The organism is Vibrio sp. 2033, assembly GCF_033339735.1.
In genome coordinates, this window is sequence record NZ_JAWOVC010000001.1 from 634,387 (window position 1) to 749,729 (window position 115,343).

At 43.9% G+C, this 115,343-nt stretch carries 95 protein-coding genes, 1 other RNA gene and 1 riboswitch (2 of these 97 only partly in view); of the genes, 45 read left to right on the forward strand and 51 right to left on the reverse strand.

The window, feature by feature from the left end:
• Positions 1 to 1,647: the 5' portion of an aspartate--tRNA ligase gene (aspS, locus tag R7P74_RS02855; protein WP_005378401.1), read on the reverse strand. The gene continues 132 nt to the left of window position 1, outside the view; only the first 1,647 of its 1,779 coding nucleotides appear in the window; the start codon lies at positions 1,645 to 1,647; its stop codon lies off the left edge, out of view.
• A gap of 273 nt (positions 1,648 to 1,920) precedes the next feature.
• On the opposite strand from aspS, the gene R7P74_RS02860 reads away from it, so the two are divergent.
• The 7 genes from R7P74_RS02860 (at position 1,921) to R7P74_RS02890 (ending at position 8,563) form a co-directional block, all read left to right on the forward strand.
• Entirely contained in the window at positions 1,921 to 2,787 is an 867-nt protein-coding gene (locus tag R7P74_RS02860) for a DUF72 domain-containing protein (protein ID WP_170897174.1), read from the forward strand.
• 93 nt (positions 2,788 to 2,880) lie between these two features.
• Positions 2,881 to 3,618, forward strand: coding sequence for a carboxy-S-adenosyl-L-methionine synthase CmoA (gene cmoA / locus R7P74_RS02865; protein ID WP_017635063.1), 738 nt, complete (start codon positions 2,881 to 2,883; stop codon positions 3,616 to 3,618).
• An 81-nt stretch (positions 3,619 to 3,699) separates the two neighbouring features.
• Positions 3,700 to 4,671, forward strand: a complete 972-nt coding sequence (gene cmoB / locus R7P74_RS02870) for a tRNA 5-methoxyuridine(34)/uridine 5-oxyacetic acid(34) synthase CmoB (RefSeq protein WP_054700774.1) — start codon at positions 3,700 to 3,702, stop codon at positions 4,669 to 4,671.
• A 276-nt stretch (positions 4,672 to 4,947) separates the two neighbouring features.
• The gene (locus tag R7P74_RS02875) at positions 4,948 to 5,694 is read left to right on the forward strand and encodes an ATP-dependent zinc protease family protein (protein ID WP_005378391.1); all 747 of its coding nucleotides are present in this window, start codon (positions 4,948 to 4,950) and stop codon (positions 5,692 to 5,694) included.
• An 11-nt stretch (positions 5,695 to 5,705) separates the two neighbouring features.
• The gene (locus R7P74_RS02880) at positions 5,706 to 7,211 is read left to right on the forward strand and encodes an inactive transglutaminase family protein (RefSeq protein ID WP_005378389.1); all 1,506 of its coding nucleotides are present in this window, start codon (positions 5,706 to 5,708) and stop codon (positions 7,209 to 7,211) included.
• Positions 7,212 to 7,214: 3 nt separating this feature from the next.
• On the forward strand, positions 7,215 to 8,183 hold the full coding sequence (locus R7P74_RS02885; RefSeq protein ID WP_005378387.1) for an alpha-L-glutamate ligase-like protein: 969 nt from the start codon (positions 7,215 to 7,217) through the stop codon (positions 8,181 to 8,183).
• A 227-nt stretch (positions 8,184 to 8,410) separates the two neighbouring features.
• Positions 8,411 to 8,563, forward strand: coding sequence for a hypothetical protein (locus tag R7P74_RS02890; protein WP_005378381.1), 153 nt, complete (start codon positions 8,411 to 8,413; stop codon positions 8,561 to 8,563).
• Positions 8,564 to 8,705: 142 nt separating this feature from the next.
• On the opposite strand, the gene mukB is transcribed toward R7P74_RS02890, so the two are convergent.
• Genes mukB through cmoM form a run of 4 tightly spaced genes read right to left on the reverse strand, consistent with a single transcriptional unit; the run spans position 8,706 to position 16,009 of the window.
• Positions 8,706 to 13,169: a chromosome partition protein MukB gene (gene mukB / locus R7P74_RS02895; RefSeq protein WP_033905342.1), complete on the reverse strand. Its 4,464-nt coding sequence runs from the start codon at positions 13,167 to 13,169 to the stop codon at positions 8,706 to 8,708.
• Between the two features lie 2 nt (positions 13,170 to 13,171).
• Positions 13,172 to 13,897, reverse strand: a complete 726-nt coding sequence (mukE, locus tag R7P74_RS02900) for a chromosome partition protein MukE (protein ID WP_005378379.1) — start codon at positions 13,895 to 13,897, stop codon at positions 13,172 to 13,174.
• The gene (mukF, locus tag R7P74_RS02905; RefSeq protein ID WP_017634722.1) at positions 13,878 to 15,215 is read right to left on the reverse strand and encodes a chromosome partition protein MukF; all 1,338 of its coding nucleotides are present in this window, start codon (positions 15,213 to 15,215) and stop codon (positions 13,878 to 13,880) included. The genes mukE and mukF overlap by 20 nt, the downstream gene beginning before the upstream one ends.
• Positions 15,216 to 15,217: 2 nt before the next feature.
• Entirely contained in the window at positions 15,218 to 16,009 is a 792-nt protein-coding gene (gene cmoM, locus R7P74_RS02910; protein ID WP_225473814.1) for a tRNA uridine 5-oxyacetic acid(34) methyltransferase CmoM, read from the reverse strand.
• 114 nt (positions 16,010 to 16,123) lie between these two features.
• Between cmoM and elyC the strand changes: the two genes are divergently transcribed.
• Entirely contained in the window at positions 16,124 to 16,909 is a 786-nt protein-coding gene (elyC, locus tag R7P74_RS02915) for an envelope biogenesis factor ElyC (RefSeq protein WP_005387893.1), read from the forward strand.
• Positions 16,910 to 16,981: 72 nt separating this feature from the next.
• On the opposite strand, the gene torR is transcribed toward elyC, so the two are convergent.
• On the reverse strand, positions 16,982 to 17,692 hold the full coding sequence (gene torR, locus R7P74_RS02920) for a two-component system response regulator TorR (RefSeq protein WP_005378370.1): 711 nt from the start codon (positions 17,690 to 17,692) through the stop codon (positions 16,982 to 16,984).
• Between the two features lie 266 nt (positions 17,693 to 17,958).
• Here torR and torD point away from each other — a divergent pair, with 266 nt between their 5' ends.
• From torD to R7P74_RS02945, 5 genes are all read left to right on the forward strand, one after another.
• Complete coding sequence (torD, locus tag R7P74_RS02925) at positions 17,959 to 18,606, forward strand: molecular chaperone TorD (protein WP_017820035.1); 648 nt, start codon at positions 17,959 to 17,961, stop codon at positions 18,604 to 18,606.
• Between the two features lie 467 nt (positions 18,607 to 19,073).
• Positions 19,074 to 20,078 (forward strand): HTH-type transcriptional repressor PurR, encoded by a 1,005-nt coding sequence (gene purR, locus R7P74_RS02930; protein WP_005378368.1) that lies wholly within the window; start codon positions 19,074 to 19,076, stop codon positions 20,076 to 20,078.
• A gap of 287 nt (positions 20,079 to 20,365) precedes the next feature.
• A riboswitch (cyclic di-GMP riboswitch) is annotated at positions 20,366 to 20,455 on the forward strand.
• Positions 20,456 to 20,571: 116 nt separating this feature from the next.
• Positions 20,572 to 21,162: a TfoX/Sxy family DNA transformation protein gene (locus tag R7P74_RS02935; RefSeq protein WP_005378367.1), complete on the forward strand. Its 591-nt coding sequence runs from the start codon at positions 20,572 to 20,574 to the stop codon at positions 21,160 to 21,162.
• 114 nt (positions 21,163 to 21,276) lie between these two features.
• Positions 21,277 to 21,963, forward strand: coding sequence for a TVP38/TMEM64 family protein (locus tag R7P74_RS02940; protein WP_225473793.1), 687 nt, complete (start codon positions 21,277 to 21,279; stop codon positions 21,961 to 21,963).
• Between the two features lie 20 nt (positions 21,964 to 21,983).
• Positions 21,984 to 22,304, forward strand: coding sequence for a DUF2007 domain-containing protein (locus R7P74_RS02945; RefSeq protein ID WP_017820033.1), 321 nt, complete (start codon positions 21,984 to 21,986; stop codon positions 22,302 to 22,304).
• Positions 22,305 to 22,335: 31 nt separating this feature from the next.
• Here the strand turns inward: R7P74_RS02945 and R7P74_RS02950 are convergent, their stop codons facing one another.
• The 4 genes from R7P74_RS02950 to topA all read right to left on the reverse strand — a co-directional run bounded on the left by R7P74_RS02950 (position 22,336) and on the right by topA (position 29,152).
• Positions 22,336 to 23,139, reverse strand: a complete 804-nt coding sequence (locus tag R7P74_RS02950) for an alpha/beta fold hydrolase (protein ID WP_017820032.1) — start codon at positions 23,137 to 23,139, stop codon at positions 22,336 to 22,338.
• 109 nt (positions 23,140 to 23,248) lie between these two features.
• Positions 23,249 to 24,706, reverse strand: a complete 1,458-nt coding sequence (gene glgA, locus R7P74_RS02955; protein WP_033905051.1) for a glycogen synthase GlgA — start codon at positions 24,704 to 24,706, stop codon at positions 23,249 to 23,251.
• Positions 24,696 to 25,913: a glucose-1-phosphate adenylyltransferase gene (gene glgC, locus R7P74_RS02960; protein ID WP_017634726.1), complete on the reverse strand. Its 1,218-nt coding sequence runs from the start codon at positions 25,911 to 25,913 to the stop codon at positions 24,696 to 24,698. Before glgC ends, glgA begins: the two co-directional genes overlap by 11 nt.
• A gap of 608 nt (positions 25,914 to 26,521) precedes the next feature.
• Complete coding sequence (topA, locus tag R7P74_RS02965) at positions 26,522 to 29,152, reverse strand: type I DNA topoisomerase (RefSeq protein WP_225473790.1); 2,631 nt, start codon at positions 29,150 to 29,152, stop codon at positions 26,522 to 26,524.
• Positions 29,153 to 29,586: 434 nt separating this feature from the next.
• On the opposite strand from topA, the gene R7P74_RS02970 reads away from it, so the two are divergent.
• Positions 29,587 to 29,835 carry a YciN family protein gene (locus R7P74_RS02970; protein ID WP_005387884.1) on the forward strand — a complete coding sequence of 83 codons (249 nt, stop codon included), beginning with the start codon at positions 29,587 to 29,589 and terminating at the stop codon, positions 29,833 to 29,835.
• 63 nt (positions 29,836 to 29,898) lie between these two features.
• Here the strand turns inward: R7P74_RS02970 and aroA are convergent, their stop codons facing one another.
• On the reverse strand, positions 29,899 to 31,179 hold the full coding sequence (aroA, locus tag R7P74_RS02975; RefSeq protein ID WP_318122672.1) for a 3-phosphoshikimate 1-carboxyvinyltransferase: 1,281 nt from the start codon (positions 31,177 to 31,179) through the stop codon (positions 29,899 to 29,901).
• Positions 31,180 to 31,469: 290 nt separating this feature from the next.
• Positions 31,470 to 31,946 carry a glycine zipper 2TM domain-containing protein gene (locus R7P74_RS02980; protein ID WP_005378348.1) on the reverse strand — a complete coding sequence of 159 codons (477 nt, stop codon included), beginning with the start codon at positions 31,944 to 31,946 and terminating at the stop codon, positions 31,470 to 31,472.
• Positions 31,947 to 31,985: 39 nt separating this feature from the next.
• Between R7P74_RS02980 and aat the strand changes: the two genes are divergently transcribed.
• The 3 genes from aat (at position 31,986) to infA (ending at position 33,691) form a co-directional block, all read left to right on the forward strand.
• Positions 31,986 to 32,693, forward strand: a complete 708-nt coding sequence (aat, locus tag R7P74_RS02985; protein ID WP_005387881.1) for a leucyl/phenylalanyl-tRNA--protein transferase — start codon at positions 31,986 to 31,988, stop codon at positions 32,691 to 32,693.
• The gene (locus tag R7P74_RS02990; protein ID WP_225473788.1) at positions 32,690 to 33,391 is read left to right on the forward strand and encodes an arginyltransferase; all 702 of its coding nucleotides are present in this window, start codon (positions 32,690 to 32,692) and stop codon (positions 33,389 to 33,391) included. The genes aat and R7P74_RS02990 overlap by 4 nt, the downstream gene beginning before the upstream one ends.
• A gap of 81 nt (positions 33,392 to 33,472) precedes the next feature.
• Positions 33,473 to 33,691, forward strand: coding sequence for a translation initiation factor IF-1 (gene infA / locus R7P74_RS02995; RefSeq protein WP_001040192.1), 219 nt, complete (start codon positions 33,473 to 33,475; stop codon positions 33,689 to 33,691).
• A gap of 132 nt (positions 33,692 to 33,823) precedes the next feature.
• Here the strand turns inward: infA and clpA are convergent, their stop codons facing one another.
• On the reverse strand, positions 33,824 to 36,091 hold the full coding sequence (clpA, locus tag R7P74_RS03000; RefSeq protein WP_005387879.1) for an ATP-dependent Clp protease ATP-binding subunit ClpA: 2,268 nt from the start codon (positions 36,089 to 36,091) through the stop codon (positions 33,824 to 33,826).
• Between the two features lie 50 nt (positions 36,092 to 36,141).
• Entirely contained in the window at positions 36,142 to 36,462 is a 321-nt protein-coding gene (gene clpS / locus R7P74_RS03005) for an ATP-dependent Clp protease adapter ClpS (RefSeq protein ID WP_005378419.1), read from the reverse strand.
• 704 nt (positions 36,463 to 37,166) lie between these two features.
• Here clpS and cspD point away from each other — a divergent pair.
• Positions 37,167 to 37,385 (forward strand): cold shock domain-containing protein CspD, encoded by a 219-nt coding sequence (gene cspD / locus R7P74_RS03010; RefSeq protein ID WP_005378407.1) that lies wholly within the window; start codon positions 37,167 to 37,169, stop codon positions 37,383 to 37,385.
• A gap of 185 nt (positions 37,386 to 37,570) precedes the next feature.
• Here the strand turns inward: cspD and R7P74_RS03015 are convergent, their stop codons facing one another.
• A complete protein-coding gene (locus tag R7P74_RS03015) occupies positions 37,571 to 39,796 on the reverse strand; it encodes an NADP-dependent isocitrate dehydrogenase (RefSeq protein WP_225473787.1) in 2,226 nt (741 codons plus the stop codon).
• A 311-nt stretch (positions 39,797 to 40,107) separates the two neighbouring features.
• Between R7P74_RS03015 and R7P74_RS03020 the strand changes: the two genes are divergently transcribed.
• A complete protein-coding gene (locus tag R7P74_RS03020) occupies positions 40,108 to 40,809 on the forward strand; it encodes a pseudouridine synthase (protein WP_225473784.1) in 702 nt (233 codons plus the stop codon).
• Between the two features lie 85 nt (positions 40,810 to 40,894).
• On the opposite strand, the gene R7P74_RS03025 is transcribed toward R7P74_RS03020, so the two are convergent.
• Together R7P74_RS03025 and R7P74_RS03030 are read right to left on the reverse strand one after the other, a co-directional pair.
• On the reverse strand, positions 40,895 to 41,572 hold the full coding sequence (locus R7P74_RS03025; RefSeq protein WP_017634732.1) for a DUF2057 family protein: 678 nt from the start codon (positions 41,570 to 41,572) through the stop codon (positions 40,895 to 40,897).
• Positions 41,573 to 41,648: 76 nt separating this feature from the next.
• A complete protein-coding gene (locus tag R7P74_RS03030) occupies positions 41,649 to 42,728 on the reverse strand; it encodes a porin (protein WP_005378424.1) in 1,080 nt (359 codons plus the stop codon).
• 514 nt (positions 42,729 to 43,242) lie between these two features.
• Between R7P74_RS03030 and dinG the strand changes: the two genes are divergently transcribed.
• The 5 genes from dinG (at position 43,243) to xthA (ending at position 47,726) form a co-directional block, all read left to right on the forward strand.
• Complete coding sequence (dinG, locus tag R7P74_RS03035; RefSeq protein WP_053303240.1) at positions 43,243 to 45,318, forward strand: ATP-dependent DNA helicase DinG; 2,076 nt, start codon at positions 43,243 to 43,245, stop codon at positions 45,316 to 45,318.
• Between the two features lie 14 nt (positions 45,319 to 45,332).
• Positions 45,333 to 46,118, forward strand: coding sequence for a sulfite exporter TauE/SafE family protein (locus R7P74_RS03040; RefSeq protein ID WP_138940022.1), 786 nt, complete (start codon positions 45,333 to 45,335; stop codon positions 46,116 to 46,118).
• Positions 46,115 to 46,660 carry a primosomal replication protein gene (locus tag R7P74_RS03045; RefSeq protein WP_225473782.1) on the forward strand — a complete coding sequence of 182 codons (546 nt, stop codon included), beginning with the start codon at positions 46,115 to 46,117 and terminating at the stop codon, positions 46,658 to 46,660. Before R7P74_RS03040 ends, R7P74_RS03045 begins: the two co-directional genes overlap by 4 nt.
• On the forward strand, positions 46,660 to 46,824 hold the full coding sequence (gene rsmS / locus R7P74_RS03050; RefSeq protein WP_137281831.1) for a pleiotropic regulatory protein RsmS: 165 nt from the start codon (positions 46,660 to 46,662) through the stop codon (positions 46,822 to 46,824). The genes R7P74_RS03045 and rsmS overlap by 1 nt, the downstream gene beginning before the upstream one ends.
• A 95-nt stretch (positions 46,825 to 46,919) precedes the next feature.
• Positions 46,920 to 47,726 (forward strand): exodeoxyribonuclease III, encoded by an 807-nt coding sequence (gene xthA / locus R7P74_RS03055; RefSeq protein ID WP_005378433.1) that lies wholly within the window; start codon positions 46,920 to 46,922, stop codon positions 47,724 to 47,726.
• A gap of 96 nt (positions 47,727 to 47,822) precedes the next feature.
• Here the strand turns inward: xthA and R7P74_RS03060 are convergent, their stop codons facing one another.
• The 6 genes from R7P74_RS03060 to R7P74_RS03085 form a co-directional block, all read right to left on the reverse strand.
• Positions 47,823 to 50,543 carry an ImpA family metalloprotease gene (locus R7P74_RS03060; protein WP_225473780.1) on the reverse strand — a complete coding sequence of 907 codons (2,721 nt, stop codon included), beginning with the start codon at positions 50,541 to 50,543 and terminating at the stop codon, positions 47,823 to 47,825.
• Between the two features lie 154 nt (positions 50,544 to 50,697).
• Positions 50,698 to 51,375 (reverse strand): ABC transporter permease, encoded by a 678-nt coding sequence (locus R7P74_RS03065; RefSeq protein WP_005378435.1) that lies wholly within the window; start codon positions 51,373 to 51,375, stop codon positions 50,698 to 50,700.
• 3 nt (positions 51,376 to 51,378) lie between these two features.
• Positions 51,379 to 52,119 carry an ABC transporter permease gene (locus R7P74_RS03070; protein ID WP_005378436.1) on the reverse strand — a complete coding sequence of 247 codons (741 nt, stop codon included), beginning with the start codon at positions 52,117 to 52,119 and terminating at the stop codon, positions 51,379 to 51,381.
• A gap of 81 nt (positions 52,120 to 52,200) precedes the next feature.
• Positions 52,201 to 52,971, reverse strand: coding sequence for an ABC transporter substrate-binding protein (locus R7P74_RS03075; protein WP_005378437.1), 771 nt, complete (start codon positions 52,969 to 52,971; stop codon positions 52,201 to 52,203).
• An 83-nt stretch (positions 52,972 to 53,054) separates the two neighbouring features.
• Positions 53,055 to 53,825 carry an ABC transporter ATP-binding protein gene (locus R7P74_RS03080; protein WP_005378438.1) on the reverse strand — a complete coding sequence of 257 codons (771 nt, stop codon included), beginning with the start codon at positions 53,823 to 53,825 and terminating at the stop codon, positions 53,055 to 53,057.
• Between the two features lie 241 nt (positions 53,826 to 54,066).
• Complete coding sequence (locus R7P74_RS03085) at positions 54,067 to 55,530, reverse strand: 54K polar flagellar sheath protein A (RefSeq protein ID WP_225473778.1); 1,464 nt, start codon at positions 55,528 to 55,530, stop codon at positions 54,067 to 54,069.
• Positions 55,531 to 55,983: 453 nt separating this feature from the next.
• On the opposite strand from R7P74_RS03085, the gene R7P74_RS03090 reads away from it, so the two are divergent.
• The 9 genes from R7P74_RS03090 to R7P74_RS03130 all read left to right on the forward strand — a co-directional run bounded on the left by R7P74_RS03090 (position 55,984) and on the right by R7P74_RS03130 (position 68,969).
• Positions 55,984 to 57,531, forward strand: coding sequence for a DUF3360 family protein (locus tag R7P74_RS03090; RefSeq protein WP_005378441.1), 1,548 nt, complete (start codon positions 55,984 to 55,986; stop codon positions 57,529 to 57,531).
• A 303-nt stretch (positions 57,532 to 57,834) separates the two neighbouring features.
• Positions 57,835 to 60,111 carry a formate C-acetyltransferase gene (pflB, locus tag R7P74_RS03095; RefSeq protein ID WP_005378442.1) on the forward strand — a complete coding sequence of 759 codons (2,277 nt, stop codon included), beginning with the start codon at positions 57,835 to 57,837 and terminating at the stop codon, positions 60,109 to 60,111.
• A 153-nt stretch (positions 60,112 to 60,264) separates the two neighbouring features.
• A complete protein-coding gene (locus tag R7P74_RS03100) occupies positions 60,265 to 61,242 on the forward strand; it encodes a lipid A deacylase LpxR family protein (protein ID WP_005387855.1) in 978 nt (325 codons plus the stop codon).
• A gap of 211 nt (positions 61,243 to 61,453) precedes the next feature.
• A complete protein-coding gene (pflA, locus tag R7P74_RS03105; protein ID WP_005378444.1) occupies positions 61,454 to 62,194 on the forward strand; it encodes a pyruvate formate lyase 1-activating protein in 741 nt (246 codons plus the stop codon).
• A gap of 154 nt (positions 62,195 to 62,348) precedes the next feature.
• On the forward strand, positions 62,349 to 63,014 hold the full coding sequence (locus R7P74_RS03110) for an energy-coupling factor ABC transporter permease (protein WP_064376273.1): 666 nt from the start codon (positions 62,349 to 62,351) through the stop codon (positions 63,012 to 63,014).
• Positions 63,015 to 63,150: 136 nt separating this feature from the next.
• Positions 63,151 to 63,651 carry a YfbU family protein gene (locus tag R7P74_RS03115; RefSeq protein ID WP_005378446.1) on the forward strand — a complete coding sequence of 167 codons (501 nt, stop codon included), beginning with the start codon at positions 63,151 to 63,153 and terminating at the stop codon, positions 63,649 to 63,651.
• A gap of 493 nt (positions 63,652 to 64,144) precedes the next feature.
• On the forward strand, positions 64,145 to 66,079 hold the full coding sequence (locus tag R7P74_RS03120; RefSeq protein ID WP_005378447.1) for a PrkA family serine protein kinase: 1,935 nt from the start codon (positions 64,145 to 64,147) through the stop codon (positions 66,077 to 66,079).
• A gap of 47 nt (positions 66,080 to 66,126) precedes the next feature.
• Positions 66,127 to 67,398, forward strand: coding sequence for a YeaH/YhbH family protein (locus tag R7P74_RS03125; RefSeq protein WP_005378448.1), 1,272 nt, complete (start codon positions 66,127 to 66,129; stop codon positions 67,396 to 67,398).
• Between the two features lie 11 nt (positions 67,399 to 67,409).
• The gene (locus R7P74_RS03130; RefSeq protein WP_005378449.1) at positions 67,410 to 68,969 is read left to right on the forward strand and encodes a SpoVR family protein; all 1,560 of its coding nucleotides are present in this window, start codon (positions 67,410 to 67,412) and stop codon (positions 68,967 to 68,969) included.
• A gap of 79 nt (positions 68,970 to 69,048) precedes the next feature.
• Here the strand turns inward: R7P74_RS03130 and kdsB are convergent, their stop codons facing one another.
• Genes kdsB through msbA form a run of 4 tightly spaced genes read right to left on the reverse strand, consistent with a single transcriptional unit; the run spans position 69,049 to position 72,725 of the window.
• On the reverse strand, positions 69,049 to 69,804 hold the full coding sequence (kdsB, locus tag R7P74_RS03135) for a 3-deoxy-manno-octulosonate cytidylyltransferase (protein ID WP_005378450.1): 756 nt from the start codon (positions 69,802 to 69,804) through the stop codon (positions 69,049 to 69,051).
• Positions 69,804 to 69,983 (reverse strand): Trm112 family protein, encoded by a 180-nt coding sequence (locus tag R7P74_RS03140; RefSeq protein WP_005378451.1) that lies wholly within the window; start codon positions 69,981 to 69,983, stop codon positions 69,804 to 69,806. Before R7P74_RS03140 ends, kdsB begins: the two co-directional genes overlap by 1 nt.
• Entirely contained in the window at positions 69,964 to 70,971 is a 1,008-nt protein-coding gene (lpxK, locus tag R7P74_RS03145; protein WP_225474186.1) for a tetraacyldisaccharide 4'-kinase, read from the reverse strand. Before lpxK ends, R7P74_RS03140 begins: the two co-directional genes overlap by 20 nt.
• Positions 70,972 to 70,976: 5 nt before the next feature.
• Positions 70,977 to 72,725, reverse strand: coding sequence for a lipid A ABC transporter ATP-binding protein/permease MsbA (msbA, locus tag R7P74_RS03150; protein WP_225474187.1), 1,749 nt, complete (start codon positions 72,723 to 72,725; stop codon positions 70,977 to 70,979).
• A 345-nt stretch (positions 72,726 to 73,070) separates the two neighbouring features.
• Here msbA and R7P74_RS03155 point away from each other — a divergent pair, with 345 nt between their 5' ends.
• On the forward strand, positions 73,071 to 74,060 hold the full coding sequence (locus tag R7P74_RS03155; protein ID WP_104978932.1) for a glycosyltransferase family 8 protein: 990 nt from the start codon (positions 73,071 to 73,073) through the stop codon (positions 74,058 to 74,060).
• Positions 74,061 to 74,063: 3 nt separating this feature from the next.
• On the opposite strand, the gene R7P74_RS03160 is transcribed toward R7P74_RS03155, so the two are convergent.
• Positions 74,064 to 76,349: a DNA internalization-related competence protein ComEC/Rec2 gene (locus tag R7P74_RS03160; protein ID WP_225474188.1), complete on the reverse strand. Its 2,286-nt coding sequence runs from the start codon at positions 76,347 to 76,349 to the stop codon at positions 74,064 to 74,066.
• 8 nt (positions 76,350 to 76,357) lie between these two features.
• On the opposite strand from R7P74_RS03160, the gene R7P74_RS03165 reads away from it, so the two are divergent.
• Positions 76,358 to 76,867 carry a DUF2062 domain-containing protein gene (locus R7P74_RS03165; protein WP_005387834.1) on the forward strand — a complete coding sequence of 170 codons (510 nt, stop codon included), beginning with the start codon at positions 76,358 to 76,360 and terminating at the stop codon, positions 76,865 to 76,867.
• Positions 76,868 to 77,014: 147 nt separating this feature from the next.
• On the opposite strand, the gene lolE is transcribed toward R7P74_RS03165, so the two are convergent.
• From lolE to lolC, 3 genes are read right to left on the reverse strand one after another with little or no spacing between them, the layout of a single operon-like run.
• The gene (lolE, locus tag R7P74_RS03170) at positions 77,015 to 78,259 is read right to left on the reverse strand and encodes a lipoprotein-releasing ABC transporter permease subunit LolE (RefSeq protein WP_025766930.1); all 1,245 of its coding nucleotides are present in this window, start codon (positions 78,257 to 78,259) and stop codon (positions 77,015 to 77,017) included.
• 2 nt (positions 78,260 to 78,261) lie between these two features.
• Positions 78,262 to 78,969 carry a lipoprotein-releasing ABC transporter ATP-binding protein LolD gene (lolD, locus tag R7P74_RS03175; protein WP_206954020.1) on the reverse strand — a complete coding sequence of 236 codons (708 nt, stop codon included), beginning with the start codon at positions 78,967 to 78,969 and terminating at the stop codon, positions 78,262 to 78,264.
• Positions 78,962 to 80,170 carry a lipoprotein-releasing ABC transporter permease subunit LolC gene (gene lolC, locus R7P74_RS03180; protein ID WP_031778997.1) on the reverse strand — a complete coding sequence of 403 codons (1,209 nt, stop codon included), beginning with the start codon at positions 80,168 to 80,170 and terminating at the stop codon, positions 78,962 to 78,964. Before lolC ends, lolD begins: the two co-directional genes overlap by 8 nt.
• A 249-nt stretch (positions 80,171 to 80,419) precedes the next feature.
• Between lolC and R7P74_RS03185 the strand changes: the two genes are divergently transcribed.
• The 4 genes from R7P74_RS03185 (at position 80,420) to R7P74_RS03200 (ending at position 85,946) form a co-directional block, all read left to right on the forward strand.
• Positions 80,420 to 80,989 carry a hypothetical protein gene (locus tag R7P74_RS03185; protein WP_054576371.1) on the forward strand — a complete coding sequence of 190 codons (570 nt, stop codon included), beginning with the start codon at positions 80,420 to 80,422 and terminating at the stop codon, positions 80,987 to 80,989.
• 5 nt (positions 80,990 to 80,994) lie between these two features.
• Positions 80,995 to 84,456: a transcription-repair coupling factor gene (gene mfd / locus R7P74_RS03190; RefSeq protein ID WP_132936528.1), complete on the forward strand. Its 3,462-nt coding sequence runs from the start codon at positions 80,995 to 80,997 to the stop codon at positions 84,454 to 84,456.
• A 7-nt stretch (positions 84,457 to 84,463) separates the two neighbouring features.
• Positions 84,464 to 85,237 (forward strand): peptidoglycan binding protein CsiV, encoded by a 774-nt coding sequence (locus R7P74_RS03195; protein ID WP_005387825.1) that lies wholly within the window; start codon positions 84,464 to 84,466, stop codon positions 85,235 to 85,237.
• A 160-nt stretch (positions 85,238 to 85,397) separates the two neighbouring features.
• Positions 85,398 to 85,946 (forward strand): GNAT family N-acetyltransferase, encoded by a 549-nt coding sequence (locus R7P74_RS03200; RefSeq protein ID WP_005387823.1) that lies wholly within the window; start codon positions 85,398 to 85,400, stop codon positions 85,944 to 85,946.
• Positions 85,947 to 86,022: 76 nt separating this feature from the next.
• On the opposite strand, the gene R7P74_RS03205 is transcribed toward R7P74_RS03200, so the two are convergent.
• The 7 genes from R7P74_RS03205 to hinT all read right to left on the reverse strand — a co-directional run bounded on the left by R7P74_RS03205 (position 86,023) and on the right by hinT (position 92,236).
• Entirely contained in the window at positions 86,023 to 87,312 is a 1,290-nt protein-coding gene (locus R7P74_RS03205; RefSeq protein WP_005378463.1) for an NAD(P)/FAD-dependent oxidoreductase, read from the reverse strand.
• A gap of 533 nt (positions 87,313 to 87,845) precedes the next feature.
• Positions 87,846 to 88,388 carry an alpha/beta hydrolase YcfP gene (gene ycfP, locus R7P74_RS03210; protein ID WP_170897184.1) on the reverse strand — a complete coding sequence of 181 codons (543 nt, stop codon included), beginning with the start codon at positions 88,386 to 88,388 and terminating at the stop codon, positions 87,846 to 87,848.
• A gap of 75 nt (positions 88,389 to 88,463) precedes the next feature.
• A complete protein-coding gene (gene thiK / locus R7P74_RS03215; protein ID WP_318122675.1) occupies positions 88,464 to 89,345 on the reverse strand; it encodes a thiamine kinase in 882 nt (293 codons plus the stop codon).
• 24 nt (positions 89,346 to 89,369) lie between these two features.
• On the reverse strand, positions 89,370 to 89,960 hold the full coding sequence (lpoB, locus tag R7P74_RS03220) for a penicillin-binding protein activator LpoB (protein ID WP_005378467.1): 591 nt from the start codon (positions 89,958 to 89,960) through the stop codon (positions 89,370 to 89,372).
• Between the two features lie 66 nt (positions 89,961 to 90,026).
• A complete protein-coding gene (locus R7P74_RS03225) occupies positions 90,027 to 90,419 on the reverse strand; it encodes a YcfL family protein (RefSeq protein ID WP_005378469.1) in 393 nt (130 codons plus the stop codon).
• The gene (locus tag R7P74_RS03230) at positions 90,419 to 91,816 is read right to left on the reverse strand and encodes a COG3014 family protein (RefSeq protein ID WP_054576369.1); all 1,398 of its coding nucleotides are present in this window, start codon (positions 91,814 to 91,816) and stop codon (positions 90,419 to 90,421) included. The genes R7P74_RS03225 and R7P74_RS03230 overlap by 1 nt, the downstream gene beginning before the upstream one ends.
• Positions 91,817 to 91,885: 69 nt before the next feature.
• Positions 91,886 to 92,236 (reverse strand): purine nucleoside phosphoramidase, encoded by a 351-nt coding sequence (gene hinT, locus R7P74_RS03235; RefSeq protein WP_005378473.1) that lies wholly within the window; start codon positions 92,234 to 92,236, stop codon positions 91,886 to 91,888.
• 269 nt (positions 92,237 to 92,505) lie between these two features.
• Here hinT and R7P74_RS03240 point away from each other — a divergent pair, with 269 nt between their 5' ends.
• Positions 92,506 to 94,497, forward strand: coding sequence for a methyl-accepting chemotaxis protein (locus tag R7P74_RS03240; RefSeq protein ID WP_318122678.1), 1,992 nt, complete (start codon positions 92,506 to 92,508; stop codon positions 94,495 to 94,497).
• 163 nt (positions 94,498 to 94,660) lie between these two features.
• Complete coding sequence (locus R7P74_RS03245; protein WP_005378476.1) at positions 94,661 to 95,821, forward strand: DUF1887 family protein; 1,161 nt, start codon at positions 94,661 to 94,663, stop codon at positions 95,819 to 95,821.
• Between the two features lie 157 nt (positions 95,822 to 95,978).
• Here R7P74_RS03245 and udp read toward each other — a convergent pair whose 3' ends face one another.
• From udp to R7P74_RS03280, 7 genes are all read right to left on the reverse strand, one after another.
• A complete protein-coding gene (udp, locus tag R7P74_RS03250; RefSeq protein ID WP_005378479.1) occupies positions 95,979 to 96,737 on the reverse strand; it encodes a uridine phosphorylase in 759 nt (252 codons plus the stop codon).
• A 314-nt stretch (positions 96,738 to 97,051) separates the two neighbouring features.
• A complete protein-coding gene (locus tag R7P74_RS03255) occupies positions 97,052 to 99,358 on the reverse strand; it encodes a zinc/cadmium/mercury/lead-transporting ATPase (RefSeq protein ID WP_213966482.1) in 2,307 nt (768 codons plus the stop codon).
• 172 nt (positions 99,359 to 99,530) lie between these two features.
• Complete coding sequence (locus tag R7P74_RS03260) at positions 99,531 to 99,950, reverse strand: CBS domain-containing protein (RefSeq protein WP_005378483.1); 420 nt, start codon at positions 99,948 to 99,950, stop codon at positions 99,531 to 99,533.
• A 247-nt stretch (positions 99,951 to 100,197) separates the two neighbouring features.
• The gene (locus R7P74_RS03265; protein WP_005378485.1) at positions 100,198 to 100,932 is read right to left on the reverse strand and encodes an RNA methyltransferase; all 735 of its coding nucleotides are present in this window, start codon (positions 100,930 to 100,932) and stop codon (positions 100,198 to 100,200) included.
• Between the two features lie 212 nt (positions 100,933 to 101,144).
• An RNA gene (ffs, locus tag R7P74_RS03270) (signal recognition particle sRNA small type) lies at positions 101,145 to 101,241 on the reverse strand.
• A 137-nt stretch (positions 101,242 to 101,378) separates the two neighbouring features.
• The gene (locus R7P74_RS03275) at positions 101,379 to 103,382 is read right to left on the reverse strand and encodes a GGDEF domain-containing protein (protein ID WP_318122679.1); all 2,004 of its coding nucleotides are present in this window, start codon (positions 103,380 to 103,382) and stop codon (positions 101,379 to 101,381) included.
• Between the two features lie 152 nt (positions 103,383 to 103,534).
• On the reverse strand, positions 103,535 to 104,278 hold the full coding sequence (locus R7P74_RS03280) for a hypothetical protein (protein ID WP_005389942.1): 744 nt from the start codon (positions 104,276 to 104,278) through the stop codon (positions 103,535 to 103,537).
• A gap of 257 nt (positions 104,279 to 104,535) precedes the next feature.
• Here R7P74_RS03280 and R7P74_RS03285 point away from each other — a divergent pair, with 257 nt between their 5' ends.
• Positions 104,536 to 104,838, forward strand: coding sequence for a DNA base-flipping protein (locus R7P74_RS03285; RefSeq protein WP_005378570.1), 303 nt, complete (start codon positions 104,536 to 104,538; stop codon positions 104,836 to 104,838).
• Positions 104,839 to 104,868: 30 nt separating this feature from the next.
• On the opposite strand, the gene R7P74_RS03290 is transcribed toward R7P74_RS03285, so the two are convergent.
• The gene (locus R7P74_RS03290; RefSeq protein WP_005378572.1) at positions 104,869 to 105,303 is read right to left on the reverse strand and encodes a YbaY family lipoprotein; all 435 of its coding nucleotides are present in this window, start codon (positions 105,301 to 105,303) and stop codon (positions 104,869 to 104,871) included.
• A gap of 240 nt (positions 105,304 to 105,543) precedes the next feature.
• Between R7P74_RS03290 and tesB the strand changes: the two genes are divergently transcribed.
• Positions 105,544 to 106,404 (forward strand): acyl-CoA thioesterase II, encoded by an 861-nt coding sequence (gene tesB / locus R7P74_RS03295; RefSeq protein ID WP_005378575.1) that lies wholly within the window; start codon positions 105,544 to 105,546, stop codon positions 106,402 to 106,404.
• Positions 106,405 to 106,472: 68 nt separating this feature from the next.
• Here tesB and R7P74_RS03300 read toward each other — a convergent pair whose 3' ends face one another.
• Both R7P74_RS03300 and R7P74_RS03305 read right to left on the reverse strand, forming a co-directional pair.
• Positions 106,473 to 109,514, reverse strand: coding sequence for a cadherin repeat domain-containing protein (locus tag R7P74_RS03300; RefSeq protein ID WP_253656977.1), 3,042 nt, complete (start codon positions 109,512 to 109,514; stop codon positions 106,473 to 106,475).
• 456 nt (positions 109,515 to 109,970) lie between these two features.
• Positions 109,971 to 110,435 (reverse strand): Lrp/AsnC family transcriptional regulator, encoded by a 465-nt coding sequence (locus R7P74_RS03305; RefSeq protein ID WP_137281817.1) that lies wholly within the window; start codon positions 110,433 to 110,435, stop codon positions 109,971 to 109,973.
• A gap of 140 nt (positions 110,436 to 110,575) precedes the next feature.
• Here R7P74_RS03305 and R7P74_RS03310 point away from each other — a divergent pair, with 140 nt between their 5' ends.
• Entirely contained in the window at positions 110,576 to 111,670 is a 1,095-nt protein-coding gene (locus tag R7P74_RS03310; protein ID WP_222716715.1) for a PLP-dependent cysteine synthase family protein, read from the forward strand.
• 61 nt (positions 111,671 to 111,731) lie between these two features.
• Here the strand turns inward: R7P74_RS03310 and R7P74_RS03315 are convergent, their stop codons facing one another.
• Complete coding sequence (locus tag R7P74_RS03315; RefSeq protein WP_005378586.1) at positions 111,732 to 112,049, reverse strand: DUF1244 domain-containing protein; 318 nt, start codon at positions 112,047 to 112,049, stop codon at positions 111,732 to 111,734.
• A 214-nt stretch (positions 112,050 to 112,263) separates the two neighbouring features.
• On the opposite strand from R7P74_RS03315, the gene R7P74_RS03320 reads away from it, so the two are divergent.
• The gene (locus R7P74_RS03320; RefSeq protein ID WP_158157364.1) at positions 112,264 to 112,839 is read left to right on the forward strand and encodes a porin family protein; all 576 of its coding nucleotides are present in this window, start codon (positions 112,264 to 112,266) and stop codon (positions 112,837 to 112,839) included.
• Positions 112,840 to 112,929: 90 nt separating this feature from the next.
• Here R7P74_RS03320 and R7P74_RS03325 read toward each other — a convergent pair whose 3' ends face one another.
• Positions 112,930 to 113,127 (reverse strand): type II secretion system protein, encoded by a 198-nt coding sequence (locus R7P74_RS03325; RefSeq protein ID WP_031781369.1) that lies wholly within the window; start codon positions 113,125 to 113,127, stop codon positions 112,930 to 112,932.
• Positions 113,128 to 113,348: 221 nt separating this feature from the next.
• A protein-coding gene (vmeF, locus tag R7P74_RS03330) for a multidrug efflux RND transporter permease subunit VmeF (protein WP_213874664.1) crosses the window boundary here: on the reverse strand, positions 113,349 to 115,343 show its 3' portion. It continues 1,119 nt past the right edge of the window; the window shows 1,995 of its 3,114 coding nt (coding positions 1,120–3,114); its start codon lies beyond the right edge, outside the window; its stop codon occupies positions 113,349 to 113,351.

Sequence of the window (115,343 nt, forward strand, 5' to 3'; positions counted from 1 at the left end):
ACGGATGTTCTCTGTGCCACATAGCAGCATTACTAGACGGTCTAGACCAAATGCAAGACCAGCATGTGGAGGCGTACCGAATTTCAGCGCATCAAGCAGGAAGCCGAACTTAAGCTGTTGCTCTTCAGGTGTGATACCTAGAATATCAAATACGGCTTCTTGCATATCTGCATTGTGGATACGAACAGAGCCGCCGCCCACTTCGTAGCCATTTAGAACCATATCGTAAGCGTTAGAATTTGCCGCAGCAGGGTTTGCTTTTAGCTCTTCTGCAGTCACACCTAGAGGCGATGTGAATGGGTGGTGCATCGCGTGTAGGTTGCCTTCGTCATCTTCTTCGAACATTGGGAAGTCAACAACCCATAGTGGAGCCCATGCAGACTCATCCGTTAGCTCTAGGTCTTTACCTAGTTTCAAACGTAGCGCACCCATTGCTTCTGCAACGATACCCGCTTTATCAGCGCCAAATAGGATAATGTCACCAGATTCCGCTTGAGTACGATCTAGAATGCCGTTGATCACGTCTTCATTTAGGAACTTAGCGACTGGAGATTGGATACCTTCCATGCCCGCTGCACGGTCATTAACCTTCATCCAAGCTAGACCTTTCGCACCGTAGATGCCAACGAATTCACCGTAGCCATCAATTTGCTTACGAGTCAGAGAAGCGCCACCTGGAACGCGAATAACGGCAACGCGGCCTTTTTCATCGTTTGCTGGACCTGAGAATACTTTGAACTCAACGTCTTTCACTAGGTCAGCAACGTCTACTAGTTCCAGTGGGTTACGTAGGTCTGGCTTGTCAGAACCGAAACGACGAATCGCTTCGCTGAACGGCATTACTGGGAATTCACCTAGGTCAACGTTTAGTAGCTCTTGCCACATTTCACGAACCATTTTCTCAGTCGTTGCACGAACTTGGTCAGCCGTCATGAATGACGTTTCGATATCGATCTGAGTGAATTCTGGTTGACGGTCAGCACGCAAGTCTTCATCACGGAAACACTTAACGATTTGGTAGTAACGGTCAAAACCAGACATCATTAGAAGTTGTTTGAATAGCTGTGGAGACTGAGGAAGCGCGTAGAAGCTGCCTTTGTGAACACGGCTAGGTACTAGGTAGTCACGAGCGCCTTCTGGAGTCGCTTTTGTTAGAACTGGTGTTTCGATGTCTAGGAAACCGTTGTCATCTAGGAAACGACGAACAAAGCTAGACGCTTTAGCTCGTAGCTTGATGCGGTCGCTCATTTCTGGACGACGTAGATCTAGGTAACGGTACTTCAGGCGCTGCTCTTCAGAGTTCTTTTGGTTGAAGTCTAGAGGCAGAACATCAGAACGGTTGATGATTTCAAGACCTTTCGCAAGGATCTCAACTTCACCTGTTGCCATGTCTTTGTTTGCTTGGCTCTCTGGGCGAACGCGCACTTCACCCGTTAGTTTGATACAGAATTCATTACGAAGTGTGTTCGCCACTTCATACGCATCCGCCATATCTGGATCAACAACTACCTGAACGATACCTTCGCGATCTCGCATATCAATAAAAATAAGACCGCCTAAATCACGACGACGGTTAACCCAGCCGCAAAGTTCTACAGTTTGTCCTGCAAGGGACTTGTTCAGGTGACCACAGTAATGGGTACGCATAATGAAATTCCCAATCTCTCAAATGTTGTTAACTACGCTCTGTCAGCCTCATTGCTAAGCAGAGTAAAGATTCAGTTATACGCTGAATGTCCACGAAAATCGACTACTCAACATACAATTACGTGTGTTTTATCATTCACTGGTGCTTTTTAGTACAACAAATGTTCAAAAGCGCACCAAAGCGAAAAAATTGGGGAGGATTATAGCGTGAAATTACCTATTTCAGCAAAACTCTCGTAAAGTATTCACACGAGTAGCAAGCAGTAAAGAATAATGGATAACTTACCTCTTCGACTTGGATTGACGATGTGGTCGCACAATCAATGGCAACAAAGTTTTTACGGCAGCGGGACAAAGCCCGCTGAACGTTTAGAAAGGTATGCGCAAGTGTTTCATACCGTGGAAGGCAACACGACATTTTATGCCACACCGACGCTCAATACAGTGCAAAACTGGAGAGCCGCAACCCACGATGATTTTCGCTTTACTTTCAAACTTCCTAAAGCCATCACTCATGAGCAAATGCTAAGAGGTTGCAGCGAACAACTGAGAGACTTCATGAAAGTCATGGAGCCTTTGCATGACCGTGTGGGCCAATGGACAATTCAATTACCAGCCGCATTTGGTCCTGAGCACCTTGATCGGCTGAAAAAGTTCTGTGCGAACTTTCCACCTAACTTCCCTCTCGGTGTTGAGGTTCGCCATATGGCATTTTTCTCCAAAGGCGAAGAAGAGCGAGCACTTAACCAATGGTTAGTAGAGAATAATATTGACCGCATTATTATGGATAGCCGCCCAGTCTTTGCCGCTAAGCCCGACAATGAGGCGATTATTGATGCACAAATGAAAAAACCACGAGTCCCTGTTCACGCCATTGCTACCGCTTCACACCCTTTGATTCGCTTTATTGGTCATCCAGAAGAACAGCAAAATTACGAGTTTTTTAAACCATGGCTCAACAAGTTGCCACAATGGATTGCCGAAGGTAAACAGCCATATGTCATGATCCATACCGCAGACAATATAATTGCGCCAGAGTTGGCCGCAAACCTATATAAAGACATACAAAAGCTTATCACACTCCCTGAGTTATCACCTTTCCCAGCTGACGATGGCAACTCGCAGTTACAGATGTTCTAACGCAACACATGACAGAGGCGCGAAATTCCCATAAAATACGCGCCTTTTTTGGTGCCTGACATTTTCAGGCGGCTTGTATGCAGAGACTTAGTTATGAACCCTAAGAGCAATCCAGATACTATTTTTTCGGCTCCAATCGATAAAATTGGGGATTTCACGTTCGATGAACGCGTAGCGGAAGTATTTCCTGACATGATTCAACGATCGGTACCGGGTTACAGCAATATCATTTCTGCAATCGGTATGCTGGCAGAGCGTTTTGTAAAACCTCACTCAAACATCTATGACCTTGGCTGTTCTTTGGGTGCTGCAACATTGTCTATGCGTCGCCATATCAAACAAGAAGGTTGCCAAATCATCGCAGTGGACAACTCTCCTGCGATGGTTGAGCGTTGTAAACTTCACGTCAACGCTTACCGCAGTGACACTCCTGTGGATGTAGTAGAAGCAGACATTCGCAATATCGAAATTGAAAACGCGTCAGTGGTGGTGTTGAACTTCACTTTGCAATTCCTCTCTCCAGAAGATCGTTACTCCTTGCTCGAGAAAATTTACGCAGGCCTGCGTCCAGGCGGCATTTTGATTCTATCGGAGAAGTTCGTCTTCGAAGATGAAGTTTCGAACGAACTGTTAATTGACCTTCACCACGACTTTAAACGTGCGAATGGTTATAGCGAACTAGAAATCAGCCAAAAGCGCAGCGCGATAGAAAACGTAATGCGCCCAGATTCAAAGAAAGAACATAAAGAGCGTTTCGCTAAAATTGGCTTTTCTAGCTACGATGTTTGGTTCCAATGCTTTAACTTCGGCTCCATGTTCGCGATTAAATAGACCATGCATACAAAGCCTGAACCATACCGATTTCGGCTTTTGTTAATAATTTATACCCATCAACTCAGCGATTAACTAACTATGTTTAACTTTGCAAATTTCTACCAATTGATTGCCCAAGACACCCGTCTTCAACCTTGGCTTAATGTGCTTCCACAACAGCTAACGGATTGGCAAAATGCAGAGCACGGTGACTTTGGTCGCTGGTTGAAAGCCCTGAACAAAATCCCAGCGGGTAGACCGGACAGCATCGACATTGTTGATTCTGTCACGATTTCAAACAATGAGCCGATGCCTCAAGGGGAACTTAAAAAGCTAGAAAGCTTACTTCGTACATTCCATCCTTGGCGCAAAGGCCCATACCACGTACACGGCATCCATATTGATACTGAGTGGCGCAGTGATTGGAAATGGGACCGCGTGCTTCCACATATTTCTCCATTAAAGAATCGCAGCGTACTCGATGTAGGTTGTGGTAACGGCTACCACATGTGGCGCATGCTAGGCGAAGGTGCACGCTTAACTGTCGGTATCGATCCATCTCACCTGTTTCTAATTCAGTTCGAAGCAATTCGTAAACTAATGGGCGATGACCAACGTGCACACCTACTGCCATTGGGCATTGAACAACTACCTAAGTTGGAAGCGTTCGATACAGTATTCAGCATGGGCGTGCTTTACCATCGCCGCTCGCCTCTCGATCATTTAGTGCAACTAAAAGATCAATTGGTATCTGGAGGTGAACTCGTATTGGAAACACTCGTGATTGAAGGTGATGAGAATGCAGTACTGGTCCCGACTTCTCGTTACGCGCAAATGCGTAATGTCTATTTCTTCCCTTCAGCAAAAGCCCTAAAAGTGTGGCTAGAATTGGTCGGTTTTGAAGATGTTCGTATCGTTGATGAAAACATCACATCCGTAGATGAACAACGTACCACAGATTGGATGACGCATAACTCTCTACCTGACTACTTAGATCCGAACGACCCAAGCAAAACTGTAGAAGGCTATCCTGCCCCTCGCCGCGCGGTTCTTGTCGCTCGCAAATCATAATTCGCTGAGATTCCTGACATTGTCTTAACTCATTTTACGAGTTAAGACATTACCCTCTTTCCTCGTAATGAGCGAGTTTGTTTTTTGAATCCATTTTTCACGTCAAAATATGAGCACGCTCTAAATAAGGATGCGCTTTTATGTCCTTGATTTTTGGCTTTTCATCACTATTCCTCAAACAATAAGTAATAGAGAAACATTCTTACTTGTGAGGCTTTATCGATATAAGCTAAACTCCTAAAAAATAAACAACTTAATCCAATCCCAAGGTTTTCAATGTTATTACGATTGACCCCGATTGTTGCCATCGCCTTACTATCTGGATGCTCACTAACCAAAGGCGAACAGTACCACCAAGAAACGTTAGCGGCGATTCAAAATTCAGAAGCGAATGTCAATAATCGCATTACCAACCTAGAGCTTCAGCTCAGCAACCAATCGGACTATATCGACAGCCTTGAAGAACAAGTCGATAAACTACAGGTTGAACTTCTTACATTTCGCGATGAAGCAATGGCAGAAGTAAAAAAACCGAAAGAGCCGATTATTGTCCAATCTCCCGCTCCTGTGGAACCAACCCCAACTCACGATATTGTCCTTGGCTCTATCGAAAAGGTCACTGTAGAGTCGATTAAGCAAACTTTTGATGCACGTATCGACACTGGTGCCGCGACGTCGTCTTTAAATGCCGTTGATATTGAAGAGTTCGAAAGAAATGGCAAAAAATGGGTCCGATTCCACTTAGCAGACACCAGTAAATCCGAAGAAGAGAAAAGTACTTGGATCGAAGCTCCTGTCATTCGCTACGTCAAAATCCGCCAGGTTACCAGTGAAGAGTTAGAACGCCGCGCTGTGGTAGAACTTTGGGTGCGCGTTGGAAAAATTCATGAAAAAGCGCAATTTACGTTGGCAGATCGCTCACATATGAACCATCCTATTTTACTGGGTAGAGAATTTATGCGCGACATAGCACTTGTCGATGTAAGTCGTACCTATATCCAAACGGACGAAGATAAAAAATAATAAGGTAGATTATGACGTCAAAAATACCGTTTTACCTTTCTATCATCTTATTGGTGATTGCGGGCATTGCTCTGAGTGTTTTCAGACATGAAAACTACGGCGTGCCTTGGACGCCAGGCGAAACTCGCCAGGTATGGGATGTAGAAGCTCGTATTGAGTTCAATGCTAACGGCAACGAAGTAAAAGCGTCACTTGCAGCACCTCATACACAAAGTGGTTACACACTTATAGGTGAATCTGCTTCCTCATCAGGTTATGGCGTTTCCTACATCAATGACGATTCAGGCCGTCGTGCAGAATGGTCAATTCGCCAAGCTCAAGGGCCACAAACCATATACTACAAAGCCCAGTTCTTAGTGGACCCTCAGGCTAAAGTCACTCCTTTACCGCCAACGGAAGACATTACGCCACCAACGCTTTCAGCGCCACAAGCAGCAGCGGCAAATGCCCTTATCGAACGTGCGATGAGTCGCTCAGCCGATAATGTGACGTTTACTCGTGAGCTTATCAAAGCGCTTAATGACCCAGATAGCCAAAACTCGTCGCTACTACTGAACGATTTCAGCCGTACTGATGCACTGCATAATATTTTGCTTACCGCAGGTATACAAAGCAAAACCGTCGGTGTTATCGAACTAGAAGATGGTCGTCGACGCCAAACAATTCAACCAATGGTTCAGGTTTGGTCAGGTAAAGATTGGGTACTGTTTTCACCAAAATCCGAACAAAAAGCAGTGAAACCCAACTTGTTAGTGTGGGATGAATCAAACGTATCCTTACTTGACCTTGTTGGTGGTAAAAATAGCCAAGTGCATTTCTCGATGATTAAGCAAGAAATGACACCACAACAAGCTACGAACAACAAAATAGAAGCAGATGGATTACTGAATATTTCAATTCATAGCCTACCTTTGGAAGAGCAAGCGATGTTCAAAACCATCATGCTCATCCCTATTGGTGCTCTGATCGTTGTGTTCTTGCGTGTGATTATCGGCCTGAAAACATCCGGTACCTTTATGCCTGTGTTGATTGCCGTTGCTTTTGTTCAAACTCAACTATTAACGGGTATTGTCGGTTTCTTGCTAATTGTAGGTACAGGCCTGATTATTCGAAGCTATTTGTCTAGGTTGAACTTATTGCTGGTAGCAAGGATATCTGCGGTCATTATTACCGTTATTATGATCATCTCGGTGTTCACCGTTGTTGCGTTTAAGATGGGCTTAACAGAAGGCCTAACAATTACCTTCTTCCCTATGATCATCTTGTCTTGGACGATTGAACGTATGTCAATCCTATGGGAAGAAGAAGGTGCGAAGGAAGTTGCTCTGCAAGGTGGTGGTTCATTGCTGACAGCGGTATTAGTTTACCTTGCAATGACGAACTCATACATTCAACACTTAACCTTTAACTTCATTGGTCTACAGTTGATTGTTCTGGCCGGTATTCTATTACTAGGTACTTACACAGGTTACCGCCTCACTGAGCTACGACGCTTCAAACCACTAGCGGAGGACTAAACGATGTTCGAAAGTTTTACTTCGCCGTCTAAGCTTCGCCATAAAGGCATTATGGGGATGAACAAGCGTAACCACAGCTATATTGGCCGTTACAATGATCGTTCTAAATACCCACTTGTCGATGACAAGCTAAAGACCAAGATTATTGCACAGGCAGCAGGAGCAACAGTTCCTGCCCTGATCGGTGTCATTCATAACCAAGCTGAAGTTAAGACTATCCACAAAATGGTTGAGAACTGGCCTGGTTTTGTAATCAAACCTGCACAAGGTAGTGGCGGTAAAGGCATTCTGGTTGTTACGTCTCACAAAAACGGGGTATATACCAAACCCTCCGGCTCTACAATTGGTAGGGATGAGGTCGAGCGTCACATTAGTAATGCGCTTGCTGGCCTTTTCTCTCTTGGTGGTAAAAATGACGTTGCTGTGGTTGAAAACTTAATCAAGTTTGATGACTGTTTTGATGGCTTCAGTTATGAAGGCGTACCAGATGTTCGGATCATCGTATTTAAAGGTTATCCAGTTATGGCGATGATGCGCTGCTCTACAGCGGCTTCCGACGGCAAAGCAAACCTTCACCAAGGTGCGGTAGGAGTAGGCATTGACATCGCGACAGGTAAAGCCGTCAGAGCGGTGCAGTTCGATCATCCAGTGACTCATCACCCTGATACAGGTAAAGACCTTTCGACCCTTCAAGTACCGCATTGGGAGCGCTTGCTGGAGCTTGCGTCAAGTGCCTGGGAAATGACAGGTTTGGGATACATGGGTACGGATATGGTGCTGGATAAAGATGAAGGACCTATGGTTTTAGAGCTTAACGCTCGCCCTGGTCTGGCAATCCAAATCGCTAATGGTGCAGGCTTGCTTCCTCGTTTGAAACACATAGAGAGCCTTGGCACACCTGCTGAGTATCCAAAACCGATTGAACGCGTCGCTTACGCGGCAGAGCAGTTCGGTGTGAAGCCGTTGTTCTAACCCTCCGACATAATGTTCGTTATTACTCGCCAGTAATTGTCATGATTACTGGCGTTTTTGTTCCCGCATCCAAAAACCTTGCACTTGCTCTCCTTATTAAACACATCCTTCTCATATATAAGTTGAATCAATGATCGAGCTAACAAAATCAACATAGATCGTTTCTGTTCTACTTTGCCTTTTGAGTATGATGAGAGCTCCCCTTACTCAACTTGAGAGGTTGGGAAATGCTAATAAAAGAAACAAATAATGATGAACCAGAGCTTGAAGAACAAGAGAGCTTAGACCAACACCTACAGCGCTTGTCTGAGCTTTCTGTCCAAGCACTTGAAGAGCTTGCTGAAATGATCGAAGTCAGGGACGATATTCCAGAGGAATAAACGTCGCTTCCTCATTAAGTTCCGCTAATAAGCCGAGACTGCCGTCCTACAGTCTCGGCTTATCTTATGTAGTTCGAAGCCTACCTCGCAAACAGATACAAAAACGCCCGCGTTCATGCGGGCGTTTTATTAGATTCGGAGTTTACGATTCAAACTCTTCAATCATCTCTTGCGCTTCAGTCTTAGGCTTATCCGTTTGACCAAAACCACGCAAGCCAACCACGTGTACGTGTTCGTGGTCTTTAAACACCTTACGCACCAGTTTGTAGGTCGTACCTTTCTCTGGGCTGATGTTTTCTGGTGCCGCGATAAGAAGCTGCATATCCAGACGGTCACACAATTCGAACAATGTCGCGATCGATTTCGCATCCAGACGCGCTGCTTCATCCAAGAAGAGCAAACGACAAGGCACAATGTCTTTGCTGCGTAGACGACGAGACTCTTCTTCCCAGCTTTGAACAACCATCAGAAGGATTGACTGACCGGTACCGATCGCTTCACCTGTTGATAGCGCGCCAGACTCTGCTTGTAGCCAACCGTCTGTACCACGGTTCACTTCTACACTTAGCTCTAGGTAGTTACGGTAATCCAGTAGCTCTTCACCCAGAACCTGAGGAGAACGTTGACCCATATCGATATGTGGGTTCACGCGTTGGAACAGTTTCGCCATTGCTTCAGAGAAGGTAAAGCGAGTCGATTCAAACAGATCTTTATGCTGCTCTTGCTGTGTCGCTAGTCCGTTCAGTAGCACTTCGTGACTTTCACGAATCTTCACGTTTAGACGTACGCCCTTCACCTGACCAAACGAGATGTTCGACAAACCTTGGTTCAGCATACGAATACGGTTTTGCTCACGCTGAATCGTCTTCTTAATGATACTCGCTACTGACTCAGAGCTGATCGCTAAGCGGTTTTCACGTTGCGTTAGCTCTTCCGTTAGACGCGCCAGCTCGACTTCCATCTCTTCGATCGCTTCTACTGGATCATCAGTACGGATGATATCCTGACGAATACGTTCACGAAGATGTTGGTAAACCGCAATGTAGAACAGAACTTTACGCTCTGGGCGAGCGTTGTCTTCTGATAGACGCAGCGCATCACGCAGGTCGTCATTGTTCGCAACCGCTAGACGCAGCGCACCCAGTGATTTATCCGACATCGAACGCAGTTCATCCGCTGACATGTAAGCCAGTTCACGCTTGTGTAGACGACGCTCAACATCGTTCTCACGCGCCAAACGAAGTACTGAACACCAGCCGGCTTTCGCTGCAACAACAAAGGTACGCAGCTCAACGTATTCTTTCTGAACTTTCTTCAGACGTTTCGCCAAGCCTTTCATCTCGAGTTCAGTAGAGGTGATCGTGCGCTCGTATTCGCTCTTACGGCTGCGAGACGTGTGTAGACGCTCGTGCAATTCGTCACGACGACGCATTGCGCGCTCTTCTGCACCTTCGTCAGCGTTCACGCCAAACTCTTGAAGCTCTTGTTTGAACTCTTGAACCGTTTCCAGTTTCGCTTGGTGTGAACTCTTCAATGAAGCTAATACTTGGTTGTATTGGTTCATTTGACCTTGCGATTGCTTCAACTCTTCACGAGAGCGTGTACGCATTTGTTCAGCTTGAACCAGTTTAGCTTTTAGCTGCTCGCTCAGTTCGCTGCTCTTGTTCAGTAGGTCTACTGAATCTGAGTAAGCGAAGTAGTGACGACGTTCAACGAGATCCGAGAGTGCAAAGATTTGCTTCTTAAGATCTTGTAGCCGCTCGTCTGCCGCTTTGTATTCTGCTTCTAGTGCATCGAATTGCTCTGGGTCAGCATCAAGCGCAGACGCAATATTCTCTAATTGCGCGACGGCTTTTGCATGGTTGCTTAAGAAGTTCTTCGCCTCTGCAAGCTGAGCGATTTTCTCTTCTAGCTCATCAAAACGCGCTTGCAATGACTCATCTTCAACAAGCACCATGTGTGACGCTAGCTTGTCCAGAGAAGACAACGCTTGCTTGCTGGTTTGAAGCTGAGAACGTTGTTGTTGCTCTTTCGCATCCAGATCCGCCAGCACGCGAGCAATTTGGTTACGCTTATCACGAATAGTTGCCAGTGCTTGTTCTGGATCGGCGTCAAAAGCAACCTGAATGTGGTTAGACACAAATAGGTTAAACGCTTGGTACAAGCGCTGCATTTTCTGAGAATCAAACGCCGCTTTTGCGTGTTTCTCTACCACTTCTTCTCGTTCGTTACGCAGCAACTCTAGACGCTGCTCACGTGCCGCACGGCCAAACAATGGGATCTCAGGCAAGCGAGAGTAACGCATTTGGCGATCGTTCATACGAACGCAAACCGCGCCCTCTAACTCTTCTGCATCGAACGAGCTGTCATCAAAGGCATCGATGTCACCTTCAATGATGTACAAGTCTTCTGGACAGTCGTCTAGCTCTACCAGTTTCTCTTCGATGCCTGACAAGTCAGAAACAACGATAGCGTGACGAGCCGGACCGTACATCGCACTGAAGTAAGGCGCGTCATCAATCGTGATGTCATCGTAGATCTCAGACAGCAATACACCGCCCAGCGTATCTGCCAAACCTTTCAGGCGAGGGTCATTTGAACCACCAGGAGAAGCAAGACGCTCAATCTCAGAGTCTAGCTGGCTACGGCGCTCAGCAAGCTTATCTTTAGCTAAAGACAGCTCCCTTTCTTGTTCAAGGACAACTTGCATGTGGTTCATTACCGCATGGCGATCCTCAAGCTCTTCACCGCTCTGCTCTCTCAGTTTCTCTAGCGCATCGTTCGCCGCAATCCAAGCTGGTGCTATTGCTTCAAGCTTACTGATTTCTGCCACCGCGTTTTGCTCTAGACGGCGCTGTTCACCACGCTGATCACGAACTTCTTCTTGAGCTATCTCTAGTGATTCGATTTGCGTCGCATGACGTTCACGTTCTTGTTCAAACGTAACCTCATCGGTTAGTTCAACGTGATATTGCTTTTTGTATTCAGCAACCAGTTCACGTGCTTGACGCTGCTGGTTAAGGCTGCGTTCGAGATCACGGTGTTGTGCTCGCCATTGCTGTTCGTTTTGCGCGATTTGTTGTGACTCACGCGCTTTCGCAATTGCGGTTTTCGCATGTTCAGACGCGTCTTTGCGCTCAACTTGACCAACGATGCTTTGTACTAGTTTAAGCGCGGTTTCAAACTGCTCTGCCGCTGCAGAAGACATGTCCAGCTTGTGCTTAACCGATAGCAACGCATTGGTGTTTTCTGATTCTTTGCTCTTAAGCTCAGAGACAAGCGCTTGAGCCGATTCCGCCGTTAGGCTGTCATCGCCAAGTAGCTTCTTCGCTTTCTCCAGCGCTTGAACTGCTTGTTGATATTGAAGGGCGCGAGTTTGCTGAACGTCAAGAGCTTGCTGGTAATCAGCAAGTTGCGTCTTAAGGCTATCCACCTCTTCTTCTGCAACGGTAGCTTGCTCTTCAGCCATCATCACGCGTTCTTGCGCTTCTTCCACTACCATCATTTGTTCTTCAAGACGCTCGCTCAGCTCTTCAAGATCTTCTTGGTAGCGTTCGATCTTCTCTTGCTGACGCAGCGCGTTTTGCACAAGTTGCAAGTGATCAGAAGCCGCTTGGTAGTCTTGCTCTAAAGAAGATTCTGACTCGATCAGCAGTTCCAGCTCTTCTTGAACGCGGTTAAGCAGATTGTTTTGCTCAATCAAGGTCTCGCGAGAACCAAATAACTCTGAACGCAAAGACAATGTCTGTTCTAGTTTTTTACGGCGCTCGTTGGCATGGCGCATATAGTCCGCCGCCACGTAGTTGGTCGACTCTGTAATCAAGTGTTTGAACAAGTCACGGTCTGCTTGCGTGGTTTTGATCGCTTCTAGCGTCATGCGGTTTTCACGCAACGCCGATTCCATATCTTGGAACGCTTTCTTCACGCCGCCGTTTTGTGGCAAAAGGTAGTCACGTAGCGAGCGTGTAATCGCACTTGAGATACCACCGTAAAGCGATGCTTCAATCAGGCGGTAGAATTTAGAACGGTCACCAGAGTTACGCAGTTTCTTCGGAATCACACCGAATTCAAACATTTGCGCGTGGTAATCCACGATAGAAGAGAACGCTTTGAACTGAACACCTTCAAATTCCGCGATCGATTCTTTTACTTCGTTGATTTGACGTACACGAGCTTGAGTCGCAGATACGCTTTCAACCAAGATATCCGTTGGTTTCACATGGCTTGGAAGACCTTGGATAACAAACGGTTTGATGTCTACCTTCTTATCACGACCCGCAACTTGCTGCAGTTTTACTGCAAACAACAGGCGTTGGTTACGTGAGTTCACCACGTCTAGCGCCGCATAACATGCGCCCGGCTGTAGCTTACCGTACAAACCTTTGTCGCGAGACGATTGGCTGCTGCCTGCTTCTGTCGTGTTACGGAAGTGCAGCAGCGTTTGGTCAGGAATCAATGCGGTGATGAACGCCGCCATTGTGGTTGATTTACCTGCACCGTTACCACCTGATAGCGTGGTGACCAGACCATCGATGTCAAACGTACGGGCAAAGAAGCCGTTCCAGTTGACCATGGTCAGCGATTGGTATTTACCGCGTTCAATCATGCTCATGCTTCACCCTCTTCTGTTGTTTCTTCTTGGGCTTGATCGTCTTGATCTTCTTCAGACAATAAGCTGCCTTGGCTTGGCTCTTTGGTGTGCACTACTGCTTCACCATCACGGATCAGACGCAGCTGCGCTTCACGCATGTCATCGCCAATACGTACATCGGCACCAAAGCGGAATACCGCTTCACTGATGCTGAATTTACCGGTTTCACCGATGTTGATGATCATGCCTAGGCGACGCAGACGACGAAGTGACGTACGTACTTTTTCAAACAGCTTTTCTTTATCGAGGTCAGAACCAGTCGCACGGTTCGTCACTAGCTTCATCAGCTTGTTTTCATCTGCTAGAGCAAGCAGTTCGTCGTACAGCTCTTGGTTAGTGAAGATGCCTTCGTGCGCAAGACGCTCTGGGCTTAGATAAAGGAAACACAGTACCTTACCCACCAGCATATCCAGTTCAGAAAGAACACTACGGCCAATCAGAGACGTTGAACGAGGACGAAGATAGAAGAAACCTTCTGGCGCTTTCACCAATTCGGTGTTGTAGCGTTGGTAGAAAGAAGAAAGCTCAAGTTCGAAATCCGACAGCAACGCGTGGTTGTCTAGATCTTCACTTGAGATATGACGCCCTGCTCGAAGCATGCTGTCTAGCGCTGGGAACAGAGGGTTAGAAATTGCTTTTGCCAGATTCTCTGACATGTATTCATTAGTATCGGTCGATGACATTCGCTTGTACCTTTGCCCCAAATTCGTTGATTGCTTTCCAGTCTGGTTGAATCGCTTGGTAATCCGATTCTGAATACCCTAGACGTACAGCTTGATCGACGATAATGCGAGCTAAATCAAAATGATGAGTGTAAGGGTGCTGTGCAAGGTAATCTCGCAGTACCACACTCAAATCGATTGGTGTGCCTTGATCTTTATGCGCTTTTAGCATGTCACCAATTCGTTCAGACAGCTCATCATTGACTTGTTGAAACTCTTCGTATTCTACTTCCATCGGAACTTGACCCGTGACCTCGTCATCACGCAGTACTAGGGCCTCATCACGAAGGTCAGAAAGCCTCTCCGCATCTGCATAAGTCAGATACCAAGGCGCATCGAAGTAATCTTTGACGGATTGACGCAGACGCGAGCTAAACGCACGGTTCTTATCCATATCGATTGCAGTACGAATAAACTTGTGCACGTGTCGGTCATAACCAATCCAAAGGTCGATCGCTTGCTGGCCCCAGCTTGTGATTCGGTCCAGCTTCATTTGCAGACCAAACAAGGCTTCTTCGATAAACTCCAGCTCAGGGTCACCGTAAACAATTTCTTGAATATCGAGGATCTGAGTTTGCAGTTCATCACTGGCGGCTTGCAGCGTATCTTGAAGTTCACGCAACGTGCTTGATGTTTCTGACAGAAGTGCTTCACAGTTGTTGATCGCTTCGCGCCAGTCCTTGTTAAGCAGGTCAGCAATCTGTTGTTTCACTGACTGTTGCTGCTCATCCATAACACGTTGGTTGAGGTCAATTTGATCGAAAATTTCGCCTACAGAATATTTTAAAACACCGTATACGTTTTTCTTCCAGTGACCCGGTGTGCCACCTTTTTGTGCTGCCTCAATCGCTTTCGCCATTTCATCCGCTACCATGGATAGCTGGATAGATAGACGCAGTTTTGAGAACTCACGATGACGCACGTAGTAGTCGGTTATTCCTATCGCTAATGGCGACAAGCGGTAAATGCTCGCTCCGTCAGTAATCTCACTGACAAAACGGCTCATAAGACGCTGCTTAACCATCTCGTTGATCGCATTGTTCGCACGAAAAGCGGAGGCTTCGCCGGTCTCATCAAATAGTCGAGTGACGATGGCAAATGCATCATGCAGTTCACCTTCACCCAGTTCTTCATCGAACCTTTCATTACTCAGTACGGCAATGGCTATCAAAAATGCCAATCGCTCTGTGGTCAGGTTCAACGAGAAATCGTGCTGCTTAACCCAGCCAACCAGCTCATCGATTGGTTGCTCTGCAGCATTGAGAGTCATCTCACTCATTGTTATTCCTGTTTATCGTTCTTTTTAGCCCACACATGAATGTAGCGGCCTAATGAGAGGTATGGCTCTTGTCGACAAAGTTGTTTTTCTAGCGCCAACACATCTTCAAACTCGTAATCACCCATGTATTCCATATTGCCTATGTAATCACTAAATGAGCGAATACCAGATTTGCCACAAATATTAAAACCTGAATTTTCTATCCACTGGTAGACTTCTTCAGGTTTTAAGCCTTTTTGCGGCTGTAGTTTAAATCTTTTTCGGTGAGGCATGCCGTCTAATATATGAGGAATGTTGCCACAAACCACGTTTTTATAGACTAAACCGTGGTGGTTGTAGAACATGACTGATGCGATGCCTCCCGGTTTTACTTGTTCTAGAACTGTTTCAAGTGCGGCCTTAGGATCAACCAGCCACTCCATCACAGCGTGGAACATAGCCAGATCGACCCGTCCATCCATATGTTCACCGATGGATTGGACAGGCGAATGAATCAGGCGATACTGCTCAAGCAAACCGTTTTTTTCAATATCCTGCTTAGCCAACTGCAGCATTTCCGAAGATAGATCACATAAAGCGATTCGATGTCCGAGCTTAGCAAGCTTTTGCGACATTTGTGCCAAACCACCACCAGCGTCTAACACTTCTAGGGGTTGCTGGTCAGCATCTAATTCACTTAGAATCTGTAGAAAATCTTCCCACACAATGATTTGGCGGATCTCCCCTTTATCGGAGCCGTAAATATTTTTTGCAAATTTGTGGGCGATATCGTCGAAATTGCGGTCTTCTGTCACTTCTGCTGAGTTATCATAACGGATTGTGCCGCTATTCTGGCACAAGGAAAGCAGGAATAAAGAGGGATACCCTCATTTTTATTATCAATTGATGTTTTTTCGGACTATTTATGTATGTTTGAGCTGAAAAAAGTAGTGTCAGCCATGCTTATGCCCCTTCCGGCATTGCTGCTGATAGGCTTGTTGGGTCTTGCTCTCATTAGTTTTACTACAAAACGTAAAACTGGCTGCTTCGTTGTTCTATTCTCTTTTGTTGGCATTTTTCTTGTTGCCTTCCAACCTGTTTCAACCAAGCTTCTTATGCCGTTAGAGCGAGAGCATAAAGCCTTTTTGCCAGTTTCTGGCACCATCGACTACGTGATGGTTTTAGGGAATGGTCATGTTATCGATGACGAAATTCCACCCACCTCGCAGTTAAGCCGTGCAGCATTAATGCGCTTAACTGAGGGCATTCGTATTTTAAGAATGTATCCAGGCGCGAAATTAATCTTATCCGGCTATGCTGGCGGATCTGAAATTAGCCACGCGAGAATGATGGCGAACGTTGCCCTAGCCTTAGGTGTAGCAAAATCCGATATCATTTTATTAGAGGATGCAAAGGATACGTGGGAAGAGGCACGTCAAGCGGCTGCATTCGTTCAGCAAAAGGAGATTGTGTTAGTCACCTCTGCAAGCCACATGAGCCGTGCATTGTATGAGTTCAACGCAGCAGGCATTAAACCAATCCCAGCTCCGACCAACTTCTTAGCTATTAGCGAAATCAGTCAACCTTGGGATAAATACTCACCTAAAGCGCGTTACTTAGAACAAACAGAGCTTTATTGGCATGAGTACTTGGGCAGTATTTGGCAAAGGTTGCGTGATACTGTCGGCCAAACACCAATGGTTGAAGCAAACTAGTATTATCTTGAAGCCACAAAAAAGGAGAGCCGAAGCTCTCCTTTTTCTTTTTACGATTGAGTTATGTTCAAACTAGTCACCAGCAAACATATAGCCCTCGCCGTGTACCGTTACAAAAATCTGTGGGTTCTTAGGATCGAACTCCATTTTTGCGCGCATACGTCGAATAAGAACATCAATGGTGCGGTCATTCGGCGCATCCACTCGATGGCTGATCATGTTCAAAATACGCTCACGACTTAACACCTGGTTAGGGTAAGACGATAATGCCACCAAAAGTTCATACTCTGCTTTAGTTAGTTTTACTGGCTCACCGTTGCGGCTAAGTGCGCGACGTTGAATGTCGAATGTCCACTCCCCAAAGCGCACAATGTGCTCTTCACTGGTTTCATTCGCTTTCGAGCTGCCACTGCGCGCTGCTGAAATACGCCACAGCAAGTTTTTAACGCGAACTAACAGCTCTCTCAGTTCAAAAGGTTTTGTCACATAATCGTCAGCACCCATTTCTAGGCCTACGATTTTATCAATGCTATCCGTGCGTCCTGTTACTAATATGATACCAATATCCGATTGGCTACGTAACTCACGAGTAAGCATCAGGCCGTCTTCACCAGGCAGGTTAATATCCAGCATGATCAGGTCTACATCGCCCGCTTGCAAAACTTCACGCATTTCCGCGCCACTCTCTGCTTCGCTGACTTGGTAGCCCTCATTTTGGAAATATCCCGCAAGCTTACTACGAGTTACAACATCATCTTCTACGACTAATACGTGATAGCTCATTTACACCACTTTTCTGTCTTCTTATTATCCAAGACGTATTCTATTCATAACTAGTAACATTTCTAGTCATAGATACATTAAAACGCAAGATTTAGCGTTTTTATTGATTCAAAACAAGCTTACCCACTGCTATTAATAAACGGTCATTTTTGACCATAAAACATAACAATTATAGTTACTGCTATTCATTTTAATTGATTACACTTAGGGGATATCCCTAATTGACTTTGTGATGCATGACTTGAAGCATCATTCAGGAGCCCAAAATGCAAGAAGTGAAAGCTTTTAATGAAAAACGCGCTGAAATTTACTGGTGGTTTTCGAGCTTGTTCGCAAAAGAACTAACAGAGAAAGAATTGGAAGCCTATCACAGTGTTGAAATTCGCAGTTTTCTCGCAGGCTTAGGTGAAAATGAGTCGCTGAAACCAGCCGTTGATAGCCTAGTTGATGCGCTGAATCGGTTACAAGATCGTGAAGATGCACAACTAGAGCTTGCAGCTGACTTTTGTGAACTGTTTTTGAAGACAGAAAAATACGGCGCTCTTCCTTACGCATCCATGTACATTGGTGAATCAGGTTTACTGAATGACAAGCCAGCTGAGGAAATGGAAAAGTTGATGGCTGAATTTGGCGTTCAAGTAGACGAAAACCTAAAGGAACCTGCGGATCACTTAGCCGTTGAGCTCGACTTTCTCGGGAACATGATTATCCGCTCAAACGAGCTTGAACAAGAAAAACACATGGAAGAAGCCTTCGTTAAACAAAACGACTTTATCCAGCAACAATTGATGTCTTGGTTACCTCAGTTTTCAGACAAATGTAAACAATTCGACGAATTTGGATTTTACTCGAGTGTCGCGAAACTATTAGTTGCATTTTGTAAACTAGACAGCGCCTACCTTCTTGGTGAATAATTGCCGCCTATTTTTAGGGAGCCTGCCTATCGGGCTTCCTGTATGCCGAAAGTGACCAATTGTAAGTAACTTGGGTATAATATTCGTTTGCCTTAACTTAGCGCAAAGACGCTTGGTTATTTAGCAGTCAAAATGTGACTTCAAATACACAAATCTCGTGCTGAAAACATTGCTAGTCAGTCCACATAGGGCTAAAATGTGAGCGCAAACGATTAAATATGATTTATATGTAAACCGCTGAAATATAGCGGTTTTTGTGTTTTCTTAACAGGTTGATGGCAATTTCTCATCAGATAGAAAAAAGATAAAATTCATCGACCGATGCTGCTACGCACCCTTTTGTCGCACTTGGATCAACCGCTGCCGAGACACTTAGCGCCAATTTTATATTGCTAGGTGTGAAACCATTAGAGCATCAGGTACATCCAATACGACATATTTCAGTAGCTCGATACAGGACACCATTTATGGCCACGATAAAAGACGTTGCTCGCTTAGCCGGCGTTTCCACTACGACAGTTTCGCACGTTATCAATAAAACGCGTTTCGTTGCAGAAGCAACGCAAGAAAAAGTAATGAAAGCCGTTGACGAGCTGAATTACGCGCCAAGTGCCGTTGCACGCAGCCTAAAATGCAACTCAACTCGTACGATTGGCATGTTAGTAACTCAATCAACTAACCTATTTTTCTCAGAAGTGATTGATGGCGTTGAGAGCTACTGTTACCGCCAAGGCTATACTCTGATTTTATGTAACACAGGCGGGATTTACGAAAAACAACGCGATTACATTCGTATGCTGGCTGAAAAGCGCGTTGATGGCATCCTAGTGATGTGTTCTGACTTAACCGAAGAACTAAAAGAGATGCTTGACCGTCATGCGGACATTCCTAAAGTGGTCATGGATTGGGGCCCAGAGAGCTCGCAAGCAGACAAAATCATGGATAACTCAGAAGAAGGTGGCTACATTGCGACCAAACATCTGATTGACAATGGTCATACGGATATCGCTTGTCTAAGCGGTCATTTTGAAAAGCTTGCTTGCCAAGAGCGCATTGCAGGTTTCCGTCGCGCAATGAGCGAAGCGAACCTAGCTGTAAATGAAGACTGGATCCTTGAAGGTAACTTTGAATGTGATACGGCCGTATTAGTTGCAGATAAAATTACCGCAATGGACAAGCGCCCGACGGCGGTATTCTGTTTTAACGACACAATGGCTCTCGGCCTAATGAGCCGCTTGCAACAAAACGGGATCAAAATTCCTGAAGATATTTCAGTGATCGGCTACGACAACATCGAGCTTGCAGAATACTTCTCTCCACCGCTAACGACTATCCACCAACCTAAACGTCGTGTTGGTAAAAATGCATTCGAAATTCTACTTGAGCGTATCAAAGATAAAGAACACGAAAAACGAATTTTCGAAATGCAACCTGAGCTTGTAATTCGAAATACTGTGAAAAAAATGAACTAAATTTCACTGTATTTAACACGGTTAAATAAGCGCTCTACAGGGGCGCTTATTTTTTTGGAAAAATTAAGCATTCTCTAATACTTCACACCACTCTAATAACAATTGACTAACGTTAACTCCCTGTTTTATATAAATGTAATATATATTAAGAACTCCTTTTCAAAGGCCAATTTGCACCTTTCCATATGCAAAATAGAGCATTCAATCTATCATTTTTATTGAACCGAAATCACACTTTTAACGCTAAACCGTGATGTTAATTCAATATAAGAAGTATGCTCATTGTGTCACGCACAGGGCAAACCATTCGAAAGAGTGGGACGCAAAGCCTCCGGCCTGAACCATATTACGATATGGAAGGTAGCGGGGTTACCGATGGCAAGTGTGTAAGCAATGACTTTACTCTGTAATGACATTGTTTTTACGCATGTTTGCTACTCTCTCGGACCTGACTTTTGGTGGCGTAATATTAATTACACCGAGATAACAAAACATGGATAAACCGATACTCAAAGACTCTATGAAGCTATTTGAGGCACTTGGTAATATCAAGTCGCGCTCAATGTTTGGTGGCTTCGGACTATTCGCTGATGAAACAATGTTTGCACTAGTGGTAAACAATCAGCTTCATATCAGAGCAGACCAAAAAACTTCATCTGACTTCGAGAAACAAGGGCTAAAGCCTTACGTTTATAAAAAACGTGGCTTTCCAGTCGTTACAAAGTACTACGCTATTTCCAGCGATTTATGGGAATCAAGCGAACGCTTAATCGAAGTAGCGAATCAATCATTGAAAAAGGCAAAGCTTGAGAAAGAACAGCAAGCAAGTACAAAGCCTAACCGTTTGAAAGATTTGCCTAACTTACGACTGGCTACCGAGCGCATGCTAAAAAAAGCCGGCATCGAATCCGTAGAGAAGCTTGAAGAGGAAGGTGCGCTTAACGCCTATAAAGCGATAAGAGATACGCACTCTGCAACCGTCAACATTGAGTTGCTATGGGCACTAGAAGGTGCTATCAACGGCACTCATTGGAGTGTGGTACCTCAAGCTCGCCGAGATGAGTTGATGAACGGCCTCCAATAAAAGTCGGCCTAAAAACTATCTTGTAAAACCGCAGTCTAATCTGCGGTTTTTTTGTGAAATTTTTTCGGTTTTCCTACTGTCTTATTACATATATCCCAAATTGGAATCAAAATTATGAATAAGAAACTGATATTAGGTCTCATCCTACTAGCGGCTATCGTCTTTTTAGGTATTAACTTTGGCCAGTATTTAACCTTAGAGAATGCAAAAGCCCAACAAGAAGCACTAACTACATACATCGATCAGAATTTTGTATTCTCGGCTGCGATTTACTTTTTTACCTACATTGCAATTACCGCTTTTTCTATCCCAGGAGCGGCAGTAGTCACCTTACTTGGTGCAGCCTTATTTGGTTTTTGGACAAGCTTGCTACTGGTTTCTTTCGCTAGCACTATGGGGGCAACACTGGCCTTCTTGAGCAGCCGATACTTATTGCGTGACTGGGTACAAAACAAATTCGGAAATAAACTCAACGCAATTAATCAAGGTGTCGAAAAAGACGGAGCTTTTTATCTATTTTCCTTGCGTCTAATCCCTGTATTCCCTTTCTTTCTAATCAACTTACTGATGGGCTTAACGCCGATGTCTGTAGGTAGATTTTATCTCACTAGCCAAATAGGTATGCTGCCAGGCACAGCCGTATATCTGAATGCAGGTACTCAATTAGCAACAATTGAAAGCCTATCGGGCATTGTTTCACCCGCAGTATTAGCGTCTTTTGCGCTATTGGGACTATTTCCAATCATCACTAAATGGGTTATGGATAAAGTAAGGCCGACACCAAGTCAGCAAAACTCGTAATTGGTGAAGTGGGTATTTTGATGAAAATATTTATCGCTAAAAACCCAGCAGAAGCACACATTGTATGTGAGCTGCTTAAAGTGGAACAAATTTACTGTGAAGTTCGTGGAGAAGGTATTTTCGGCTTAAAAGGAGAACTGCCGTTTGGTGATGATACCGATCCTTATGTGTGGCTTTTTGACACTGCACAAAAGATGAAAGCTGAAGAAATAGTAAAAGCATATCGAAAACAATCCGATAGGCATGAGTATCAAGATTGGCAATGCCCAAAATGTCATGAAATAAACGAAGGGCAATTTGGTGCATGTTGGCAATGTGGATATCAACTAGGAGAGCTATAGCGGCTCTCCTATTCAGTGGATACACTCAGTTTTAAGCACATACAGCTTGCTGTTTAATAAACTCGATGGAGTGTTGATTGAAGTCTTCTGGACGCTCTACATTGCATACATGACCACAATTCGGGATTTCTCGTAGAATGCTGAGCTTATGTGCTGCAACCATTTCTTTGACAGGTTTAATAAACATGTAATCCCTGTCGCCCATTAAGTAAAGAGTCGGAATGGGTAACTCTCGATCTTTAAAATATTTCATTAACGGATTTACATCAGCAGCAAGAATAAACCAACGTTTAAATTCTTTTTGGCAAAGCTTCTTGGCTTCGCGAATAAAAAGGTGGCGAGATTCTCGTTGGCTTCTTTGAGGCATAACAATATAAGCGAACAGTTTGTAGAGCCACATGTACGGTAGGATATGCTTACAAAAATTACCTAATTTCACCAATATCTGAGAACGAGTGTTAAGCCTTGTGACAGCACCGCCGAGCACCATCGAACGTACGCGCTCTGATGACAATTCAGCAAGGTTTCGAACAATAATAGTACCAAGCGACATACCGACAAAATGAGCGGATTGGATCTTTAAATGGTCCAATACTTTCAAAATATCTTGGGTAACTTCCGTAAAGGTATAACGGCTAGCAATGAGCTCTTTAAGTAACTGATTTGACTTTCCATGACCTCTTAAATCGATCAGCAATAAGTTAAAGTGTTGCTTGTAAGCTTTAATTTGCTTGAACCAGATAGAAGAGCTACCACCAGCACCGTGCACAAATACAACCCACTCATTACTAGTAGGGTGCAAATAGGTTTTATGAAAAAGTAGCGGCTGGGTCATATTGAGTATCAAAAAGATCGTGCTATTGAGTAAAAAGCCATCCTACCACACTCCCCTTACTCAAGATAATAAAGGCACCTCATTCGGTGCCTTTCGTTACAATTTTAAGTCAAACTAACGCTGAGTGGTAAAGCTGCAAATAAGATTCTGCGGCCTTTTGCCAACAAAAGTCTTGTTGCATCGCGTGCAACTGTACTTTATTCACTTCAGGCTCGTTTTGAGCGTAGAGCAACAGTGCCCTTAGCATCGTTAACAACAATGCCTGCGGTGTCGGTTCGAAAAAAACAAACCCCGTTGCTTCAGATGGGTTTACATCATAATCGCTAACGCTGTCCTTTAAGCCACCAACACCGCGTACTATCGGTAATGTCCCATAAGCCATACTATAGATTTGGTTTAAGCCACATGGTTCAAACTCAGAAGGCATCAAGAAGAAATCAGAACCAGCTTCAACGATATGCGCAAGTTCATTGTCATACGCTTCTACAAAGGCAAATTTGCTAGAAAACTGCGCGGCAACCTCTCGTAGCTGAGCGGCAAGAATAGGGTCTCCGGTCCCAACGACAACTAGCTGAACATCGTGCTTCAAAAAATCGGCCAAAGCAGGCAACAAGTAATGAACGCCTTTCTGCTGGGTCAATCGACAAACCATACCGAACATAGCTACATTTTTTTCGGGCAAATTTAGTCGTTGTTGTAATGCTTTTTTACAAGCTTTCTTCCCTTGCGACATACTTTGCTGGTCGGCGCAGTAATTAACTGGCAAGTAAGTATCCGTTTCCGGGTTCCAAGCACTGTAATCACAACCGTTCAAAATACCAACTAAGTCCTGCGCGCGTTGCTGAAACTCCCAAGCCATTCCATGACTGCCAAGCTCTGTTTTGAGTTCCTCTGCGTACGTAGGGCTAACCGCGTTTATCTTATCTGCATTCATTACACCAGCTTTAAGCATCGTAATATGCGTTGCACTCACCGCAGCATCGGGAACGTTTCTACAATGAAACTCTGGCAAACACTGCACATCTTCATAACTAAATACGCCTTTAAAGACCGCATTGTGAATTGAAATGACGCTTTTAGTATGAGCAAAAAACGGATCATTGCCATACCTGTGCTTGAGCAAAAATGGAACAAGACCTGTGTGCCAATCGTTCGCGTGTATGATATTAGGTTGAAAGGCGAGCTTGGGTAACATATCGAGACATGCTGCACTAAAAAACGCAAAGCGCTCGCCGTTATCAGTATACGCTTGGTTGTTCTCCGCATACATTGATGGTCGATTGAAATACGGCGGACAATCAATCAGGTAAACAGGATTTTGACCTAACATGAGCCGCAAAACTCGATACTCCGTATGCGGCCATGATGTTAATTCTGTTTCTAATACAACTTCTGCGTCTGCGAGTTTATCAATACTGCTGTACGCAGGGATGGTAATTCTTACGTCTTGCTGTAGGTTTTGAAGGGCTTCCGGTAGTGCCTTGGCAACATCTGCCAAGCCACCACTTTTAATGAGGCCTTCAACCTCAGAAGCTACAAACAGAATAGATAAGTTGTTAGTAGCCAACTCGAGCTCCTTTCGGAATAACAACAATGCCCTCCTCAGACACGTGGAAGTGTTTTTTATCTTCTTGAAGATTCACACCAATCTGAGTACCAGGAGCAATATCGGCATCCTTGTCGACAATCACACGACGTAAAACACATCCTTCGCCAATTTTTACGTCACCAAGAAGTATACATTCGCTGATATCGCAAGCAGAAGCAATATTACTGCGAAAACCAAGCACCGACTTTTCGATTCTTGAGCCTCTAACATAGCTGCCATTACACACTAAACTATCGATTATCTGCACACGACCATTATCAGAGTCGGTAAATGTCGCAGGTGGCAATGGTGGGTAGTAGGTATGCAATGGCCATTTACGGTTGTACAGCGAAAATGGTGCATCTTTTTCTAGCAGATCCATATGCGCTTGCCAGTACGCATCAATAGTTCCGACATCACGCCAGTACACCTCTTCTTTTTCGCCACTGATTTTGTTGGTACTGAAGTCATACACGAACACATCACCTCTAGGGAACATCTTTGGAATGATGTCCTTTCCAAAATCATGTGATGAAGCTTCATTATCCGCATCTTCGACCAACTCTGAGAACAGTACCTGAGCTTCAAAAACATAGTTACCCATTGAAACTAAAGCGTAATCAGGGTCACCAGGAATCGACTTCGGATTTGCTGGTTTTTCTTCAAAGCCAATCATACGGCCTTCGCTATCCACTTCGATAACCCCAAATTGCGACGCCTCTTTTAGTGGCATGCGCAATGCAGATACCGTCAGAGAAGCCTGCTTTTCTGAGTGGAAGTTCAGCATTTGTTTGATATCCATCTTATAGATATGGTCAGAGCCAAAAATACAAACTTGCTCTGGTTCCTCTAACTCCATAAAACGCAGGTTTTGATAGATCGCGTCCGCCGTCCCTTCGTACCAACGTTTACCAGTACGCATTTGAGCGGGAATAGGATCGATAAAGCGGTCTGTAATGCCGTTGATGTTCCACCCCTTTTTTAAGTGATGGAATAAAGATTGAGATTTAAATTGGGTTAGGACGTAAATGCGCATCAGATCCGCATTAACAAAATTGTTTAGAGCAAAATCGATCAATCGATAACTACCACCAAACGGTACCGAAGGTTTACTGCGAGATTCCGTTAAAGGTCTCAAACGAGAGCCTTCACCGCCAGCAAGAATCATTCCCAAAACACCAGCCATTTGTTGTTCTCCATATCGTTATAGCTTGGATTTGGTACTCGCTTGAATGAGTCATACTCGGGGAGTCAAGCGAATACATTTAGCAACCGTCTCTGAGTTTCTGTGAACTCTTACAACACGGATAAAAAAGCTACGGCACTTCCAGTATGCAACGTCCACTCTTTCCTTATTTTTTGACGCAAACAATGCACACAGTTGCACTAATTTTTGTAATAAATTATCTAAGCGGGTTCTAAATTACAATTTTTAATACGCCATTCTGTGTACCATACAGCTCTTGCGTACTCAAGACGATATCTAGATCACACATGGAAAAGCAAACGATTACATTGTGAAAACAATTTACGAACGGATTCACTACACCGCCGATTTTTTAGCCCAATGTATAACAAATATGTGAATGCAAAATGAAAGTTACAACGAATATTTTTTACATAAAAAATACATCAGCGACTACGAAATATTGATACTGGGATCTTCTCGCGTCAGCAAAACTCAGTCAAAGCAGCAAAGATCTATACGAACAACACAGTGGCCTTTACGCAAAAACAAAACGCAAAAAAGGCAGCGATATCGCTGCCTTTTTACATTACTTAGATCGTACGTTTTTATGCTTTCGCTTTTTTACGCTTATCAGTGACTTCCCACTTACCGTCAACAAAGAGCGCTGTCCAACCAGATGGTTTGCCATTCTCTTCCGAACGAACGTAGTTCTCTTTTGTTTTGCGACTAAAGCGTACAACTGCAGGACGACCATCAGGATCTTCTTGCGGTGCGGTCGCTAGGTATTTGAACTTCTCAGGTAAACGCTCTTCAAAACGTGCCAGTTCAGCAACCAAAGGAGCACGTGTCTCGCGCGATTTCGGGAAGTTGCTTGCCGCCATAAATAGACCTGAAGCACCATCACGAAGTACGAAATACGCATCTGAGTTTTCACATGGCAACTCGGGGAAATGAACAGGATCTTCTTTCGGGGGCGCGACTTCGCCATTCTTCAAGATCTTACGAGTGTTCTTGCACGTTTCGCTCGTACAATCCATGTATTTACCAAAGCGACCGTTCTTAAGCACCATATCAGAGCCACATTTGTCACATTCAACAACTGGACCATCGTAGCCTTTTACTTTGAACTCGCCGTATTCAACAAGGTAGCCTTCACAGTTCGGGTTATTACCACAAACATGCATCTTACGCTTGTCATCAATCAGGTATGCGTCCATCGCTGTTTCACAGATCGGACAACGCTTTTTAGCACGAAGAGCTGCGGTTTCAACGTCTTCTTCTAGAACGTTAATAATACCTTCTTCGTCACCCAAGTTGATGGTTGTCTTACAACGCTCTTTTGGTGGTAACGCGTAACCTGAACAGCCTAAGAACACACCTGTTGAAGCAGTACGGATGCCCATTGGACGGCTACACGTCGGACACTCGATATCTGTCATGACGATGTGGTTTAACTTCATACCGCCTTCTGACTCATCCAGCTCCGCTTTTTCAAGATCGCCAGTAAAATCAGCAAAGAAGTTGTCTAACACAGCTTTCCAGTTCACTTCACCTTCAGCGATTTGGTCCAATTTCTGTTCCATACGCGCAGTAAAGTCGTAGTTCATCAAATCGTTAAAGCTGTCATCAAGGCGGTCAGTAACAATTTCACCCATTTTTTCAGCGTAGAAACGGCGCTGATCAACTTTCACGTAGCCACGATCTTGAATCGTAGAAATGATCGATGCGTAAGTCGACGGACGACCAATACCTCGTTTCTCTAGCTCTTTAACCAGTGCTGCTTCAGTGTAGCGCGCAGGTGGCTTTGTAAAGTGCTGTTTAGGGTCAAGTGACTCTAAGCTTAGCTTATCGCCAAGTTGTACCGCAGGAAGGATTGTATCCTCGTTTTTGCCCATTGGACGCTGTACACGAGTCCAGCCGTCAAATTTAAGGATACGGCCTTTCGCTTTAAGCGTGTATTCTGCCGCTTTTACACTGATGGTTGTTGAATCGTATTCTGCTGGCGTCATTTGACACGCTACAAACTGATTCCAAATCAAAGCATAAAGTTTGTGCGCATCAGCATCGACACCTTGCAGGTCTTCCGCCTTAACACCCACATTTGAAGGGCGGATCGCTTCGTGCGCTTCCTGTGCCCCTTCTTTGCTACCGTACGTCAATGGTTTCGCTGGCAGGTACTTATCACCAAACTCAGAACCAATAAAGTCACGTACAGCGTCCACAGCCTCGGCACTTAGGTTAGTCGAGTCCGTACGCATATAAGTGATGTAACCGGCCTCATAGAGGCGCTGAGCTAGCATCATGGTCTTTTTCACGCCGTAGCCCAGACGTGTACTTGCTGCCTGTTGAAGCGTAGAGGTGATGTAAGGTGCTGAAGGCTTGCTCTTTGTAGGGCGGTCTTCACGCTTACATACTTCGTAACTTGCATTCTCAAGTACAGACATCGCTGCTTTGGTTTCTGCCTCATTAACTGGCTTAAACGCAGAACCGTCTTTCTGAGCAACAAGCAGTTTAAAGTCCACTTTGTCTTTCGTTTTCGTATTCGCATGAATGTCCCAGAATTCTTCTGGTACAAACGCGTTAATCTCACGCTCACGCTCAACTAACAATTTCACCGCAACAGACTGCACTCGACCAGCAGATAAGCCACGAGCCACTTTTTTCCAAAGTAGAGGTGAAACCATAAAACCAACGACACGGTCCATGAAGCGACGTGCTTGTTGGGCATTTACACCATCCATGTTCAGCTCGCCAGGTGTCTGGAAAGCTTGTTGGATCGCGTTTTTCGTAATTTCGTTAAAAACTACACGTTTGTATCGCTCTTCATCGCCACCGATGATCTCACGAAGGTGCCATGCGATTGCTTCCCCTTCGCGGTCCAAATCGGTTGCGAGATAAACGCAATCTGCGTCTTTGGCGAGTTTTTGTAGTTCGTTGACAACTTTTTCTTTGCCTGGAAGGATTTGGTAATTCGCTTCCCAGTCATGATATGGGTTAATCCCCATCTTTTTGATCAACGCTTTGCGGTCTTTCTCTTTTTTAACGCGCGCTTTCTCTTCCGGACTCATCCCTTTAGTTGAGATGGCTGCGGCTTTTTTCTCACCAGTGCTTTGACCGGCCGTAGGCAGATCACGCACATGACCAACACTAGACTTAACAATAAAGTCTTTACCAAGGTACTTATTTATCGTCTTTGCCTTGGCTGGTGACTCTACTATAACGAGTGATTTACCCATAACTGACTCTAACGTCCTTCATAATAATGCGGGTAGAAACCTTGTTTAAAGGCCACCCGCATAATGTTCTATTTCATTGCTTCTTTTTTTACTATTGTGCGAGATGAAAAGAAGATCAACTGCTTTTTTGAAATTCAGATCCGATTGGTTGACAATTCATCGTCTTTATACTTCAAAGAGACAGGGTTCTGAAAGGTATTGAGCGGCATATCTAAACAGGCAAACTTAGCATCCGCTAATCCAATGCAATAAATTTTGTTACCCATCACAAAATAGTTTGGTTCAATGCTCTGCCATCTTCCTCCGCATCATGCTTATACTCTAAAAATTGATCTGTTTAGTCTTACTGAACGATTGACTGAATTAATCATGCAAACCCATTTTAGTTGTAGGTATACTCAGCGTTCTTAACTGAATAGGATGGTAGAAAGAATATGTCTGATAGAACGTTTATCGAAGAGTTCGACCTTCTTTTGATCGCTAACCAAATCATCCAAGAGCACGATGATTACATCGAGGGAATGCGAGCAACAAGTGTAGAAGAAAAAGAAGGTGTTTTAGTTTTTAAAGGTGAATACTTCCTTGATGACAAAGGTTTACCAACTTCAAATACGACTGCAGTATTCAATATGTTCAAATACTTAGCGCATCACCTTTCTAAGGAATTTACGCTGGTTAAATAGTATTGGGAAACAAAAAAGCCAGAGTGTTATTCACTCTGGCTTTCCTGTTTCAGGTCAGAATATTTAGCAGCTTAAAGCCTTAAGTTTGTCGAAGTAGTCAGGGAACGTTTTCGACGTACACTTTGGATCGTTAATCGTCACAGGCGTATCACTAAGTGCCACCAGCGAAAAACACATCGCCATTCGATGATCATCGTAAGTATCAATCGCAGCATGCTTTAACTGAGAGACAGGTTTGACGATGATGTAGTCTTCCCCTTCTTCCACTTCCGCACCAACTTTACGTAACTCAGTCGCCATAGCTGACAAACGGTCTGTTTCTTTTACACGCCAGTTATAAACGTTACGAATAGCGGTAGTGCCTTCGGCAAATAACGCTGTTGTCGCGATGGTCATTGCAGCATCAGGGATATGGTTGTAATCCATATCAATGCCTTTTAATTGACCAACACGTGAAATTACGTAGTCATCACCCCATTCAATTTCTGCACCCATTTTTTCAAGCGCATCAGCAAATTGAATATCACCTTGAATGCTGTTTTTACCGATACCCGTGACTTTAACTTCTCCGCCTTTGATGGCTGCCGCCGCCAAGAAGTAAGAAGCAGAAGACGCGTCACCTTCAACCAAGAAATCACCTGGAGCGATGTATTGCTGACCGGCTGGGATCACAAACTCTTGATAGTCGTTGTTGATCACATCGACTCCAAACTGCTTCATGATATGCAGGGTGATATCGATATAAGGCTTAGAAACCAAATCGCCTTCGATGTTGATGCGAATTTCACCTTCAGCCAATGGCGCAGACATTAAGAAAGCGGTCAAGAACTGACTTGAAATGGACCCATCGATAGAAACTGTACCTGCTTTTAGGCCAGTACCAATTATTTTGAGAGGCGGAAAGTTCTTGTTTTCCATGTACTCAACGTTCGCACCAGCATCTTTCAGTGCCGTGACAAGGTGACCAATTGGACGCTCTTTCATACGAGGTTCGCCCGTCAGTACATACTCCCCTTCTCCAAGACAAAGAGCCGCAGCTAATGGTCGCATCGCAGTGCCAGCATTGCCGAGAAATAATTCTACTGGTTCTGAGACAGAAAACGGACGCCCAAGGCCTTCAACGAGACATTCTGTTTTATCTTCGGAAAGTTGGTATTGAACGCCTAGTTTAGTCAGCGCATTCAGCATATGACGAATATCATCACTGTCGAGGAGATTAGTAAGGCGAGTTCTGCCTTTAGCAAGAGCAGCAAGTAAAAGAGCTCGATTAGAAACGCTTTTAGAGCCAGGAAGGTTCACTTCCCCTTGAATTTTATTGATAGGTTGTAACGTTAGGCTTTCCATTAAAAGTTGATAATCCTTTGTGCCCTCAACATACGATTTTTTATGAGGGCTAAACAATTCTTCGTGAATTCAGACTACCCAAAAAAACACGACAAAACCAGAGTAAATCGGCGCTAATTTATGAATATCCTCAAGCAGCCTAAAGATACAGAATTAAAGGCATTGCCAGCGATGTAAATAAGAGCGAAAGAAGCACGGCGAAACAGCAAACTATTTCGACTTGATTTGACAATAAGCCAGCCCGACTGTACATGCCTGATTAAGCTTCGTTAGGCTAAAACAACCTAGGGTTAATAAGTGATATCAACCCTGACTCCATCATCAAAATATAAAATACGAACTTCATCCCCTCGACTAAATAACATATTTTTATCAACATCTTGGATGACATTAATTAGCTTATCACCCTTCACTTTGATGAGTAGCTCAACTAACTTATATTCAACCGTGTATTGGTAATTACTTTGGTTTTGAGCAACTGCGGCACCTGCAAGCGCACCCACTGCCGTCGCGACTTCTCTTCCCGTACCGCCACCAAATTGATTACCGACTAAACCACCGATAGTGGCACCAAGTAGTGTCTTCCAACCGTTACTTTTCGATTGAACAACCTCTTGTTGAGTAATATAACGGACAGAGTCAATCTTCCCGTAAACTACTTCATTAACTGGCTTGGCAACATTTCTTTCATAGGCTGCGTTGGCGACAAGTGGTAAAAACAGTATGATCCCAAGCCATACTTTTACGATATTTCTTAACCAGGTCATCATAAACTCCTCTGACTCCAATGTTGGTAACGACTTCTTATGGCTATTTATTTAACTGAACTCGATGAAACGTTCAACTTTCCCTCACCCTATAAAGCACTCAGCGACCCCAATGGTTTGCTGGCTTTTGGTGGTGACTTAAACCCCATGAGAATCCTCAATGGTTACTATCAAGGCATTTTCCCTTGGTATGGTCCTGGTGAACCTATTTTATGGTGGAGCCCTTCTCCGCGCGCTGTGTTTGACCCATTGCAGTTTAAGCCATCTAAAAGTCTCAAAAAATTTCAGCGTAAACATAACTATAAAGTAACACTCAATTTCGCGACAGAAGAAGTGATTAGACTATGTTCTTCAACACGCCCTGCAGAGGAAACATGGCTCAACGAGGAAATGCAAGCTTCCTACATTGAGTTAGCCAAACTTGGTCACTGTCACTCTGTAGAAGTATGGCATGACAACAACCTGATTGGCGGACTATATGGCATTTGCGTGGGCCAACTTTTTTGCGGAGAGTCGATGTTTAGTCTAAAAGATAACGCATCCAAAATTGCATTGTGGTACTTATGCAACCATTTGGCGTCAAAGCAAGGTCAATTAATCGATTGCCAAGTTATGAATTCTCACTTGGCATCACTTGGCGCATTTGAACTTGAGCGTGACGAATTTATGCAAAAACTACTATCTTTAAGAGAAAAGCAAACACTATTTGATGCCTATCAGCCCCAAGTTTTGCAGGATTCAGTATGAGTACGGATATACAACATATTCGAATAGGGTTGACGAATAATCACCCTTGTAGTTATTTGCCTGAACGGCAAGAGCGGGTTGCGGTGGCGCTTGATGAAAGGCTGCATACTGAAGAAAATTACCAGTTGCTCATGGCTAACGGTTTTCGTCGTAGCGGAGATACCATATATAAACCGCATTGCGAGCATTGCACCGCTTGCCAGCCAATTCGAGTATCGATTCCAGACGTTAGATTATCAAAAAGTCAGAAGAGGCTGCTTAATAAAGCACAGTCTTTACGCTGGGAAATGAACCCTGAAATGGATGAGGAATGGTTTGAGCTTTACAGTCGGTACATCTGCAAACGGCATAAAAACGGCACTATGTACCCACCAAAGCGTGATGAGTTTGCTCGATTTGCTCAAACGAGCTGGCTGACAACGTCGTTTTTACACATTTACGATGAATCAGATCAATTGCTCGCCATTGCAGTGACAGATTTGATGCCACAATGCTCGAGTGCTTTTTATACTTTTTTTGACCCTGACTACGAGTTATCTCTTGGCACGTTAGCAGTGCTTTATCAAATTAAATACTGCCAAGAAAACAAACAACAGTGGCTATATTTGGGATATCAGATTGATGAGTGCCCAGCAATGAGCTACAAAACACGCTTTCAACGCCACCAAAGGCTAGTAAATCAGCGTTGGCGAGGGTAGAATACGCCTCAACTTTACATAATTACTATTTAGCGGCAGAATATAGCCCGCTAATATTGCCTAATTTCTAAAGAGGATTAAATGGCTAAAGAAGACGTAATCGAGATGCAAGGCACAGTCCTTGACACTCTACCAAACACTATGTTCCGTGTTGAACTTGAAAACGGTCACGTTGTGACTGCTCACATCTCTGGCAAGATGCGTAAGAACTACATCCGTATCCTAACGGGTGACAAAGTAACTGTAGAGATGACTCCATACGACCTGTCAAAAGGCCGCATCGTCTTCCGCGCTCGTTAATCTCTGATTTTCGGATGCAATAAAAAACGGAGCAAGCTGCTCCGTTTTTTATTGCATAATTTTTCCGATTTAGTTCAGATAAAAAAGCGCACGATCTTCTCGTGCGCTTTTGCGTTTGTTACCGACTAACGATTAATGCATCGCTGTCTCTTTCTCACTTAAGTATTCAAACTCAAGCGTATCGTTGACCAGCGTTACTTTCACTGTACCGCCGTCAACTAAAGATCCAAACAACAGTTCGTTAGCCAAAGGCTTCTTAAGCTGTTCTTGGATAACACGCCCCATTGGGCGAGCCCCCATAGCTTTGTCATAACCTTTATGTGCTAACCAATGGCGAGCGTCTTGCGATACTTCCATTGAAACGCCTCTCGCATCAAGTTGCACTTGCAGTTCGACAATGAACTTATCAACCACTTGATGGATAACGCTTTCATCAAGGCTGTTAAACCAGATGATGTTATCAAGACGGTTACGGAACTCAGGAGTAAACACCTTCTTAATTTCCGCCATTGCATCATGACTGTTGTCTTGTTGAATCAAACCAATTGATTTCTTCTCGGTTTCCGCCACTCCTGCGTTAGTTGTCATAACAAGAATGACATTACGGAAGTCTGCTTTGCGACCATTGTTGTCCGTTAGCGTACCGTTATCCATGACTTGCAACAGCAGGTTAAAGATATCAGGGTGCGCTTTTTCAATCTCATCAAGTAATACGACTGAATGTGGGTGCTTAATAACAGCATCAGTTAGCAAACCACCTTGGTCATAACCGACATAACCAGGAGGCGCACCAATTAAGCGACTTACGGAGTGACGCTCACCATACTCAGACATATCAAAACGAAGTAGCTCGATACCTAGAAGCTTAGATAACTGCACCGTCACCTCTGTTTTACCAACCCCTGTTGGGCCTGCAAACAAGAATGAACCAACAGGTTTGTTGTCTACACCTAAACCTGCACGTGTCAGCTTGATCGCCTCGGATAATGCATCAATCGCATTATCTTGACCGAATACCAACATCTTCATTTTGCTATCTAAGTTTTTCAAAATGTCTTTATCTGAAGAAGAAACCGACTTCTCTGGAATTCGCGCCATTTTGGCAACCATTGATTCGATATCAGCCACTCCGACCGTTTTTTTACGACGGCTTGCAGGAGCAAGACGACTACGAGCACCAGCTTCATCAATGACATCAATGGCCTTATCTGGTAGATGGCGTTCATTAATGTATTTAGCCGACAGTTCTACCGCGGCACGCAGTGCTTTATTGGTATAACGTACTTCATGGTGAGCTTCGTACTTCGGCTTCAAGCCCATCAAGATTTTAGTTGTATCATCCAATGAAGGCTCTACAACGTCTATCTTTTGGAAACGGCGAGACAACGCACGCTCTTTCTCGAAAATGTTGCTGTATTCTTGGTATGTCGTCGAACCAATACAACGCAACTTACCGCTACTTAAAAGAGGCTTAATAAGATTTGCTGCATCGACTTGACCACCAGATGCCGCGCCTGCACCGATGATGGTATGTATTTCATCGATGAACAAAATGGCATCTTCTTCTTTTTCAAGTTGTTTCAAAATCGCCTTGAAGCGTTTTTCAAAATCACCGCGGTATTTGGTACCAGCGAGCAAAGAGCCAATATCTAGTGAATAAATCACGCTGTTTTGAATAACCTCAGGGACCTGCCCTTCGACAATTCTCCATGCAAGACCTTCCGCTATGGCTGTTTTACCAACCCCTGCCTCACCCACTAGTAGTGGATTATTCTTGCGGCGTCGACAAAGTACCTGAATAGTGCGCTCTAACTCTTTATCACGTCCAATGAGTGGGTCGATGTTTCCATCTTTAGCGACTTGATTAAGATTCGTCGCAAAGCTTTCTAAGCGTTCTTCAGAATTAGGCTCTTCAACACTTTCTGAGCTAAACGAGTCTGATGATGAATCCTCACCTGCACCTGATGCTTTAGTAATACCGTGGGAGATGAAGTTAACAATATCTAATCGGGAGATGTCATTTTTCTTCAGAAGGTAAGCGGCATGCGACTCTTGCTCACTGAAGATAGCAACAAGCACGTTGGCGCCTGTTACTTCATTACGACCAGACGACTGTACATGAAAGACGGCGCGTTGTAGTACACGTTGAAAACTCAAAGTCGGCTGCGTTTCACGCGTCTCATCACTATCTGGGATAAGAGGCGTAGTTTGATCGATGAAAATATCGAGTTCGTTGCGTAAAGCGTCAAGATCCGCCTTACAAGCTAGAAGGGCTTCCTTAGCTGCATCATTTTCCAACAATGCAAGTAGGAGGTGTTCGACAGTCATAAACTCGTGGCGTTTATCTCGCGCCCGAGCAAATGCACCGTTAAGGCTTGACTCTAGTTCTTTATTTAGCATAAGTACCTCCCGAAAAAACAACTGGGGTTGTTCGAGCAAGTCTTCTTTGTTTACGCTTGCTCCATAGTGCAAAGTAGCGGATGTTCATTTTCCCTTGCGTACATCGTAACTTGCGCTACTTTTGTCTCGGCAATTTCTGCGCTGTATGTGCCGCAGATTGCCTTTCCTTCATAGTGGACCTGAAGCATGATTTGAGTTGCTTTATCAATATCATGTGAGAAAAATCGCTCAAGCACCTCTATGACGAAATCCATAGGTGTATAGTCATCATTATTGAGTACGACATTGTACAGCTTAGGTGGCTGGACTTTCGTACTTTCTCGCTCCAGAAGATCAGAGTCCGGAGTGACCCATTCAAAATTTTTACTCATGGCAATCTAAAGATATCGTATCAAAGGGTTGATGTTTTCGACCTATAAAAACAATCTACCACAAGCATGCAGCGCGGTGTAGTGAGTTATGGCACCGAATTCGATCTTTGATCGATAAAAGTTGCTACCTAATATAGAGACTAATGCACGTCTTGATACGGCGCAAATAAAAGATGCTTGTCGATAAGTTACACATTTTTTCTTATAAAAGAACTTTCTATTTATTGCTTTCGGACTATTGCAAACCGCCCCATCATCTTCTACCTGGATCACACTTCCTCATTGAGAATACGGTAATTATCACGAAAACTTCATTTTTTATTCAGTCAGAGGATTCTTCTACCATAAGCAACACGGACAGTATGGCTTTTTCAGTATGAACCACTTCATAGGCAAATTGACTAAACTTCTGCGTATATACGAAAAACTGTTTGCAAATTTGTTAATCTCAAAAGTGATTTGTTTTCAATTATGTTTCTGTTTGTTGCTCACTGCTATTGACTGTCGAAATTCATTGACTACAGTGGAAAGTGTCGATGCATAAATCATCATTTTGAAACCTCTCTTCTTTAAGTGGTTTGATGAATGTGACTTATCATTGATTTGACGTTTGTTGGCATTCGCTGACAATGGTAGTACCAAGTTAAAGGTATAACTTGGTTGCAGTAACAACATCAGTAAAAAATGCATGAGGGATGTAAAGCATGGCTACAGGTACAGTAAAGTGGTTTAACAATGCCAAAGGATTTGGGTTTATTTGTTCAGATGAAGAAGAGGGAGATATCTTTGCCCACTACTCAACTATCCAGATGGACGGTTATCGTACACTGAAAGCAGGCCAACAAGTCTCTTACGAGATTGAAAAAGGTCCCAAAGGCTGTCACGCGAGTAGCGTCGTGCCTCTTGAAGGCCAAGCCAAATAATTAGAGCGCTGTCGAAATATAAAAATATTGCTCTCGAAACGTCAAGTTGATGTTTTGAAGAGAAAAATAAACCCGCCAAGATAGCGGGTTTCTTACTATTTAGAGCACGTGTTACAAAAGGAACACTTACAACGCACTTACAGGATAGGAAACACGCCGAAAACGACGTGTTTTTTAACACTAACTTACTTGTTAATGATTGCGTTAAAGGTTTCGCTTGGACGCATCAATTTAGAAACCAATGCATCGTCTAGTAAGTAGTAACCTCCTAGCTCACCTTTCACGCCTTGCGCATTATTTAGCTCAGCAACGATCGTTTCTTCCTGCTCTGACAGCGCTTTTGCAATTGGTGCAAATTCAGCAGCAAGATCCGCATCATCCGTTTGCTCTGAAAGCGCTTTCGCCCAGTAAAGTGCAAGATAGAAGTGGCTTCCACGGTTATCTAGCTCACCCACTTTGCGTGACGGAGATTTGTTGGTGTCTAAAAACTCACCGGTCGCTTTATCTAGTGTATCTGCGAGAACCTGAGCCTTAGGATTGTTTGTCACTACACTTAAATGCTCTAACGAAGCTGCAAGCGCTAGGAACTCGCCCAAAGAATCCCAACGAAGGTGATTCTCTTTTTCTACTTGTTGAACGTGCTTAGGAGCAGAACCACCAGCGCCTGTTTCAAATAGACCACCACCATTCATCAATGGAACAATAGATAGCATCTTAGCAGACGTACCTAACTCTAGAATTGGGAACAAGTCTGTTAGGTAGTCACGAAGAACATTACCTGTAACAGAGATAGTATCTAGGCCCGCTTTCATACGCTCTAGTGAGTACTTACAAGCTTCAACAGGAGATAGGATCTTAATCTCTAGACCGTCAGTATCGTGATCTGGTAGGTAGGCGTTTACTTTCTTGATGAGCTCAGCATCGTGCGCGCGGTTTTCATCTAGCCAGAATACAGCTGGAACACCTGTTGCACGTGCGCGAGTCACTGCTAGTTTAACCCAATCTTGGATTGGTGCGTCTTTAACCTGACACATACGGAAGATATCACCTTCTTCAACCGCTTGCTCTAACAGTACGTTACCTGAAGCATCAACAACGCGAACAGTACCCGCAGCGTCTAGAATGAATGTCTTGTCGTGAGAACCATACTCTTCAGCTTTCTGAGCCATTAGACCAACGTTAGGTACGCTACCCATAGTGGTTGGATCAAATGCGCCGTGCTCTTTACAGAAATCAATAACCGCTTGGTAAATACCTGCATAGCTACGATCTGGAATCATCGCTTTGGTGTCTTTTTGTTTACCATCTGGTCCCCACATTTGACCCGAAGAGCGAAGCATTGCTGGCATAGAAGCATCTACAATAATGTCACTTGGTACATGTAAGTTTGTGATACCACGATCAGAGTCAACCATCGCAAGTTCTGGTTGAGTTTGGTAAACCGCTTGAATGGCCGCTTCAATTTCTGCTTTTTGCGCTTCAGGTAGAGACTCAATTTTTGAGTAAACATCACCGATGCCATTGTTTACATCAACGCCTAGCTCTTCAAACAGCTTACCGTACTTATCGAAAACGTCTTTGTAGTAAACTTTTACGGCATGGCCGAAAATGACAGGGTCAGAAACTTTCATCATCGTCGCTTTCATATGAAGAGACAGCAGCACGTCTTGCGCTTTCGCTTCAGCAATCTCTTTCTCGAAAAATTCAACCAACGCCTTCTTCTTCATTACTGAAGTATCAATGACTTCTTTATCTAGTAATGGGAACGCAGACTTAAGCTCTTTAACTGTACCATCATTACCGACAAACTCGATTTTGACCTCTGTTGCACCAGAGATAGTTGTAGACTTTTCGCTACCAAAGAAGTCATTGTCTGACATGCTCGCAACATGAGACTTAGATTCTGCTGACCATGCACCCATTGAGTGTGGGTTTTTCTTCGCGTAGTTCTTAACCGAAGTCGGAGCACGACGGTCTGAGTTACCTTCACGAAGTACTGGGTTAACCGCACTACCTTTGATTTTGTCGTAAGCCGCTTTAATCGCTTTCTCTTCGTACGTGCTCGGCTCTTCTGGGTAGTTTGGTAAATCGTAACCTTTCGCCTGAAGCTCTTTAATCGCCGCTTTAAGCTGAGGAACTGAAGCTGAAATGTTAGGTAGCTTGATGATATTTGCTTCTGGAGTTTGAGCTAGTTCACCAAGCTCAGTCAACGCATCGCCAATGCGCTGTTCTTCTTTTAGATGCTCTGGGAAGTTAGCGATAATTCGACCTGCTAGTGAAATATCACGAGTATCTACATTGATGCCAGACGATGCTGTGAATGATTGAATGATTGGTAGTAATGAATAAGTTGCTAGCGCCGGCGCTTCATCAGTGATGGTGTAGATAATTGTAGGTTTTTCTGTAGGCATGAAATTTCCCTATTTTTTAATCAACTTGTTGGCTGATCAACTCAGCGTCTGAGTTGGTTTAATTGACGCATTGCTGCACGTTAGCAGTACATGTCTCCTCACTAACGCCACATGCGGTTCGCACTCTTTGTTGTAGTTTGAAGCTCTAAGCTCTGAATCCATGAGTGCACTGATATAATTAAACAAATAACACGAATTAGTCTATCATTCTGTGCGCGTTTGTTAGTTTTAGGCGCGCAAATCATATCCGATCATGAGAAAACTTAAAACTTTCAAACACAGTTCATTTACATTTTTGCAGGGTAGTTAACATGTCATCTCGTACAGGTCAGGAAAAAGGTCGCAGTCGTAACCAGTCTAAAACGGACCATTTTAAACACTCAGGAGCTCGCAATGGCTCGAAGACTCGTACTCAGCAAGACCGCCGCCCTAATCGCCCAACAAAAAGCCAAAAGCCAAAAGTGGCCCCTAAAGATCGTAAAGTCATTATTTTCAATAAGCCTTACGATACGCTCAGTCAATTTACCGATGGCGATGGTCGCAAAACGTTAGCGGACTATATCCCAATCAAAAATGTCTATGCGGCTGGCCGATTGGACCGAGACAGCGAAGGTTTGATGGTACTCACTAACGATGGCATCTTGCAGGCGAAGTTAACGCAGCCAAAGTCAAAATCGCCGAAGACTTATTGGGTTCAAGTCGATGGCGCTCCTCAGGAGCAAGATCTTGAAAAATTGAGGAAGGGAGTAGAGCTAAAAGATGGTATGACTCTACCAGCCGAAGTTGAAGTTATTCCAGAACCACAAGTCTGGGACAGAACTCCTCCGGTTCGTTTTCGCGCAAATATCCCTACCACTTGGTTAGCCATTACCATTATCGAAGGAAGAAATCGTCAGGTGCGTCGCATGACTGCGCACATTGGCTTCCCTACTTTGCGCCTCATTCGTCATTCGATGGGTGATATCGTCCTTAACGACCTAATGCCTGGTGAATGGAGAGAAATCTCTCTCTAATAAGCAGAAAAGATAAAAGCAGGCTTAAAGCCTGCTTTTTAGATTCGTACTTTTTCAGTTAAGCCCTATCTAATGAACTAAGGGATTACTGCTCAGCAAGCCAGTTTTTAAATGCCTCTTTTTCCGCCGGAGACGCTTTCTGGTACATAGTCTTTAATACATCAACCATTGGGCTGTCGTTCGATGCGGCTGTTGAACGGGTATCACTAGTCTCAACTCGAGGCTCGATATCACTTACTGATTGTTGATGCTGATTCACAGTTACATAACTAACGGCAACACTCGCGATACCGCCAGCAATATTGTAGTTACGAGATTCTTGAGGGTAATTACGACCAATTTGAACACCATCTGACTCTAATACATCTTCGACCAAAGCAATAGGTTGGCCTTTGGTATCCAGTAATTGCCAATCTAGAGGCGAGATGTTGTTTTGCGCTTGGCGAAGAGTTTTAAACTCTGGCAGTTCAAACGTTAGCTTTTCGTTTTCAGCATCAAATTTAGCAACGATTACATCACTGTAAACCGTCTTAAGGTTTTCGTTAATTTCGAATGTAGGTTGATATTTGAAGACAATTTGATTCGTTCCGTCAGGTAGTTCGATTGTCTTCTCACTAGAAAAAAGACCACCTTCTAGATCTGGCTTCTCCATGTTGACGGCCAATAACTTCACGTCTTCTGGAACCACTAAAGTCGTTGCAGCGTAGAGGTTTGTACTGGCAAAAATAGACAGTGCCATTGCCACTTTTAATGATAACTGCATAGAATTTTTCATCCTTATCTTCATATTAAAAGACCCAGCATATAGCTGGGTCTTACAATATCAAACTGGGTATTGATTACCAGTAGAAACGAGCACCAACACCGAAGTTAGTTGCGTCGTCTGTGTCTTTGTTGTCGAAGTCAGTACCTTCGAAAGTGTAACCCGCTTCTGCGAATACACGTGCCCATTTAGAGAACTTGTATTCAACACCAGCGTAGAACCAAGAAGAGTCTGCGTCTACTTTACCTGCTTCGTCAGTAGACTGAGCTAGGTACTCGTAACCAGAGTATAGAGTTGTTTTAGGAGCAACAGCGAACATACCAGCTACAACGATGTAGTGTGAATCAACTGTTGATTTACCTAGCTTATCTTCGTTTTCGTTGTAGTAGTACGTAGCACCTAGAGTGTGCTCGTTTAGTGCGTACTCAGCAGTTACTTCAAAAGATAGGTTTTCGTTATCAGTACGCTCTGTGTGAGAAACTGTTTGCTCTACACCATTAAGAACTAGTTTTTTCTCTTTAGTTACGTTGATGTCGTTGTTCGCAGTAAGTACACCAGCGTGTAGAGATAGGTCGTTGAAAGATTTACCAACGAATACTTCTAGTACTTCTTCGTTAGAATCTTTTTCGCCTAGCGCGTAACCAGCTTTTAGCCAGAATGCGTCATTTTCGTAAGCGTATTTGATTTGAGAATCGTTGTTCCAAGCGTGACCGTATGCAGTTTCCGCTGCGTTACCACCGAAGAAGTAAGAGTAATCTGCGAAGTATACGTCATCAGCCCAAGTACCTTCTTTACCGAAGCGAAGAGTACCCATATCACCCATATCAAAGCCGATGATGTGGCGACGTACGTATACAGAGTCATCTGTACGCTCGCTTGAATCAGCACCTGCGTCGTAGTTGTCACCTAGAGCAACACCGATTTCAACTTCACCCAGAACTTTTAGGCTTTCGTCAACAACGTAAACCGCGTTCACACCAGTACGAGAAGAGCTAGTGTTTAGCTCTGCTGTGTGATCAGTTTTTTCTGTGAATAGAAGAGTTGGACGTAGCTGACCGTAGAAATCTACAGAACCTTCTTCAGATTTGAATACTTCAGCTGCGTTCACTGAAGTTGCAGACGCAACTACAGCTAGTGCTAATAGAGTTTTTTTCATAATTAATCCACTGCCTTTTCTTAGTTCGGGATATCCTTGTCCGGTTCCCTTTTTTATATGTTTGAGGTAGAGCGTTAACAAAACGTTATACAGCACCTCCTCAAAATCTGGAGCTAAGAGTGCAAAAGATTATTCTGGCTGTCAAATTTTCTAAATACCAATGTAAAAAAAACAAAATACCATTACAAAACAACAGCTTAATAAGTTTACCTTTATTTATTCGACGAACATCTAACCAATCCCCATTATTATTTGTAATTTACAAAATTATTAACAAATGGTTTTTTAATCCAATAAGTAAATTTTAAAAAAACAAAAAAAGAATAAAAACCTACAAATCAGACCAAGTTGGAGTTTTATATTTTTCATATAATGAAATTAATTTCATTAAGATAAGGTTCAATATTTTTTTGTGAAGGAGATCTACATTCCTTATAAAAGCATTCCGTTTTGTGAACTACTGTACAACTAGTGATGTGTGCTACTATTCGCCTCCAACGCATTTGAGGCCCGTATGCTGACCAGTAACATTCAAAAATCGATTCGTAATAGCTATCAAAACCTTCAAGATCAACTTGATAACTTTGTGCCTAGAAGAGCACAAAACTACCTTGTTGCAGAGATTGCAAAAACGCTGTGCGGTCAGTATCACAAATCTAACCGAATACTCGTTGCAGAAGCAGGGACTGGAATTGGTAAATCGCTCTCTTATCTAATGGCGACCATTCCCGTGGCTGTACATAACAATAGGAAAGTGGTTATCTCAACGGCGACCGTCGCTCTGCAAGAGCAGCTCATAAATAAAGACCTCCCTCTTTTTCGTCGGATTACCGACCGAGAGTTTTCTTTTATTTTGGCAAAAGGCCGTCAACGCTATTGTTGTGCAGAAAAGCTCGCCACTGCTAGCGGTGCTGATGGTGGCCAGTTAGCCATGTTTGAAACCAAACCTAAGCAAAAAGATATAGAGCTGTTAGAAACAATGCATCGCTCTCTTGCGCAAGGTAAATGGGACGGTGACCGTGATTCTTGGCCTAAACCCATCGACGATAAGCTTTGGCAACTGATTGTCAGTGATAAACACAGTTGCAATAACAGTTTACCAGGCCACCGCGGCTGCCCATTCCAAAAAGCGCGCTCAGAGTTGGATAAAAACGATGTCATCATTGCTAACCACTCTCTCGTCATGGCAGACGCAGATTTAGGTGGCGGCGTGATTTTACCTGAGCCAGAAAATACAATATACGTCTTCGACGAGGCACATCACTTACCTCACGTCGCTCGTGACCATGCTTCAGCATCTGCGAGTTTAAAAGGCGCGGCAGCATGGCTTGAGAAGTTAAATCAGTCGATTAGTAAGTTTTCATCACTCGCAGACGAGAAACGCGTAGCTCGATTTCGCAACGACCTTCAAGACGCGGTTCAGAACTTGATACCGGCACTGACTCAATTGCCCAAACAGTTCGACCCAGCTCAATTTGAAGAGGGTATCTACCGCTTCGAACACGGTGAACTACCTGAGTGGCTAGAGAACCAATCCAAAGAACTAAAACAGTTCAGTAAAAAAGCAAATCAGAGTGTGGCAAAAATTGCCGACCTTATTGCGGAAAGAGTAAAAGACGGGGAGCTTGCGACAAGGTTGGCTGAACCAGCGCTTGCAGAGCTCGGTTTCTACATTCAAAGGTTAGAAAACCTAGCGCAAGTATGGCATTTAATGGCTGAACCAACTCGTGAAAAAGGTGCGCCTTTAGCTCGCTGGTTAGAAACCCACCCCGATCGCGAGGGTGATTTCATTGTGAGTGTTTCGCCACTTGAAATTGGATGGCAACTCGACCAACAGATTTGGAGCAGATGTATTGGCGCCATTTTGGTTTCCGCAACGATGCGTGCATTAAACTCTTTCCATTACTTTTGCCATCAGGTTGGTATTGATGGAAAACCAGAATCAGGCACTCAGTTTTTAGCGCTTGCGTCACCATTCGATTACCAAAACCAGGCAGAATTGCTCATCCCTGCGATGAAATATGAACCACCAGCGCCTCAATTTACTGAATATCTTATCGAGATATTGCCTAAGTACTTGGAAGACAAGAAAGCCAACTTAGTATTATTCTCATCCTATTGGCAGATGAACCAAGTCGCGAAGGCACTCTCTTCGGAGTTCATAAAAAAAGGCTGGGCGTTGCAAGTTCAAGGTGAAAGCTCACGTCAAGAAATTCTAAAAAAACATAAAAAATTAATAGAATCAAATAAAACCAGCATCTTATTTGGTACTGGCAGTTTCTCTGAGGGGCTAGATTTACCTGGCGAATTACTTGAAAACTTGGTGATTACAAAAATTCCATTTGGTGTTCCAACCTCCCCTGTTGAGCAGGCTCATTCCGAATACATCGAGAAAAAAGGAGGAAACCCGTTTATGCAAATAACTGTACCTGACGCAAGCAAAAAGCTGATCCAGAGCGTAGGTCGCTTACTGCGTAAAGAGAGAGATTCTGGTAGAGTAACGATTCTTGATCGACGCCTAGTCACTAAGCGATACGGACAAGCCTTAATCGACTCACTACCTCCATTTAAACGTAAAATAGAATATTAGAAGAATCACCATTTATGGAAATGATTGAGCCAACCATGCTGTTGGTGTTGGCGCTTGTCGCTTTTGTCGCAGGATTTATTGATGCAGTTGCCGGTGGTGGTGGCATGCTTACCGTACCTGCTCTACTTTCGCTAGGCTTGCCGCCTCATATTGCACTAGGCACCAATAAACTTGCCGCTACCTTTGCTTCTTCTACTGCAGCATTTACGTACTACAAAAAACGTCTATTCAAACCTCAATGCTGGAGGCGCGCATTCGTGGCAACACTCGTCGGAGCGACATTAGGTACGCTATTTGTAGATGCGATTAGTACGGATTGGCTGGAAAAAGGATTGCCGCTTGTTATTTTGGCGGCAGCGTTGTATACCGTTTTTCATAAAACACCCCACTCTGCTCATCAAAGTCCAATACCCGAGCCTTGCCCCAAACTTCATAAAAAACAGTACATACAAGGCTTATCAATCGGATTCTACGACGGACTCGCAGGGCCTGGAACTGGGGCTTTTTGGACAGTAAGTTCAATGGCGCTCTACCGGCTGAATATCTTGCTCGCCTCTGGCTTAGCAAAAGCAATGAACTTTACCAGTAACTTTACCTCTTTGATCACTTTTGCATTCCTCGGACATATCAACTGGGTGCTAGGCTTAACAATGGGAGTATGTTTAATGGCTGGTGCTTTTGTTGGCGCGCACTCCGCTATTAGATTTGGTTCTAAATTCATTCGTCCTGTATTTGTTACTGTCGTCAGCATACTAGCCATTAAATTGGCTTATGACGCATGGTTTGTAGGTTTGTCATGAACATTTCTCAACTCCAGGAAAATCTAGAACAAATGGCGAAGCAAGCCGCTGTTCTTGACCGTCAAAGAGGCGAACATCATGTTCCGCTTTTTGATGAGCGTTTATTTGGTTGCCGCTCTCGCTTACTTACTCCTTGCGTAAAAGAAGCAAAAGCGACGCTGGATGCGATTGTGCATGAGCAAAATGAAGGTAAGCTCACCGCTTTGCGTGCTGAGTACCTCACTGAACGGTTAGTGGCGCAAATCGGTGCGATTCAACGCGAGATTTCTACCACTAAAATTCGTAAGAATGAAATCAAACATAGCAGCCATTTCCGCAAGCCTATCAACGTGCTTTATCAAGAACTCGCTCAACACCAAGAGTGGGCAAGACGCTTGCGCGAGATGGTGTTAGAAAAAGAACGTGCTGTCGAAAGCGCTCCTAGTTTTATGCGTGCCGACGCTCAAAAAGTATTACTAGCAACCGAGCAACGTTTAGCGCGTTGTGAAGCAGCACTTCTTAAGCTAGAGAACCAAATTACACATAGGGAAAAACATCAATAATGGCTGACCAAACAACCTCGCCTTTAGATGACGCACCTGAAGAGATCAAACTGGCTGTCGATTTAATCTATTTGCTTGAGAGCAATGAGATAGATCCAGAAGTTGCGCTTAACGCTTTAAAGATCGTGCAAAACGACTTAGAAAACAAATTAAAAGCAAAGTAGCTCAGAGCGTTTCAATCCTTTCACCGAGACTCATTTTCAGTGCTCTTACACAATGATACTATTCATAAAAAAGTACGCCCCCAAAAGGATAAATAATGAAAGTAATCAGCTTTAACATCAATGGACTACGTGCGCGACTGCACCAACTCCAAGCGCTAATCGACAAACACCAACCTGATGTGATTGGTCTTCAGGAAATTAAAGTTCACGATGAAGCATTCCCGATTGAAGCTGTCGAAGCCATGGGCTACAAAGTGTATTTCCATGGTCAAAAAGCACATTACGGCGTAGCAATGCTTTGTAAGCAAGAGCCTCTACACGTACAAAAAGGGTTCCCGACGGATAACGAGGAACATCAAAAGCGCATGATCATGGCAACGTTTTTAAATGAAAACGGCGAAAAGGTCACTGTGCTAAACGGCTATTTCCCTCAAGGGGATAACATCAGCCACGAAACCAAATTCCCATACAAGCGCCAATTCTATAAAGATCTGATGACCTACCTAAACGATCATCACAATAACGACGAGCAATTGATTGTTATGGGTGACATCAACATCAGCCCTATTGATGCAGATATCGGTATCGGCGAGCCAAACCGTAAACGTTGGCTAAAAACAGGTAAATGTTCATTCCAACCTGAAGAGCGCGAATGGTTGAAAACCTTACTAGACTGGGGCTTTGTGGACACCTTCCGTAAGCTATACCCAGAGGTGAACGATCAATTTTCGTGGTTTGACTACCGTTCTCGCGGTTTTGATGATAACCGTGGCCTACGAATTGATGTCATTTTGGCAACCCCTTCTCTAGCGGAAAAGTGTATTGAATCTGGTATCGACTATGAGCTTCGTGGTATCGAGAAGCCTTCAGATCACGCACCAATCTGGTCAACATTTAAGTAATATATTGCAAAGCTATAAGCGAGACTCAACGCTAAGCTTAGTCCAATAAAAAGGGAGACTCAGTCTCCCTTTTTCATACAAATTACCACTTAATCACTAATTCAGCGGCCAAACCGTTTGACCATCAATAGTTATCGGTGTTTGAGCAAATTCGTTCAGACAGTAGCCTGTATTACTACTTGCAAAGTAAGTGAGCGGCATCGGCGGTAGATTCAGCGCCACAACCTGCTGTTTCGCTTTTTCTGTGAACGAGAACCCCCACATATCGAGATAGTTAGTCATATCTCGCTGAGAGATGTTGCTCAGAGCAATAAGTAACCAGTCGTTGTTCGAGATGCTATTTGCTTCTTCCCGAGAGTAGTTGGCGAAACCAATGCTCAATCGTCTCTCATCCCAAAGCGCATCGTCCGATTTTAAGCGGTTAAACTCACGTTCAATCAGGTGCAAGCGCGCCAATAAATGCCAACCATTTTTAAGCACACCTTCATGCTGCGCCGCCATCATCATTTGAATGTAAACACGAGCGCCCCAACTCCAACTGGTTTGATTTTGCGCAGCCATGTATGCGTTTGGATCCGCTTGAGTTCGGCTAGCTTGCAATAATTCAAACTGGCCTTTGAAATCCAAGGTTTGGCAAGTTGAAACTTTCCCCGTATTCTGGAAGAAACGAGACTTACTATAATACGAGTAGTAATTGGTCGTTGAATGCCCTTCCCAGCCTGAAAATCGGAATCGACCTTTTTCTAAACCATGACCAAGCTCATGTAAATCACCGTGACCGAGTGGGCTGAATGACCAGTAAGCATCGTAAGGGTTACCCGAACAACCATAACCACACGTCGCTTGGTCAGCGTTCATGTGCTTCACTATATCAATATTGGCGATTTCCCAACCTTGGTTTTGGGCGTATTGAATAATTTCAGGCACTTCATCTATGCCCGGCCCTTGGAAACCTGCCAGCACATGCGGGTAGTTGTGAACATATTCTTCTGTTGCAAGCGCCATTTCCGAAGGGGTAGACCACATTTCATCGTTGACCGACTCCAACATTTTGTCGCGCTTTGAGTGTACTTCAAACCCAGGAGTGATCAGCTCAGCCCAATCGAATAAATTGGCTTCTAACTGTTGAATAAAAGCGTCGTTGTCCTTCTCACTTCTCCAAACTGGATGCTGTGCCACATGATTAAATTTCAGTTCAACCGGAACATCATTTTTGTCAAAGTGAACCTGTACTGGACCACCATAAGGAGAAGTCAGCGTGATGGTTTCACCCGGCTTCACTTCATAGCCGAATGAAGTCAGCAGTTTTGGTCGCGTGTATCCATCTTTGCTGAACTCATGAGTTGCACCACTTCTTAAAGTGTTGATGACAATCTTAGTCGCCACATCATTGCTGTCATTACGTTTAACCGTAAAGGTTTCCCCAGGAAGCGCATACACACCAGCCGAACGGAAGTTACGCTTTGATTCCATATTAATCGTTGCACTGATTCTCTTTATGTCAGGGCTAAACTCACTACGGCTGAAGTTCCCCATATTTGGTTGTTTTGGGTTTACGCTTCGGCTGTTGTATTGCACGTAATCGGCAAAGTACGACTTTAGGAATTCGGTCGTTTGGGTTGATTGTTTGTCCATCGGGAAGACAACCGTTTGACGATAATGATCAGCCAGCAATACCATGAGTTTTTCGTATTGGTAGCCGTTTTGATTAAACAAATCTACTTTTAGTTCATCAAGCTTTTGCAACCAATGGCGAATGCTGTTTGCCCCTGCATAAAATTGACTGTCCATATTCGCAGTGTCAGGGCAGGATTTGTCATCACACTTTGACAAGTCAACGTTGAAATTTTGAGATTCAAAACGAGACAACAGCGCTTGTTGTGTGATGACAGAGTCCGGCACAACGTTCATCAACGATGAAGGTTCCCAGTCGACCAAGCCTAACTTACGCCAATAGTTATCTCCCACATAATCAACATGGAATTTTTCCAAAATGTCTTGGCCAAGATCAGTTAGTCCTCCATCCCAATGCAGGTATAGAACAGGAATTTGGGCTTGCTCAGCGTATTCCAAAGCTTCGAGTACTGGTTTGTTGGTATCTCCAGATTGCAGATGCTGTGACAAGATCAATAAGTTTGGAGTATTGGTTTGCAAGCAGTTAAGTAGCTTCGAACCATCGCATAGGTTGGCCTCGTTAAACGCCAACTCTTGTGAAACATTGTCTTTCAGCCAATTCCGAGTCGCTTGCTCATCCGGAAAGTAATAAGACTGATCCATTTGCGCGATGACGACGTTTGAAGTAACTCCGCCCGACAACCAAGTGACCAGGTTACTTAACCATTGCGTCATCGCAGAGTTGGAAGAGTCGGGAAAACGTTGTGCCGTTCTAAATGGGTTACTCCCTAATAGTGCGTAACGTTGACCATTAGACTTTTCCCCGGCAACGCCAATTGACAGAGCTTGATCTTTGTAACCGCTTGCCATGGCCTTATTGGTCATCAAGATGGTGTCGTTGAAGCCATACTGAGGTGCCAAGATCGCGGCATCATGGGTTGGATCCCAATAAAGACCTGAAAGGTTTTTCGCAATTGCAGATTTGATCGTATTCGACTGCATCTTGTGAGCTTCTACAACCTGACGACTTTTACGAATGAATTCGCTCGGGTCAGAAACGAGCAGTGCATTACCAGTTTCAAGAGCTTGTTGAACTGGAGCTGGCGTTGGTTTTACTTGAGCATTAGGTTGTGATTCTCCCTCTCCCCCACCACATCCTGTGGCTAAGGCGGCAATGCCCAACGATAGAATTGTTTTTTTCATTTTTACTTACTAAACAATGAGTTTACCGAATGTTAATGTAAGTTGATGAATAATAAGAAAGAGTCTTTTACATCGACTGAAAAAATAGGAATGAAGATAACAAAATTATCAAAAGCAATAGCACCCACTCCGATGCTATTGCCTCTATTGATAATTAGCTTAAAGGACGCAGATAAGCTAAGAAACGCTTCTCTGCCACTTTGAAACACCACAAGATCATAAACGTCAGTGCCATGTAGAACAGCCCCGCCGTCAGGAAAGACTCAAATGGTGCATAGTAGCGCGAGTTAACTAGACGCGCAGCACCAGTTAAATCCATGATGGTAACGATGCCCGCGACTGCACTTCCGTGCAGCATAAATATGACCTCGTTGGAATAAGCGGGTAATGCTCGACGCAATGCACTCGGCAAGATAATACGTCTGTATGTCATAAACTTACTCATGCCATAGGCTTTCGCAGCTTCCACCTCACCTTTCGGCAAACCATTAATCGCACCACGAATAATTTCTGCGGTGTAAGCCGATGTATTCAGAATAAAAGCGACCAAAGCACAGAACCAAGCGTTCTCCCACAAGGTATCTTTCACAGGGAAAAACTGATCCATGCCGTAGTAAATCAAATACAGCTGAACCAATAGCGGCGTTCCACGGAAAAAGTAAATGAATCCCCAAGAAGGTAAGCTTAGAGCGTAATTGGTACTATTGCGTGCCACGGCTAATGGGATAGAGACACACAAGCCAATAACCAACGCTAATCCCACTAACCAAACTGTTGTCCAAAGTCCCTGAAGATAAGTTGGAAAGCTTTCAATAATCAAAGAAAAGTCCATAACTTACCTCGCATGAATACTGAACTTACGCTCAACAAGCTTGAGTAGCCCGGTCGAAACGCTGGTAAAAAATAGAAAGATGAGCGCGACAGCCATGTAAAAGGTGAACGGCATTTTGGTCGTACCTGCTGCCAATGAGCTCATTCTCACCATGTCATCCAGACCAATAATGGAAACTAACGCTGTGGTCTTAAGTAACACTAACCAGTTATTACCAAATCCAGGTAATGCATGACGAATCATCTGAGGAAGTAAGATTCTTCTAAACGATAAAGCAGAGCTCATCCCATAAGCTTTCGCCGCTTCTAATTCACCCTTGTCCACCGCCATGATCGCTCCACGAAAAGTCTCCGCCATGTAGGCGCCAAAGATAAAACCAATCGTGAGTACACCAGCAATAAATGGGCTGACATCAATATAATCAGGTAAGTAAGACGTCCATTCATGGTTTGGATCACTCGAGGCAAACCACTCGTTGAGCGTTTCGTTGATGGAGTAAAGGCTGTTATTTAAAAGTATTTGTCCACCAAAGAAAATTAGCATCATCAGAACCAAATCTGGAATGCCGCGAATGACGGTGGTGTAAAGAGTGGCAATCGCCCTTGCCCATTTGTAAGGCGCTAACTTAGCTAATGCGCCAAGCATGCCTAAGACCATGGCGAGAATGAGTGAAAGCACTGCAACTTCTATTGTTACTAAAGCTCCTTTCAAAATCGAAGCTTCGTATCCTTGTAAATCTAGCATAGGTGAGTTCCTAATCCCTAAACTCAAAAAATCGACCGTTGACTACTTCTAGGAACAAGCCAACGGTCGCTTAATTACGGTTTATTCACCGTACACATCGTAGTTAAAGTATTTACCAGCAATTTCTTGGTAAACACCTTTCTCACGTAGTGAAATAATTGCTGCGTCGAGTTTCTTCGTTAGATCTTTGTCTTGTTTACGAACAGCGATACCCATACCTTCGCCAAACCATTTTGGATCGGTTAACGATGGTCCAACAAACTCATAAGCTTCGCCACCTGCTTTGTTGATCACACCCTCTTCTAGAGCAGAAGCATCACCTAAAACGGCAGCAATTCGACCATTTTCTAGATCAAGATACGCTTCATCAAAAGAGCCATAACGCACAATTTCAACATCATCGCCGTAGTTGTCAGTTAAGTACTTGTCATGTGTCGTCGCACGTTGCACGCCAATTTTGACATCTTTAAGATTATCAAAATCTAGACCCGCACCTTTCTTAGCGATAAATTTATTTGGAATTTGTGCGTACTTGCCAGTGAAATCGACTTTTTTCTTGCGCTCTTCAGTGATAGACATTGCTGCGATGATGGCATCGTACTTACGTGCAAGCAGAGAAGGAATAATACCATCCCAATCTTGAGCGACGATTTTGCACTTCACTTGCATCTCTTCACAGAGTGCATTTGCCATGTCTACGTCAAAGCCTTTTATTGAGCCATCAGTTTCTGTCCAGCTAAACGGAGGGTAAGCACCTTCGATACCAAAGCGAACTGTTTTCCATTCTTTCGCTTGGGCAACACCTGATACTGCCGTTGCAGCAATCGTTGCTGCTAATAACCACTTTTTCATTTCCATACTCCTGTGATTGCTATTTTATTTCGTTTTGTTTGTTGTGTTGGCTTAGGAGGCAATAGTCTGCCGCCTAACAAATATTAGTAAATGGATGAGATAAACTGCTGTAATCGTTCTGAATCCGGGTTTGTAAATAGCTTAGCTGGATTTCCCTGTTCTTCCACTAAGCCTTGATGTAAAAACATCACATGGTTTGATACGTCACGCGCAAACGCCATTTCGTGCGTGACCACCAGCATAGTTCGCCCTTCATCTGCCAAATCTCTCATTACCCCCAGAACTTCTCCTACAAGTTCTGGGTCAAGCGCAGAAGTTGGCTCGTCAAACAACATCACCTCTGGGTCAACTGCTAGCGCACGGGCAATAGCGGCACGTTGCTGCTGGCCGCCAGATAAGTGCCCAGGGTAATAATCTTTACGCTCATACAAGCCTACTTTCTTAAGCAAGACTTCTGCATTTTCAATCGCTTGAGCTTTTGGCACGCCTAAGACATGAACAGGCGCCTCAATCACGTTTTCTAGTACGGTTAGGTGAGACCAGAGGTTGAAACCTTGGAAAACCATTGCCAGGCGTGAACGAATACGTTGGACTTGCTTTTCATTAGCAGGAACAGATTCACCTGCTCTGTTGTTCTTCATTTGGATTAATTCACCATTTACCCAAATTTCGCCCGCGGTGGGCGTTTCTAGCAAGTTGATACATCTGAGAAAGGTACTCTTACCTGAGCCGGAAGAGCCAATGATGGAGATAACATCTCCTTTGTGCGCGGCAAGTGAAATGCCTTTTAAAACTTCATTTTGTCCAAATGTTTTGTGCAGGTCTTTTATATCTAGCGCTGGTACATCATTCATGCGCCCTACTCCCTGTGTTTTTGTCACTGCAATTAAGGGACTCCGCCCTCTCTAATTCGGAACAAATTAGCACCGCCCTCTGAAACTTGCAACAAATTATTAACCTAAATAATTCGAATAGAAAGATACGATAGACAAATTAATATGCAATATATAGCAACATATTCTTCAAAAGTTGAATATTAAATATAAAAAAGCCCCTTTCAAAGGGGCTTAATAAATTTACAAAAGTGTTAAGACGCTACTTAACCAATACCATAAAATCAGATTTCTGAGCATTCGTATTGACCTTCTCAGAATCAACTTCACTGATCACAAGACCATCGTGATCCACTTTAAGATCGGTCACATCACCATGAGAGAAAAGAGAAACAAAGTCATAGCTATTTAGGTTTGCTTCAGCAGACTCCACGACAATAGATTGTGAGTAATCACTGGTAGAAGAAACTTTCAAATCTTGCTTCACACTGTCATCGAATGTGTAGTAGTACAATTCCGGAACAACGACATCACTCTCTAAAGTTGTAAATATCTTGTGTGTTACTCGGTGTAGTGTTCCAGAGTTAGACTCTGCACGATATGCGAGGCGGCTAAAGCCTTTATCTTGGTCAGTGAAAGCAAAACCAGTATCAATAGTTGAGCCTCTCACCACATGCGACGCAGGCAGAGCATTTAGGTTGTAGTAAGCACTTGGATCAATTGAGATATCCCAATTTGCGTCCTGATACATCTTTTGGTTCAGCACTACCGTCCAACCATTGATAGGTTTTTCAGCTGCAACACTGTAAGTCCAAGTTTCCGTTTTTGGCTCAAGCGGGTGGTAGAACTTCGTCGTTGACATAGGTAGCTCTGCAACTTCGTAGTTGTAATCACCAACAAGTACACTGATGTCTAAAGTGTCATATTTAAAAAGTGTTGGGTTCAAGATTGGAGAAGAACCATTCATGCCAACCAACGGCAATGGTGATTCACTCGACCAATCGCGAATACCATACTGGTGCAGTTCTGTTTTCGCTGCGTCTGCATATTGTAGCACGACTGTCGACTCCATCTTCGAACCAATTGCTCTTACATCCAAAGAATCAATAGAATAGGTAGGCTTAGACTCTTTCGCAATTTTAGATATGAAGTTGTACTCTAAGCCACCAGCCTCCGTTGCTTCATATTTAAGGTCAGTTCGGGTAGCTTTACGGAAGTTGCCATTTTTATTGCAAGCAGACACCGCCTCTCGATTCATTGAGAACGTTGAGTTTCTAAGGTTATTGTCCTTTAAAAAATCTCGACCGAAGCTGTTTGCCGTAAATACTGTTCCAGAAGCATCAAGCAACTGATAAGTAAAATAGCCGTCCTCAGGAATGTCTTCTAGAACAAATTTCAAAGTAGTGCCTGATGGGTAGATAAAGTCGCCTTGACGGACACCATTCTTGTCTGAATAGAAACCGACGACCTTACCTCCTGTTAGCTGTGCACTTACGGCTGGTTGATAGGTCAATACCTGCTCGATGCCGTTGCCATCTACTCTTCGGTCGTAAATAGTACAGCTGTCTTTTTGTGCATTTGTTTCACTAATGACATTTGGAGCTGCAAAAGTAAAAGTGAATGTAGTTCTTGGTGTGGAACTACCGCCACCGCCGCCACCGCCGCCGCAACCGACCATTAACCCTGAGATGATTGCCACTAGTGGCAGTACTTTAAGCTGTTTCATGTCTTTTTCCTAAACTGAGCGGCAATGATTAGCCAAAAAATTGTCTTTGCTCTGTCCAAAGCAAGAATAAAGCCAGCTTTATATAATCATCGTGAATATTGACATTTAATCTGCATCTCGTGCAAAAGGACAAAAAGTTCTAATTTTATGCAACTTGTGTAATGAAATTACACAAGATCTCCGCATCTCATTCGCATGCCAGAAACTTTCTGTAGTTTTATTTCACAACCATTCTTAAAGTGATCTAAATCAATCACCCTAAATGGCTATCTTGCTAGACTCCTGCCAAAAGATGAGGCTTTTTTTGTGCCTCAACACAATAAGTTATTAGCTATGCTTAGGCACAGTGTCGACGTGTAACAAATCTAACAATAGCTAGCATAAGCGTGCCGCAGGATGCGGATTAACACAATTGAATGAAGAATTCATAACTTTTAAATATATGAGGAATCTATGTCAGACGCAGTTAACAAAACGCACTCTGATTCAGATATCGAGACCAAGAGCTACCGTGAGCTTCATCGTCCAGCATCTGAGTTCGCAAGCCGTTCAGACTACCTAGACCACGAACTACAAATTATGAAGCCACGTCGTTTTGGCTTGAACTTGCCAGGTCGTGACTTCCGCTTTGAGCTTGAAGACCTTGTTCCAGCACTTGCTGGTACTATCGGTATTATCGCAATGTACTCTGCGGTAATGATGTCTTGGGCTGAAGGTCTTACTGCAGCATGGGACCACGTAAACTTAGGCAAGGACTTTGCTATCGAAGTTGCGCGTGTAGAAATGCTCATCCCTGCACTTCTTTTCTGTGTACTTGCCTCTGGTTTTATTAACCCTAAAGCCAACCTAGCAGGCAACCACGGCCCAATGATCCCTCTTATTGGTACCATCGCTCTTGCTGGTGCTCACCCTCTTGCATTAGCAATTCTCATTGGTGTGTTTGGTTTGATTTTGAGCCTCTTAAAAGGTGGGTCAAAACTGGTTAACCTCACCTCTGAAGGTACGGCTGGTGGCCTTCTTATTTTCTTAGGTTTAACCGGAACCATGAGCCAAATTAACTCTATTCAAGCTTGGGCTGTTGGTTTGCAATCCGATACGGTTGCCGCTGGTAGCATGGGTTACATCGGTCTAATTGTTCTTGCGGTTACCATTGGCTTATACGCGTTCCTTGCTAAAGTGAACAAACGCTGGCTAGCGATCCCTGTTTGTGCCTTCACTGGGCTTGCAATCGCACTTGCTCTTGGCGCAGGCTTCGATATTAAATTCGTAACCGAGACAGGCCTTCCAAACCTAAATCCAATCTACTGGTGGGGTTCAACAGAAGAAGGTTGGATGCTTGGTCTTCCTAATATGGAACACTTCATCGCTTCTCTACCATTCGCCATTCTTGCGGTAGCAATGTGGTCACCTGACTTCTTGGGTCACCGTATCTTCCAAGAGATGAACTACCCACGTAAGAGTGAGAAAGTGCTGATGGACGTTGATGACACAATGACAATGTGTTCCGTTCGCCAAATGGTCGGTACTGCAGTGGGTGGTGGTAACATCACATCATCTTGGGGGACTTACATGATCCCTGCTGCAATCGCGAAACGCCCTATTCCTGCTGGCGCCATCTTACTAGGCTCTCTATGTATTATTGTTGCAATCCTTGGTTTTCCTATGGACGTTGCAGTATGGCCTCCAGTTATGCGCGTTGCTCTTCTCGTTGGTGTATCTCTACCACTGCTTGAAGCTGGCATGCAGATGGTGAAGGACTCGAAAGACTCACAAGCAGCAGGCATTTGTATCTTTGGTTCTGCCGTTGTTAACCCAGTTCTAGCTTGGGCACTAACTATGCTTTTAGATAACAACGGTTTAATTGGAGATAAAGAGCGCGCGTCTCGCCTATCATTTGTAGACAAGATTGTGATCCCAGTAAGCGTACTTGTTATCTGTTTAGTTGCTATGCTTGCAGTTGGTATGCTTGAAGGCCAGTATGGCATCCAAGCTTGGCTATAAGCTAGCAGTCCAGAAATTTGTGGGTAGCGCTCGTCGCTACCCCATTTTTATCGAGATTTTTGAGGATTTATTGATTTAGTTTAAGGTTTGCAAAAAAATTTTAGTTTAACCTCTAACTGTTGCTTAAAAAGAGAAACGTTAAAACTAGTGACAATATTTATAGTTTTGTAAATCGAATACGTAAATTTAAGACTATAAATATTGTTATTCATAAGAGTGTACTGTTCCCCTCTTTTATCTGGGGATAGCTGGCTCAACGGCGAAGCAGTACGTATTTTTTTCTACTAAAAAGGTAGGTATGTCATGGCAGAGCAATTTGCTAAAGCTTGGGAAGGTTTTGCTGCAGGCGACTGGCAAAACGAAGTAAACGTTCGTGATTTCATTCAGAAGAACTACACTCCGTACGAAGGCGACGAATCTTTCCTAGTTTCTGAAGGTACTGAAGCGACTAACAAGCTTTGGGCTAAGGTAATGGAAGGCATCAAACAAGAGAACGCGACTCACGCTCCTGTTGATTTTGATACTTCAGTTATCTCTACCATCACTGCTCACGATGCAGGCTACATCGAAAAAGACCTAGAAACTATCGTAGGTCTTCAAACTGACGCTCCTCTAAAACGTGCGATCATCCCTAACGGTGGTATCCGCATGGTTGAAGGTTCATGCAAAGCCTACGACCGCGAGCTAGACCCACAAGTTAAAAAAATCTACACAGAATACCGTAAAACTCACAACCAAGGCGTTTTCGATATCTACACTCCTCAAATCATGGCGTGTCGTAAATCTGGCGTACTGACTGGTCTTCCAGATGCATACGGTCGTGGTCGTATCATCGGTGACTACCGTCGTGTTGCTCTATACGGTATTGACTTCCTAATGAAGGATAAATTCGCGCAGTTCTCTTCTCTACAAGAGCGTTTTGAGAACGGCGAAGACCTACAAATGACAATGCAGCTTCGTGAAGAGATCGCAGAGCAACACCGTGCTCTAGGTCAAATCAAAGAAATGGCTGCAAAATACGGTTGTGATATTTCTCGTCCTGCTGAAACTGCGCAAGAAGCTATTCAGTGGACTTACTTCGGTTACCTAGCTGCTGTTAAATCTCAAAACGGTGCGGCTATGTCTCTAGGTCGTACTTCTACGTTCCTAGACATCTTCATCGAACGTGATATCGCGGCTGGTAAGCTAACTGAAGAACAAGCTCAGGAAATGATCGACCACTTCGTAATGAAACTACGTATGGTTCGTTTCCTACGTACTCCTGAGTACGATGATCTATTCTCTGGCGACCCTATCTGGGCAACTGAGTCTATGGGTGGTATGGGTCTTGACGGTCGTACGCTAGTTACTCGTACAAACTTCCGTTTCCTAAACTCACTATACACTATGGGTCCTTCTCCAGAGCCAAACATCACTGTTCTTTGGTCTGAGCAACTACCTGAAGGCTTCAAGAAGTTCTGTGCGAAAGTATCTATCGATACTTCTTCTATTCAGTACGAAAATGACGACCTAATGCGTCCAGACATGAACTCTGACGACTACGCGATCGCATGTTGTGTATCTCCAATGGTTGTTGGTAAGCAAATGCAGTTCTTCGGTGCTCGTGCGAACCTTGCGAAAACAATGCTTTACACCATCAACGGTGGTGTGGATGAGAAGCTAAAAATCCAAGTTGGCCCGCAAATGCCTAAGATCGAAGGCGATGTTCTTAACTACGATGAACTGTGGGAGAAAATGGACCACTTCATGGATTGGCTAGCGAAACAATATGTGACTGCACTAAACGCTATCCACTTCATGCACGATAAGTACAGCTACGAAGCGGCACTAATGGCTCTACACGACCGTGACGTTAAACGTACTATGGCTTGTGGTATTGCTGGTCTATCTGTTGCGGCTGACTCACTATCTGCAATTAAATACGCAAAAGTGAAGCCAATTCGTGACGAAGACGGTCTAGCAATCGACTTCGAAATCGAAGGCGATTACCCTAAATTCGGTAACAACGACCCACGCGTTGATGACATTGCATGTGAACTTGTTTCTGTATTTATGGGCAAAATCCGTAAGCTTAAGACTTACCGTGATGCAATCCCTACTCAGTCAATTCTTACTATCACTTCAAACGTGGTTTACGGTAAGAAAACTGGTAACACGCCTGACGGTCGTCGTGCTGGTGCTCCATTTGCTCCAGGTGCAAACCCAATGCACGGTCGTGACGAGAAAGGTGCTGTAGCATCACTAACTTCAGTTGCTAAACTGCCGTTTGCTGACGCACAAGATGGTATCTCTTACACATTCTCTATCGTACCTAACGCGCTAGGTAAAGATGAGGGTTCACAACGCGCTAACCTTGCTGGTCTTATGGATGGTTACTTCCACCACGAAGCGGGTATCGAAGGTGGCCAACACCTAAACGTGAACGTTCTTAACCGTGAAACTCTAGAAGACGCAGTTAAGCACCCAGAGAAATACCCTCAGCTAACAATCCGTGTATCTGGTTATGCTGTTCGCTTCAACTCTCTAACTGCAGAGCAACAAGCTGACGTAATCGCGCGTACATTCACTGAGTCTCTATAAGACTATAGCGAAATAACGTTCTAGTAATACAACAAAGGCTGATGCTAAGTAGCATCAGCCTTTTTTTATTTCTTGAATGAAAGTTGTGATATCGCGAAAGACTTTTGCCCGCATTCTTACGTATGATGCGAAAAAAGTTAGCAAATAAAGTCTATGAGATTTAGTAAATTAATTATTCTTACCCTTCTTTCTCCAGTTGCAATAGCATCCACTAAGTCTACGGTTTCTTTTACCATCGACAACGATGGTATTTTTGGCGTCGATCAAGACTATACGAATGGTGTTTTCCTTTCTTACGCGACAGACCAACTGACACAAGAAAGCCAATGGAAATGGCTGAGTCTAGCTAACTCAGAGCACGCCAATATCGATAAAATAGAGTTGGTTCTTGGCCACAAAATGTGGACTCCAAGCGACATTGAAGCCGATTATCCACTAATCAATGATCGCCCATATGCCGGTTACCTACACACCGAAATCAACTACCTTTCCCTAACGAGTGACAAAGCTGTACGGTACAATTTCACCATAGGAGCTACGGGTGAAAGTTCGCTATCAGAAAAGGCGCAAGAAATCGTTCACGGCATAACAGGATCGACGGACCCTCAAGGTTGGGATTACCAGATTGAAGATAAAGTTGCGTTCAGCCTTGGTTACCGCGTATTTAACAAATTGATGCGCAGCGAAGAACAAAAAACACAATGGGAGATTACCAACATTAACGACATCAATGCGGGTAACTTCCGTAGTGATGTCTCTCAAGGCGTCATGTTTCGTTGGGGTACAAACCTAGCGAATAGCATCGGAGCCGCCAATATCAGCGTCGAAAGCCCTTTCTCAGCAAGTATGATCGCTCAGAACACGTCGAGTTGGTTCTTGTTCACCGGGTTTGAAGGTCGTTACCGCTTTAATGACATGACTATCGAAGGAGATCGTCCTGGCATTCCTGAACCGTCAGCGCCATACGACGTCACACTGCAAAATTGGCAAGCAAGTGCCGTCGCGGGGGTATCTTGGTACAACCAAAATTACGGTGCAAGCATCACCTTTACAATTAAAACACCGGATTATGAAGAAGCCCAAACCGATGTTTATGGGACAGGCTCGTTCTCCGTGTTCGCCTTTTTCTAAAAACTGGATTATCCCAGCATCGAAGTCAATCTAGATACACGGCAAGTTCTCGGGGTAGGTATTAACCACCTCGTGTTCAAGCGTTTATGCAGATTGGCTCCATCTATTTTCTTTCTTCAAATAACCTTGCCTTTAGTACCGACAAAGCTGTTTTAACCCTGCTTTTTGTAATAAAATAACAGCTAGAATTTACTAGTAATGAGAGCAAAAGATGTCAACAGCTGGTCGTATTCACTCATTTGAGTCATGTGGTACCGTAGACGGACCTGGTATTCGATTTATCGTCTTCTTGCAAGGTTGTTTAATGCGCTGTAAGTATTGCCATAACCGCGATACTTGGGACACGCATGATGGCAAAGAAGTCACGGTTGAAGAAATCATTTCCGAAGCGAAAAGTTACCGCCACTTCATGAATGCATCAGGTGGTGGCGTTACTTGTTCTGGCGGCGAAGCGATGCTTCAACCGGAATTCGTACGTGATTTTTTCCGCGCAGCTAAAGCCGAAGGCATTCATACATGTCTAGATACTAACGGTTATGTTCGTAAGCACACTGATGTTATCGATGAAGTACTGGATGCAACAGACTTAGTCATGCTTGACATCAAACACATGAAAGACGAAGTGCACCAAGATCTCATCGGTGTATCCAACCGACGCACATTGGACTTTGCTCGTTACTTGCAAAAAATCGGAAAGAAAACATGGATTCGCTATGTCGTCGTGCCTGGTTACACAGATGACCCAGAAGCAGCACACATGCTTGGTGAATTTATTAAAGACATGGATAACATCGAAAAGGTCGAGTTACTTCCTTACCACAAATTAGGGGCTCATAAGTGGGAAGCGTTAGGCTTAGAATACCCACTCGAGGGCGTAAACCCGCCACCGAAAGAAACCATGGATGAAATTCAATCCATTCTTGCTCAATACAACGATAACGTAAAATACTAAGTGAACCGCAAGACTAACCTCTTTAAAATACCAGCTTATTGCTGGTATTTTTTTGATTATATCTAAGCCTTATCAGTGAGTTTCTCTGCGGTCATTTAGGTAGAAAAAGAACGATAGAAATGATTGCGTCATGTTCGCATAGGAAGGAAGTAACATGGATTTGTTTAACTTAGGCTCTCTTGTTGTCTCAATTTGGATAGTAGTAGTCTACTGCCTACCAGATTGGAAAAAAGTCGTTTGGCCCAAACTGGAAAAAGAAAAAGGATTTCAGCACCTCGTTTTTGCAACGCTCTTCTTTTTCAGTATTTTATGGACAGCTCAAGCAGGTGTAAAAGAAGGATTACAGATTCATTTTCTTGCACTAACAACGCTGACGATGATGTATGGTTGGCGTATGGCATTTCTAATCACTATCCCTGCAATGCTGGTCAACCACCTACTACATGATGTGTCATTGTTACTCTTACCCACATCGTTAGTTCTATCTGCCCTAATTCCGATTTTCATTAGTTACTTAGTGTTTCTTCTGAGTTACCACTACTTGCCAAGAAACATTTTTGTTTTCATCTTCGTTGCTGGATTTTTCAATGGCGCGATAACAGGAAGTCTGCACCTCATCATTAACTCTTTTTATCACCTATCAGTTGGTCACTACGATTGGGAAACCATTCAACATAACTACTTTGTTTTTGTGCCGTTGCTCGCCTTTCCAGAAGGTCTATTAAATGGTATGGCACTGGCGGTTTTAACCGTATTCAAGCCAGAGTGGCTGAGAGTATTTTCAGACCGAGACTACATATACAATCATTACCATAAATAAGTGTTTTCAAACTGGTCAAAAGTGACAGTTCTTGCCATTTTTTAGTATTAAATATGTGTTGAGATCATGTTTCACTCATGTCTTAAGCGTTAACCTAAGCACATTAAAAATGTATTAGATATCTAGTGAGGTCACCATGGAAATGTCAAACGCTCAACGTTTGATTCTATCAAACCAATACAACCTTATGTCTCAACTTGATCCAAGTAATGCGGCCAAATACAAACGCTTACAAACGATCGTTGAACGTGGTTATGAACTACAAATGCGAGAGTTGAACAAAGATTTCGGCTGCCTCTCAGAAGCAGAATGTCGTGAGATCATCGACGTTATGGAGATGTATCATGCGATGCAAGAATCTTACAACATGCTAGACGATGAAGATCGCAGCAACGTAGATCAGCGCCGCTTGAAGTTCTTGGGATTTGATATCGCTTCAGAAGCACAACAAGTACATTACGTACGTTTTCTCATCGATTCTGAAGGTTTGTACCCTCAGTTTGACAAGGCAGATCATCACTTTAACAGCCAAATGCCGATGCTAGATAAATACCGCCGTATGCTGCAAACTTGGCGTAACTGCCCTCGTCAGTATCATTTATGTGAAAACGAACTAGCGCAAATCTTCAGCGCATAAAATGGTCGTCTAAGAATGAGGAGAGCGCCCGCTCTCCTTGTTATTTACCCTGTCACAAACTTATCTAAGACTTTGCTCTCTTCCTACCTCTTTCACTTGCCTTGCTCAATGTAGAACAACGAATCACTGAGACTCTTCCGTCTTTGCCAAATATTTGATTTCTATTGCACCTATTCACGACATAAATTCGTCCTTAATAAAAGAGTGATTCAAATGTCACTTTTACAATAAATTCATAATTGTTAAGCAAAATTGCAAATCCCCGACTAGGCTTAAGTAGAGAAAGGCTGTGATTGAAAAATTCATATCCACCGCTCACCGTTGTAACGAAAAAACCGTCCATAAAGCAAAGTCTTTGGTGTCGCCAATCTTACATTCTGTACGAACCAAATGTGATAACAGGACGTATATTCAAACAACAACGAGCATAACTGTTGGTGGAAAGCCTGAATCAACGTTCGTCGGTAGACTGACTATTAAAGGGGAAAGCGACATGAGTATTTTCGACCACTATCAATCAAGATATGAAGCTGCAAAAGATGAAGAGATGTCGTTACAGGAGTTTTTAGCCCTGTGTAAAGATGACAAAAGCGCTTATGCTAATGCAGCAGAACGCCTACTGATGGCGATTGGTGAACCAGAGATAATCGATACGGCAAAAGATCCTAGACTAAGCCGAATCTTCTCGAATCGTGTTATCTCTCGTTATGAAACCTTTAAAGACTTTTATGGCATGGAAGATGCCATAGAACAAATTGTGTCTTACCTAAAACATGCGGCGCAAGGCCTAGAAGAGCGTAAGCAGATTCTTTACCTACTCGGCCCTGTAGGTGGCGGTAAGTCTTCGCTTGCAGAAAAGCTTAAGGCTCTGATGGAACAGATGCCTATTTATGTTCTTACTGCTAACGGCGAACGCAGCCCAGTGAATGACCATCCATTCTGCCTATTCAAAGCCACAGAAGATGGCGATATTTTGAAAAAAGAGTATGGCATCGAGCACCGTTATCTTCGCTCGATCATGTCTCCTTGGGCCGCTAAACGTCTTCACGAGTTTGGTGGTGATATCACCAAATTTAAAGTAGTGAAAGTACGCCCTTCTATCCTTGACCAAATCGGTATTGCCAAAACTGAACCAGGCGATGAAAACAACCAAGATATCTCATCATTGGTTGGTAAAGTCGATATTCGTAAGCTTGAACACTATTCGCAAGACGATCCAGACGCTTACAGCTACTCCGGTGCGCTGTGTAAAGCAAACCAAGGTTTAATGGAATTCGTTGAGATGTTCAAAGCACCAATCAAAGTGCTTCACCCGCTGTTAACAGCAACGCAAGAAGGCAACTTCAACGGTACAGAAGGCCTTTCTGCGATTCCATTCGACGGTATGATTCTGGCTCACTCAAACGAATCTGAGTGGCAGACCTTCCGTAACAACAAGAACAATGAAGCGTTCTTGGACCGTGTTTATATTGTGAAAGTACCTTACTGTCTACGTGTTTCAGAAGAAGTCAAAATCTACCAAAAACTTCTTGAAAACAGTGAGTTGTCTCAAGCCCCTTGTTCACCAAGCACGCTCGAGACTCTGGCACAATTCAGTATTCTTTCTCGACTTAAAGAGCCTGAAAACTCGTCCATCTTCTCTAAGATGCGCGTATACGACGGTGAAACGCTGAAAGATACGGATCCAAAGGCAAAAAGCTATCAAGAGTATCGTGATTATGCTGGTGTCGATGAAGGCATGAACGGTCTCTCAACACGTTTTGCCTTTAAGATTTTGTCACGCGTATTTAACTTCGACCAAACCGAAGTGGCAGCCAACCCTGTACATCTATTCTATGTGATTGAACAACAGGTTGAGCGCGAACAGTTCCCTGCTGAAACAGCAGAGAAATATCTCGAGTTCTTGAAAGGCTACCTAGTACCTCGATACGTTGAATTTATCGGTAAAGAGATTCAGACCGCTTATCTTGAGTCTTACTCTGAATACGGCCAAAACATCTTCGACCGATATGTCACCTATGCAGACTTCTGGATTCAAGACCAAGAGTACCGAGATCCAGAAACTGGTCAGCTATTTGATCGCTCTTCACTGAATGCTGAGCTAGAGAAGATCGAAAAAACAGCTGGTATTTCTAACCCGAAAGATTTCCGAAACGAAATCGTTAACTTTGTGCTTCGTGCGAAAGCGAATAACAATGGTCAAAACCCGGTTTGGACCAGCTACGAAAAACTGCGCACAGTAATCGAGAAGAAAATGTTCTCCAATACCGAAGAGCTACTTCCGGTTATCTCATTTAATGCGAAAACCTCTTCTGAAGATCAGAAGAAGCACGACGACTTTGTCGCTCGCATGATGGAAAAAGGCTATACCGAGAAACAGGTTCGCCTACTTTCTGAGTGGTACCTACGAGTACGTAAGTCATCCTAACCCAGTATTGAGTTAGGTCGCTTGTGAAACATGAAGAGGGCTATTTCATGGCGCAATTTATAGACCGAAGGCTCAATGGCAAGAACAAGAGCGCTGTTAATCGACAGCGCTTCTTGAAGCGCCACAAAGAGCAAATAAAAGAGTCGGTAGCAGACGCAGTGAATCGACGCTCGATTACGAATACGGAAACGGGCGAAGACGTCTCTATCCCTCACAAAGACATCAACGAGCCTATATTTCATCAAGGCAAAGGTGGTGTTCGCGAACGAGTTCATCCCGGTAACGACCAATTCATTACTGGTGATAAAATTGAGCGTCCCAAAGGTGGCGGTCAGGGTAGCGGCTCAGGAGAAGGGAACGCCAGTCCAGATGGAGAAGGCCAAGACGAATTTGTATTCCAAATATCAAAAGATGAGTACCTCGATATTTTGTTCGAAGATCTCGAGCTGCCTAATCTAGAAAAAAACCAAATTGCCAAAATCACTGAATGGAAAACACACCGTGCAGGCTTTCAAACTGCCGGTATCCCTTCCAATATCGCCGTAGTACGTTCTCTGCAACAATCTCTTGCGCGCCGTACTGCAATGACTGCTGGTAAGAAACGACTTCTTAAAGAGTTAGAAGACGAACTTGCTCGCATCAAAAATATTGAACCTGCTCAGCAGTTTGAAGAGAACCGCTTGAAGGCTGAAATTGAAGAACTGCGCAAGAAAATCGAAAGCGTGCCTTTCATCGATACCTTCGACTTACGCTTCAAGAACTATGAGAAACGCCCGGTACCATCGAGCCAAGCGGTCATGTTCTGTCTAATGGACGTATCCGGTTCGATGGATCAGGCAACGAAAGACATCGCAAAACGCTTCTATGTTCTTTTGTACTTGTTCTTAACTCGTACCTACGAGAATGTCGAAGTCGTCTTTATCCGCCACCATACCCAAGCGAAGGAAGTGGACGAGCACGAATTTTTCTACTCACAAGAAACCGGGGGTACCATTGTATCTAGCGCGCTCAAGTTAATGGATGAAATAGTAAAAGAGCGATACCCGATTGGTCAGTGGAACATATATGCAGCTCAAGCATCCGACGGTGACAACTGGGCAGATGATTCGCCAAGATGCCGGGATCTGTTAGTGAACAAATTACTTCCAAACTGTCAGTACTACTCTTACATAGAGATCACGCGGCGCTCGCACCAAACTCTATGGCATGAGTACGAAAAACTCACTGAAGAGTTTCCTAATTTCGCAATGAAAAACATTCGCTCTGTGGAGGATATTTTCCCAGTCTTTCGTGAACTATTCCAAAAAGAAACGGCGTAAGGAGGCTAGCGATGAATACCGCAACGAGAAACCTCTCAGGAGAGGCGCCTAAGAAGCGTAACAGTAAAGTGTTGCCAGATGGACCAGATTGGACATTTGAGCTGTTAGAGCGATACCACAAAGAAATTAAGCGTGTCGCGGAGCATTATCGCCTAGACACTTACCCTAACCAAATAGAAGTGATTACTTCAGAGCAGATGATGGATGCCTATTCAAGTATCGGCATGCCAATCAATTACAACCACTGGTCATTTGGTAAAAAATTCATTCAAACAGAGCAGAACTATAAACATGGTCAAATGGGGTTAGCCTACGAGATTGTGATTAACTCAGACCCTTGTATTGCTTATTTGATGGAAGAAAATACGGTAACAATGCAAGCACTCGTGATAGCGCACGCGTGTTACGGCCATAACTCTTTTTTCAAAGGTAATTACCTATTCCAAACGTGGACTGACGCCAGCTCTATTATCGACTATCTGCTGTTCGCGAAAAAGTATTTAGCCGAGTGTGAAGAACGGTATGGCGTAAAAGAAGTGGAAAAGCTGCTCGACTCTTGTCATGCGTTAATGAACTTTGGTGTAGACCGCTACAAGCGTCCAGAGAAAATCTCAATTACAGAGGAAAAAGCAAGACAAGAAGAACGCGAAGCATACCTACAATCTCAAGTTAATGAGCTTTGGCGCACCGTACCGACAGCCAAGACGAAAGAGGAAGACATTAAAGAGCGATTCCCAAGCGAGCCTCAGGAAAACTTGCTCTACTTCTTCGAAAAACATGCGCCGTTGCTAGAGCCGTGGCAACGTGAAGTTGTTCGGATCGTCCGTAAGATCAGTCAGTATTTTTATCCGCAAAAACAAACGCAAGTCATGAATGAGGGCTGGGCAACGTTCTGGCACTACACCATACTCAACCATCTTTATGATGAGGGCTTGGTGTCTGAAAAATTCATTCTAGAGTTCTTACATAGCCACACCAGTGTCGTGGCTCAGCCGCCTTATAACAGTCCTTACTTTAATGGCATTAACCCCTACGCGTTAGGCTTTGCCATGTTCCGAGATATTAAGCGTATCTGTGAAGAACCAACTGATGAGGACAAAGAGTGGTTTCCAGACCTAGCAGGAACCGACTGGTTAGATGCAGTGCATTTCGCGATGCATAATTTCAAAGATGAAAGCTTTATTAGCCAATACCTTTCTCCGAAATTAATGCGTGATTTCAAGTTGTTTGCGATCAACGATGATGATCATAAGAACTTTATTGAAGTCGCTGCGATACACGATGAGATGGGTTATAAACGCATTAGAGAAACCCTAGCCGCTCAGTATAACTTATCTAATCTTGAGCCAAACATTCAGGTGTTTAATGTCGATGTCCGTGGTGATCGATCGCTTACGTTGCAGTACGTTCCTCACAACCGCATCCCACTTGATGATAGTTACGAAGAAGTTCTAAAGCACGTGTATCGATTATGGGGCTTTGATGTCATTCTCCAAGAAGTGAAAGACACCGGTCACCGAGAGGTCTTAGCAACCTGCCCTAAACGGAACCAATACGACACTAACATTTAACTAATACCGCGATACAAGTAAAACAAAAAGGCTCCTAATTCAGGAGCCTTGTTTATTCTTAAATCTATCTGAGCATTTGTTACGCTTGCTTTGCAACAATCGCGCGCACGGCTTCTAGGTCTTCGGGCGTATCAACCCCTGCCGCTGGTGCTTCTTTCGCTACCGCCACATGAATTTTTTCACCGTACCAAAGCACTCGCAGTTGCTCAAGACACTCAATCTGCTCTAATGCACTTGGTGCCCAATTGACATACGTATTAATGAAACCAGCTCGATAAGCATAAATACCAATATGACGCATTAATGGGTTGGCAATGGTTTTGTCTTGTTTAGCAAAGTTATCGCGATCCCAAGGGATGGTTGCTCGACTAAAGTACAACGCATAGCCTTGCTCATCTGCGACAACTTTAACAGCGTTCGGGTTGAACACTTCCTCTTCCGAGTCTATTTCTACAGCTAACGTCGCCATCGGGGCTTCACACCCAGATAAGTTATCAGCAACCTGACGAATGATGGACGGCGGAATCAAAGGCTCATCCCCTTGCACATTAACAATAATGTGGTCTGACGGAATAGCCATCTTTTCAACAACTTCGGCAAGACGCTCCGTACCTGATTCGTGGTGGGGAGAGGTCATACAAACTTTACCACCAAATGACGAAACCGCTTTCGCAACACGCTCGTCATCAGTTGCAACGATGACATCTTCCGCACCCGCTTGTAGCGCTTGTTCATAAACCCACTGAACCATAGGCTTACCACCAATATCCGCTAGCGGTTTACCAGGCAAACGGCTCGATGCGTAGCGCGAAGGGATGACAACCGTAAAAGACATTAGCGTCCCTCATCCATGCTCATAGTGCGAGCTTCAGGCTCTAGCAGAACTGGAATACCCTCTTTGATCGGGTAAGCAAGGCGATCCAATTTGCAGATCAACTCTTGATTATCTTTATCGTACGTCAGCTTACCTTTGCAAACAGGGCAAGCTACAATCTCAAGTAGACGGTGATCCATAAGCCGCTTTAACCTCTTTTATTCTATTTAAAATTTGCTCTGCATCGTTTGACTCAAACTGGGCAGATACAGGCAGATACCACCAATTATCTTGCGCATAATGGCTGCACTTGACGGCATCTTTCTCGGTCATAATCACATTGGTCCCTTGTTGAGCCAATGCTTCTAATTCTTGTTGATCAAAGTCTTGATGGTCAGCAAAACCTTTTGTGACTTTAACATTTGCGTTCATCGAGTTTAGTGTATGAAAAAAACGCGGAGGATGCCCAATGCCCGCAAATGCGACCAGATCTCTCAACTCCGAGACATCCACATGTTGCTTAGTCTTAAGATTAATAGCTTTAGAGGGTGCTAAAGCCATTGCGATTTCGCCCGTATGCGCTTGACCGCCATTGGTGATGATAAAGTCGACTTCTTTAAGTCGCTCAATACCTTCACGTAAAGGACCTAATGGAATCAGGCTTTCATTCCCAAACCGGCGATTCCCATCCACAATCACTAACTCAATATCACGGCCTAACGCATAATGTTGTAATCCATCATCCGTAATTATGATATCCACATCCAAATCTAGCAGTGCTTTCACAGCATTTGAACGCACAGGATCTACCGCAACAGGTGCTCCCGTACGGCGATGAATCAACTTAGGTTCATCGCCACAATGCTTCGCTGGCGTATCTTCTTTTAGCACTAACGGATAGGCAGGAGCCTTTGCCCCATAACCACGAGAAACAACCCCCGGCTTAAAGCCCATTTGCTGTAGTTGCTCAACAAGCCACACAACAACTGGTGTTTTACCATTGCCACCAGCAGTGATATTGCCAACCACAACAACAGGTATAGGCGCATTATAAGCTTGCTTGCGGCCAGTTTGGTATTGCTTTCGCTTTGACTTGCTTATCGCTCCAAATAATAAACTCAGTGGCCACAAAAGCGGCCACAAGAGGTATTTTATTGGATGGTTTTCAAACCAGATTTTTTCAATCACCGCGCTTATTCACCAAACTGAATACGGTGCAATTGTGCATACGCACCATTTTTCTTAATAAGCTCAGCGTGGTTGCCACGTTCAATGATGGCACCATCATCAACCACAAGAATTTCATCGGCTTTCTCGATTGTGGATAAGCGGTGCGCTATTACAAGTACCGTTTTGTCTTTTTGCAGCTCATCAAGTGCAGCTTGAATAGCTCGCTCGGATTCGGTATCCAAAGCCGAAGTTGCCTCATCAAGAATCAGCACTGGAGCATCACGCAATAGAGCTCGCGCAATCGCAACACGTTGGCGTTGACCACCAGACAAGCTAGCACCATTTTCACCAATCATCGCATCTAGTCCGCCATCCATCTTACTGATGAACTCCATCGCATGCGCGAGTGTTGCCGCTTTCTCGATATCACTGCGCTCGTATTGGCCATCCGTTGCGTACGCAATATTGTTTGCTATCGTGTCATTAAACAAATGAACATTTTGCGATACTAGTGCAAATTGCTGACGTAAATTCTTTAGCTCGTAATCACGAATATCATGCCCATCTAATGTGATAGATCCACTGCCAACATCATAGAAGCGGTTGAACAAGTTCGCGATGGTACTTTTACCTGAGCCAGAACGGCCAACTAGCGCCACCGTTTTTCCTCTTGGAATATCGAAGCTGACATTTTCCAATGCTGGTTTTTCTGCGCCAGTGTAAGTAAAGCTTACGTTTTTAACCGAAACATCGCCATTTGCGCGTTCAACTGTCAACTTACCTTCGTTTTTCTCAGGCTCGAGGTCAATTAACGCGAAGAGCGTTTGGCTCGCGGCCATACCACGTTGGAACTGAGAAGTAACGTTAGTCAGCGCTTTAAGTGGGCGCATCAGACCAAACATTGCAGAGAAGACAACAGTAAATGTCCCTGGAGTCAACTGCTCTTTAATCGAATCAATACTTGCTAAATAAAGAACGGCAACAATTGCAAGTGATGCAATCATTTGGATGATAGGGTTAGCCGCCGCTTGAGCCGTCACCAACTTCATGCTTTGTTGACGCATTTGGTTGCTGACTTTTTCAAATCGTTTACGTTCGATGTCTTGGCCGCCATAGCTCAGCACAACTTTATGGCCTTTCAGCATCTGCTCTGCTGATGCAGTTACGTTACCCATCATGGTCTGCATATTTTTGGATATTTTTCTAAAACGTTTAGAAACAACACCAATACCCCATGCTACAACGGGAGCAACAGCAAACAGCACTAGCGACAATTGCCAGCTGTTGTAAAACATCAAGACTAACAGACCAATGATACTTGCGCCTTCACGGACAATGCTCACCAACGCTTGGCTAGTTGCCGCTGACACTTGCTCTGAGTCGTAGGTTATACGCGACAATAAATTGCCCGTCTTTTCCTTATCAAAGTAAGACACCGGCATATGCATAAAGTGATTGAACACCATGCGACGGACTTGCATAACTACGTTGCCAGATACCCAACTCAAACAGTAGGTGGAGACAAATCCACTTATGCCACGAATGAACATCATAGCAAAAATAATCAATGGAAGCGTGCGTAAAAAATCAGACTCAGCGTTCCCAAAACCTTCATCGAGTAGCGGTTTTAGCAAGGAAATCATATAAGTATCTGATATTGCATTAATAACTAATGCTAAAACAGCAACGATTAGGCCAGATTTATAAAGGCGTATAAATTGCCAGAGACGCTTAAACGTCTGCCAAGTCGTTTCATCAGTATTTGTTGACATAGAAGTGCTTTGTTTTCTTACATTAAGGCATTCATTCTACTCTGTTAGCGCTCATATGCCTATCCCTAGAACGTACACTAAGTTTGCTAACGTATAAGACTGCCACTTTTACCCAGTAGATCTCCAATGTGTCATTGGCTAACCTACTCTGACTCAACTGATATTCAATCTTAAATATGAAAATTGGGGGATCAAGCCTCATCGTGAAGCAAACTTGACCATCGTACCTGTTCATCTACTGATAAACATTAATAAATGTGTTATGTCCACTTAGAGAAAGTCTTTTAGTCTTTTATATTTCGCTCTATACTCTTGATATGTTCATTCTTATTTACAATAAAAAATATGCAAGTCATTCCCATTGTTCATTGCTTTGATAACAACTATGTTATTCCAGCTGCAGTAGCATTCTATTCTTTGCTTGAGAAATCAGATAAAAACTACAAATACCAGATATATGTCTTACATGAAGATATTACGCTGCTAAATCAAGAAAAATTAAAAAAAACCATACAAAAATTCAAAAACTCAGAGCTTATTTTCATTAATTTCGATGAAAATGTCGACTTTGAAAATGATTGGAAAAACATAAAGACAAAAGGTCATTACTCTAAAGCTATGTTTTACAAACTTAGTATTTCAAGTTTAATTAAAGAACATAAAAAAATGATCGTATCTGATGTCGATGTTATTTACTTAAATGACATTTCAAAAGATTTTATAGAATATAATAACAACGATGATAATAATTATATATCAGGGGTATTCTCTGTAGATAAGATCCTAAGCTATAATGATGTTTATAAAAAGAGTTTTTCTAATGAAGAGATTAGCCAACTGAAAATAGGTGCTGGATACTTTTTTATGAATGCCGATCTCATTAGAAAAGATAATTTAGAGAAAAGGTTTAAAGACTACCTCGAAAAAAACTCTCACAGATTAATACAGCCAGAACAAGACGTTCTAAACTTCTGTTGTCACCCTAGAGTTGGAAAATTACCCTTAAGAAACATGGTTTGTAACTATGTGTATAGTATGTATGACAGAAAAGAGTTTGTGGATGAGGTTAACTATACTAAAGAAGAATTATTGGATGCATATGATAATCCGATTCAACTCCATTACGCATCAAGAGTAAAACCATGGAACAAATTAGATTCTATAAAAGCTAACTTGTGGTTAGAATGTATACTTAAGACCGAGTTTTTCGAAGACTACTTTTCTAGCTTAGAGCAACTAGCCAGACCAAATGGTGAAAAGAAACTATTTAGTTTTACACTACCATTAAAAAAGAATAAAAAATTCAGGTTGGATATATTAAAAATAAAAAGCTAAAACTTACAGACCTAATTCGACATTAGGTCTTTTTATATTAGTTCCGCTACGCAGCATTTGCCTATACCAAGGCTCAAATGTATCGCTACGTTTGGTTTCTGAGCGCCAATTATCACGGTGAATAAAGAAGCTTACCTGACCACCCTCACCAGTATCAAGCCAAGTAACGCCAAGCTTTCGGTATGAAGCAACGACATTTTCCGCTGGCATTCCCCATCGATTGTTTTTTGCTAAAGAAGCAACTGCCACACTCGGGCTCACCGCCTCAATAAATCGAGGATTCGATGAACTTTTACTCCCGTGGTGAGGGACTAGCATCACATCGCTTTGTAACTTTCCGGGTTCTCTAAGCAAAATCCACTCGCTAATGGCCTCAATATCACCAGTAAAAAGCATACTAAAGTTAGAAATAGGGTCAGTAAGTCGTAATACACAGGAGTGCGGATTATACGCACGTTGAACAAGTGTAGGAGGCCAGAGCACTTCCATGTTTAATCCTTGCCATTTCCATTGGTCGCCTCTAGTGCAAGGCTCATATTCGATAAAGAATTGACTACTAAGTTTACGCTGTGGAGAAAAGGCATCTTCAATGAAAAAGCGGCCGCCTGCGTGATCATTATCGGAATGGCTTAGAATCAGTGTATCTATGCTTTCATAACCTCGTTGATGCAAAACCGGAGTGACGACCTGCTCTGCGATACTGCCGCTTTGCCATGCTTTACCAGTGTCATACAGCAACACCTTGTCGTCTTTTTCTACAACCACTGCAAGGCCATGACCTACATCTAATACATCGATACGCCAATGCGGTTCATACTCCGATGCAAGCTTGATACTAATAACGATGCCGAGTAACAAATACCACGCGTACTGAGACATGAACCGTTGAAATATTAAGCAAACCACTATCGCCATAACCAGCATTGTCATTTCCATGCTAATAGGTTGCCAAGAACCTATTGCGTACTGTATTGACGTGCTCAATGGCTGTAATGACCAGTCCACCAAATGCCACAGAGGCTTCGCTATCATTTCAAGAAACAAAGATGAGAACAGGGCTAGAAACATCAAAGGTACAACGATAAATCCGAACCAAGGAATAAATACCAAGTTGTAGGCTATTGAGGACAAACTAAAACCGGAGAAGAAATGGCCACTAACAGGTACGATTAAAGCGCTCAACATCAATTGAGTAAGCAATAACGCTTTTAATCGCGCTTTCCAACCTCCCCTTTGATGTCGAATCAAATTAATTGCGAACAATACCGCACAAACGGAGAGGTATGATAACCAAAAGCTCATGCTGTAGGATGCAAAAGGTTGGACAAGCAGTTGTAGAGATACTGCAAGCAAAAGAACTCGCCAAGAAGTCCAGTGCACCAGAGTATACTTCAGGAGAACGTAAACAACGCATACCGACACTGCTCGCGTAGTAGGCAGAGAGAAATCCGCTAACCAAGCGTAGGCAACAGCGAAGATCAGCCCATATAAGCTAGGTAACAACTGGTATTGGGGTAATAGATAACGAACGGTACCGCCCACGACTAGCCCAAAAGTAAACGCCATACCAATATGTAAACCAGAAATGGAGACCAAATGCAGTAAACCACTGTCCCTGAGCGCTTGCCAATCTTCCTTAGACAACCAAGAACGGTCAGCAAAAACTAACGCACTTATTAACGAGAAATGATGAAGGGAAGACACATCATCAGCGACATCGGCAATAATGGATTGACGCAGAGATACATTAGAACGAACAATCCACTTAGCATCTTTGTTAACAACCGCTCGGGCGATAATATTTTTACCCATCGCGTGCTTTTCAGCATCAAAGCCAGCTTCGTTGCGTAGACCTGTAATCGGCTTTAACAAGATGGATGTCGTAAACTCACTGTTAACATCGAGTGGAAAAGGCGTAATAAGACGGATTTTAGGTTTAAGAAAAGGTAACAGAGTTTGAGAATTTACCGCTTCTATAGCGACAATACCTTCATAACCGTGACTTATTTGCGTAAAAGGGCTGTCAACTTTACCAATTATGGTAATATTCTCCCCTGCTTGAAAAAGGGCTTGTCTCTGAGACTCCAATACATTGCCGTGGACGATGACAACCGTAAAGCCCGCAATTGCGCCTATGCTAATTAAGCCACGACGTAATTTGATTATTGAGCCAGTGGTTATTATTCCCAGCAGCAACCAACGCCAATCTGGTATTGTCGGCCACCAAGCCGACGAGATTACGCTCGCTACAAATAACGCCAAGGTCCAACTTTTTTCTGAGAGAGTCATGCTGTCCTATGCCTAGAAAGCTGATAAAACGCTTCATGCCAGATCATGAATTGATCAAACGCCAAAAAGCATTGAAGGTCTTCGGCAATGTGTTGTACAACCCGAACTTGTGGTGCTTAAACCGCCGCTCGGCATCAGGGGCTTTTGCTGTCGGGTTATTTATGGCTTTTGTTCCGCTGCCGAGCCAAATGATCATGGCCGCTGGCTTGGCCATTATGTTGGGTGTCAATCTGCCCCTCTCCGTCGCTTTGGTATGGATCAGCAACCCTATCACTATGCCTGTGCTATTTTACTTTGCGTACAAGCTAGGTGCTCTAGTGATGCGTCTTCCCCCGCAACCTTTTCACTTTGAACTATCGTGGGAATTCATCATGCAGCAAATGAGCACCATTGGACCTCCATTTCTATTGGGCTGCGCAATTTGTGGGGTTGTATCCGCGATTATTGGCTACTTCGGAATTCGAGGGCTTTGGCGCTACTCAGTGGTACGGAGCTGGCAAAAACGCAAAATAAGATAAGACCTTACTGCGTAAAAATCAGCATTTGAGCTATCAGTTGAGGGGCATCTAACAGTTAGAATGAAACGCGATGTTACTCAAGTCGGATAAATACAAAAAAGGACCGAATTCGGTCCTTTTTGTTTTCGCATATTGTAAAACAATCCGCTATTTAGAACTCAGTACAGCCGCCGGATTCAACCTTGCGGCACGCGAAGCAGGATACCACGTCGCAAGTAAACTAAGCACTATCGCCGTCACTGACACCAATGCCACATCTGGCCAGTGTAGTTGTGATGGTAAGAAGTCGACGAAGTAAATATCACCCGATAAAAACTGATGACCAATTAAGCTCTCTAACCCTTTAATTAACGGAGTCAGGTTTAACGCCACTAAGACACCGATAACACTGCCGACGAGACTACCAAATACACCAGAGAATACACCTTGCCAAACAAAGATCCGTTTGATTAGGCTATCTTTTGCTCCCATTGTTCGCAAAATTGCGATTTCCGCCGCTCGGTCTTTCACTGCCATCATCAACGTAGACACAATATTAAAACATGCCACGCCAATCACCAGTACCATCACCAAGTACATAATGGTGCGCACGAGCTGAATATCGCGATACAAAAAACCAAACTTTTGCTGCCAGCTTTTCAAATACACATAAACATCAACCATGCTACCAACCTCGCGAACAATAGAAGGCGCATTGAGAACATCGTCAGTTTTTAGTGAAATGCCAGTGACCCCTTCCCCTAATCTCGCGTATTGCTGAGCATCCGCTAATGGTACTAACGCTAGAGAGTGGTCGATTTGGCCATTCAATGTTAAGAACCCTGACACCTTCACGCGCACTCGCTTAGGAGCCTGCACTTTATTTGCGCCGCCTGTTTGCGGAATCATCAACGTAACGTAATCCCCCACGGCGACATTTAGCTCGTTTGCTACACCTCGTCCTAAGATCACTTGCTGCTGACCGGCATAAAAGTTTTGCCAAGCTTCTTGGTCAATAAAATTCGATAAGCTCGACACCGCTTGCTCGAAAGTAGGCTCTACACCACGAACTTCTATCGCTTTTAGCTTACTGCCTTTTTCTGCCAAGCCCGTAAAACGAACGTACGGTGCTGCCGCAACAACATGTTCATGTTTTAGAGCTTGATTCATCGTTTTGGTGTAGTCATGAAGTGGTCCATTAACACCTTCTAACTCTCCGTGTGGGATCACAGACAACACACGCGATTGCAGCTCGCGCTCAAAGCCATTCATTGCAGACAAACCGATAATGATCACAGCAACGCCAACCGCAATACCAATAGTCGAAGAAAGCGATATGAAAGACACCATCTTGTTGCGCTTTTTCGCTCGACTGAAGCGACCACCAATCATCAAAGCTAAAGAGGTAAACAAAACTAGCCCTCCGCAGATGCTGTATCATTCACAAAACGATCTACGAGCAAACCATCTTGCATGTGCATTTGACGATCCATTTTTGCTGCCAGCTCTTTGTCATGCGTGACAACCAAAAATGCAATGTTTGACTCTTTATTGAGCTCGCGCATCAAATCATAGATAGACAGTGCCGTATTGTGATCTAAGTTCCCCGTAGGTTCATCAGCCAAGACCAGATCAGGTTTATTCACCAATGCACGCGCAATCGCAACACGCTGACGCTCACCGCCCGATAACTCGGAGGGTCTATGTTGCATCCGATGACTCAAACCAACTTTATCTAACAGCGCTTTAGCCGCCTGTTTTGCATCCGCTACTTTAGCACCGCCAATCATCAGTGGCATCGCCACATTTTCAAGCGCAGTAAAGTCAGCCAACAAGTGATGAAACTGGTATACAAAACCAAGGTGCTTGTTGCGTAATGCCGCCTGTTTGTTCGAGCTCAAAGCTGATAGGTTTTGCCCTAGAAAATCAACTTCACCATGAGTTGCGTCATCTAACGCACCTAAAATATGCAATAAGGTACTTTTTCCCGAACCAGAAGAGCCAACAATAGAAACCAACTCCCCTTTGTCGATATCGAAACTTACGCCTTTCAACACTTCCGTATCTAACGAACCCTCTCGGTAGACTTTACGAATATCACGACATTCTAATAGCTTATTCATAGCGAAGTGCCTCAGCAGGTTTAACAGAAGATGCTCGATAAGAAGGATAAAGCGTAGCAGCAAGGCTAAGAGCAATCGCCAACACCACCACTAAAAGAATTTGCAGTGAATCAATCAAGATGGGTAGATGACCACCAAAGCTGAATAGCGCCACACCAGCAGATTCAAGAATCGCATTTAGATTAAGTGACAAGATCACGCCCGCAGCGCCACCAACAATCGCGCCAATTACACCACTGCTTGCACCTTGCACCATGAAAATGGTCATCACTTGAGATTGAGTCATGCCTTGAGTTTTCAATATTGCGACTTCTGATTGCTTCTCCATTACCACCATGATTAAAGCGGAGATAATATTGAATGCAGCGACACCCACAATTAGACCTAGCATAAGTCCCATCATGTTCTTTTCCATTTTCACCGCTTGGAAAAGCTCACCACGCTGTTCGCGCCAATCACTCCATTCCCATCCATCAGGCATGGGTTGGTCAGCAAAATCCGTCACCATAAATGGGTCAGAGAAAAAGACACGCCAACCAGAAACCGTGTCTTTAGGGAAACGCATCAGCTTAGATGCATCCGTCATGTTCACAATCATTAATTGACCATCAACGTCCGATCCCGTATTGAAAATGCCTGAGACAGTAAAGTTTCGCTGGCTAGGAATACGGCCAAGTGGGGTAAACTGCGTTGCGTTGGTCACCATCAAGCGCACTTTATCCCCGATTGAGACCTTTAGTGAACGCGCCAAACTGTGACCCAAAAATACATTGTAGTCACCTGCTTGAAGTGACGATAATCGTCCGGCAATCAAATGGTTGCTAATCGGATCGCCTTTCTTAGGTTCAATACCGATGAGGTAACCAGCCGTCAGCTGTGCAGAACTCTGAATAACAGCCTCTCCTCTAACGATAGGCTCCGGCTGAGATTCACTCGACATCGCTTGAACAAATGGAGGGGCAGACTCGGTCATAGGCGTTTTTCCATCGTGTTGCGAAACAACGGCATGAGGTAGCACACCTAAAATGCGTTCTTTTAACTGCGATTCAAACCCGTTCATCACAGAAAGAACCGTCACCAACGCCATTACACCGATCGTAATACCCGCCGTCGACATATAAGAAACAAATCGGCTGAACCTATCTCCAGAGCGTCCCCGAAGATACCTTAAGCCAATAAACAATGAGATAGGATGATACATATAAGACAAACCAACTGGTTGTTTTGATATAAAGCTTTAGCGGATTATCTTACCTTACTCTTCTCATTAAGAAGACAAGAGAATCGCTAAATTTGTCAACGACATGCAATAAGTCTGTATTTAGGGCAAAAAGTTCAAGGACAAATCGGCTAAACTTGATAACTTCATTCAGTTAGCGATAATCAGTGCCCTATTTCTCTTTGTTTGTTGAGTGAGCAAGGAGCGCTCGCTGGCAAAAGGATCGACTATATGACAGAGCAAGAATACTTTACCGTCCATCATAACCTCACCATCAACGTCGAAACGTTGAGTGCGGACTTTGCTTTGCCAGATGAAGAAACGTTTGTCTCCGAAATTCCAGCACCATTTATTGTCGCCAGTGAATTTAGTCACTTAGATATGTTGGCAGACAACGCGCGTCTAGAGCTGAAAAACAAAGAGTTAAAGCATGTGATCAACTTGCTTGATACGCAAAACGCGAAACTTAACCTCTTGTTGAGCTTTATGCTTTCACAACAAGATGACGCCTCCATTCGCTATCAAACGACGCAGTTTGGTGCTAGTCAACTCAGTTTCCGCTCAGATACAGCGTTAACTACTCAACAACTCGTTCGTGTTAAACTGTTCCTCGATCACCCTGCTGCGGCGATTTACTGTTACGCTCAAGTAGAAGAATGTGATGCTTCAGAGCAAGATTTCATTATCACGCTTAGATACAAGATGCTCCGAGAATCTGATCAAGATTTACTGATAAAGGCGGCACTGTATCAACAACAAAAACTTTTACGTCAGCGCTCGATGGAGCGAGATAAAAAATAATTCCTATGACAAAAGCAACGATTCTTTCCGTCACCAACCCTTCAGAGCGTGGCGACAAAAAACAGCTAGGTAATTTGCCGGGCGCAGCTCTACCTCTAGCCATTGCAGAGCTAGCCAAGCAGCATTCGAGTCACTCTCTACTCGTTGTGCCTGACCCGCAAATTGCTTTAAAACTTCAGGCAGAGATTGAGCAATTCACCGACCAAACGGTAAGCCTGTTCCCCGACTGGGAAACGCTGCCTTACGATAACTTTTCTCCGCATCAAGAAATCATCTCTGAACGTATCGCACGCCTATACCAACTGCCAAGTCAGCGTGATGGCATAACCATCGTCCCGGTCAGTACAGTATTGCAACGCCAATCGCCACGTGATTTTCTGTTGCAACACACTTTAATGGTGAAAACTGGTGATCGAATCTCGCTAGAGAAGTTACGTGTACAACTTGAAAATTCAGGCTACCGCCATGTAGATCAAGTATTTGGGCCAGGTGAATATGCAAGTCGTGGGTCTATTCTGGATCTCTTTCCTATGGGCAGCAATGACCCGTACCGCATCGACTTCTTTGATGATGAAATAGATACCATTCGCACGTTTGATCCAGAGAACCAACGCTCTATCGACGATATTCAGCAAATCCAATTGCTGCCTGCACATGAATTCCCAACCACTAAAGAAGCGATTGAAGATTTCCGTACACGTTGGCGTACCCAGTTCGACGCACGCCGCGAGCCTGAATCAATCTACATGCAAGTGACCAAAGGCACGTGGCCCGCTGGTATTGAGTATTGGCAGCCGCTGTTTTTTGACCATACCGAGACTTTATTTGAATATTTGCCAGAAGACTCTCAAGTCATCACATATGGTGATATCGAATCTGCGGTCGATACTTTCTTAACCGATGTCGAATATCGATACGACCAGAAAAAAGTTGATCCGCTGCGTCCTCTTTTGACTCCTGAACAGCTTTGGTTGAAAAAAGACGAACTTTTCAGTCAACTAAAACAGCTCCCTATCGCTCAATTGAGCCTAGATAAAGTGGTTAAGCGTGCCGGTCGTCAAAACCTACCCGTACAATCGTTAGCCGAGCTTGGCGTTCAGCAACAAAATAAAGAGCCGCTCTCGCGCCTTCGTCAGTTTAGTGAGCAATTCAGCGGAAAAATCGTTTTCTCGGTAGAGTCAGAAGGTCGTCGTGAAGCACTAACGGAGCTGTTGCAAGGCATCAAAGTTCGGCCAGTCGTACATGGCTCACTTTACCAAGCTCTAGACTCAGGTGATCGATTCAGCTTGATCTTAGGCGCAGCAGAGCATGGTTTCATTCACGAAGAGCTGAACTTCGCTCTGATCTGTGAAAGTGATCTACTCGGTGACCGTGTTATCCAGCGACGCCGCAAAGATAAAAAAGCCGTCAACAGTGACACCGTTATTCGCCACCTTGCGGAGTTAAAACCCGGTCAACCTGTGGTTCATATTGATCACGGTATTGGTCGCTACATCGGTTTACAAACACTTGAAGCCGGTGGCATGAAAACGGAATACGTCACCCTTGAGTATCAAAACGATGCCAAGCTCTACGTGCCAGTTTCATCACTGAATCTTATCAGCCGTTATTCTGGCGGCGCTGAAGAGAGTGCGCCACTGCATAAATTAGGTGGTGAAGCGTGGGCAAAAGCACGTCGTAAAGCGGCAGAAAAAGTGCGTGATGTCGCAGCAGAATTGCTGGATGTGTATGCTAAACGAGAATTAAAACCTGGCTTCAAATTTGAGCTAGATCGTGGGCAATACGCAACATTTAAAGCAACATTCCCGTTTGAAGAAACAGATGACCAAGCGATGGCCATCAATGCCGTATTGTCAGACATGTGCCAGGCAAAAGCGATGGATCGCTTAGTGTGTGGTGACGTGGGCTTTGGTAAAACGGAAGTCGCTATGCGCGCAGCATTTGTCGCAACGGATAACAGTAAACAGGTCGCCGTACTCGTACCAACAACCTTGCTTGCTCAGCAGCATTTCGAAAACTTCCGTGACCGTTTTGCCAACTTACCAATCCGAGTTGAAGTACTGTCTCGTTTTAAATCTGCCAAAGAACAAAAAGTCATTCTGCAAGACGTTGCCGATGGTAAAGTAGACATTGTCGTTGGTACGCATAAGCTGCTTTCGAGCGACATTAAATTCAAAGATTTAGGTTTGTTGATCGTTGATGAGGAACACCGCTTTGGGGTTCGTCAAAAAGAAAAAGTCAAAGCAATGCGTGCGGATGTGGACATTCTTACCCTCACCGCAACACCAATTCCACGCACACTGAATATGGCAATGAGTGGCATGCGAGACCTGTCGATCATCGCGACACCTCCTGCACGCCGTTTAGCCATTAAAACCTTTGTTCGACAAAAAGAAGAGCCAGTGGTCCGTGAAGCGGTACTGCGTGAAATTATGCGTGGTGGTCAGGTTTACTTCCTGCACAATCAGGTTGAAACCATTGAAAAAACGGCAGAAGACTTACAGAAACTCATCCCAGAGGCACGTATTACCGTGGCTCATGGTCAAATGCGCGAGCGCGAACTTGAGCGAATCATGAATGACTTCTACCATCAGCGCTTTAATGTGTTGGTGTGTACAACCATCATCGAAACCGGTATCGACGTACCAACGGCGAATACCATAATCATGGATCGTGCGGACAATCTTGGCTTGGCGCAGTTGCATCAACTACGTGGCCGTGTTGGACGTTCGCACCATCAAGCCTATGCTTACTTATTAACGCCACATCCAAAAGCCATGACCAAAGATGCCATCAAGCGTCTTGATGCGATTGCTTCACTGGAAGACTTAGGTGCTGGCTTTACGTTAGCAACCCACGATTTAGAAATCCGTGGTGCTGGTGAGCTGCTTGGTGATGAGCAAAGTGGGCAAATTCAATCCGTTGGTTTTACACTTTATATGGAAATGCTGGAACAAGCAGTGCAAGCATTAAAAGAAGGCAAGGAGCCATCTTTGGATGAGCTGCTTCGTGAGCAAACTGAAGTGGAAATGCGAATCCCAGCGCTCTTACCAGATGATTACATTCCGGATGTAAACACACGACTGTCGATGTACAAACGCATTGCGAGTGTCACAAGCAGTGATGAACTATCAGAGCTAAAAGTGGAACTGATTGATCGCTTTGGTCTGCTTCCAGACGCAACAAAGAACTTACTTGCCGTCTCAGAATTGAAAATTTCGGCTGGTAGTTTAAAAGCGAAAAAGATAGAAGCCCATGATAAAGGTGGATTTATCGAGTTTTACCCTGATGCTGACATAAATCCAGCGTATTTAGTTAAACTGCTGCAATCACAGCCGCAAAAATTTGCAATGGAAGGTCCAACTAAGTTCAAGTTTAGCGTACCATTGGTGGACCGACGTAAACGCATTCAGTTTGTTCAAGACTTACTGAATGATTTTAAACAGAATTTATTACCAACGAGCTAATAGTCGAATGAGAATACTGATCCCGTTATTGCTTCTATGTGTCTCAATGCCCTCTTGGGCACAGCGCCAATTTGATATTGAAGTGATCATTTTCAAGCGAGCAGTCGACGCTGAAAGCACAACAGAATCTTGGCCGAATCAACTGCCAAAAATCGATATGGAAAATGTCGGTAGCCTAGAGAGTGAATCCTACCGCCGCTCTAAAGGCGTGACGCTTTTGCCAAGTTCTTCTTTCCGTCTCAACGCGCAAGAAGCGGCACTAAATAATCATGCCGGCTTTAAAGTGCTTAAACACGTAGCCTGGCGTCAAGGTGACCGAGGTAAATCTAGCGCCCCAATTTTCCGCATCGTTGGCGGGCGAGATTTCTCTGATTCTTATCAAGCAGATGGCCGCCCAATCAATGGCAATAGTAATCAAACATTTTCCAGCGACGGTTACAGTGAAGAGACGGTCAATGGTCCTTTATATGAACTAGATGGTCGATTCCAAATATACGTACAGCATTACCTCTTCGCTGAAACAACACTAGATCTGCGCGAACCAAGTGTTAGAGAGGTGCGTTTTGAACCAACCTCAACTGAGCAATTGGCGGATGACTTAGGTGAAGTAGATGGTAACGTCCAAGTTGGTAACTTGGCAGAAATATCGCCGACAGTAACCGAAGAGAAATTCCTGAAGAGTTATCGAATGGATCAAAAACGTCGTATGCGTAGCAGCGAGACTCATTACCTAGATAACCCGTTGATGGGTATGATCATTCAAGTTCGTCGGGTTCGATAAGCACGAGCGGTTCGACAAAGCGCAGCAAAGCTGCGCTTTGTTTTTATCTGCTATACCTCAGTTATTCCTAACCAACGCAGAGCAAGGAAAATAGCTGCGTTCAAGTATAAATAGACAGCTTTCAATTTACTTACACTCAACATGGAAGTCGTATTAGTTCATGAGTCCAGACTTTGAAATCATTGCGCCCCGCTTAGCGCTCAAGCTCATCCCTGCTGAAGAAGCACATTCACTACAACGATTACTTGCAGAATCCCCTTCGCTGCACCAATGGCTTGACTGGTGTGATAAAAACGTCACATTGAAAACCGCGCAGGACTTTCTGTTGGCAACCCGTCTTAACTGGGTCAAAACTGAGGCTTTTGGTTTCGGTATCTATGAGCGGCAAAGTAACACTTTGGTTGGAATGGCAGCGGTTAATGAGTTATATCATACGTTTAATATGGCGAGTATTGGTTACTGGGTTGCCGACCGCTATCAACGGCAAGGTTATGCCCAAGAAGCCGTTAAAGCCTTAGCAGAATTCTGCTTCGCAAAGCTAAGTTTAACTCGACTAGAGATTGTTTGTGACCCCGACAACGAAGCTAGCCAAGCCTTAATTGAGTCCGTCGGTGCACAAAAAGAAGCCATCGCCAGAAACCGGTTTATTTTTCAGGGTAAGCCTAAAGATGGCGTTGTGTTCTCACTTTTACCGACAGATCTAACATAAACAAAAAGCCACCGACTTGCGGTGGCTTCTGCATTTTTTAAGATACAACACATCCACACAGAGTGGATTTAAAACCTTAGTGCAGCTTAAGGTTTGGACGCAGCACGCGATTAATGCGGCCGACGAGCATCATCAGACCGGTTTTGAATACACCGTGCAACGCCATTAGGTGCATGCGATACAATGAGATGTAAACGACACGAGCAATACGGCCTTCTACCATCATCGACCCTTTAGTTAGGTTCCCCATCAGACTACCAACGGTTGAGAAGCGACTTAGAGACACTAATGAACCGTGATCTTTATATACGTAGTCTTTCAACTCGCGCCCATTGATCTTCGCGACGATGTTACTAAATGCCTGGCTTGCCATTTGGTGTGCAGCTTGAGCGCGTGGCGGCACGAACGAACCGTCAGACTGGGTGCATTGTGCTAAGTCACCAATAACAAAGATGTCATCATCTCGTGTTGTCTGTAGTGTGTTTTTCACTACAAGCTGATTGATACGGTTCGTTTCTAAGCCAGCGATATCTTTAATAAAGTCTGGAGCTTTGATACCCGCAGCCCAAACCATGATTTGAGCTGGGATCTTCTCACCATCTTTTGTAGTAAGGCCATCTTTTTCAGCTTTAGTCACCATAGTGGCGGTGCGCACGTTTACGCCCAACTTCACCAACTCTTGATGAGCAGCAGAAGAGATTCGTGGAGGTAACGCTGGTAAAATACGCTCACCTGCTTCAATCAGATTGACGTTCAACTTGCTAGAATCAAGATCACCGAAGCCATAAGTGCGCAGCTCTTTAACAGCATTATGTAACTCAGCTGATAGTTCAACGCCAGTTGCACCAGCACCAACAATCGCAATATCGACCGTACCGTTACCGTTTTTCGCGTGCAGCTTTAGGAACTCGTTGTTCATTTCTGTACGGAAACGGTGTGCTTGCTCAGGGCTGTCTAGGAAAATACAGTTTTCACGAACGCCAGGCGTGTTGAAGTCGTTTGATGTCGAGCCAATCGCCATCACTAGAATGTCGTATTCTAGCTCACGGCTTGGCATAAGAAGTTCACCGTGTTCGTCTTTAAGCTCACTTAAGATGATAACTTTACGTTCACGGTCGATGTCTTGAAGACTACCCATTTGGAAGTCGAAGCTGTGGTTTTTTGCATGAGCACGATAGCTCAGTGCATCTACTCCTTCGTCCAAAGAACCTGTAGCAACCTCATGCAATAATGGCTTCCACAAGTGGCTCGCTTTTCGATCGACTAGCGTAATTTGCGCACGGTTTTTGCGACCTAGAGTTCGACCAAGCTTAGTTGCCAACTCAAGACCACCTGCACCGCCGCCTACAACGATAATGCGTGTCACAATGATTTTCCTCTACAAAAATGAATATATGGGGTTCAGCTCGATGCATGACTCACAAACATTTGTGGCATCCATCCAACCGATGAATTCTTGGTTCTTAGAGGTGTCTCAATTACTTGGATTAAAAAACTACCACCCACTTTGATTCTTTATCTATCAATGACTTGTCAAGGTTTGGCATGTTTATCTGGTACGCATACGGCGCCAGAAGTTTTTGGGCAAGTTTATTACTCGCTCTCAATTTTTTTTGATATTTATCAAATTATTTTAGTCCGGTTCATTATATAGAGACCAACTTTGAAGGCAACCAAAATCCGTGTAACGAGTACGGATTGACTACTTTTCGACTACTCTACAACAAGGTGTTCGTGCTACATAGGAGGGAAGTAAGAAAACGGTAAGGAGAACACAATATTCAAAGCGTTAAACCAAGAAAATGTGCCTTTCAAAGAGACAGTGGCTCGGCATACTCAAGAGAAGGAATCGCAGCAAAGCAGCCGATAAAAACGCCGCTTTACTGTCTACACTCAACATTAATAAGTATTTTTAAATGCCTTTATCGCTTGTAAATGATGAGAGATTTTTTTGAACTTATGAGACTGAGTTTCATCCCAAATGATTTGATAGTGTTTTCCTAACTCAGCTGCCGTTTTCGAATTGTCATGCACTTCATCATCTTTAGAGAGAATCACTAAGCAGTGAGCTTGATTTTTCGCTCGGAACTGATCAACACATTTTGTTGCGATATCTTCGTACTCTTCTGGACGATCGATTCGACCAGCCATCGTTTTTTCTGGGTGCAAGTTCGGGTTGAACATCACTTGCTTGATACCGCATAGAAAACCAATTCGCTCAGACCAGTAACCACCTAAACCAACCCCGCAGATTAACGGGTTTGGGTCATCAGATTGATCGATAACTTTAGACACTTCTTTTAACAAGTGTTGCATGTCGTGCTTTGGGTGAAGGGTGCTGTAATTGATAAAACGAACGTCGTCGTCGATAAATTGCAGTTGAAGAACTTTTTCGTGGTTACCCGGGCTTGTACTGTCAAAGCCGTGTAAGTAAATAATCATGTGTACCTCTCCCTGTGTGTATCTGGTACTTTTATTAAAACTACCACTATTTCCTTACTGTTAAAGGGGAAAATATCACGAGTTCTCAAAACAGTGATCTTCCATACACAATGAGCCTTTCAACTCATACGCACTGTTTAAGTATTGTTCATCTCCCCACAATTTATAGGCAAGTAGATACCAGAGCATCGCCATCACCAAGGTTCTTGGTTGCCAAGCTTTTACACCTCTCAGCCAAAGAGACACATCTTCGACACCTCGAATTTGGCAATACTGCTTTACCGCTTCTTCCACAGGCGAATTCGCGACCTGAATAGTTAAGGTCAAATCAAGCCTAGGGTCAGCAATCCCGGCATACTCCCAATCAATGACTTTCACCCCACTCTCTCCTCGCACTAGGTTGTAACACCCCAGATCGAAGTGACATAGGGCCAGCGGAACAGGTGCAACGTTCGGTTCCGTGCGCCACTTCATGTACAAAGCCTCAAACTCCGTCCCCACATACTGACCACCAAGCTCAAGCCAATAATGATCGATGCGAGAAATATATGAAAATGGAACCAAAGGAATTGCGCTTATCGGATATTGATGAATCTTCGCCGCAATGGATAATAAATTGCTTAGTGCTAAGCCTGACTCCGTCAGAGCCTCTCCTTCTATCCATTCCACCAGCAACCCTTGCTCATGAATAAAAACTGGCTTGGGGCCAATTTCCAATGAAGAGACTGCATTCAGCACTTGATATTCACTGTGACGAGAAATTGAAAAAGCCTTGCAGACATGACTGGTCGGTCGCCAGATGTATGCAAGGCCTTGAGAAGATTCCAACCGCCAACAACGGTTGGTGAGCCCCCCGGTAACAGTTTGTACTTTTACCGGAGGCTCCGTAAAGAAGCCATCGAGAGCGTTAAGATTCGGATCTAACTGTTTTGCTTGTTGCCAAGAAAACCATGCCATTGATGACTTCTCCACCCTGTTCGATTAAAGACCGAATAGGCTCTTAGATTGCGCTTTACGAATTTCAGTTTCATCCGCCCACTCAATCAAACCTGTTTCTAGGTCCATTAGGCGCATGGTCATCTTGTAGTATACATCTTTATCGCTACCTGCATTTTTCACAATGCTAGATAGGTTGCCGTAAAGCATGTATTGAGCACCAACCATTTTACCAAATTGGATCGCTGTGCTTTGGTTAACAAGCTCATCCGTGTTTTGGAAGTTAAGTTGTTCACGCACAGACTCAACACGATCCATATCAACAAAGCGGAACTTACCTGAGTTCAACATCTTAGTAGAGATCGTGTCAGTAATGGATTCAGTGTCAATATGTTCACTGGTTTTGTTCTTAATTCGCTCAACAAAAACGATAGGACGTTGGTCACGAGTAATTGCTGCTACAGAGCCCGACATCATCATGCTATCCACCATTTCAGCCGCGATTTTTTGTAAATCTGTTGAGCCAAAATCGATAGTCGTGGTTTCTGTTGCTTGCGCATCGCCGTAAGAGACTTTGTTAGAACAGCCACCTAAAATGACGGCAAGACCTAAAAGAGCAATAATACTTTTTTTCATGAGAGTTCCTTAGTTTTTCAATACCAGCGCATCGTTAGCGCGGCAGCTTCGGCAGAGCCGTTAAGATTAATCGTCTTGTGCTTCTCTAATTTGCACACGGAATTTTGTGCCATTTGGATTCACAGTAACTTCAGATAACGTGACTTGCTCAAATCCTCGCACAATCATTTTTCGCCACGGACCAGGTTTGGTATTCACTTCTAAACCATTGTTGTCATACCAATAAAATCGGTAAAGAATGTGCTGATCACCTTTGTAATTGCTACTCAACTGCACGACTCCTCGTGGGCGATCATCAACGTAAGTGGTGGTGATGTTGTCAACTAATAAGCGACTACCTAAAACGTTATCATTAAAGAATACTTTTTGCGTTTGGCCATCAATTCGAATACCAGCCGTGTTTTCGGCGCATCCAACTAAACCAATAGCCATTGCTAAACAAACAAGCCATGCTTTCATTACAGTCTCCCTAGCTGTTTATGCCACACGGTTGAGTGTGCTCCCTGACGAGATACCCATACCAATGTAGTCTGCTGTGCAGGCACTTCAAACTGGTAGGTTTGATCACCCAAGTTTAAACTTTGTGTTCCCGGTTTCACGATTTTTGAAGCCGTTTTCACTTGCGCTGGCAATGTTTGCCAACTTCTCGTATCTGGCTGTTCGGTCAATGTGTTCCATACATTGAAAAGTATGTTGCCCACATCATCGCCTTTTTTCGCCGCCTCTTTTCGGATTCGATCTTTTGCCCAAACACGAAGAGCTTGACGGATCACTATTGTTGTAAGACGTTCATTAAGATCGTTTTGCGCCATCGCATTAACATCAACCAGCGTACTGGAAGATAATACCTGACCATTTAAAACAACATCGCTAAAACGTTGAGCACCTCGGTTCTGATAATAAGGAAGCGCCAACGAATAAATCGCGCCATTATCGCGACTGTCGTAAATCGGTAAATCAATACGCCACCCTTTCATCGCCTCAACAACACCCTGCTCATCAATAACGATGACTCGCCCTTGTGACTGAGTTAATCCAGAAGGTGCTTTGCCATACCGCTTCTCTAGCATGCGCAAGTCTTCACGCATGCCTAACTTCTTAGCAGCGTATAAGGTGCTTTCCACAACTTGCTTGTTGTCTGGCATTACAGCGAGTGCTCGTCGGTAATCAACATAAGCACTGTTTAAGTCTCGCGACGCTTCATATAACAAGCCAGAAAGATAGAACAGATAACCATTTTGTACCGCGCTTAGTTTTTTACCAGCATCAGGGTAGTTCGCTAACACACTGCCTAAATTGGCAGACATGCCTTGCTTGTTAAGGTCTTTCTCTGCTGCTTTTAGCTCTTTTTCACGCGCCTTTCTTGCTGCTTCCTGAACTTGATTAGCTCGACGCACTTCAACTAGTGCCCCTTCTAAATCGTTTTTCTGTAAGTAATTTAGTCCTAGATACAGGTGCAAAAAGCCAAGTTCGTAATCGGCGGGATGATAGTCTTGGAGATTGTCGTTCACTGCGAGAGAGCCGACGCTCGTTGCCGTGTCTGACACAGATATCGTCGCACGATCTTGTTGAACACGTACAGCACGATCGCTGCTTTCTAGCGCATTTAAACTTGTTGGGTAATCTTCAGCAAGAAAAGAGATGCGACCTTTTTCAAAATTGCCAAGTATCTCGCCACCCACTTCACTTGATTGAAGTTGTTTTGCTTTGGCATATTCCCCTGCAACAACGGCTTGATAAACTTCTTGATTCTGGTTGCTGTAATGACTAAACAGATTGCCCGCAGATAAATTCGCGCAGCCAGAGGCCATTAAAGCCCAGCTCATCAGCCCTAACAGCTTTACACCTAGTTTCACATTTATCTCCACAAATGTGTCATTCGACAGGAAAAAGAAGTGGGTGAATCACCACCCACTTTTAAAAGCTTAGCTCAATACCATTGGACCTAGAGGGCGGCCGCCTAGTAGGTGCATGTGAATATGGTAAACCTCTTGGCCACCATGTGGATTACAATTAACGATTAGGCGATAGCCGTCTTCAGCAATACCTTCTTCTTTCGCTAACTTTCTAGCAACAGTGAACAAACGCCCCATCATTGCTTCATCTTCAGCTTCTACATCATTCGTTGTTGGGATCAGTTTATTCGGAATAATGAGAATATGGCTTGGTGTGCGAGGGTTAATGTCGCGAAACGCAGTCACCAAATCATCTTGATAAAGGATATCGGCAGGGATTTCCTTGCGAATAATTTTACTAAAGATCGTTTCTTCCGCCATGAGGACTCCATTTTATAAACGTAATTAGACCCCAATTAGTATGCGCCAACCAAAAGCGGAGCTCAATAAAAACAGTGTTCACTTAACATTATTAATCAAATGCTAATTAACGAAGCTTTTTTTGTCGTGTGCGTCATAAAATGCGCGTCACAAACTGAATACAATCCAATGAATTTTGTTACTTTTTTAAGACAATTATTATTTTTATACCCAAGTAAACTCAAAAATGCTTGGGTAGCTTGTCTATTTTTGGGAGAGGAAGCTCACTTATGCGAGGTTCAGTTATTAAAAGGATGTATGCCGGCTTTGCACTGATCATCATCCTATTTGCCGTCACAATTGCCATTATGATGGGAGGAATGAGTGATATTCACGGAAAATTTGGCACGGTTTCTAAATCATCCCTACCGTTGGTATCGTTATCTAATCAAACCAGTGTTGAGCTGCTTTCTGCCGACAAATCATTTAAAGACTTCCTGACGACAGAGAATAAACAACGCATGGATGAAATGCGTCAGGAATTTGCTAGATCTCAACAGCGCTTCGAATCCACATTGGCTCAACTGAAAACCGCAAGCCAAACCTACCCTTCTCTTGCCGAACCGTTTTCACAGTTAAAAACGTTAGAGCAGAGCTATTTTACAGAAGCTCTAGAGGCCATGGACAACTACGAAGCAATGTTCGCGGCTCAAGAAGAAGTGCAAAAATCCTCACGCCGCTTCCAAAAACTGAATACCGAACTGTCGGTTGGTCTTAAAGAATATGTGGCAGATCAAACCAGCATTTCTGTCAAAGTCATGGCAAAGAGCTACTTTATCAAGTTAAAAGATGCCGAAGTAATTACCTCTGATGCCCTCGCCAGTTCCAACCCTGAGTTTGTTACGCAAGCCGTGGCTAAAAACCGCAAAGCAGTAACACACTTGAATTACGCATTCCGCGGGTTGGTGACTCAGCTTCCTGAGCTAGAAAAAGCATTTGGCGAATCTGTAGAGCAATTTACTCGTGACGTCGGTATGCGTGGCGGTGTGCTAGACCAACATAATAATTACCTCAATGCTCGCGCCGCTTTGTATAACAATATCGCTAACCTAGCAAATAAAGTGGATTCAACCATGGCGATTCTTGAGCAATTCACGACAACCGCAACAGATAAGCTCAATGAATCATTGGCAGATGCAGGTGACATATATTCGGCAGGTGTAACGAAAGCCATCATCATTGGCGTTATTGTCGTTTTACTCGCGACAGCGATTGGCTACCACATCGCACAAAGCGTTCGCGAACCGTTGACTCGTATTCTAAAAGTGTTAGAAGGCCTGACTGAAGGTGATATGACACAGCGTATCGATATTCGCTATAACAACGAATTCAGCCGTGTGAGTCGACACATTAACTCACTCGCCGACAACCTTCACGAGATCTTGGTGAAACTCAACGAAGCGTCAGAAAACCTATCGTCAACCGCGACAACCAACGAACGCACCTCTTCGCAAGCACAAATTAAATTGAGCTCTCAACGCGAACAAACGGCAAACGTCGCTACTGCGATGACAGAAATGTCTCATTCAGTGCAAGAAGTCGCGCAAAGTGCGCAAGGCTCGCTAGAAATGGTGCAACGCGTCGAATCTGCCTCTAAAGAAGGCAGAAATGTTATGAGCAGTAACATCTCAACCATTAATCAACTAGAAACACGTTTGAACGAATCGGTTTCCGCAGTTTCTGAGCTACAAAAGATGAGTGGTCAAATTGGATCTATCCTTGATGTGATCCGCAACATTGCGGAGCAAACCAACCTACTGGCATTGAACGCGGCAATTGAAGCGGCTCGCGCTGGTGAACAAGGTCGCGGCTTCGCGGTAGTGGCAGATGAAGTACGAGTACTCGCATCAAGAACGACTCAATCAACCACTGAAATTGAATCTATGATCAGTAATCTGCAATCTAGCTCACAATCGGCAAACCAAGTCATACAAAGCTGTATGAGCGATATGGAGATGTCGGTTGAGCAAGCGTCAAAAGCGAACAGCTCAATGGAAGAGATCCAGGCGCTAATCATCGAAATCAGCCAAATGAGTACGCACATTTCACAAGCAGCAGCAGAGCAAAGTGAAACATCAACAGACATTGCTCGCAGCATCGAAGATATCAACAGCATCGCCGATGAAAGTTTCCAAGCCATGTCGAGTATCGCGCAAACCAGTGAATCACTGACCCACTTGGCTCATCAGCAAAATGAATTGGTCCACCGATTTAAGTTATAAATACTTTATAATTAAGAGCATTAATTAGTGCAATCAACTGTATAAGGGCGACTTTTTGTTAAGTCGCCCTTGTTTTTTGTCGGCCATGTCTACATATGATTAATAAGGCCAGCTCATCCCCTTGCACAACTCTTTTCGAGCGGCCTCATAAAAAGGAAAATCTATGGCTGTTCATGTTGGTATTATCGATCAAGACCCAGTGAGATTGGTCACTCCTCTATTAGATAATCGTACGCTAAGCACACATATCGTCTTCATCGGAGACAAGAGCCAGTTAGATATATTTGACCGACTGAGTGCCGTTTTAGATCAACGAGAAATTACTTCTGAATTTTTTGAAATTCCATCCGCTGTTAATACATCTCTGATCAAACAAGCAATTCAAAAACTGGCAAAAGACCTCCATGAACGCGGCGAAGATGTAAAATTGAACGCGAGCTGTGGTCTTCGTCATCGCTTGTTGTCGGTGTACGAAGTTTTCCGTACCTATCGCTGGCCAATTTTTGTGGTTGAGCCTAGTAGCGATAAGCTTTGTTGGTTATACCCTGATGGCAAAGAAGATACCCAAGTCGAAGATCACATTACGATTGCAGATTACCTCACTATCTTTGGTGCACGCGGCGAGTTTCACCACGTTGATTTACCACCTCTTCTTGATAAAAAATTGTATGAACTTGGTGAACGATGGGCCTCAAATGCGCTTGAACTTGGGCCAGGTCTAGCAACACTTAACTACCTTGCAACCACATGCCGCAAAGAACAAAAGCTTGATGTCGAGCTCTCCGAAAAACAGCAGGGCTACCGTGAGCTCAACATGTTGCTTTCAGATTTAGTAGAAGCAGAAATCGCCACCTATGAGAATGGCGTTTTAACGTTTGCAGATGAAGATGCTCGACGCTTTTCAAACGGTGAGTGGTTAGAAACTTTGGTTCACAGCACCGTGAAGCAAATCCAAGACACCATGCCAACGATCCAAGATCGATCGTTAAATGTTCAGGTTTATCGCAAACTTGGTGAAAGTGAAGTACGCAATGAGTTAGATGTCGCAACAGTTGTAAACAATAAGCTGCACATCATCGAGTGCAAAACCAAAGGCATGAGAGATGACGGCGACGATACTTTATATAAGTTAGAATCGCTTCGCGATCTATTAGGTGGCTTACAAGCGCGCGCAATGTTGGTGAGCTTCCGTCCTCTTCGTCACAATGACATTACTCGTGCTGAAGACTTAGGGCTAGCCCTGATTGGCCCTGATGAGCTTAAAGATTTAAGAACGCACTTAACGGCTTGGTTTAAAGACGCGGGCGGTTCAGACGAGATATAGTGCCATTAAGAAAAGCTAAAATTCACAACGATAAAAAGCAGCATTAATGCTGCTTTTTTTATACCTAAATTTTAGCTGTACGCATTTCTATAACTAGAAAAAAACCAGAGGTTAGCCTCTGGTTTTTTCTGTTTGTTTAAATGCCAACTATAGGGGCTTAAAGCATTTTACGCGCTGCTTCTACAACCACTTTAATTGAACGCGCTTCCGTTTCTTTCAGAGTTGAATGATCTGGAATCTCTTTTTGTGTACGGTTGATGATAACACCTGCCACACAACCCGCTTTTAAACCAGAGCTCGCACACATTGTTAGCAGTGTTGCAGACTCCATCTCGAAGTTAAGTACGCCCATGTCTTGCCATTCTTGCATAGAGCCTTGGAAACGCTTAACAACACGACCAGAGAACGTATCGTAACGTTCTTGACCAGGGTAGAACGTGTCGCTTGATGCAGTCACACCCATGTGAACTGTAGCGCCAGACTCTTCTACCGCTGCTTTCATTGCGGTTGCTACTTCAAAGTCAGCAACTGCTGGGAATTCCATAGGAGCAAAGTGTAGGCTCGCACCGTCAAGACGAACTGACCCCGTCGTTACGATCATGTCACCCACGTTTACATGCGGTTGAATTGCACCCGTTGTACCAACACGTAGGAAAGTACGAACACCAAGCTGTGCCAATTCCTCAACTGCGATAGAGGTAGAAGGACCACCAATACCTGTAGAACAAACCACAACAGGTTTACCGTCTAGCTCTGCACGGTATAGCGTGTATTCACGATGGCTTGCTAGAAATACTGGATTTTCCATTTGTTCTGCGATTTTTTGAACACGCGCTGGGTCACCAGGAATGATCGCTAGAGTCGCACCATTAAGATCAGCTTCAGTAACACCTAAATGGAATACAGCTTGAGACATAAGTCGCTCCTTATTGTGGCTTATTTTATGAACAATAAGCTCATTAATCAGTTATTGGGTACAGATGCACTGTAGCGAACCTTTCACCAACATAGAGTGATCACAATCACAATGACAAAATGTAATGAAAATGAAATTTCAAACAAAACTGGTATTGATCACACTTTAAGGGGCGTTAAATCATTTTGTTGCATAGCAATGCGTGATTTCAAGGACGAGAAAAACGTCTGATCGCATCAGGTGAATACGGTTAAAAAAAGCCCGATACACGAATGCCTCGGGCTATTAATGAGTGGGATCATTGGTTAGGTCAGTTATTTGATCTGTTTGGACTCAAAACGAAGTAATCTCAACGCATTCAATGTCACCAGTGCTGTTGCACCACTGTCAGCTAATACTGCAACCCACAACCCAGTAACCCCAAGTAAACTTGTCACTAAGAATACACCTTTCAAACCTAGCGCTAACGCGACATTCTGACGAATGTTACTTAGCGTCGCACGCGACAGTTCTATCATGGCAGGTAGCTCAATCAACCGGTTGTGTGTTAACGCCGCATCAGCAGTCTCGAGCGCAACATCCGTACCGCCTCCCATCGCAATACCAATGCTCGAAGCTTTCATGGCTGGAGCATCATTGATACCGTCTCCCACCATCGCAACGGTATGTTGTTGTGATAGTTTCTCGACGTAATGCACCTTGTCTGCAGGTAACAAACTCGCTTTATAATCCAAGCCTATTCTATTTGCCATTGCTTCTGCACTTCTCGGGTTGTCACCCGTTAGCATCACCGACGTGACCCCAAGTTCCTTCAACATTGCGATGGCTTGCTGGGCATCTGAGCGCAATGTATCTTGCCATGCGATCACGCCAATGACCTCGTCATCGTAACGAACAATGACAACCGTTTTACCTTGTTGTTCCAACGTAACCACTTGCTCTTTGGCTTCTTGAGAAAGTGGAAAGTCTGCCTTTGAAGGCGTGACCACTTGGACCATTTTTCCATCGACGTAACCAGTGACACCAGAGCCTACTTGCGCGGTTTTATCCAACGCTTCAGGAATAGTAAGCCCCTTCTCTTGCACTTTGGTAACTAAAGAAACCGCTAGAGGATGACTTGAACCAACCTCGATTGACGCAGTTAGGCTAAGTAACTTGTCTTCATCCATATCAAAAGCAAAGACGTCGGTCACTTCTGGTTTACCTTGCGTCAGTGTCCCAGTTTTATCAAATGCGACAGACTCAACCTTGCCAAGCAACTCAAGCGCCGCTCCACCTTTGATCAATGCGCCCCGCTTAGCCGCTGCCGCCAAGCCAGAAGTGATCGCCGCAGGCGTTGAAATGACTAATGCACATGGACAAGCAATCAACAGCAGGGCGAGTCCTCGATAGATCCACGTTTCCCACGGTTGGGCAAATAGTAATGGCGGCGTAACGATAACCATCAGAGACACCAACATCATTAGTGGCGTATACCAACGGCTAAATTTATCAAGAAAGCGTTCTAATGGTGCCTTACGGGATTCTGCTTCTTCAATCAAATGAAGAATTCGATCTATCGCATTCTCGCCCTGACGGGAAGTCACCTGTAAACGAACCACTTTATCGACAACCACAGCCCCGGCCATCACTTTGCCACCGGTTTGATGTTCAACGGGAACAGATTCTCCCGTTAACGCACTTTCGTCAAAACTCGCAAGCGCATCTTGCAAAACACCGTCGGCAGGCAAACGACCTCCGGGTGCGACTTCTATGATATCCCCTGGTTTAAGCTGCGCAGCTGGTACTTCTTTGCGTTCACCATCAATAATTAAAATTGAATTTTCTGGGACTAAGTCCATTAACGCCTGGACACCGCTTCGCGCGCGAGATGATGCATATGCTTCTAACTTTTCACCAATAAGGAAAAGCAATAACACCATTGCGGCTTCGGCGGTTTCACCTAAATATAAAGCGCCGAGCGCCGCTACACTCATTAACGTTTCAATCGCAAAAGGCGTACCGCTACGCGCCAACTTAAATGCTTTGAGCGCGATTGGGTATAAACCAAGTAAACACGTCAAAGTGAATAACCAAGCGCTTATTTGAGGGTCGATCTTAGAAATTACTGCCGCAGTAGCCATTGCACCAGCAATCGAGAGAATTTGGATGTTGTCTCTTATGACGCCAAGCCAGCCTTTCTTTGTAGTGCTTGGTTTTGGAGCATCAAGTGAAGAGAGCGGGAAACCCGTTTTTTGGGCTGTCTGCTCTATCGTAGCTATCAGCTCTAGACCATCAAAATCGACGACCAGTTTTTCTGTTGCAAACAAAACCTTGGCTTGGCTGACGCCTTGTAAAGACGTAATGGCTTTCTCAAGCTTTTGCGCACAAGATGGGCAATCCATACCTGACACAAGCCAAGCGTTCCGAACGGAGGAATTACTCTCCCTTGTGGGATCGTCTTCCTCGCCTGTGTCAACGCTGCAGCCTCCTCCACTACAGCAAGAGCTTTCAGAAACATCAACACTGGCCTGAGAGATATTGAGCGAAGATTTTACTGGCGCACAGCATGACTCGCTTGCACCAAGCGGCACCGCAGTTTTGATTTTGCTAGATTGGCAACCTTGATGTTTTGTACACATAATTTTTTCCTTATTGGTATCGGTGATTTACCTATTGCTAAGGATAAACCTTAGAGTAAGCTCCAAGGTCAAGATAAATTTGTACAGTTCGGCGATAGAAAATAAAAAAGACGCCGAAGCGTCTTTCCAAACCAGTTTAAAAGCAATATTCCGTAAAGTTTAAACAGAGAGGTTAAACGGGATGCTTAAAACACTCATTTAATGTCATTCCTATGGCACGCAGCACGTCTCTTCTTGTGATAACACCAACCAACTTACCTTTGCCATCCACCACTGGATACATTTTCGGCTTTCCAACTTTCATCATGTCAGCCAGTTCAATTACTGACATTTCTGGAGAAACAGATAAGACATCATCATGCATACACTCTTGTACCGTATGTGTATCTTGGCAGTGATAACTTGCTTTCACCAACTTATCTAATAAGTCTTGCTCCGATAAAAACCCAACCACTTTTTCATTTTCATCAATGACAGGGCCACCTAGTGTGACACTTTGCATTACTTTGTTTAAAGCTGCCGAAAGTGACATATCTTTCGTGAAAGTCACCGCTTGCAACGTCATGTAATCTTTTACTTTTAATGAATGCATTCTTATCTCCTTAAGGGCATTTTATTGCGGCCTTTAGATAAGTGTCGCCTAATTTCCTGATTTTACTAAATGGAAAGGAGTAATTTTATTTATAGGCACAGCCTATTGAACTAAAACAAAATTAACTCACCGAACAACATTCACTGTATTTCGTTAAACGCAAGATTCAGCCAGGCTGATTTTTCTAGGCAATAAATACAACAAAGCCAGTCAAATTGACTGGCTTTGTTATTAAGTAATGGTTGCGTTAGCTATGTTGGCGGCGCATGTTGTCTAAAATAATGCCAGTCGCCATCGCGACATTCAGTGATTCGGCACCGCCAAACGCCGGAATCGTGATCTTATCTGTCACGAATTTTGCTGCGGCTTCGCGCACACCATGAGATTCGCTGCCCATCAACAAAATACCTTCAGCAGCGAAATCCGTTTTATGAACGCTCTCTCCTTCCAAAAACGCGCCATATACTGGCAATTTGGCGTGTTCCAAGTAACTTGGCAAATCCACCAAACTCACTTGTACGCGGCCAAAGCTGCCCATGGTCGCACTGATCGTTTTAGGATTATAAGGATCAGCACAATCTGTACTCGCAATAATGTGCTTGATGCCATACCAGTCTGCAACACGAATAATCGTACCTAGATTACCAGGGTCGGATACACCATCTAGCGCAATCATCAAGCCTTTCGCTTGAGGCTCTTTTACACTCGGAATTTCAACCACAGCAATGGCCGCATTATTGCTCACAAGCGTGCTCGCTTTGGTCAATTCATCAAGCGATGCTTCAACACAATCAAAACGATTTAGCGTACCAGCATTTTGTTCGAGAAATGCCGCTGTTGCAAAAACCTGCTTCACCTTCAATGAACTACTTGCTAGCTCTAGTACGTTCTTTTCACCCTGAACTAGGAATAAGCCATGCGCTTTACGCTGTTTCTTTTGACCTAAAGCACGAAGCAGTTTTAATTGGTTTTTTGAAATCATTAAAGTATCCCAGGTGAAAATGGTTATTCGGCGAGCGTACCCTAAACAATCTTCACGACAGTTCGGTATCGAGCGGATGAGATTATAAATTATACCTAAATAACCTCAAGAAGCTTGATCATCAGAAGACGTTGAACACCAAGCGTAGCCAAAATAAAAGAAAGTTCAAAAACGAAAAAAGCCCTGCGATAACGCAGGGCTTTCAAAGGGTGGGACCCCAGCCACATCCCGGCACACAAGTCACACGCTGCGGCTGCTTCCTTCCGGACCTGACCGAGTTCACGAGCTATTGTTGCGAGAGGACCAGAGCCCCATAATTCTTTTCGAGAGGTCTTGCCTCAATCGATGGGGCGATTATTCAGTATCAGCTCTCATAATGCAAGAGCAAAAACCTTGAATTTCATCATTTCATTACCGTTTGGACAAAACTCGATCAATTCATTCCTTTATGATGAAACCGTACAGTCACGATAAGAGGAGTCGTGCCGTGAGGACTGCTTACTCATGTACATGTCTTCATCAGCCAAATGCATCGCTTGCTCTAAGCTCATGTGCCGTTCCCTTTTTGCAGAGAAACCAATAGAGATACTTATAGACTCCAAATCACTACATAATTTGCCTTTCACGTCTATTCTACTGAGCTCTCTCATTGCTCTAGTTAACTCGGCTTGCGTAGGATAACCCAGCAATATGAACTCATCCCCTCCAATTCGATAACATCTTCCCGACCAGACATAATGAATTTTTAGTGCCAGTAGTTGTAAAACTTCGTCCCCAGCGCGATGCCCATAAGTGTCATTGATTCGTTTGAAATGATTAATGTCTAAGTAAAGTATGGATAGATCTTTGTTTACTCCTTTTCGATACTTTACTTGCAACGCACGACGGTTCCTTAACCCTGTTAAGTTGTCAGTGTTCGATTGACGGTAAAGATAAAGCGAAACACAAATAGCAAACAATAATACAAAGATAAACACAGCTTGTGTTTGCGTCGCTAATCGAATCTCATATTCAAGTGCGGTACGCCAATCTGGGCGTACATCGTACTGAGCAATGATCTTATCAACTTCTAACATCGCTATCGCTCGACTGAAGAAAGGCGCAAGCATGGCTCCTTTTTCATTCGCGACCAATCCAACAGAGAGTTGTGACTCATAAAACTCGCCAATAGCGGTATCCTGCTCTATCGGAACCAATTCACTGAGACGTAAAAAATGATTGAGCATCGCCGTATCCATCGGAATGTAATCGACTTCTTCACTTAATAGCCCCTGAATGAGCTCTTGTTGAGTACGATAACGTTTGAGTTCTTTTAGCGGCAATAGTTGCGTCATCATTTGATCGAAAAAGTCATCCTTAACTACGCCAATCCGCTCAGATATCAACTGTGAAACATGAGAGTATGTGCTCGGTTTGTAACCTAAACGCTTGACCATCACCGATGCTGGCGCGTAATGGGGCTTTGGAAAGTAGCTAAATGCGCGCCGCTCACGGCTGACCGTTAACGGCGCCAAAATTTCGAAATTACCTTGGATAAACTCATGGTACATAGAACCCCAGCTTTCACCAGGCTCACTAATGATCAAGCAGTTTAAAGCCAAGATCTCACAGCTTCTCAGGACTACATCAGCCGTCATCCCTTCGACACTACCATCTGCGTTGTATACAACATATGGAAAGATAGATTCGAGCTTAATCCGTATTGGTTCATTAAAATCAAAGGGCAATAAACGAATAGAATCACGCAACGCTGCTCGCCTTAATTCAAATTGATACTGGGAAATTTCTTCGCGAAGCTGCTTTTGCACCGCTTCCCCGTGAATAAACGTAGCGAACGTGTCCAACTCCTCAAGATGATGATCTTTTTTACTGATGATGGATACGGGCTTTATCAAAATCTGATCATTGAGCATCTTGGCGTCAAACCCCTCCATCAGCATCGGCTTGAGCTGGTTAATGGCATCGACAACGCCGTCCACAGCACCTGAACGTAGCAGTGTTACTGCTTGTTCGTGACCTTGATAAGAGATCTGTTCTAGACCAGGGTAGTGTTGTTTAAGTAATTGGGCATAAACTGTATCTTTGGGGACGCCAACACGCGAAATATCACTCAACGTCGAATCTTTTAAGCCAAAGAGGTAGGTATATTCGATATTTGTTGGGCGGGAATAACTAAAACGTTGAGCACGTTCTTGTGTGTAAGTGATATTCGCAGCAAAGTCCGCTTCCCCATTCGCTACTGAATTTAGAATGGCATCAAAGCTGGAGTAGTTTACGTATTGAACGGTAAAGCCAAACTCCTTTGAAGCAGCATTGAAAAGAACACGAGTGACGACATCATCCGCTTCAGTCGCGACTTTATAATGAGCAATTAAAGGGGCTTCGGCTTTTACATTCAAACTCAAGAGGCAACATGCAAAAAGCAACAGTGTTCGAGCAAAAGTTGTCATGACAAACTTATCTTAAATCAACCACTTATATTGTGGTTATTATTATTGGAAGTGTAGTAAATATGAAATGAAGAACATATACTAATCTCCATTTTGTTCCACAACCAATTCGATACTCTGCCGCACATGTCACTTTTTACCTGACTAAAAACTCATAATTCAGCCTGTTCATCGCTACTACGTAAAATATAGTCAGTCATCCAAGCCGTCCCTAACAAACAGATCCAAACCACGAAAACAGGGTTTGGCACATCCGTGGTCGGGCTGACGACTAAAGCGGCAAAACCCACAGTCGGCAATGTCCAACATAATAATTTGCTCCAACGAATGGTATGTTGAAGCTTCGCAAGTGCTTCCATTGACGCTAACATTCCCGTCAAGCTTAACGCCATAAGAACGGCGTACGGTAGGCCTGCAATCCACAATGGGAGCAACAAAAACAACGGCCACCAGCTGTGTTTATTGGATGGCGTCCAATGCGCAGCCGACCACCACATCGCCATAACCGCAATGGTTTGAACCACTGTAACCCAAGCAGACCCATCCAGCTTACCGCCTTGCTGTGTGACCATAAGACCAACTTGCAGTGTAAGTACAATAAGACCAGCGGTGAGCAACACGCCTAAAGAGCTTCTACGAGAAAACACCACCATTAAAAGTGGGAAAAGGATCAAAACACCAACCGACAAAGCAATTGGCTGCATTGAGAGTGTCGCACCAAAAGCCATCATCGCGCCCAGTAATACTAGGCCAGCGAACCCACCTTGTGGCAGAACCCACAGCGCGGGGATCATAAGTGCAAGAACGGGAATGTCACCCTCGCTCAAACTCATCGCCCGAACGCAGACAACAGCGAGTAAGGTCGTAACGAAAAATTGAAGTGTCGATAAAATCATAGCGCCTCCTGGCTTCCCCACCTACTTGGTAACTCAACGGCAAAAACTGGGATTGAAAGTCGTTGAGAGGGTCTAGATTCAAGCTTAGCTTGCGTTTGCTTCATGCTGTTTAAGGCTCATCAACCAACGACACTAAAGAACAGAAAATGTAATTCTTCAAAGTGAGTCGCTGGCAACACAAGGGTTAAGAACCGTTAGCAATATACAAGTCCAATGGTTTACCATTCCTTAGTAATCCAAAATAGACACTTTTGAGTATGGACCAATTTTTAGCGCAAATCTTTGCTGTAATTCACCAAATTCCAAAAGGAAAAGTCTCCACCTATGGGGAAATTGCAAAAATGGCCGGTTATCCGGGCTATGCGAGACATGTTGGTAAAGCACTGGGTAACCTACCAGAAGGCAGCAAACTCCCCTGGTTTAGAGTGGTAAATAGCCAAGGAAAAATATCTTTAAAAGGCAGAGACTTAGAGCGACAAAAAAAGAAATTAGAAGCAGAAGGGATTGAAGTCTCGGAAGTTGGCAAAACTTCACTTAAAAAATACAAATGGCAGCCTTAAGCTGCCATTTTTTGTTCTCACTACGTCGTATTAACGTGTTCCAACTAGACGAATATCTAATTGGTGAGTTTGTGCTTCATCTGTAATAACACCGTTATGTGTGTCGCTGATAAAACGCAGCTTTCCATCTACCTCAATGCGAGCACGAACGCTGTAACGATGGTTTGGTTTGATTTCATTGCTGTCGTAACTCAACTCAAAAGAAAGAGGAACTTGCTTACCTTCCGTTTCGAATGTCTGTTTCGCCAACACTTTTGCTGGCGCATCCGCCAAGGACACATCTTCTAACGCAATAGTAACCACTGCGTTTGGTGGCAAGGCAATCCGCTCGCGATAAGCCACTGTACCTGTAATCGTCTTCATTGACGCTTCTGTAGATTCCATTTCTGTATTTTGAGAAGTTTGGCAACCCACTAACGCAGCCCCAAAGAGTAGAGAAGTAACAAGTAGTAGTGTTTTTTTCATATATTCCTCGAAAAGAGCATTAAACCGAGGCAATTATAGGTGTGGAATATAAAACTGTCTGCTTCCTGTCACTTTATTTGACAATAGTTTGACTGAGTTAGAATTTATCAAACAATTGATTTTGTTTCATAATTGGAACAATACTATTTCTAAGTTACTCAATAGTTCTTAACTATGCCACTTCACAAGAGTGAGGCTGTTGAGGTAACTTGGAATGAAAGACAACGGTGAGGAGACACAATGAGTAAACCACTACGAGAATTGCTCAGCCTACTACAACTCGAAAAATTAGAAGAAGGCTTGTTTCGTGGCCAAAGTGAAAACCTAGGTTTGCCTCAAGTTTATGGCGGTCAAGTAATTGGGCAAGCACTTTCTGCTGCGCGCTACACCGTTGAAGAAACACGCACGGTACACTCCTTCCATAGCTATTTTTTGTACCCTGGCGATCCAGAAAAACCTATTATTTATGATGTAGAAAATCTGAGAGATGGCCGTAGCTTTAGCACTAGACGCGTAAAGGCAATTCAAAATGGACGCCCTATTTTTTACCTAACCGCATCCTACCATGGCGATCAACCTGGGTTTGATCATCAAAAAGAAATGCCAGATATCCCTGGTCCAGAAAACTTTGCCTCAGAGAGTGAGCTCGCAAGCCATATTGCAGAATTTCTACCCAAACGCTTACGCAAAACATTTTGCGGGGAAAAGCCAATCGAAACTCGCCCCGTTACGGTTATCAACCCTTTGAAGCCCAAAAAAGCAGAACCCAAACAGTACCTTTGGATTCGTGCTAATGGTGAAATGCCAGAGAATCAGCTAATTCACCAGTACCTTCTGGCCTACGCATCCGATTGGGGATTCCTTGTAACAGCAATGCATCCACATGAAGTCTCATTAATGACGCCTAACTTTCAAGTGGCCACCATTGACCACTCTATCTGGTTCCATCGCCCGTTTAAGATGGATGAATGGCTTCTATATGCGATAGAGAGCCCAACGGCGAGCAATACTCGTGGGTTGGTCCGTGGCGAAATATACAACCAGCAAGGTCACTTAGTGGCGACCGCCGTGCAAGAAGGGGTGATGCGCTACACGAAATAGCTCGTGTTCGTTACACGAAAAAAGGAGTGCTGTTCCGCACTCCTTTTTTAATGGGTATCAAACGATGATTAATTTGGTTGATACTTCATGTTAACAACCGACCATTCGTAAAGTGATTTCGGGTAACCATATTCACCTTTCCCGTAAATGACATTTGGGTCGGCATAGAATCCACCTTTATTCGTTGCTAAAAATTCACGAACCCCACGACGGTAAGTAATCACAGGTGCAACTAACTCATACTCTACCTTTTCCATCTTCGAGTCATCAATTATTAAGAACCGAGTCATACGAATCGTGCTGCCGCTGGTGCAGTCCCCTGGGTCATCATAGTCAATTGCTTCAAAAGGCTTGAGATCATCTTCGAACAGCTCTGATGTACATCCATCAAATCGAGCTAAGTGTACCCACGCTCCTTTTATTAGAGTTTGGTCATCGTTACCCACCGGCTTGAATGCAAGTAGTGCAATCTTACCTTTGCCGTATAATTTCAATTCTTCGTCCGTTGGCTCACGCACTGAACGAACGTTCATCAAACCAAACTCACTTTCTTCTAAGTTAGAAAACTCACGTGCATTTAGCGTGCTAAACAATACTGTTTGTTCAGTTTCAAGCAATGTATATTGATCCGCAACACCTTCATCTGCAAAGCTTAGATACAGCTGGACTTTCTTACTTTCCAACGCTTTGTAATCTCGAGATTCTCCTTCCGAAACGTCGAGAGAAATCCAACGTCTTTTTACTGGTGGGAGGTCAAGTAACGTCAGCTCTTCCTTATCAACATCTAATGAAGCGACTCCTTTAATTGTTGAGCTGGATATTTGATAGCTGCGGTTTCCTATTGGTGTACCAAAATCTAGCTTAACCTTTTTAAATGGTTCAAATTCCACCTTCATTGTAGAGGTACTTAAACCAGGGTGCTTCGCTTTGTTAATAGTGCCATTTACGACGATTGTTTTAGCTTTGTAGTTGCGTCCAGTAAGAGTAACCTCTACTTGGTACTCGCCTGCGTGCAGGATTTTCAAACGCCCCGTATCAGGGGAAACTAACTCGACCACAGGATCTTTTTGGTTAATAAGGCGGTAACTTGCCTTCGCAGTCCCACCACTCATCACTGGTGAGATAACACTACCAGCGGAGAATTCTACCGTTGGGTAAGTAACCGATACAGGGTTTGTGCCTTGTTTAATCGTGACCGAGAAACTACTTTCACCCGGATCCACTTTGTCGTCCCCCGCATCCGAAACAATAATTTTTGTGCTACCCGCGTTAAGAATTTGCATGGCACCCGTTTGGCTGTTTAAGGAAACCACATCTGTTGCTGCGTTGTCTGCAAATCGGTACGTAACTTCCCCAACCGTACCAGAGATTTTCGGCGCAACAAATGTTTGTCCAACCTTCCAAATCTCTTCCACATCGGATTGAACTTCAATTCGGCTCGGCGCACTCAAAATTGTCACGTAGACTTTTTGATCTGGACCAACGGTATAATTCGCGCTCTCTTTTCTGCGCACAGTTAGCGTCGCTTTACCCGCTTTATACACATGGAGACGTCCTTCACTAAAACCACCGACAACATCTGGTGCGGTGTTATCTACAATCTCAATTTGCTCGTCAGCACTCAAACCAAAATCACGGTGAAGATCAAAACTGTATTTGTTGCTGTATACAACGTCATAATCGTGCGTTGCCATGGGTTGGCCTTCAGCCTTTGCAACTTTAATGACAACATTAAATTGAATAGGTTGGTAGAACTCCCCACCATCGTCTTCAAACTTAAGGCCGTACTCACCCGCAGTCACTACCTCCAACTTGCCGTCAGTCATTCGTAAGCCATTAGGTAAGCTGCTAACTAGATTTACGTTACCTTTTTGCCCTTTAAACGCCAGAGGGATTGAAAGATTTGGTTGATAGGTAAGCGGCATTTCAATGTCTTTTATAACGGGATGAGGCGCGCGATTAACTTCAAGATCAAAACGAGTTTTGCTTGCAGGATAATTACGCATATCATGCTCGTAAATTTCCACTTCAGCAGCACCAACACCTTTGATCAGTAATGCTTCACCATTTTCTGTTTTAGCAACAACGTCTTCACCACGAATGATTCTCAGCTCATAGTCACCGTAGGCGTTCGTCACCTTAGGGAAAATTCGTCCACCTTCCTCATAAGTTGTGACGATATCCGCTGCGCTGATTTCTTGACGCTTGCCTTGTTTTACATCCACAAAAAATTGCGCTGTTTGCTGTTTATCCAGAAACGCGTCGCTGTAAGTTGCTGTCGCTTCAACCGTTAATTGCCCAACATTATGAACAAGAAGCAAACCCGTTTCAGGGTCTAGCAACTCGGCCACCTTGCTGTCTGGTACGCTATTTATAATTTTGTAAGAAATACGTTGCGTTTGAGCTTTATCTAGACGCACTGGTTCTAACGTCAACCCTTCTCGATACTCGTCTTCAAGCAAAGCGAACTGTAATTGCCCCGGAGCTACTGCATGCAGTTTAACCGTAGCGCGAACTTGTTTCGGCAAGTAAAAGTCGTTACCTGAATCAGTAATCAGCACCGATGCCTGACCAACTGAACCTAATGAATATACCGAACCGTTCTCATCAACACGAATCAAGTTATGACCACTTTCTACCTCATAACTCAGTTCGCCTTTTTGGCCACGGACGATCAACGCTTTTCCTTCTGACTCAATCGCATTGAAATTCAGATCACTCACTGAAAGTTCAGTATTGATGCCTCGCTCTACAGTGACAGAAAATCTTGCTTCAGAAGATTCATAAGCAGAGCTACTATCTGTAGCAAGAATCGTCGCCGTTCCTGGGCGCAGAATTTGTAGTATTCCTGAGTCATTAATTTTCACGACATTTGGCGGATTAGAGTCAATGACTTGGTAAGATACCGACCCATGTACATTGCTCAGTTTTGCTTCAGTAACCGTTCCCACTCCTTCAAACTTCAACACCGTGTCTTCCACTTTTAATTGCGGACGGTTCTGCTTTGTTACCGTAGTTGGTGTCTTCGTATTGTTCGGCTTAGAGTCTCCCCCACCGCCACAGCCAGCGAGTAAAGCTGCGAGAAAAAGCAAATAGTAATTTCTGTTCATTTTTAGTAATACTTTGTTACATACAAGATGGGGCGATAATAATACGATGTTTTATTAATCACTATCCCCATTTTTGAGCACTTTATTACTTAAGTAATTGCTACTGTATTAATCCTAAAAACAAATACTCAAAAATAGCGACCAAATTACATGAAAACACAAAAAGCAAACGTTTAAATCAAACTCTTCCATTAATTTAGTAAAAATTAATATTCAATAAAATAAAACATGAAAAATAAAGAGAAAAAATTGCGTTATTTTTTCTTTCATTATGATGTATAGGATTAATGGACTGTAAAAACAAATGGTTAATGAAAAATAGAAGAGAGAATAAATATCGTTTATATTTATAAAAATCTGGTAGGAAATAGTTTTAAAAGCATAATCAAACTACCTTTTAACATTTAAAATACTAAAAGGTAGAATTAACATTAGATAGAATTCTTATAGGGCGAGTTATTTTAGGATTGGTAACTCTGTTGTGTATTTAATGGACTCCATAGCAAATGTTGAAGTCACATTAGATAGCCCTTTTACACTATTAACTAACCGCTTATAGAATTCGTCAAAACACTTCATATCTTTGACTAGTACTTTCATCATGTAGTCATACTCGCCAGCCATACGATAAAACTCCATTACCTCAGGAAAGTCACTCACAGTTGTAACAAAATGGTGATACCAACCTTCGGAATGATCAATCGTTTTTAACTGAACAAATGCAATGAAAGATAGCTCGAGCTTTTCTGCACTTAACAACGCCACGCGTTTTTCGATGTAGCCCTCTTCTTCCAACCTTTTCAAGCGCTTCCAGCATGGTGTTGTAGTAAGATTGACTCGCTCAGCCACGTCATTTAATGACAAGGTGCTGTCGGTTTGTAGTAAAACAAGCAGCTGCTTATCTATTCGATCTAAACTCATTTCTATAAAACCCATAAAATGTAGAAAATTTTTCTACAAAAATCTTTATTAAGAGTAACAATAGCAAAGTTTTTCTCGAAAATTATAGATAAATTATCCCTATCTAATACTTATCTATCGATTTCCCAAGGAGAGACGCCATGTGTACTGACCACAATTGGATCAACAATGCAGTGCGTAAAATTGAAGCAGACTTCCAACGTTCTGCTGATACTCACTTATTTAAACTCGAACTACCTTCTCTTGATGGTATCGATATCTATCTAAAAGATGAGAGTACGCACCCTACAGGCTCTCTTAAGCATCGATTGGCGCGCTCATTGTTTCTTTATGCTATTTGTAATGGATGGATTGGTCCTGAAACCACTGTAATCGAGGCGTCCTCAGGCAGCACTGCCGTTTCGGAAGCGTATTTTGCTCGCTTGCTTGGCTTACCGTTCATTGCTGTTATGCCGAAAACCACCGCACGTAAAAAGATTGAACAAATTGAGTTTTACGGTGGTAAAGCGCATCTTGTAGAGCGCTCAGATCAGATTTATGACGAGTCTCGACGCTTGGCTCAAGAGCTAAATGGTCACTACATGGACCAGTTTACTTATGCTGAACGTGCTACTGACTGGCGCGGTAACAACAACATCGCGAACTCTATCTTTAGCCAAATGGAGTTAGAAGATCACCCGATTCCTAGTTGGGTAGTGATGAGCCCTGGAACAGGCGGCACATCAGCAACCATTGGCCGTTTTATTCGTTACCAAAAATACGACACCAAGCTTTGCGTGGTAGACCCTGAAAACTCAGTGTTTTACGACGCTTTCCAGTCAGGAAATCACTCATTGAAAGGTGATACTGGCAGCAAAATTGAAGGTATCGGGCGACCACGTGTCGAACCAAGCTTTATTGCTGGTGTCATTGATGAAATGCGCAAAATTCCAGACGCAGCCAGTGTGGCAACTGCCCATTGGGTATCTCAGCTGATTGGGCGTAAAGTCGGCGCATCAACAGGCACCAATCTTTACGGTGTGCTGCAATTGGCTTGTGAGATGAAACAACGCGGTGAGAAGGGTTCTATCGTGACGCTTCTATGTGATTCTGGAGAGCGTTACCTAGATACGTATTATGACTTAACATGGGTAAAAGAGAACATCGGCGATATTCAACCTTACTTAGCTCAACTCGAAGTCATTCAAACAAAAGGTTGCGTTGAGCCAGCTTGTTGCGGCTCAACTAACGCTTAACGTGCAAACTGGACTTTAAAAAGCAGCCCAACTTCATGCGGGCTGTTTTTATCGCTGGGTTTTACTTTTTCTGGCGCGCTTCAAACGCAGCCAATTGTTCTGGCGTTGCCGCTGGTTGATGATTTTGTTTCCACTCATCGTAAGTCATGCCGTAAACACGTTCGCGAGCGTCATCAATATCTAAATCCAAACCGAGATTTTCAGCCTCAGATTTATACCATTTACTAAAGCAGTTGCGACAGAAGCCCGCAAGGATCATCAGGTCGATGTTTTGTACGTCTTTGTTGGCATCTAAATGCGCCAATAAACGGCGAAATGTCGCCGCGTCTAACTTATCTTGTTCTTCTTGAGTCAAGTTTTTGTATTTGAATTCAGCCACTTTCCTTTCCTTCTCTCTTATTTAACTAGCTTTCGTCACCATATCTAGTTAGTCGGTAGTCATGAGTAAGAAGTATGCTTTAGCGCAACAATTCCCATTCTAAAATCACTACCTTTGATAAAAGCTGATATGATAATTACCATCCATCCTATTGATTAAATTAACATTTAAACAAATCATTACAACGGTCTTTTACCAAGGTTATCGTCTAGTTATGAAAAACTCCATTCTATTATTGTCTGCCTTGACCATTAGCGTGCCAACTTTAGCTGCTCAAGAACAAGCTCATCAATCTTATTTTTATCTGGGTACTGGTAACGTTGGTTTTGATACACCGTACTTCGGCTCGGATAGAGACAATGAGTGGTCAACACCACATATCACAGTTGGCTGGGGTTACCATGTAAACCAATACCTCGCGTTTGAAGGGGTTCTGCGCTATTCACAAAATGAACTTAAGAACGATGCTCTAAAAACTGACTTAGATCTTCACTATTACCAAGCAGGTATGTCTGCTGTTGTAACAAGTGATAACTTAGGCGATACGCCGCTGTCACTGTTTGGTCGCGTAACTGCGCTTGGCACTCAAGCCGAAATGTACGTACCAAACGAACAAAAAGTCACAGATGACTCAGGCGCACTATTCAACATCGGTGCTGGCGTCCATTGGGATATGAGTACAGATATCTGGTTACGCGCAGAGTACATTTATAATGTCGCAGATATGGGTTTTGAAGATTTTTACGACAGCTACGAAGGTGTACAAATCAGCCTAGGGAAACGCTTCTAACATTAGATAGCACCAAGTTTCCATAATTGAAAAACAAAGAAGCCGAGAGTTTTGCCTCGGCTTCTTTTAGATTCTATAGTATGTCGTCATTTACTGAACAGAGAACGTTTCTGTTGCCTCTTTGTTCACATGGTTGCTTGGTTGACCAGCATCGAGAGAATGCAAAATACCATCTTGACGATCTTTTAATGCATTCGTCAACGTTGGAAGTGCGGTAGTTGCTAGCAACGCCATAACACCTGCAACTAAAACCATTTCGACCATGTAACTACCACGTACTTTTTTCAAGGAAACACCTCAATAATAATAGGCATAGGCTGCTTTCCTAGCATTAAACCTAACAAGACCCAACATTCAGTCAAAACGATGAGCGAGTCCTGTGCCCCTCGAAGAAGTGGCGAAATAATAAACAAAAATAATCATTAAATCTATAAGTAATCACTATCTATATAAAAAAACACCGAACAAAAATTGCCCGGCGTTTTCAATCAAAGCTTTACGTGCTACTGCTAGGGGTGGGCAACACGGCCCTTCGTATCATGGCTAATTGCTTTGTTTAACTCTGCTTCTACATGACCTGGTGCTTGTGTTTTCGCCGAAATCAATCGGTACATTGCCGGGATAACAAACAAGGTCACCAATGTCGCAAACCCCATCCCGAAAAAGATAACCGTACCCACGGCAATACGGCTCTCATAACCCGCCCCTGTCGATACGATCAACGGAATTGCGCCAGCAAGTGTGGTAAACGCAGTCATCAAGATTGGACGTAGACGTCGCGCGGCAGCATCAATGATCGCTTTTTCAAACCCAACGCCACGATCACGTAGCTGATTGGCAAATTCTACGATCAAAATACCGTTTTTCGTCACCATACCAATCAACATGATCATGCCGATCTGACTATAAATGTTCATACCTTGGCCCATAATAACCAAACCAAGAAAGCCACCAAAGACACCCATCGGCACCGTAAACATGACCACTAACGGGTTTACGAAGCTTTCAAACTGAGCCGCCAACACGAGATACGCCACTAGCAGTGCCAATGCAAACACAACAGCAACACTCGCTTGGTTCTCTTTAAAGTCTTTCGACTCCCCCGAATAACTCACCGAAATGTCACCCGGTAAGTTGTCGATGGCTTCCTGGTCTAGGTAATTCAGCGCATCTCCTAATGTATAACCTTCCGACAGGTTGGCAGTAATAGTGATGGACTTCTGTTTGTTGTAGTGAGAAAGACGAATAGAGGCCGCCACTTCTTCAATTTTTGTGACCGCATCTAACGTCACTAGCTGACCGCTATTCGTGCGCAGATAAATCTGACTTAAATCTGCAGCATTATTAAAGCTATTTTCATCACCGCGAAGATACACATCGTACTCTTCGCCACGCTCAACATAAGTCGTTTCGCTTTTACCACCGAGCATGATTTCTAGGGTGTCAGAAATGTCTTTAACACTGACTCCTAGCTCTGCGGCACGCTGTCGGTCAACTGTAACCAATAACTCAGGCGTTTTTTCCGAGTAATCTATCTCTGCTCCTTCCATCATTGGTGATTCTTCTGCTTTGTTCTTTAGCATTTCAGCCCAAACAACGAGCTCATCGTAATCAGAGCCGCCTAATACGAACTGAACTGGCTCACTCGAACCACCTTGGAAACCTGGCATAAATGGGAACACTCGAACATCTGGGATACCTGCCAATTCTTTCCGTACTTTGTTAAGGGCTTGCTGAGCCGTGATATCACGTTCGTTCCAATCTTCTAGAATCATGATCACAAAGCCTGTCTGGTCTCCTGCCTGGCCACCAAACGCTGGCGTTTGGATGCTGAATGACTTCAGATAACCTTGCCCTAGTAATGGCATCAATCGGTCTTCGACAATATCCATATTGGCTGACATACGATTGTATGACGTAGCATCTGCACCGCGCACAAACGCAAATATCACACCGCGATCTTCTTGTGGGGTCAGCTGGGCCGGTACCTGATTCATCAAGAAATAGCTACCGCCCAAACAAGCTAGAATCACCAGCGGAGCAGCCCAACGTACTTTCAATGCGCCTTTCAATAATGCGCGATAGCCACTCTCAAGCTTGCTAAACAAGCGATCAACCGCTTCATTGAATCGATTTGGTTTTACATTCGCTTTCAAAATCTGACTACCTAATACAGGAGTCAGCGTCAGGGCAATCAAAGAGGAGAATATGACCGACATAGCCAGCAATACAGAAAACTCTGTAAATAGTAGACCTACCATGCCATCCATAAAGGAGATCGGTAAGAACACCATCACCAGCACTAATGTTGTTGCTATAACAGCAAAACCAACCTCTCTTGTGCCTTTATATGCGGCGAGTAATGGCGATTCACCGCGTTCAATATGGTGGAAGATATTCTCTACAACCACAATTGCGTCATCCACCACCAAACCAATCGATAATATCAACGCCATCAAGGTGATCAAGTTGATAGAAAACCCAAAGTAGTACGCGGCAATAAA

Coding starts and splice junctions, on each gene's coding strand:
- R7P74_RS03020 (WP_225473784.1), top strand. CDS start 40,108: ATGTCATCTCGTACAGGTCAGGAAAAAGGTCGCAGTCGTAACCAGTCT.
- mukE (WP_005378379.1), bottom strand. CDS start 13,897: ATGTCATCGACCGATACTAATGAATACATGTCAGAGAATCTGGCAAAA.
- tesB (WP_005378575.1), top strand. CDS start 105,544: ATGAGTAAACCACTACGAGAATTGCTCAGCCTACTACAACTCGAAAAA.
- lpoB (WP_005378467.1), bottom strand. CDS start 89,960: ATGAAAAAAAGTATTATTGCTCTTTTAGGTCTTGCCGTCATTTTAGGT.
- R7P74_RS03320 (WP_158157364.1), top strand. CDS start 112,264: ATGAAAAACTCCATTCTATTATTGTCTGCCTTGACCATTAGCGTGCCA.
- clpA (WP_005387879.1), bottom strand. CDS start 36,091: ATGCTAAATAAAGAACTAGAGTCAAGCCTTAACGGTGCATTTGCTCGG.
- R7P74_RS03110 (WP_064376273.1), top strand. CDS start 62,349: ATGGATTTGTTTAACTTAGGCTCTCTTGTTGTCTCAATTTGGATAGTA.
- R7P74_RS02980 (WP_005378348.1), bottom strand. CDS start 31,946: ATGACCTGGTTAAGAAATATCGTAAAAGTATGGCTTGGGATCATACTG.
- glgC (WP_017634726.1), bottom strand. CDS start 25,913: ATGGCTGGTGTTTTGGGAATGATTCTTGCTGGCGGTGAAGGCTCTCGT.
- cspD (WP_005378407.1), top strand. CDS start 37,167: ATGGCTACAGGTACAGTAAAGTGGTTTAACAATGCCAAAGGATTTGGG.
- R7P74_RS03275 (WP_318122679.1), bottom strand. CDS start 103,382: ATGACAACTTTTGCTCGAACACTGTTGCTTTTTGCATGTTGCCTCTTG.
- msbA (WP_225474187.1), bottom strand. CDS start 72,725: ATGTCAACAAATACTGATGAAACGACTTGGCAGACGTTTAAGCGTCTC.
- R7P74_RS03140 (WP_005378451.1), bottom strand. CDS start 69,983: ATGGATCACCGTCTACTTGAGATTGTAGCTTGCCCTGTTTGCAAAGGT.
- cmoB (WP_054700774.1), top strand. CDS start 3,700: ATGTTTAACTTTGCAAATTTCTACCAATTGATTGCCCAAGACACCCGT.
- R7P74_RS03100 (WP_005387855.1), top strand. CDS start 60,265: ATGAGATTTAGTAAATTAATTATTCTTACCCTTCTTTCTCCAGTTGCA.
- R7P74_RS03125 (WP_005378448.1), top strand. CDS start 66,127: ATGGCGCAATTTATAGACCGAAGGCTCAATGGCAAGAACAAGAGCGCT.
- R7P74_RS02970 (WP_005387884.1), top strand. CDS start 29,587: ATGTCTGATAGAACGTTTATCGAAGAGTTCGACCTTCTTTTGATCGCT.
- R7P74_RS03290 (WP_005378572.1), bottom strand. CDS start 105,303: ATGAAAAAAACACTACTACTTGTTACTTCTCTACTCTTTGGGGCTGCG.
- R7P74_RS03065 (WP_005378435.1), bottom strand. CDS start 51,375: ATGGACTTTTCTTTGATTATTGAAAGCTTTCCAACTTATCTTCAGGGA.
- R7P74_RS03130 (WP_005378449.1), top strand. CDS start 67,410: ATGAATACCGCAACGAGAAACCTCTCAGGAGAGGCGCCTAAGAAGCGT.
- R7P74_RS03080 (WP_005378438.1), bottom strand. CDS start 53,825: ATGAATGATGTACCAGCGCTAGATATAAAAGACCTGCACAAAACATTT.
- R7P74_RS03040 (WP_138940022.1), top strand. CDS start 45,333: ATGGAAATGATTGAGCCAACCATGCTGTTGGTGTTGGCGCTTGTCGCT.
- infA (WP_001040192.1), top strand. CDS start 33,473: ATGGCTAAAGAAGACGTAATCGAGATGCAAGGCACAGTCCTTGACACT.
- R7P74_RS03245 (WP_005378476.1), top strand. CDS start 94,661: ATGGCTGTTCATGTTGGTATTATCGATCAAGACCCAGTGAGATTGGTC.
- R7P74_RS03160 (WP_225474188.1), bottom strand. CDS start 76,349: ATGACTCTCTCAGAAAAAAGTTGGACCTTGGCGTTATTTGTAGCGAGC.
- R7P74_RS03280 (WP_005389942.1), bottom strand. CDS start 104,278: ATGATTTTATCGACACTTCAATTTTTCGTTACGACCTTACTCGCTGTT.
- R7P74_RS03075 (WP_005378437.1), bottom strand. CDS start 52,971: ATGAAAAAGTGGTTATTAGCAGCAACGATTGCTGCAACGGCAGTATCA.
- R7P74_RS03015 (WP_225473787.1), bottom strand. CDS start 39,796: ATGCCTACAGAAAAACCTACAATTATCTACACCATCACTGATGAAGCG.
- R7P74_RS02885 (WP_005378387.1), top strand. CDS start 7,215: ATGTTCGAAAGTTTTACTTCGCCGTCTAAGCTTCGCCATAAAGGCATT.
- torD (WP_017820035.1), top strand. CDS start 17,959: ATGCAAGAAGTGAAAGCTTTTAATGAAAAACGCGCTGAAATTTACTGG.
- R7P74_RS03285 (WP_005378570.1), top strand. CDS start 104,536: ATGGACCAATTTTTAGCGCAAATCTTTGCTGTAATTCACCAAATTCCA.
- R7P74_RS03155 (WP_104978932.1), top strand. CDS start 73,071: ATGCAAGTCATTCCCATTGTTCATTGCTTTGATAACAACTATGTTATT.
- R7P74_RS03300 (WP_253656977.1), bottom strand. CDS start 109,514: ATGAACAGAAATTACTATTTGCTTTTTCTCGCAGCTTTACTCGCTGGC.
- ycfP (WP_170897184.1), bottom strand. CDS start 88,388: ATGATTATTTACTTACACGGCTTTGACAGTACAAGCCCGGGTAACCAC.
- thiK (WP_318122675.1), bottom strand. CDS start 89,345: ATGGCATGGTTTTCTTGGCAACAAGCAAAACAGTTAGATCCGAATCTT.
- R7P74_RS03260 (WP_005378483.1), bottom strand. CDS start 99,950: ATGCATTCATTAAAAGTAAAAGATTACATGACGTTGCAAGCGGTGACT.
- R7P74_RS03120 (WP_005378447.1), top strand. CDS start 64,145: ATGAGTATTTTCGACCACTATCAATCAAGATATGAAGCTGCAAAAGAT.
- lolC (WP_031778997.1), bottom strand. CDS start 80,170: ATGTATCATCCTATCTCATTGTTTATTGGCTTAAGGTATCTTCGGGGA.
- hinT (WP_005378473.1), bottom strand. CDS start 92,236: ATGGCGGAAGAAACGATCTTTAGTAAAATTATTCGCAAGGAAATCCCT.
- R7P74_RS03085 (WP_225473778.1), bottom strand. CDS start 55,530: ATGAAACAGCTTAAAGTACTGCCACTAGTGGCAATCATCTCAGGGTTA.
- R7P74_RS02945 (WP_017820033.1), top strand. CDS start 21,984: ATGAAAATATTTATCGCTAAAAACCCAGCAGAAGCACACATTGTATGT.
- R7P74_RS03305 (WP_137281817.1), bottom strand. CDS start 110,435: ATGAGTTTAGATCGAATAGATAAGCAGCTGCTTGTTTTACTACAAACC.
- pflA (WP_005378444.1), top strand. CDS start 61,454: ATGTCAACAGCTGGTCGTATTCACTCATTTGAGTCATGTGGTACCGTA.
- R7P74_RS03090 (WP_005378441.1), top strand. CDS start 55,984: ATGTCAGACGCAGTTAACAAAACGCACTCTGATTCAGATATCGAGACC.
- torR (WP_005378370.1), bottom strand. CDS start 17,692: ATGAGCTATCACGTATTAGTCGTAGAAGATGATGTTGTAACTCGTAGT.
- R7P74_RS02880 (WP_005378389.1), top strand. CDS start 5,706: ATGACGTCAAAAATACCGTTTTACCTTTCTATCATCTTATTGGTGATT.
- R7P74_RS03255 (WP_213966482.1), bottom strand. CDS start 99,358: ATGTGTACAAAACATCAAGGTTGCCAATCTAGCAAAATCAAAACTGCG.
- udp (WP_005378479.1), bottom strand. CDS start 96,737: ATGTCTCAAGCTGTATTCCATTTAGGTGTTACTGAAGCTGATCTTAAT.
- mukF (WP_017634722.1), bottom strand. CDS start 15,215: ATGAGTGAGATGACTCTCAATGCTGCAGAGCAACCAATCGATGAGCTG.
- R7P74_RS02860 (WP_170897174.1), top strand. CDS start 1,921: ATGGATAACTTACCTCTTCGACTTGGATTGACGATGTGGTCGCACAAT.
- topA (WP_225473790.1), bottom strand. CDS start 29,152: ATGGGTAAATCACTCGTTATAGTAGAGTCACCAGCCAAGGCAAAGACG.
- R7P74_RS03165 (WP_005387834.1), top strand. CDS start 76,358: ATGCCTAGAAAGCTGATAAAACGCTTCATGCCAGATCATGAATTGATC.
- R7P74_RS03195 (WP_005387825.1), top strand. CDS start 84,464: ATGAGAATACTGATCCCGTTATTGCTTCTATGTGTCTCAATGCCCTCT.
- clpS (WP_005378419.1), bottom strand. CDS start 36,462: ATGAGTAAAAATTTTGAATGGGTCACTCCGGACTCTGATCTTCTGGAG.
- mukB (WP_033905342.1), bottom strand. CDS start 13,169: ATGATTGAACGCGGTAAATACCAATCGCTGACCATGGTCAACTGGAAC.
- R7P74_RS03045 (WP_225473782.1), top strand. CDS start 46,115: ATGAACATTTCTCAACTCCAGGAAAATCTAGAACAAATGGCGAAGCAA.
- R7P74_RS03185 (WP_054576371.1), top strand. CDS start 80,420: ATGACAGAGCAAGAATACTTTACCGTCCATCATAACCTCACCATCAAC.
- R7P74_RS03030 (WP_005378424.1), bottom strand. CDS start 42,728: ATGAAAAAAACTCTATTAGCACTAGCTGTAGTTGCGTCTGCAACTTCA.
- mfd (WP_132936528.1), top strand. CDS start 80,995: ATGACAAAAGCAACGATTCTTTCCGTCACCAACCCTTCAGAGCGTGGC.
- aroA (WP_318122672.1), bottom strand. CDS start 31,179: ATGGAAAGCCTAACGTTACAACCTATCAATAAAATTCAAGGGGAAGTG.
- R7P74_RS03225 (WP_005378469.1), bottom strand. CDS start 90,419: ATGAAAGCATGGCTTGTTTGTTTAGCAATGGCTATTGGTTTAGTTGGA.
- R7P74_RS03240 (WP_318122678.1), top strand. CDS start 92,506: ATGCGAGGTTCAGTTATTAAAAGGATGTATGCCGGCTTTGCACTGATC.
- xthA (WP_005378433.1), top strand. CDS start 46,920: ATGAAAGTAATCAGCTTTAACATCAATGGACTACGTGCGCGACTGCAC.
- pflB (WP_005378442.1), top strand. CDS start 57,835: ATGGCAGAGCAATTTGCTAAAGCTTGGGAAGGTTTTGCTGCAGGCGAC.
- R7P74_RS03200 (WP_005387823.1), top strand. CDS start 85,398: ATGAGTCCAGACTTTGAAATCATTGCGCCCCGCTTAGCGCTCAAGCTC.
- elyC (WP_005387893.1), top strand. CDS start 16,124: ATGTTTGAGCTGAAAAAAGTAGTGTCAGCCATGCTTATGCCCCTTCCG.
- R7P74_RS03310 (WP_222716715.1), top strand. CDS start 110,576: ATGTGTACTGACCACAATTGGATCAACAATGCAGTGCGTAAAATTGAA.
- rsmS (WP_137281831.1), top strand. CDS start 46,660: ATGGCTGACCAAACAACCTCGCCTTTAGATGACGCACCTGAAGAGATC.
- R7P74_RS02935 (WP_005378367.1), top strand. CDS start 20,572: ATGGATAAACCGATACTCAAAGACTCTATGAAGCTATTTGAGGCACTT.
- R7P74_RS03070 (WP_005378436.1), bottom strand. CDS start 52,119: ATGCTAGATTTACAAGGATACGAAGCTTCGATTTTGAAAGGAGCTTTA.
- R7P74_RS02990 (WP_225473788.1), top strand. CDS start 32,690: ATGAGTACGGATATACAACATATTCGAATAGGGTTGACGAATAATCAC.
- R7P74_RS02950 (WP_017820032.1), bottom strand. CDS start 23,139: ATGACCCAGCCGCTACTTTTTCATAAAACCTATTTGCACCCTACTAGT.
- R7P74_RS03115 (WP_005378446.1), top strand. CDS start 63,151: ATGGAAATGTCAAACGCTCAACGTTTGATTCTATCAAACCAATACAAC.
- cmoA (WP_017635063.1), top strand. CDS start 2,881: ATGAACCCTAAGAGCAATCCAGATACTATTTTTTCGGCTCCAATCGAT.
- R7P74_RS03265 (WP_005378485.1), bottom strand. CDS start 100,932: ATGATTTCAAAAAACCAATTAAAACTGCTTCGTGCTTTAGGTCAAAAG.
- R7P74_RS03060 (WP_225473780.1), bottom strand. CDS start 50,543: ATGAAAAAAACAATTCTATCGTTGGGCATTGCCGCCTTAGCCACAGGA.
- purR (WP_005378368.1), top strand. CDS start 19,074: ATGGCCACGATAAAAGACGTTGCTCGCTTAGCCGGCGTTTCCACTACG.
- lolD (WP_206954020.1), bottom strand. CDS start 78,969: ATGAATAAGCTATTAGAATGTCGTGATATTCGTAAAGTCTACCGAGAG.
- aat (WP_005387881.1), top strand. CDS start 31,986: ATGGCTATTTATTTAACTGAACTCGATGAAACGTTCAACTTTCCCTCA.
- dinG (WP_053303240.1), top strand. CDS start 43,243: ATGCTGACCAGTAACATTCAAAAATCGATTCGTAATAGCTATCAAAAC.
- R7P74_RS02890 (WP_005378381.1), top strand. CDS start 8,411: ATGCTAATAAAAGAAACAAATAATGATGAACCAGAGCTTGAAGAACAA.
- kdsB (WP_005378450.1), bottom strand. CDS start 69,804: ATGTCTTTTACGGTTGTCATCCCTTCGCGCTACGCATCGAGCCGTTTG.
- R7P74_RS03025 (WP_017634732.1), bottom strand. CDS start 41,572: ATGCAGTTATCATTAAAAGTGGCAATGGCACTGTCTATTTTTGCCAGT.
- R7P74_RS02875 (WP_005378391.1), top strand. CDS start 4,948: ATGTTATTACGATTGACCCCGATTGTTGCCATCGCCTTACTATCTGGA.
- R7P74_RS02940 (WP_225473793.1), top strand. CDS start 21,277: ATGAATAAGAAACTGATATTAGGTCTCATCCTACTAGCGGCTATCGTC.